The sequence below is a fragment of the Streptomyces sp. NPDC034086 genome (assembly GCF_055575515.1).
Genome location: NZ_JBVISM010000010.1, coordinates 56,072 through 169,744, shown reverse-complemented (window position 1 = coordinate 169,744; position 113,673 = coordinate 56,072). Strand labels below are relative to the sequence as shown.

The 113,673-nt window shown below is 73.0% G+C and carries 102 protein-coding genes, 2 tRNA genes, 1 pseudogene and 1 riboswitch (2 of these 106 only partly in view); of the genes and pseudogenes, 47 read left to right on the top strand and 58 right to left on the bottom strand.

All coding sequences use genetic code 11. From position 1 onward, the window contains the following. The 6 genes from ACZ514_RS22705 to ACZ514_RS22680 all read right to left on the bottom strand — a co-directional run. Positions 1-394: the 5' portion of a DUF501 domain-containing protein gene (locus tag ACZ514_RS22705; RefSeq protein WP_468167783.1), read on the bottom strand. 149 nt of this gene lie to the left of the window's left edge; only the first 394 of its 543 coding nucleotides appear in the window; it begins with the start codon at positions 392-394; its stop codon lies off the left edge, out of view. Positions 395-437: 43 nt separating this feature from the next. Then, positions 438-926, bottom strand: coding sequence for an FtsB family cell division protein (locus ACZ514_RS22700; protein ID WP_467888956.1), 489 nt, complete (start codon positions 924-926; stop codon positions 438-440). Between the two features lie 124 nt (positions 927-1,050). Continuing rightward, positions 1,051-2,337 (bottom strand): phosphopyruvate hydratase, encoded by a 1,287-nt coding sequence (eno, locus tag ACZ514_RS22695; RefSeq protein ID WP_388939192.1) that lies wholly within the window; start codon positions 2,335-2,337, stop codon positions 1,051-1,053. Between the two features lie 314 nt (positions 2,338-2,651). Then, positions 2,652-3,386: a transglycosylase family protein gene (locus ACZ514_RS22690; RefSeq protein ID WP_468167781.1), complete on the bottom strand. Its 735-nt coding sequence runs from the start codon at positions 3,384-3,386 to the stop codon at positions 2,652-2,654. A 2-nt stretch (positions 3,387-3,388) separates the two neighbouring features. After that, positions 3,389-3,560: riboswitch (cyclic di-AMP (ydaO/yuaA leader) on the bottom strand. 274 nt (positions 3,561-3,834) lie between these two features. Next, complete coding sequence (locus ACZ514_RS22685; RefSeq protein WP_468699412.1) at positions 3,835-4,881, bottom strand: LysM peptidoglycan-binding domain-containing protein; 1,047 nt, start codon at positions 4,879-4,881, stop codon at positions 3,835-3,837. 115 nt (positions 4,882-4,996) lie between these two features. Continuing rightward, positions 4,997-6,289 carry a cytochrome P450 family protein gene (locus ACZ514_RS22680; protein WP_468699411.1) on the bottom strand — a complete coding sequence of 431 codons (1,293 nt, stop codon included), beginning with the start codon at positions 6,287-6,289 and terminating at the stop codon, positions 4,997-4,999. Positions 6,290-6,411: 122 nt separating this feature from the next. Here ACZ514_RS22680 and ACZ514_RS22675 point away from each other — a divergent pair, with 122 nt between their 5' ends. Next, positions 6,412-7,614: a globin domain-containing protein gene (locus tag ACZ514_RS22675; protein WP_469125512.1), complete on the top strand. Its 1,203-nt coding sequence runs from the start codon at positions 6,412-6,414 to the stop codon at positions 7,612-7,614. A 42-nt stretch (positions 7,615-7,656) separates the two neighbouring features. Here ACZ514_RS22675 and ACZ514_RS22670 read toward each other — a convergent pair whose 3' ends face one another. After that, positions 7,657-8,676 carry a nucleoside triphosphate pyrophosphohydrolase gene (locus ACZ514_RS22670; RefSeq protein WP_469125511.1) on the bottom strand — a complete coding sequence of 340 codons (1,020 nt, stop codon included), beginning with the start codon at positions 8,674-8,676 and terminating at the stop codon, positions 7,657-7,659. Positions 8,677-8,704: 28 nt separating this feature from the next. Next, a complete protein-coding gene (locus ACZ514_RS22665) occupies positions 8,705-9,331 on the bottom strand; it encodes a SurA N-terminal domain-containing protein (RefSeq protein WP_468167771.1) in 627 nt (208 codons plus the stop codon). Positions 9,332-9,508: 177 nt separating this feature from the next. Between ACZ514_RS22665 and ACZ514_RS22660 the strand changes: the two genes are divergently transcribed. Further along, entirely contained in the window at positions 9,509-11,911 is a 2,403-nt protein-coding gene (locus tag ACZ514_RS22660) for a YfhO family protein (protein WP_469125510.1), read from the top strand. A gap of 16 nt (positions 11,912-11,927) precedes the next feature. On the opposite strand, the gene ACZ514_RS22655 is transcribed toward ACZ514_RS22660, so the two are convergent. Continuing rightward, positions 11,928-13,442 (bottom strand): protein kinase domain-containing protein, encoded by a 1,515-nt coding sequence (locus tag ACZ514_RS22655; RefSeq protein WP_468167767.1) that lies wholly within the window; start codon positions 13,440-13,442, stop codon positions 11,928-11,930. After that, positions 13,439-14,086, bottom strand: coding sequence for a hypothetical protein (locus ACZ514_RS22650; RefSeq protein ID WP_468167765.1), 648 nt, complete (start codon positions 14,084-14,086; stop codon positions 13,439-13,441). Before ACZ514_RS22650 ends, ACZ514_RS22655 begins: the two co-directional genes overlap by 4 nt. Positions 14,087-14,369: 283 nt before the next feature. Here ACZ514_RS22650 and ACZ514_RS22645 point away from each other — a divergent pair, with 283 nt between their 5' ends. After that, the gene (locus ACZ514_RS22645) at positions 14,370-15,134 is read left to right on the top strand and encodes a hypothetical protein (RefSeq protein WP_469125509.1); all 765 of its coding nucleotides are present in this window, start codon (positions 14,370-14,372) and stop codon (positions 15,132-15,134) included. Between the two features lie 25 nt (positions 15,135-15,159). Further along, positions 15,160-16,029 carry a hypothetical protein gene (locus ACZ514_RS22640; protein ID WP_468699406.1) on the top strand — a complete coding sequence of 290 codons (870 nt, stop codon included), beginning with the start codon at positions 15,160-15,162 and terminating at the stop codon, positions 16,027-16,029. 16 nt (positions 16,030-16,045) lie between these two features. Here ACZ514_RS22640 and ACZ514_RS22635 read toward each other — a convergent pair whose 3' ends face one another. Beyond that, positions 16,046-16,261: a hypothetical protein gene (locus ACZ514_RS22635; protein WP_469125508.1), complete on the bottom strand. Its 216-nt coding sequence runs from the start codon at positions 16,259-16,261 to the stop codon at positions 16,046-16,048. Between the two features lie 69 nt (positions 16,262-16,330). Here ACZ514_RS22635 and ACZ514_RS22630 point away from each other — a divergent pair, with 69 nt between their 5' ends. Beyond that, a complete protein-coding gene (locus tag ACZ514_RS22630) occupies positions 16,331-16,504 on the top strand; it encodes an antitoxin (protein WP_469125507.1) in 174 nt (57 codons plus the stop codon). A gap of 129 nt (positions 16,505-16,633) precedes the next feature. Here the strand turns inward: ACZ514_RS22630 and mfd are convergent, their stop codons facing one another. Then, positions 16,634-20,227: a transcription-repair coupling factor gene (gene mfd / locus ACZ514_RS22625; protein ID WP_469125506.1), complete on the bottom strand. Its 3,594-nt coding sequence runs from the start codon at positions 20,225-20,227 to the stop codon at positions 16,634-16,636. Between the two features lie 253 nt (positions 20,228-20,480). On the opposite strand from mfd, the gene ACZ514_RS22620 reads away from it, so the two are divergent. Beyond that, positions 20,481-21,878 (top strand): DUF2079 domain-containing protein, encoded by a 1,398-nt coding sequence (locus ACZ514_RS22620; RefSeq protein ID WP_469125505.1) that lies wholly within the window; start codon positions 20,481-20,483, stop codon positions 21,876-21,878. 93 nt (positions 21,879-21,971) lie between these two features. On the opposite strand, the gene ACZ514_RS22615 is transcribed toward ACZ514_RS22620, so the two are convergent. Continuing rightward, positions 21,972-24,545 (bottom strand): ABC transporter permease, encoded by a 2,574-nt coding sequence (locus ACZ514_RS22615; RefSeq protein WP_469125504.1) that lies wholly within the window; start codon positions 24,543-24,545, stop codon positions 21,972-21,974. Continuing rightward, positions 24,542-25,318, bottom strand: coding sequence for an ABC transporter ATP-binding protein (locus ACZ514_RS22610; protein WP_468167753.1), 777 nt, complete (start codon positions 25,316-25,318; stop codon positions 24,542-24,544). The genes ACZ514_RS22615 and ACZ514_RS22610 overlap by 4 nt, the downstream gene beginning before the upstream one ends. A gap of 422 nt (positions 25,319-25,740) precedes the next feature. On the opposite strand from ACZ514_RS22610, the gene ACZ514_RS22605 reads away from it, so the two are divergent. Both ACZ514_RS22605 and ACZ514_RS22600 read left to right on the top strand, forming a co-directional pair. Beyond that, on the top strand, positions 25,741-27,405 hold the full coding sequence (locus ACZ514_RS22605) for an MDR family MFS transporter (RefSeq protein ID WP_469125503.1): 1,665 nt from the start codon (positions 25,741-25,743) through the stop codon (positions 27,403-27,405). A 62-nt stretch (positions 27,406-27,467) separates the two neighbouring features. Then, positions 27,468-28,316, top strand: a complete 849-nt coding sequence (locus tag ACZ514_RS22600; protein ID WP_469125502.1) for a hypothetical protein — start codon at positions 27,468-27,470, stop codon at positions 28,314-28,316. A gap of 49 nt (positions 28,317-28,365) precedes the next feature. Here the strand turns inward: ACZ514_RS22600 and ACZ514_RS22595 are convergent, their stop codons facing one another. From ACZ514_RS22595 to ACZ514_RS22580, 4 genes are all read right to left on the bottom strand, one after another. Next, positions 28,366-28,827 carry a hypothetical protein gene (locus ACZ514_RS22595; RefSeq protein ID WP_469125501.1) on the bottom strand — a complete coding sequence of 154 codons (462 nt, stop codon included), beginning with the start codon at positions 28,825-28,827 and terminating at the stop codon, positions 28,366-28,368. 486 nt (positions 28,828-29,313) lie between these two features. After that, the gene (locus ACZ514_RS22590; protein ID WP_468167745.1) at positions 29,314-30,186 is read right to left on the bottom strand and encodes a cellulose-binding protein; all 873 of its coding nucleotides are present in this window, start codon (positions 30,184-30,186) and stop codon (positions 29,314-29,316) included. 122 nt (positions 30,187-30,308) lie between these two features. Next, positions 30,309-32,897: an SUKH-4 family immunity protein gene (locus ACZ514_RS22585; protein WP_469125500.1), complete on the bottom strand. Its 2,589-nt coding sequence runs from the start codon at positions 32,895-32,897 to the stop codon at positions 30,309-30,311. Between the two features lie 8 nt (positions 32,898-32,905). Beyond that, the gene (locus tag ACZ514_RS22580; RefSeq protein WP_468167741.1) at positions 32,906-33,901 is read right to left on the bottom strand and encodes an SMI1/KNR4 family protein; all 996 of its coding nucleotides are present in this window, start codon (positions 33,899-33,901) and stop codon (positions 32,906-32,908) included. A gap of 228 nt (positions 33,902-34,129) precedes the next feature. Here ACZ514_RS22580 and ACZ514_RS22575 point away from each other — a divergent pair, with 228 nt between their 5' ends. Both ACZ514_RS22575 and ACZ514_RS22570 read left to right on the top strand, forming a co-directional pair. Next, positions 34,130-34,693 carry a YwqJ-related putative deaminase gene (locus ACZ514_RS22575; RefSeq protein WP_468167739.1) on the top strand — a complete coding sequence of 188 codons (564 nt, stop codon included), beginning with the start codon at positions 34,130-34,132 and terminating at the stop codon, positions 34,691-34,693. A 5-nt stretch (positions 34,694-34,698) separates the two neighbouring features. Then, the gene (locus tag ACZ514_RS22570; protein ID WP_468167737.1) at positions 34,699-35,208 is read left to right on the top strand and encodes an SUKH-3 domain-containing protein; all 510 of its coding nucleotides are present in this window, start codon (positions 34,699-34,701) and stop codon (positions 35,206-35,208) included. Between the two features lie 66 nt (positions 35,209-35,274). On the opposite strand, the gene ACZ514_RS22565 is transcribed toward ACZ514_RS22570, so the two are convergent. After that, on the bottom strand, positions 35,275-36,528 hold the full coding sequence (locus ACZ514_RS22565) for a sensor histidine kinase (protein ID WP_468167735.1): 1,254 nt from the start codon (positions 36,526-36,528) through the stop codon (positions 35,275-35,277). A 239-nt stretch (positions 36,529-36,767) separates the two neighbouring features. Between ACZ514_RS22565 and ACZ514_RS22560 the strand changes: the two genes are divergently transcribed. From ACZ514_RS22560 to pth, 5 genes are all read left to right on the top strand, one after another. Then, a tRNA-Gln gene (locus tag ACZ514_RS22560) sits at positions 36,768-36,839 on the top strand. A gap of 108 nt (positions 36,840-36,947) precedes the next feature. Further along, positions 36,948-38,396, top strand: a complete 1,449-nt coding sequence (gene glmU / locus ACZ514_RS22555; RefSeq protein ID WP_468167733.1) for a bifunctional UDP-N-acetylglucosamine diphosphorylase/glucosamine-1-phosphate N-acetyltransferase GlmU — start codon at positions 36,948-36,950, stop codon at positions 38,394-38,396. 133 nt (positions 38,397-38,529) lie between these two features. Beyond that, complete coding sequence (locus tag ACZ514_RS22550; RefSeq protein ID WP_361600702.1) at positions 38,530-39,507, top strand: ribose-phosphate diphosphokinase; 978 nt, start codon at positions 38,530-38,532, stop codon at positions 39,505-39,507. A 199-nt stretch (positions 39,508-39,706) separates the two neighbouring features. Further along, positions 39,707-40,291 carry a 50S ribosomal protein L25/general stress protein Ctc gene (locus ACZ514_RS22545; RefSeq protein ID WP_468167731.1) on the top strand — a complete coding sequence of 195 codons (585 nt, stop codon included), beginning with the start codon at positions 39,707-39,709 and terminating at the stop codon, positions 40,289-40,291. 99 nt (positions 40,292-40,390) lie between these two features. Next, positions 40,391-40,981: an aminoacyl-tRNA hydrolase gene (gene pth / locus ACZ514_RS22540; protein WP_469125499.1), complete on the top strand. Its 591-nt coding sequence runs from the start codon at positions 40,391-40,393 to the stop codon at positions 40,979-40,981. 107 nt (positions 40,982-41,088) lie between these two features. Here pth and ppc read toward each other — a convergent pair whose 3' ends face one another. Further along, positions 41,089-43,782 carry a phosphoenolpyruvate carboxylase gene (gene ppc / locus ACZ514_RS22535; protein ID WP_468699440.1) on the bottom strand — a complete coding sequence of 898 codons (2,694 nt, stop codon included), beginning with the start codon at positions 43,780-43,782 and terminating at the stop codon, positions 41,089-41,091. Between the two features lie 396 nt (positions 43,783-44,178). Here ppc and ACZ514_RS22530 point away from each other — a divergent pair, with 396 nt between their 5' ends. Further along, positions 44,179-45,153 carry an acyl-CoA desaturase gene (locus ACZ514_RS22530; protein WP_468167725.1) on the top strand — a complete coding sequence of 325 codons (975 nt, stop codon included), beginning with the start codon at positions 44,179-44,181 and terminating at the stop codon, positions 45,151-45,153. After that, on the top strand, positions 45,150-45,824 hold the full coding sequence (locus ACZ514_RS22525; protein ID WP_249766359.1) for a TetR/AcrR family transcriptional regulator: 675 nt from the start codon (positions 45,150-45,152) through the stop codon (positions 45,822-45,824). Before ACZ514_RS22530 ends, ACZ514_RS22525 begins: the two co-directional genes overlap by 4 nt. Before the next feature lie 152 nt (positions 45,825-45,976). Here ACZ514_RS22525 and ACZ514_RS22520 read toward each other — a convergent pair whose 3' ends face one another. Beyond that, positions 45,977-46,366 carry a VOC family protein gene (locus tag ACZ514_RS22520; RefSeq protein WP_468167921.1) on the bottom strand — a complete coding sequence of 130 codons (390 nt, stop codon included), beginning with the start codon at positions 46,364-46,366 and terminating at the stop codon, positions 45,977-45,979. A 2-nt stretch (positions 46,367-46,368) separates the two neighbouring features. Further along, on the bottom strand, positions 46,369-47,226 hold the full coding sequence (locus tag ACZ514_RS22515; protein ID WP_468167723.1) for a trans-aconitate 2-methyltransferase: 858 nt from the start codon (positions 47,224-47,226) through the stop codon (positions 46,369-46,371). A gap of 146 nt (positions 47,227-47,372) precedes the next feature. Between ACZ514_RS22515 and ACZ514_RS22510 the strand changes: the two genes are divergently transcribed. Continuing rightward, positions 47,373-47,870 carry a MarR family winged helix-turn-helix transcriptional regulator gene (locus ACZ514_RS22510; protein ID WP_468167721.1) on the top strand — a complete coding sequence of 166 codons (498 nt, stop codon included), beginning with the start codon at positions 47,373-47,375 and terminating at the stop codon, positions 47,868-47,870. On the opposite strand, the gene ACZ514_RS22505 is transcribed toward ACZ514_RS22510, so the two are convergent. From ACZ514_RS22505 to rsmI, 13 genes are all read right to left on the bottom strand, one after another. After that, positions 47,829-48,602 carry a LuxR C-terminal-related transcriptional regulator gene (locus ACZ514_RS22505; protein ID WP_468167719.1) on the bottom strand — a complete coding sequence of 258 codons (774 nt, stop codon included), beginning with the start codon at positions 48,600-48,602 and terminating at the stop codon, positions 47,829-47,831. The genes ACZ514_RS22510 and ACZ514_RS22505 overlap by 42 nt on opposite strands. A gap of 460 nt (positions 48,603-49,062) precedes the next feature. After that, complete coding sequence (gene galE, locus ACZ514_RS22500) at positions 49,063-50,022, bottom strand: UDP-glucose 4-epimerase GalE (protein ID WP_468167717.1); 960 nt, start codon at positions 50,020-50,022, stop codon at positions 49,063-49,065. A 217-nt stretch (positions 50,023-50,239) separates the two neighbouring features. Then, positions 50,240-50,950 (bottom strand): response regulator transcription factor, encoded by a 711-nt coding sequence (locus ACZ514_RS22495; protein ID WP_468167919.1) that lies wholly within the window; start codon positions 50,948-50,950, stop codon positions 50,240-50,242. A gap of 133 nt (positions 50,951-51,083) precedes the next feature. Then, positions 51,084-52,745 carry an outer membrane protein assembly factor BamB family protein gene (locus tag ACZ514_RS22490; RefSeq protein ID WP_468167715.1) on the bottom strand — a complete coding sequence of 554 codons (1,662 nt, stop codon included), beginning with the start codon at positions 52,743-52,745 and terminating at the stop codon, positions 51,084-51,086. 41 nt (positions 52,746-52,786) lie between these two features. Then, positions 52,787-54,430 (bottom strand): outer membrane protein assembly factor BamB family protein, encoded by a 1,644-nt coding sequence (locus tag ACZ514_RS22485; RefSeq protein WP_468699396.1) that lies wholly within the window; start codon positions 54,428-54,430, stop codon positions 52,787-52,789. 189 nt (positions 54,431-54,619) lie between these two features. Further along, complete coding sequence (locus tag ACZ514_RS22480) at positions 54,620-56,419, bottom strand: ABC-F family ATP-binding cassette domain-containing protein (protein ID WP_468167711.1); 1,800 nt, start codon at positions 56,417-56,419, stop codon at positions 54,620-54,622. Between the two features lie 28 nt (positions 56,420-56,447). Continuing rightward, positions 56,448-57,770 carry an acyltransferase family protein gene (locus tag ACZ514_RS22475; RefSeq protein WP_469125498.1) on the bottom strand — a complete coding sequence of 441 codons (1,323 nt, stop codon included), beginning with the start codon at positions 57,768-57,770 and terminating at the stop codon, positions 56,448-56,450. Between the two features lie 179 nt (positions 57,771-57,949). After that, entirely contained in the window at positions 57,950-58,852 is a 903-nt protein-coding gene (locus ACZ514_RS22470) for a 4-(cytidine 5'-diphospho)-2-C-methyl-D-erythritol kinase (protein ID WP_468167707.1), read from the bottom strand. Then, positions 58,849-59,760: a 16S rRNA (adenine(1518)-N(6)/adenine(1519)-N(6))-dimethyltransferase RsmA gene (rsmA, locus tag ACZ514_RS22465; RefSeq protein WP_468167705.1), complete on the bottom strand. Its 912-nt coding sequence runs from the start codon at positions 59,758-59,760 to the stop codon at positions 58,849-58,851. The genes ACZ514_RS22470 and rsmA overlap by 4 nt, the downstream gene beginning before the upstream one ends. Continuing rightward, positions 59,757-61,322, bottom strand: coding sequence for a ubiquitin-like domain-containing protein (locus ACZ514_RS22460; RefSeq protein WP_469125497.1), 1,566 nt, complete (start codon positions 61,320-61,322; stop codon positions 59,757-59,759). Before ACZ514_RS22460 ends, rsmA begins: the two co-directional genes overlap by 4 nt. A gap of 176 nt (positions 61,323-61,498) precedes the next feature. Next, positions 61,499-62,434 carry a TatD family hydrolase gene (locus ACZ514_RS22455; protein ID WP_469125496.1) on the bottom strand — a complete coding sequence of 312 codons (936 nt, stop codon included), beginning with the start codon at positions 62,432-62,434 and terminating at the stop codon, positions 61,499-61,501. 9 nt (positions 62,435-62,443) lie between these two features. After that, positions 62,444-62,935 (bottom strand): hypothetical protein, encoded by a 492-nt coding sequence (locus ACZ514_RS22450; RefSeq protein WP_469125495.1) that lies wholly within the window; start codon positions 62,933-62,935, stop codon positions 62,444-62,446. Between the two features lie 161 nt (positions 62,936-63,096). After that, the gene (gene rsmI, locus ACZ514_RS22445) at positions 63,097-63,993 is read right to left on the bottom strand and encodes a 16S rRNA (cytidine(1402)-2'-O)-methyltransferase (protein ID WP_469125494.1); all 897 of its coding nucleotides are present in this window, start codon (positions 63,991-63,993) and stop codon (positions 63,097-63,099) included. Between the two features lie 68 nt (positions 63,994-64,061). Between rsmI and ACZ514_RS22440 the strand changes: the two genes are divergently transcribed. From ACZ514_RS22440 to ACZ514_RS22430, 3 genes are all read left to right on the top strand, one after another. Continuing rightward, positions 64,062-65,828, top strand: coding sequence for a dolichyl-phosphate-mannose--protein mannosyltransferase (locus ACZ514_RS22440; protein WP_469125493.1), 1,767 nt, complete (start codon positions 64,062-64,064; stop codon positions 65,826-65,828). A 205-nt stretch (positions 65,829-66,033) separates the two neighbouring features. Continuing rightward, positions 66,034-66,471: a winged helix-turn-helix domain-containing protein gene (locus ACZ514_RS22435; RefSeq protein WP_469125492.1), complete on the top strand. Its 438-nt coding sequence runs from the start codon at positions 66,034-66,036 to the stop codon at positions 66,469-66,471. 11 nt (positions 66,472-66,482) lie between these two features. Then, positions 66,483-67,061, top strand: coding sequence for an HD domain-containing protein (locus tag ACZ514_RS22430; RefSeq protein ID WP_469125491.1), 579 nt, complete (start codon positions 66,483-66,485; stop codon positions 67,059-67,061). Here the strand turns inward: ACZ514_RS22430 and ACZ514_RS22425 are convergent. Together ACZ514_RS22425 and ACZ514_RS22420 are read right to left on the bottom strand one after the other, a co-directional pair. After that, the gene (locus ACZ514_RS22425; RefSeq protein ID WP_469125490.1) at positions 67,054-67,527 is read right to left on the bottom strand and encodes an NUDIX domain-containing protein; all 474 of its coding nucleotides are present in this window, start codon (positions 67,525-67,527) and stop codon (positions 67,054-67,056) included. The genes ACZ514_RS22430 and ACZ514_RS22425 overlap by 8 nt on opposite strands. Before the next feature lie 2 nt (positions 67,528-67,529). Then, positions 67,530-68,126, bottom strand: a complete 597-nt coding sequence (locus ACZ514_RS22420) for an XRE family transcriptional regulator (RefSeq protein WP_469125489.1) — start codon at positions 68,124-68,126, stop codon at positions 67,530-67,532. Positions 68,127-69,053: 927 nt separating this feature from the next. Here ACZ514_RS22420 and ACZ514_RS22415 point away from each other — a divergent pair. The 7 genes from ACZ514_RS22415 (at position 69,054) to ACZ514_RS22385 (ending at position 71,932) form a co-directional block, all read left to right on the top strand. Next, positions 69,054-69,224, top strand: coding sequence for a hypothetical protein (locus ACZ514_RS22415; protein WP_469125488.1), 171 nt, complete (start codon positions 69,054-69,056; stop codon positions 69,222-69,224). Between the two features lie 85 nt (positions 69,225-69,309). Continuing rightward, entirely contained in the window at positions 69,310-69,579 is a 270-nt protein-coding gene (locus ACZ514_RS22410; RefSeq protein ID WP_469125487.1) for a DUF6284 family protein, read from the top strand. Beyond that, positions 69,576-69,848, top strand: a complete 273-nt coding sequence (locus ACZ514_RS22405; protein ID WP_469125486.1) for a DUF6303 family protein — start codon at positions 69,576-69,578, stop codon at positions 69,846-69,848. The genes ACZ514_RS22410 and ACZ514_RS22405 overlap by 4 nt, the downstream gene beginning before the upstream one ends. After that, entirely contained in the window at positions 69,845-70,729 is an 885-nt protein-coding gene (locus ACZ514_RS22400; RefSeq protein ID WP_469125485.1) for a DUF2637 domain-containing protein, read from the top strand. Before ACZ514_RS22405 ends, ACZ514_RS22400 begins: the two co-directional genes overlap by 4 nt. Next, the gene (locus ACZ514_RS22395; protein WP_469125484.1) at positions 70,729-71,070 is read left to right on the top strand and encodes an RRQRL motif-containing zinc-binding protein; all 342 of its coding nucleotides are present in this window, start codon (positions 70,729-70,731) and stop codon (positions 71,068-71,070) included. Before ACZ514_RS22400 ends, ACZ514_RS22395 begins: the two co-directional genes overlap by 1 nt. A gap of 38 nt (positions 71,071-71,108) precedes the next feature. Further along, positions 71,109-71,564 carry a protein kilB gene (locus ACZ514_RS22390; protein WP_469125483.1) on the top strand — a complete coding sequence of 152 codons (456 nt, stop codon included), beginning with the start codon at positions 71,109-71,111 and terminating at the stop codon, positions 71,562-71,564. Positions 71,565-71,689: 125 nt separating this feature from the next. Beyond that, complete coding sequence (locus ACZ514_RS22385) at positions 71,690-71,932, top strand: hypothetical protein (RefSeq protein WP_469125482.1); 243 nt, start codon at positions 71,690-71,692, stop codon at positions 71,930-71,932. A gap of 4 nt (positions 71,933-71,936) precedes the next feature. Here the strand turns inward: ACZ514_RS22385 and ACZ514_RS22380 are convergent, their stop codons facing one another. Next, entirely contained in the window at positions 71,937-72,101 is a 165-nt protein-coding gene (locus ACZ514_RS22380; RefSeq protein WP_469125481.1) for a hypothetical protein, read from the bottom strand. A gap of 96 nt (positions 72,102-72,197) precedes the next feature. On the opposite strand from ACZ514_RS22380, the gene ACZ514_RS22375 reads away from it, so the two are divergent. The 13 genes from ACZ514_RS22375 (at position 72,198) to ACZ514_RS22315 (ending at position 84,049) form a co-directional block, all read left to right on the top strand. After that, complete coding sequence (locus ACZ514_RS22375) at positions 72,198-73,829, top strand: hypothetical protein (protein WP_469125480.1); 1,632 nt, start codon at positions 72,198-72,200, stop codon at positions 73,827-73,829. After that, the gene (locus ACZ514_RS22370) at positions 73,829-75,937 is read left to right on the top strand and encodes a hypothetical protein (RefSeq protein WP_469125479.1); all 2,109 of its coding nucleotides are present in this window, start codon (positions 73,829-73,831) and stop codon (positions 75,935-75,937) included. The genes ACZ514_RS22375 and ACZ514_RS22370 overlap by 1 nt, the downstream gene beginning before the upstream one ends. A 217-nt stretch (positions 75,938-76,154) precedes the next feature. Beyond that, a complete protein-coding gene (locus ACZ514_RS22365; protein ID WP_469125478.1) occupies positions 76,155-76,364 on the top strand; it encodes a hypothetical protein in 210 nt (69 codons plus the stop codon). A gap of 24 nt (positions 76,365-76,388) precedes the next feature. Further along, positions 76,389-76,868 (top strand): hypothetical protein, encoded by a 480-nt coding sequence (locus tag ACZ514_RS22360; RefSeq protein WP_469125477.1) that lies wholly within the window; start codon positions 76,389-76,391, stop codon positions 76,866-76,868. A gap of 16 nt (positions 76,869-76,884) precedes the next feature. Further along, complete coding sequence (locus ACZ514_RS22355; RefSeq protein WP_469125476.1) at positions 76,885-77,058, top strand: hypothetical protein; 174 nt, start codon at positions 76,885-76,887, stop codon at positions 77,056-77,058. A 10-nt stretch (positions 77,059-77,068) separates the two neighbouring features. Further along, entirely contained in the window at positions 77,069-77,230 is a 162-nt protein-coding gene (locus ACZ514_RS22350; protein WP_469125475.1) for a hypothetical protein, read from the top strand. A gap of 79 nt (positions 77,231-77,309) precedes the next feature. Then, positions 77,310-78,245 carry a bifunctional DNA primase/polymerase gene (locus ACZ514_RS22345; protein WP_469125474.1) on the top strand — a complete coding sequence of 312 codons (936 nt, stop codon included), beginning with the start codon at positions 77,310-77,312 and terminating at the stop codon, positions 78,243-78,245. Between the two features lie 149 nt (positions 78,246-78,394). Continuing rightward, positions 78,395-78,595 carry a hypothetical protein gene (locus tag ACZ514_RS22340; RefSeq protein ID WP_469125473.1) on the top strand — a complete coding sequence of 67 codons (201 nt, stop codon included), beginning with the start codon at positions 78,395-78,397 and terminating at the stop codon, positions 78,593-78,595. Next, positions 78,592-79,746 (top strand): DUF3631 domain-containing protein, encoded by a 1,155-nt coding sequence (locus ACZ514_RS22335; protein ID WP_469125472.1) that lies wholly within the window; start codon positions 78,592-78,594, stop codon positions 79,744-79,746. The genes ACZ514_RS22340 and ACZ514_RS22335 overlap by 4 nt, the downstream gene beginning before the upstream one ends. 258 nt (positions 79,747-80,004) lie before the next feature. Next, complete coding sequence (locus ACZ514_RS22330) at positions 80,005-80,214, top strand: helix-turn-helix domain-containing protein (protein ID WP_469125534.1); 210 nt, start codon at positions 80,005-80,007, stop codon at positions 80,212-80,214. A gap of 72 nt (positions 80,215-80,286) precedes the next feature. Further along, positions 80,287-81,546, top strand: a complete 1,260-nt coding sequence (locus ACZ514_RS22325; RefSeq protein WP_469125471.1) for a tyrosine-type recombinase/integrase — start codon at positions 80,287-80,289, stop codon at positions 81,544-81,546. A gap of 231 nt (positions 81,547-81,777) precedes the next feature. Further along, positions 81,778-83,415 carry a penicillin-binding transpeptidase domain-containing protein gene (locus ACZ514_RS22320; RefSeq protein WP_469125470.1) on the top strand — a complete coding sequence of 546 codons (1,638 nt, stop codon included), beginning with the start codon at positions 81,778-81,780 and terminating at the stop codon, positions 83,413-83,415. A 154-nt stretch (positions 83,416-83,569) separates the two neighbouring features. Beyond that, entirely contained in the window at positions 83,570-84,049 is a 480-nt protein-coding gene (locus ACZ514_RS22315; protein ID WP_468167691.1) for a YbaK/EbsC family protein, read from the top strand. A 61-nt stretch (positions 84,050-84,110) separates the two neighbouring features. On the opposite strand, the gene ACZ514_RS22310 is transcribed toward ACZ514_RS22315, so the two are convergent. The 4 genes from ACZ514_RS22310 to ACZ514_RS22295 are packed head-to-tail and all read right to left on the bottom strand — an operon-like array spanning position 84,111 to position 87,957. Beyond that, positions 84,111-85,274: a serine hydrolase domain-containing protein gene (locus ACZ514_RS22310; RefSeq protein ID WP_468167689.1), complete on the bottom strand. Its 1,164-nt coding sequence runs from the start codon at positions 85,272-85,274 to the stop codon at positions 84,111-84,113. Between the two features lie 58 nt (positions 85,275-85,332). Beyond that, positions 85,333-86,139 carry an energy-coupling factor ABC transporter ATP-binding protein gene (locus ACZ514_RS22305; protein WP_468167687.1) on the bottom strand — a complete coding sequence of 269 codons (807 nt, stop codon included), beginning with the start codon at positions 86,137-86,139 and terminating at the stop codon, positions 85,333-85,335. Beyond that, complete coding sequence (cbiQ, locus tag ACZ514_RS22300; protein WP_469125469.1) at positions 86,127-86,888, bottom strand: cobalt ECF transporter T component CbiQ; 762 nt, start codon at positions 86,886-86,888, stop codon at positions 86,127-86,129. Before cbiQ ends, ACZ514_RS22305 begins: the two co-directional genes overlap by 13 nt. Before the next feature lies 1 nt (position 86,889). Continuing rightward, positions 86,890-87,957, bottom strand: a complete 1,068-nt coding sequence (locus ACZ514_RS22295; RefSeq protein WP_469125468.1) for an energy-coupling factor ABC transporter permease — start codon at positions 87,955-87,957, stop codon at positions 86,890-86,892. Positions 87,958-88,134: 177 nt separating this feature from the next. Between ACZ514_RS22295 and ACZ514_RS22290 the strand changes: the two genes are divergently transcribed. Further along, a complete protein-coding gene (locus ACZ514_RS22290; RefSeq protein WP_469125467.1) occupies positions 88,135-88,605 on the top strand; it encodes an SsgA family sporulation/cell division regulator in 471 nt (156 codons plus the stop codon). A gap of 138 nt (positions 88,606-88,743) precedes the next feature. Here the strand turns inward: ACZ514_RS22290 and ACZ514_RS22285 are convergent, their stop codons facing one another. Both ACZ514_RS22285 and ACZ514_RS22280 read right to left on the bottom strand, forming a co-directional pair. Beyond that, positions 88,744-90,948 carry an MMPL family transporter gene (locus ACZ514_RS22285; protein ID WP_468167679.1) on the bottom strand — a complete coding sequence of 735 codons (2,205 nt, stop codon included), beginning with the start codon at positions 90,946-90,948 and terminating at the stop codon, positions 88,744-88,746. A 185-nt stretch (positions 90,949-91,133) separates the two neighbouring features. After that, positions 91,134-91,712, bottom strand: a complete 579-nt coding sequence (locus ACZ514_RS22280; RefSeq protein ID WP_468167917.1) for a TetR/AcrR family transcriptional regulator — start codon at positions 91,710-91,712, stop codon at positions 91,134-91,136. Positions 91,713-91,926: 214 nt separating this feature from the next. On the opposite strand from ACZ514_RS22280, the gene ACZ514_RS22275 reads away from it, so the two are divergent. After that, positions 91,927-95,190, top strand: a complete 3,264-nt coding sequence (locus ACZ514_RS22275; RefSeq protein WP_468699383.1) for a S41 family peptidase — start codon at positions 91,927-91,929, stop codon at positions 95,188-95,190. A gap of 123 nt (positions 95,191-95,313) precedes the next feature. On the opposite strand, the gene ACZ514_RS22270 is transcribed toward ACZ514_RS22275, so the two are convergent. The 4 genes from ACZ514_RS22270 to ACZ514_RS22255 form a co-directional block, all read right to left on the bottom strand. Further along, positions 95,314-95,520, bottom strand: a complete 207-nt coding sequence (locus ACZ514_RS22270; RefSeq protein ID WP_468167675.1) for a hypothetical protein — start codon at positions 95,518-95,520, stop codon at positions 95,314-95,316. Positions 95,521-95,597: 77 nt separating this feature from the next. Then, on the bottom strand, positions 95,598-96,482 hold the full coding sequence (locus tag ACZ514_RS22265; protein WP_469125466.1) for an SDR family oxidoreductase: 885 nt from the start codon (positions 96,480-96,482) through the stop codon (positions 95,598-95,600). Then, on the bottom strand, positions 96,479-97,516 hold the full coding sequence (locus tag ACZ514_RS22260) for an alpha/beta fold hydrolase (RefSeq protein WP_469125465.1): 1,038 nt from the start codon (positions 97,514-97,516) through the stop codon (positions 96,479-96,481). Before ACZ514_RS22260 ends, ACZ514_RS22265 begins: the two co-directional genes overlap by 4 nt. Continuing rightward, entirely contained in the window at positions 97,513-99,138 is a 1,626-nt protein-coding gene (locus tag ACZ514_RS22255) for a flavin-containing monooxygenase (protein ID WP_469125533.1), read from the bottom strand. Before ACZ514_RS22255 ends, ACZ514_RS22260 begins: the two co-directional genes overlap by 4 nt. A gap of 183 nt (positions 99,139-99,321) precedes the next feature. On the opposite strand from ACZ514_RS22255, the pseudogene ACZ514_RS22250 reads away from it, so the two are divergent. Beyond that, positions 99,322-100,005: pseudogene (locus tag ACZ514_RS22250) on the top strand (MerR family transcriptional regulator); the annotation flags it as partial. A gap of 155 nt (positions 100,006-100,160) precedes the next feature. Here ACZ514_RS22250 and ACZ514_RS22245 read toward each other — a convergent pair. Next, the gene (locus ACZ514_RS22245; RefSeq protein ID WP_468167667.1) at positions 100,161-100,964 is read right to left on the bottom strand and encodes an exodeoxyribonuclease III; all 804 of its coding nucleotides are present in this window, start codon (positions 100,962-100,964) and stop codon (positions 100,161-100,163) included. 38 nt (positions 100,965-101,002) lie between these two features. Between ACZ514_RS22245 and ACZ514_RS22240 the strand changes: the two genes are divergently transcribed. Further along, positions 101,003-101,506, top strand: coding sequence for a GNAT family N-acetyltransferase (locus tag ACZ514_RS22240; protein ID WP_468167665.1), 504 nt, complete (start codon positions 101,003-101,005; stop codon positions 101,504-101,506). Between the two features lie 28 nt (positions 101,507-101,534). Here the strand turns inward: ACZ514_RS22240 and ACZ514_RS22235 are convergent, their stop codons facing one another. From ACZ514_RS22235 to galU, 8 genes are all read right to left on the bottom strand, one after another. Then, positions 101,535-102,875, bottom strand: coding sequence for a CoA transferase (locus ACZ514_RS22235; protein WP_469125464.1), 1,341 nt, complete (start codon positions 102,873-102,875; stop codon positions 101,535-101,537). Between the two features lie 147 nt (positions 102,876-103,022). Continuing rightward, positions 103,023-103,096: transfer RNA gene (locus tag ACZ514_RS22230), tRNA-Ala, on the bottom strand. Positions 103,097-103,174: 78 nt separating this feature from the next. Beyond that, entirely contained in the window at positions 103,175-104,194 is a 1,020-nt protein-coding gene (gene sepX / locus ACZ514_RS22225; protein ID WP_469125463.1) for a divisome protein SepX/GlpR, read from the bottom strand. A 154-nt stretch (positions 104,195-104,348) separates the two neighbouring features. Further along, entirely contained in the window at positions 104,349-104,966 is a 618-nt protein-coding gene (locus ACZ514_RS22220; RefSeq protein ID WP_468167659.1) for a GNAT family N-acetyltransferase, read from the bottom strand. Between the two features lie 17 nt (positions 104,967-104,983). Beyond that, positions 104,984-105,544 (bottom strand): MogA/MoaB family molybdenum cofactor biosynthesis protein, encoded by a 561-nt coding sequence (locus tag ACZ514_RS22215; protein ID WP_468167913.1) that lies wholly within the window; start codon positions 105,542-105,544, stop codon positions 104,984-104,986. A gap of 32 nt (positions 105,545-105,576) precedes the next feature. Then, positions 105,577-106,056 (bottom strand): cyclic pyranopterin monophosphate synthase MoaC, encoded by a 480-nt coding sequence (gene moaC / locus ACZ514_RS22210; protein ID WP_469125462.1) that lies wholly within the window; start codon positions 106,054-106,056, stop codon positions 105,577-105,579. A gap of 80 nt (positions 106,057-106,136) precedes the next feature. After that, positions 106,137-107,480 (bottom strand): molybdotransferase-like divisome protein Glp, encoded by a 1,344-nt coding sequence (gene glp / locus ACZ514_RS22205; RefSeq protein WP_469125461.1) that lies wholly within the window; start codon positions 107,478-107,480, stop codon positions 106,137-106,139. Positions 107,481-107,484: 4 nt separating this feature from the next. Beyond that, complete coding sequence (galU, locus tag ACZ514_RS22200) at positions 107,485-108,387, bottom strand: UTP--glucose-1-phosphate uridylyltransferase GalU (RefSeq protein ID WP_468167655.1); 903 nt, start codon at positions 108,385-108,387, stop codon at positions 107,485-107,487. 94 nt (positions 108,388-108,481) lie between these two features. On the opposite strand from galU, the gene ACZ514_RS22195 reads away from it, so the two are divergent. Beyond that, the gene (locus tag ACZ514_RS22195) at positions 108,482-109,108 is read left to right on the top strand and encodes a 5-formyltetrahydrofolate cyclo-ligase (protein ID WP_468699377.1); all 627 of its coding nucleotides are present in this window, start codon (positions 108,482-108,484) and stop codon (positions 109,106-109,108) included. A 107-nt stretch (positions 109,109-109,215) separates the two neighbouring features. On the opposite strand, the gene ACZ514_RS22190 is transcribed toward ACZ514_RS22195, so the two are convergent. Then, positions 109,216-112,101, bottom strand: coding sequence for a penicillin acylase family protein (locus ACZ514_RS22190; RefSeq protein WP_469125460.1), 2,886 nt, complete (start codon positions 112,099-112,101; stop codon positions 109,216-109,218). A gap of 236 nt (positions 112,102-112,337) precedes the next feature. Between ACZ514_RS22190 and ACZ514_RS22185 the strand changes: the two genes are divergently transcribed. Then, positions 112,338-113,673, top strand: the 5' portion of a protein-coding gene (locus ACZ514_RS22185; protein ID WP_468699438.1) for a potassium/proton antiporter. Its footprint extends 170 nt past the window's final position; the window shows 1,336 of its 1,506 coding nt (coding positions 1-1,336); the start codon lies at positions 112,338-112,340; the stop codon falls past the right edge of the window.

The following is a 113,673-nucleotide window of genomic DNA, read 5'->3' as shown; positions in this document are numbered from 1 at the left end:
ACTTGACCCGGTCCGGCATGCCGCCGGCGCTCGGGAAGCCCTGGAGCACCTCGATGGCGTCCCGGCGCCGGATGTAGTCCTCGTGCGCCTTCTGGTACGCGGCGGCGAGCTCGGGGTCCTCGGCGAGCCGGGCCTGCATCTCCTTCATCACGCCGTTGGCCTCCAGCGTGCCGATCGCGGAGGCCGCGCGCGGGCACGTCAGGTAGTACAGGGTGGGGAAGGGGGTGCCGTCGGGCAGCCGGGGTGCGGTCTCGACGACGTCCGGCTGGCCGCAGGGGCAGCGGTGCGCGATGGCGCGGAGCCCGCGCGGCGGGCGGCCGAGCTGCTGCTCGAACGCCTCGATGTCCGCGTCGGTCGGCTCGGTCCGGTCGGTCTGGGGCGGGGGCGTCTGCATGCCTGGAGGAAGTCTCTTCGTTCGGTCGTACGTGATGGGTGGGTCATTCGCCGGGACGGTCGGCCTTGTCGACGCCGTCCCAGACGTTGGAGTACCAGGGCCGGTCGGAACCGTCCTGACCGCCGCGGCGGTGCTCCGGGGCCGCGGCTCCGGGGTCGCTCATGATGTAGCCGATCTCCCCCGGGCGCAGGAAGTGCAGGTGCTTGCGCGCCTGCTGCTCCGCGTAGGCGGGGTCCTGCCAGCGGGCCTTCTCGTCGCGGAGCTGTTCGAGGCGCTTGCGCGCGGTGTCGGCGGCCCGCTGCTGGTCCGTGATCTCCGAGCGCTGGGAGACGTACTGGCGCATCGGATACGCGAGGGCGACGACCAGCGTACAGAGGACGAGCACCAGCAGCGCCGCCCGGCCGGTGAGCCGGCTGCGGCGGATGTGCCGGCGGGACTGCGAGCGGTAGACGTGGGCCGCGGTCCGTTCGCCGAGCTGCCTGAGCCGGGTCGCCGTCGAGAAGGTGGAGAACCGGTCCCGGTTCCCGGTCATGGCCCCGCCTCCCCTGTGCGCGCACTACGCAATACGTCCCCGCCCACGGTACGGGACCGAGTGCGGGGACGTACGGAGGCTCAGCCCCAGGGGGTGTCCCGAGGGGCCGCGCCCTGAAGGCGTGTCAGCCCTTGAAGCGCGGGAAGGCGCTGCGGCCGGCGTACACGGCGGCGTCGTCGAGGATCTCCTCGATGCGCAGCAGCTGGTTGTACTTGGCGACGCGGTCCGAGCGGGCCGGGGCGCCGGTCTTGATCTGACCGCAGTTCACGGCGACGGCGAGGTCGGCGATGGTGACGTCCTCGGTCTCGCCGGAGCGGTGCGACATCATGCACTTGAAGCCGTTGCGCTGGGCCATCTCGACGGCGTCGAGGGTCTCGGTCAGGGAACCGATCTGGTTCACCTTCACGAGCAGGGCGTTGGCGGAGCCCTCCTCGATGCCGCGGGCGAGGCGCTCCGGGTTGGTGACGAAGAGGTCGTCGCCGACGATCTGGACCTTGGAGCCCAGGCGGTCGGTGATGGTCTTCCAGCCGGCCCAGTCGTCCTCGAACAGCGGGTCCTCGATGGAGACGAGCGGGTACGCGTCGACGAGCTCGGCGTAGTAGTCGGTCATCTCGGCGGCCGAGCGGGACTGGCCCTCGAACTCGTACTTGCCGTCCTTGTAGAACTCGGACGCGGCGACGTCGAGCGCGAGCGCGATGTCCTTGCCCGGGGTGTAACCGGCCTGCTTGACGGCCTCGATGATGAGGTCGAGCGCGGCGCGGTTGGACTCCAGGTTCGGGGCGAAGCCGCCCTCGTCGCCCAGGCCGGTGGACAGGCCCTTGGTGTGCAGGACCTTCTTGAGGGTGTGGTAGACCTCGGCACCCCAGCGCAGCGCCTCGGAGAAGGACTCCGCGCCGATCGGGGCGATCATGAACTCCTGGATGTCGACGTTGGAGTCGGCGTGCGACCCACCGTTGAGGATGTTCATCATCGGAACGGGCAGCAGGTGCGCGTTCGGGCCGCCGAGGTAGCGGAACAGCGGCAGGTCCGAGGCCTCGGACGCGGCGTGCGCGACGGCCAGGGAGACGCCGAGGATGGCGTTGGCGCCGAGCGAGCCCTTGTTGTCGGTGGCGTCGAGGTCGAACATGGCCTGGTCGATCAGGCGCTGCTCGGTGGCGTCGTAGCCGACGAGCTCCGGGCCGATCTGCTCGATGACGGCGAGGACGGCCTTCTCCACGCCCTTGCCCATGTAACGGTTGGGGTCACCGTCACGGAGCTCGATGGCCTCGAAGGCACCGGTGGAGGCGCCGGACGGAACGGCAGCACGGCCGGTGCTGCCGTCGTCGAGGCCCACCTCGACCTCGACCGTGGGGTTGCCTCGGGAGTCCAGGATTTCCCGGGCTACGACGACGTCGATGGACGGCACGAGCATCTCCTTCTGGGATGTGACGCTGGGTGTGCGGTGGCGCGGGGGCCGTGGGACGGCCCTGCCGACTAGAGCCTAACCGGCTCGGGGCGGTGGGCTGCCCGACCGCCCGGGTCCTGGGACGAAAAAGGTGCCGAATGCGCGCCTTCCGGGACATAGGGCCCTCGCTCCCGCGCGTTCCGCGGTCGTCCGGGGCTCGGAAGCCGGAGGTCCGGTTCCGGTATGCGGGTACCGGCGCACGACATGCCGCCGCCCGGCGCGTAGGGGTACGCGCCGGGCGGTGGGGATGCCGTGGGGTGCCGCGGGAGTTACGCGGACGTTCAGGCGAGCTTCAGCTTCTGGCCCGGGAAGATCAGGTCGGCGTCGGAGACGGTGTCCTTGTTGAGCTCGAAGAGCTTCTCCCAGCCGCCCTTGATCTTGTGGGCGTCGGCGATGGTGCCGAGGGTGTCGCCCTCCTTGACCACGTAGGAGCCGTTGCCCGTCTTCGGGGCCTCGGTCTTCGGGGTCGACGGCTTGGACGGGGTCCAGTTGCCCGAGCCGGAGCCGGAGCCCTTGGTCTCGGTGTCGGCCTTCGGCGTGGACGGCTTCGCCGGGGCGGGCTTGGCCGGGGCCGGCTTGGCCGGAGCGGGCTTGGTGGCGGGCTTCGGCTTGGCCGGGGTGGCCGTGCCGCCGCCGTTGTACGCGGAGTTGGACAGGCCGACGCCGCAGTGCGGCCAGGCGCCCTTGCCCTGGCCCTTGAGGACCTTCTCGGCGATGGCTATCTGCTGGGCCTTGCTGGCCTGGTTGGCCTGCGAGGCGTAGGCCTTGCCGCCGTACGCCGCCCAGGTGGAGGCCGAGAACTGCAGGCCGCCGTAGTAGCCGTTGCCGGTGTTGATGGACCAGTTGCCGCCGGACTCGCAGGCGGCGACCTTGTCCCACTCGGACGCGGTGGCGGCGCTGGCGGTGCCCGCGGCCATCAGCGGGGCCGCGACGGCGACACCGGCGACACCGGCGAGCGTGACGATGCGGACGGCCTTGGAGCCGCGGCGGTGCTTGCCCTTGCCGGAAAGCAGCATGGATTTCTCCTCACCGACGCCTTCGAGGTGAGCTGTCGGGTTCGGGCGGATGAGTTGCCCGGTCACGCGGCGCGGCGCGTGTCTTCACCCCTAGCCGGTACGCGGCCGTATCCCAACGGCCTCTCCCGGCGCCTACCTTGGTTCCCCCGCTCCTGCCTTCGGCGCTTGCGCGACGACTGTTCCCTCCGTCCGCCGGCAGGATTCGGCGATGCGGTCGAAGGAGCCCGCGGTGGCGAGCGATTCAGAAGGTAGACAGGTCTCTCCCCGATGTTCAACGTGTGATTTTGGGGAGAAACCGGCCTACTTGCGTTCCTCAAAGGCGCGTTTGCGCAGGTCGGAGCGGGGTTTACGGAAGTTCCGGAACGAGACACGCCAGTTGACCGGAAGAGATGCATGTCTCATTTGCCGATAACGGACATTCAAGTCTTATTGGATGCCCGAACTGCCCCTATTCCTTGGTTAGATCCAGGTTCTGGCCCGGCTTGATGAGGTCCGCGTCCCCGCCGATGACCTGCTCGTTGGCCTTGTAGAGCTCGTTCCAGCCCCCCTTGAGCCCCTTGGCGTCCGCGATGGCCGCGAGGCTGTCGCCCGGCTTCACGGTGTACGTGGGGTCGCCGGCGGCGGCTGACGCCGTGCCAGGCGCCGCCGGCAGCTCGACGGCGGCCGGGCCGCGGTGCTTGCCCCCGCCGTCGCCCGTCTCGGCGGCCGGGGCGGCCGACGGCGTGCCGGACGGGGCGCCCGGGACGGCCGGGGCGGTCGGCGTGAGGCCCGGGACGGCCGGGGCCGTCGGGCCGGTCGGGGAGGCGGGGGTGCCGGGCGCCGTCGGGGAGACCGGGGCGACGGGGGTGCCCGGGGCGGTCGGGGAGACCGGGGGCGTGGTGGGCTGCCCGGTGAAGTCCGGCTCGGGCATGACGGGCAGTCCGCTGGAGGGGCCGAGCGGGTAGTCCGGCAGCACGCTCGGGCCGGTGGACGGGGCGTTCGGCGCCGGGGTGGGGGCCCCGAAGTCCGTGGAGGGCTTGCCCTTGCCGGTGACCGGCACCGATTCGTCCGGCCGGGTCGGGGTGGGCGCGACGGGTCCGGGGTTCTTGTTGTCGCCCGGGTCCACCTCGGGCTTCGGCCCCTGCTGGGTCAGCCCGGCCGAGGCGGAGCACAGCGGCCACGCCTGGGGGCCCTGGGAGGCCAGCACCCGTTCGGCGACCGCTATCTGCTGGGAGCGGCTGGCGAGGTCCGGGCGCTCGGCGTACGCGAGTCCGCCCGCGTTCTTCCACTGCTCCAGCGTGAACTGCAGCCCGCCGTAGGCGCCGCTGCCGGAGTTCGCGCTCCAGGTGCCGCCGCTCTCGCAGTCGGCGACCTTGTCCCACGTGGCGGTGTCGGCCGCGCTCGCGCCGGTGGCGGCGAGCAGCGGCATGGCCAGCGCGGAGCCGGTGACTCCTGCGGTGACGACGATCGCGGGTACCTGGCGGGGGCGTCTGTGGCGGCCGTTCCCGGGAAGCATGAGACTGCACCTTTCGTATAACGGCGGGGTAACGGCAGAACCTAGCCGCCTTCGAACGGATGTCACAAGTTCGGGAGCGGACTGACGAGCGGTCAGTTCCGCTTCGCTCGCGCCCTCAGGCGTTCGGGACTGTGAAGCGGACCGGGAGGGTGCGCAGGCCGCGCATGATGAGCCCGCCGCGCCAGCGCAGGTCCGTGGGGGGAACGGCAAGTTCCAGATCCGGCAGACGCTTCAGCAAAGTCCCGAGCGCCGTCTGGCCTTCGAGACGGGCGAGCGGGGCACCGAGGCAGTAGTGGATCCCGTGGCCGTATCCGAGGTGCTGATTGTCACTCCGGGAGAGGTCGAGGGTGTCCGGGTCGGCGAACCGCTCCGGATCGCGGTCGGCCGCCGCGAGGACCACCAGTACGGGGTCCCCGGCCGCGATGTCCCGGCCGCCGAGGGTCAGCGGCCGGGTGGCGAACCGCCAGGTGGCGAGCTCCACGGGGCCGTCGTAGCGCAGCAGTTCCTCGACGCCGGTCTCCAGCAGCGCGCTCTCCCCGGCCGCGAGGGAGGCCTGCAGGCGTTCGCGCTGGTCCGGGTTCATGAAGAGGGAGTGGATGCCGTTGCCGATGAGGTTCACGGTCGTCTCGAAGCCGGCGAAGAGCAGGATGAAGGCCATCGCCGTGGCCTCGGCCTCCGTGAGGTGGTCTCCGTGGTCACTCGCCCGGATCAGGTCGGAGATGAGGTCATTGCCCAGATCGTCCCGCTTGCGGTGGATGAGTTCCCCGAGGTAGGTGCGCATCCGCTTCACCGAGCGGGCCACCCCGCCGCGCGGTCCGCCCCCGTGCCGGATCATCATCCCGGCCCAGTCCCGGAAGTCGTCCTGGTCCTCGCGCGGTACGCCGAGCATCTCGCAGATGGCGTAGATGGGGAGGGGGAAGGCGAACTCGTGGATGAGGTCCGCCTCGCCCTTCCCCTCGGTCCGCGCCCTCTCCACGATCCGGTCGATGAGGTGGTCGGTCAGCTCCTGCACGCGCGGGGTGAACTCGGCCACGCGGCGCGGGGTGAACGCTTTCGACACCAGCCGCCGCAGCCGGGTGTGGTCCGGCGGGTCGATGTTCAGCAGGTGCGTCATCAGCTCCGCCTTGCGCTCCCCCGGGATCCCGGTCTTGCCCTTGGCGTGCGCCGGCTCCGCGTGGTGCGCCGGGTTCTTGCTCAGCCGCTGGTCGGCGAGGGCCTGGCGGGCGTCCGCGTACCGGGTCACCAGCCAGGCCTCCACCCCGCTGGGCAGCCTGGTGCGGTGCACCGGGGAGTGCTCGCGCAGCCAGGCGTAGGCGGGGTAGGGGTCGGTCGCGAACTCCCAGTCGAAGAGCGTCGGGCCCTGGGGGCGGGACGGGTCGGACGGGGCGGCGGGGGTCTGATCGTGCACCCGTCGACCGTATCCCGGCCCGCCACCGGTCATCCCATATGGCCGCTTCGTCGCGGCTGTCCGCAGATCGGAGATCACTTGACGCCGGGTTCGGCGGCGTTCCTACTGTCGGTCCTGTGGACGTGAGGATCTTGAAAAGCAGTTTCGCGGTGGTGGAGAGACGGGCCGAACACGCGGTCAAGTACTTCTACTCCCACCTCTTCTGGCACAACCCCGGGCTCCGCGAACTCTTCCCGGCCTCCTCCGAGGACATGGAGCGCCAGCGCGACCGGCTCTTCGCCGCCCTGACCCATGTCGTCGACCACCTGGAGAGCGGGTCCCTCCTCCCCTATCTGCGCGACCTCGGACGCGACCACCGCAAGTTCCTCGTCGGCCCCGGGCACTACGCCGCCGTCGGCACCAGCCTCATCGCCGCCCTCGCCGAGACCTCCGGCGCCGCCTGGTCCCCGGCCGTCGAGAAGGCCTGGTCCGAGGCCTACCGCTGGATCGCCGACGCGATGACCGCCGGCGCCGCCGAGAGCGACGAACCCCCCTGGTGGGACGCCGACGTGGTGCGCCACCTCCGGTACGGGGAGGACATCGGCGTCCTGACCCTCTCCCCGCGCCTCCCGCTGCCCTACCGGCCCGGCCAGTACGTGAGCGTGAGCAGCGACCGCGTCCCGGCCACCTGGCGCACGTACTCCCTCGGCAACGCCCCCCGCCCCGACGGCACCGTCGACCTGCACGTCAGCCGGATCGACGGCGGCCGGCTCAGCACCGCCCTGGTCCGCGACGTCCTGCCCGGCGAGGTGCTGAGGCTCGGCGCCCCCGGCGGCCGGCTCACCCTGCGCCGCGAGGACCGCCCCCTCACCCTCATCGCCGCCGGCACCGGCTGGGCGCCCGTACGGGCCCTGCTGGAGGAACTCGTCCAGCACCCTCCCGACCACGACGTACGGCTCTTCGTGGTCGCCCGGGACTCCGCGCACCTCTACGACCGGCCCCTGATCGACGGGCACGCCGCCGCCTGCCCCTGGCTCGGCGTCACCTACATCACCCCCGCACCGGGACAGCACCGCGACCAGGCCACCGCCCGGCTGGCGACCGCGCTCGGCCACCGCGGCCTGTGGCGGGAGCAGGACGTCTACCTCAGCGGGCCGGCCCCGTTCGTCGAGGAGACCGTCCACCTCCTGGAGGAGCTCGGGGCCCGCCCCGACCGGCTCTTCCACGACGCGGTCCCCCTCGGGGGCGCGCCCGGCAGCCGGCCGCTGGGCTTCGGCGAATGGTTCCTGCACCGCTCGGCCCCGCACTGGCACGACCCGTCGGGCCGCGCCCCCCGCCCGTACTGACCGCGCCCGTACCGAACCGGGGCGGCGGGCCGGGCCGGCGGCTTACCCGCCGGCCCCCTCGGCCGCCCGGATCGCGTCCCGGTAGACGCGGGCCGCCGCGCGCAGCGCCGTCTCGGGGTCGGTCCCCGACGCCTCGGCGCGGGCCGCCAGCTCCAGCAGCTCGTACCCGACGCCCTCGCCCCGGGGCAGCTCCACGGCCACCCCGCCCGTACGGGCCCGCCCCGCGAGCTTGGCCGCGAGCGCCAGGCCGGGCTGGCCGAGGGGGATCCCGTCGGTGACCGAGTCCCGCCGCTTCTCGACCGCCTTCGTGGCCTGCCAGTGGGCGCGGACGTCGTCCGGGGAGTCTGCGGTGGCGTCCCCGAACACGTGCGGATGGCGCCGGATCAGCTTGTCGACGAGGTCGCCCGCGACGTCGTCGATGGAGAAGGGCTCCGCGCCGTCCTCGTCGTCCTCGCCGCCGCCCTCCTCCTCGGCGATGCGCGCGTGGAACACCACCTGGAGCAGGACGTCCCCGAGCTCCTCGCGCAGCGCGTCCCGGTCGCCGTCCTCGATCGCATCGACCAGCTCGTACGCCTCCTCGAGGGCGTACTTCACCAGCCCCTCGTGGGTCTGCCGCGAGGTCCAGGGGCACTCGCGGCGCACCCGGTCCATGACCTGCACCAGATCCAGCAGCCGCGCGCCCGGCAGGTCGTAGGAGCCGGGCAGCAGTTCCAGGTCCGGCATGGCGACCCGGCCGGAGCCCGCCAGCCGGGCCAGCCCGTCCGTCAGCCGCTGGTCGCCCTCGCCGCCGGGCAGCACCACGACGGTGCGGCCCCCGGCGCAGGCCTCGACCAGCCCGTGCGCGTCCGGGACCCCGTGCGCCACCTCGACCCCGGCCTCGCGCAGGTACGGCAGCTGCGGGTGGTCCCGGTCGGCGCACAGCACCAGGTCCGCGGCGTGCAGGGTCTGCCAGGCCGGCCAGGACAGCAGCCCGGGGGCGACCCGGTGGCTGGCGGTCAGCAGGACGATCCGGCCGGTGGGCTCGGCGGCGGCGGGGACGGCGGTGTCGGCGGTGTCGGTCACACTCCGAACCTACCTCCGCCCGCGGCCGTCACGCTCCGGCGGGTGCCGCCTGCTCGGGGCGGGTCCGCTGGGTGATCCACGGCGTCTCCTGGTCGCCGAGCAGGATCTGCTGCGCGTCCCAGCGCCCGTAGCGCGGGTTGACCTCGATGTGCAGGGCCTTCGCCGCCTCCGCCAGCTCGGCCACGGCCTTGTCCTGGTTCCCGTAGTGCGCGAAGAGCTTGTCGCGCAGCAGCTTGAAGCGGGTGTCCGCCTCGATCTGGCCCGGGGCCAGCTGCGCCTGCTGGAGCGCCGCGTCCCGGAGCTCCTCCTCGCCGCCCAGCTGCTGGAGCTGCGCCTTGCGGACGTCCTCGACCTCCTTGGCGCTGACGCTCAGCCCGGCGTCCTTCGCGGCCCGTTCCAGGACGGCGCTCTGGATCATCTTGTTCAGTTTCAGCCGTTCCAGCCCGGCGGTGGCGCCGATCAGCTGCGCCCCCTGCTCGGACCGGTTCTGGGCGGTGCGCACGTCGGCGACCTGGGCCTGGACGGCCGAGGTGGTGATGCGCTCACCGCCGACGACGGCCGCGGTGCCGGGCCGGGTCCCGCCCGAGCAAGCGGTGAGCAGGGGGGCCGCCACGAGCAGGGCGGCGGAGACGGAGAGCGCTGTGCGACGGTGCAAAGGAGCCTCCAGGGCCGGGAGATTGTGCGTCGGTGCACAAGGGCCGTGCGGTGATCGATGGTATGCAGTCAGGGTGGCCCGAGCCACCGGTTCGACCAACGATTCCGCCGGTGTGGGGGTGCGAGTTCACCCCCCGGTCGCCGCGGGGCCCGCCCTTCCTGAGATCGTCGGAGCACCATGCCGACATCGCAGCTCGCCCAGCCCCGGACCCCGTACCGTCCCGACGCGGAGCCGCCGCGGCGCGCCGGGCGCGGGCCGGGGGCGCTCGGGGCGGTGGTGGCCTCGCTCGTCACGGCGGTGGCCGTGTGCGGCGGGGACGCCGTCGCGCGGGTGTTCCCGTACGGACCGCGCCACCGCAGCGTCAACGACCTCGGGAACCAGTTCGTGCCGTTCCACGCGCACCTGTGGGACCTGCTGCACGGCCGGGCCGAGGGCGGTCTCCTCCTCAACTGGCGGTCCGGCTACGGCACCAGCTTCCTGCCCGACTTCGGCACGTACCTGACGAGCCCGTTCGCCGTGCTGGTGGCGCTGTTCCCGCGCGAGGACATCGACCTCGCGGTGTACGTGGTGACCGTGCTGAAGACGGCGGCCGCGGCGGCGGCCATGGCCTGGCTGCTGCGCACCCAGCGCAGCGGGCCCTGGTGGGCGGCGGGGCTGCTGGGGGCCTCGTACGCGCTGTGCGGCTGGTCGGTGATCGAGGCCGCGTACAACCCGATGTGGCTGGACGGGCTGGTCGCCTTCCCGCTGCTGTGCCTGACCGGCGAGTGGGCGCTGCGTTCGCGGCGCCCGGTCCTGGGCGTGCTGGTCGTGGCGGTGGGCTGGACGGCCAACTTCTACACCGCGTACATGGCCACGCTGGGCGCGGCGCTGGTGCTGGTGGTGCGGGTGGTGCTGACCCGGGAGGGGGCGCGCGAGCGGGCCCGGGTGGCCGGGCGGGCGGTGGTGACGACCGTGCTCGGGATCGGCCTCGCGGCGCCGGTGCTGCTCCCGCTGTTCCTCAGCTCGAAGCAGGCGTACCCGGGCTGGTCCAGGGAGTTCGGCCCGGTGCCGTGGTCGGACCTGTTCGCGCGGCTGCTGCCGGCGACGTACTCCTTCAACTCCCCCGCCGTGTTCGTGGGCACCGGGACGCTGCTGCTCCTGGCGGCCCTGCCGTTCCACCGGGCGCTGCCGGCCCGCACCCGCTGGTGGTGGGCGGGGCTGGTGGCGGCGGTGGCGCTGTCCCTCCAGTGGGAGCCGACCCATCTGGCCTGGCACCTCTTCGCGACCCCGAACGGCAGCGCGTACCGGCAGACCTTCGTGCTGGCCGGCATCGCGGTGATCGCCGCCTGGACGGGTCTGGCCGCGGGCGTGCCGGGCGTACGGGCGCTCGCGGCGGGCGCCGGCCTGCTGACGGCGGCCGCGCTGTGGGCGAGCGGCAGCGCCCTGCCGACGGCGTGGGGGTACGCGCTCTTCGCGGCCGGGCTGGCGCTGAGCGCCGGGGCCTGGCGGGCGCTCCGCCACCGGCGGCTGCTGCCGGTGGCCGCGGGCCTGCTCACGGCGGTGCTGGTGGCGCAGGCCGCGGCGACGACGGCGTACGGCGACCGGCGCAAGCTGGCCGCGCTGGACGACTACCCCTCCTGGGACCGGGCGCACACCGCGCGGGCCCGCGCCCTGGCCGGTGCCGGGGGCTGGCCGGCGTACCGGACCGACGCGGGCCGGCCGGCGCTGACGGGCAACGACCCGATGCTGCTGGGCGGGGAGGGCGGCGCGTACTACAGCAGCCACACCCCGGACGTGTTCACGCGCACGATGACGGCGCTCGGCGCGGGCTGGACCTCGCGCGGGCGCAGCGTGCAGAGCCTCGACAACCCGGTGACGGACGCGGTGTTCGCGGTTGGCGCGCGGCTCGCGCCGGACGGCACGGTCACCCGCGCCGAGGCCCTGCCGCTGGTCACCGTCCGCCCGGCGGAAGAGCCCCCGGCGTACGGCGAGTCCCCCTTCGCCAACCAGGAACTGCTGCTGGGCGCGCGGGTGTACGAGGACCCGGTCGCGCCCGGGGTCTGCCGGGCCGGCACCGAGGCCTTCCTGTGGGCCCCGGAGTACAACGCCACCGCCCGCCTCGCCGGCGGCCGCCCCTTCAAGCTGAACGGCAACCCCCCGAAGAACCGGGCGGCGCTCCAGTCCCTCGGGCTGTCGCGCGGGCCCGCGTCGAAGCTCGTCTTCGACCGGCCCGCGCCCGCCCGCTGGGCGCTGTCCTGCCTGGACGGGGCCCGGCTGGGGGCGGCGGTCACCGCTCTGCGGGCGAAGGCCGCCACCGCCGTACGGGTCTCCTCGGCCGGGCTGAGCGCCACCCTGCCCCCGGGCAGCACCGGGACGGCGGTGGTCGCGGTCCCGGCGATCGCCGGCTGGAGCTGCGACGGGCGCCCGGCGCGGTCCCGCCTCGGCCTGCTCGCGGTCCCGCTGGACGGCCGCGCCACCACCGTGAGCTGCGAGTTCAGCCCGCCGGGGCTGGCGGCGGGGGCGGGCGTCGCGGGGGCGTCCGTCCTGGTGGTGCTGGGGGCGGCGGTGCTCCGGCGCCGCCGGCGGGGCGCGGCGGTGTGACACCCCCTCGCGGTGGTCAGCGCACCTGGCCCAGCCACTGCAGGGTGCGCCGGATCTCCACCGGGAGCGGGTGCGCCGGGCCGTGGACGCGGTCCGCGTCGTAGAGCAGGCGGACCAGGGTGTCGTGGGCCGCCGGCCGGTCGCCGAGGGAGAGCAGCAGGTGCGCTATCCGGCGGCGGACCTCCAGCGGCAGGCCCGGGTCCGGGTTGGCGTAGTGGTTCTCGAACAGGGGCAGCAGCGAGCGGTACTCCGCCAGGGCCGCCGCCGGTTCGCCCAGCTGCTCCAGGCACTGCGCGGCGTCGTAGCGGAAGCGCAGCGACTGCGGGTCCCCGGCGGGGAACTGGCCGGCCAGGCGACGCAGTTCCGGCAGGGCCCGGCGGTACTGGCCGTCGTCCATCAGCGTGGCCGCGTACTGCTTGCGCAGGCTCCGGACCACCGGGGAGTGCTCGCCGTGCTCGGCGGCGGCCGCCGGGAGGATGCCGCCGAGGATGTCGACGGCCTGGGTGAGCCGGCCCTGGTCCAGCAGCTTGCGGGCCTCGTCCACCGCGCCCGGGACGTCGGGGCGGGGCGGCGCCGGGGGCGCGGCCGGGCGCGGCGGGACGGCGGCCGCCCGGTCGGGCCAGGGCGCCTGGGGGCGCAGGAAGGGGCGGGTGGGGTCGAGGGGGCCGGCCGGGAGGCGGCTGCCGGGGGCCGGGAGCAGCGGCACGAGCGCCTCGTAGACCTCCTGCGCGGAGGCGGGGCGGTCCTGCGGGTCCTTGGCGAGGAGGCGCAGCAGGACCGCCTCCAGCTCGGCGGGGATCTCGGGGCGCAGGGGGCGCACCGGCGCCGGGGGCTCGTAGAGGTGGCGGTGCAGGACGCCGAGGGCGGTGGACCCGGCGAAGGGGACGCCTCCGCTGAGGAGTTCGTACAGCAGCACGCCGAGGGCGTACAGGTCGGTGTACGGGCCGACCGCGCCGCCCATGGCCTGTTCGGGGGCCATGTAGGCGGGGCTGCCGATCGGGGATCCGGTGCTGGTGAGGCGGGTGGTGTCGGTGTCCATCACGGAGGCGACGCCGAGGTCGAGGACGAGGACCGTCCCGTCCGGGCGGATCATCACGTTGCGCGGCTTCAGGTCGCGGTGGACGATCGGCACCGCGTGCACGGCGGAGAGCACCGCGCACAGCTGCGCCGCCACGGCGACCGCCCAGGGCCAGGGGTAGGGGTCGTGCGCGGCGAGGTGGTCGGCGAGGTCGGAGCCCTCGACGTAGCCCATGACGAGGTACAGCTCGTCGCCGTCGCTGCCCGCGTCGTGGACGGTGACCAGGCCGGGGTGGTCGACCTGGGCGGTGACCCGGCACTCGCGCACGAAGCGGCGGCGCAGTTCCTCGGCGACCGTGCCGGGGCCGGCCACCTTGTCGGGCCGCAGCAGCTTGACGGCGACGCGGCGGTCCAGGCGGCGGTCGTAGGCCGTCCAGACCTGGCCCATGCCGCCCTGGCCGAGGATGGTGGCGAGCTGGTAGCGCTCGCCGATGAGGCGTTCGCGCTCGGTCACTGCTGGGGGTCCTGGATCGCCGTGGTGTTCGGGTCCTGGTAGGGGCCGCCGGACTGCGGGGGCCGGGCCGGGGTCTGCTTGCGCAGCAGCTCGCTCAGTTCGTCGAGTTCGGCGCGGACCTGCCCGATGCGGGGCGGCGCGGACTGCTGCGGGGGCACGGGCGGCCGGGCGCCGGGGTGCGCCTCCGGCGGGTAGCCGTAGCCCGGGGTGGTCTGGTGCGGCGGCTGGGGCTGGTGGTGCTGCGCGTACGGGGGCTGCGGCGCGGGCGGGTACCAGGGCGCCGGCGCCAGGGCCTTGGCCTCGTGGTGCCTGATGTCGCCGACGAGGTAGTAGACGCAGACCGCGAAGCCGGTGAAGATCGAGCCGCCGGCGCCGAGGTCGCTCTGCCAGCCGCTGGTGTCGGTCGTCGGGTCGAGTTCGATGAAGGTGATCCACACGACGGACAGCACCAGGGCGAGCACCAGCAGCGCCCAGTCGCGGGGCTTGCGGGTGAGGACCGCGAGCCGCAGCAGCGCACCCCAGGCGAAGAAACCGCAGCTGAGGACGGGGAGCGCCGTGAACAGCACGCGCAGCGTCATCGCGGCCCCGGAGGTGGGCCGGTGGCCGTGGGGGCCTTGCTGCGGCGGGATGCCGGGGCCGTGCATCGGTGCTCCTGACGGGCCGTGCGGAAAGGTGACGGCTCGAAGCGTATACAGCGTTTCCGGCCGCCCGTGAGGGGATGGACCCAACCGTTGCAGGGTCGCAGCACGGCCGTCCGGGCCGGACGGCACCGCCCGGCCGCCCGTCGTACGGACCCGTCCCGGCCCGCTCGCCCCGGGCGGCCCGCGGCCGCTCCCCGGCCACGGCCGCGCGACCTGGAGGAAGTCCCGGCTCCAGCGCGGCCGGATAGCGTCCGGGCTCCTGACGCCGATCCCGGGGGACCGACCCATGCGCACCACCCTGCCCGCGGCCGCGGCCGCACTCGCCTGCGCGGCCCTGCTGACCGTCACCGGCTGCGTCCCGGGGTCCGGCGCGGGGAAGGCGTCACCTCCCTCCCCCGCGCCCGATCCGCTCGCGGGCAAGGACCCGGCCGCCGTGCTGCGCGCCGCGTACGAGGAGACCGGCAGGACCGGCAGCAAGAACGCGCTCGTCACGCGCACGGCCGGCGACCGCCGGATCAGCGCGGAGCTGACCTTCGAGGGCGACGGCGGGTGCTGGGGGAAGGTCACGGTCACCGGGGCGGGGGCCGGGTCCGGGGCGGGGGCCGGGGAGATCCTGATGGCGGACGGCAGGCTCTCTTTCAGGGGCGACGCCGGTTTCCTCCGGGACCAGTTCAGGGACGGACCGGTCAAGTCCCCGGACGGCGACCAGGGCTGGATCGACGTCAGGCCGGGGGACCCCTCGGTCGCGCACCTCGTCGCCCTGTGCGGGGCGGCCCGGCCCGAGGAGGCGTTCCCGGCGGAGCGGGACGGCATCCGCCGCGGGCAGGACACCCGCCAGAACGGCAAGCCGGTCGCGGTCTTCACGTCGAAGGCGCCCGACGGGACCGAGATCACCGACCACGTACTGCTGGACGCGGCGCCGTACCTCGTCAAGCACGCGCGGGGCGGTCCGGACCCCGGCTCGGTCGAGTACACCGGGGTGCGCCGGCCCGTCACGGACCCGTCGGGTGGTGTGTCACCGGCACCGCCTAGGCTCGGAGCCGAGTCCTAGTCACCGCTCCACGGGGGGAACCAAGATGCGCAGCCCGAGTCACGGCCGTGGCCGTACGAAGACCACCGCGTCGGCGCTCGCCGCGGCGGCCCTGATCGGCGGCGGGCTGACGGCGTGCGTGCCCGGCGAGGGCCGCGCCTCCGACATCGCCGGCCGGGCCCGGGCCGCGCAGTCGCCCGACCCGTCCGCCACCGCCTCGCCCTCGGGTCCGGCCGGCTCCCGGGGCGGGCCCGCGCTCACCGAGCTGGCGGGCTCGGAGATCCTCACCCGGGCCGGCGAGGCCACGCGCAAGGCGGAGGCGCTGCACGTCGCGGCCAACGTGCAGTACCAGGGCAAGCCGATGCGGATCGACCTCTCCCTCGACAAGAAGGGCAACTGCAACGGCGCCGTCCGCCTCGACGGCATGGGCAAGCTGGACATCATCAAGTCCGCCGAGCTCGTCCACTTCCGCGGCGACGCCACCTACTGGCGGGGCGCGGCCAAGCAGAAGCGCGCCCCGCAGAAGCAGACGGACCAGATGGTCAGCATGCTCGCCGACCGCTGGGTGAAGATCCCCTCCTCCGACCCCCGCGCCGCCTCCATGACCAACAGCTGCGACCTCTCCAAGCTGACGGGCGACCTCGGCAAGTCCAGCCCCCTCGCCCGCAAGGGCGAGACCGGCACCATAGGCGGCAAGCCCGCGCTGGCGATCGCCTTCCCGGCCCGGCAGGGCACCCAGACGGACTGGGTCGCCACGCAGGGAACGCCGTACATCCTGAAGTCGACCGTCAGCGGCGACAGCACCGCCGAGGCCCTGTTCTCGGCGTTCGACGTCCCGGTCGACACCACGTCCCCGAAGGACTCCGACGTCCTGGACCTCTCCAAGGTCGGCGGCCCGGCGGGCGAGGCGGTCTGACGGCCGCCGCCGGGGTTCAGGCCCCTGTCGCGTGCCTGACGTGCAGGTGGCCCCTCAGCGGGTACGCGGGCGGGGCCGCCGGGAGGGTGGCGGGGGCGGCGGTCCGGTGCCGCAGGACGGGATCGGCGTACGCCTCCACGAGCGCGGGGACGTCCCCCTGCCGCCAGGGGCGCAGGAACAGGGCGGGGAAGTCTTCCGTCGCGGCGGCCCGGAGCTCCGTCGGCGTGGTCACCGGTCGATGATGTGCGCGGCTCCATGAACCGGCGTACCGTCGCAAAAGGGACATGGAAGGAGCCCTCGTATGGGGATTTTCGACAAGTTCAGGGACCAGGCCAAGGGCAAGGGCAAGGAGATCTCCGACCAGCTCGAGCAGGAGGCCAACGAGCGGACCGGCGACAAGTACGCCGACCGCGTCGACAAGACCCAGCAGGAGATGGAGCGCAGGCTGGGCATCGACGACGACCCGGAGAAGTAGCCGCCGGCCACCCGCCCTCGCGGCCCGCTCCCCCGTCCCACCGGGAGCCCTGAGGAACGTGACCGCCCGCGCACGGCGCGCGGGCGGTCACGTGCGGCGCCGCCGGGCCCCCGGATCCGGGCGGCCCGGCTACGACCCGAGGATCGTGGTGAGGAACTCGCCGGTCCAGGCGAGCAGTTCACGGCCGACCAGCGGCTTGCCGCCGACCCTCGCCGTCTTCGGGCGCGGGACCAGCACCTGGGAGGTGGCCGGCTTGAGGACCGTCCCGGGGTACAGGCGCTTCAGGCGCAGCTCCTGCGACTCGCGCAACTCCACCGGTCCGAAGCGGACGTTCGCACCCTGGAGGGTGATGTCCCCGACCCCGCAGGCCCGCGCCAGCATCCGCAGGCCCGCCACCAGCAGCAGGTTCTCCACCGGCTCGGGCAGCTTGCCGTAGCGGTCGGTGAGTTCCTCCCGTACGGCCTTGATGTCGGCCTCGGAGTTCGCCGCCGCGATGGACCGGTACGCCTGGAGGCGCAGCCGCTCACCGGGCGCGTAATCGTGCGGCACGTGCGCGTCGACCGGCAGCTCGATCTTCACCTCCAGCGGCGGCTCCTCCTCGGCCCCGCCGCCCTCGACGGCGGCCCGGTAGTCGGCCACCGCCTCGCCGACCATCCGGATGTACAGGTCGAAACCGACGCCCGCGATGTGGCCGGACTGCTCGCCGCCGAGCAGGTTGCCCGCCCCGCGGATCTCCAGGTCCTTCATCGCCACGTACATGCCGGCGCCCATCTCGGTGTGCTGGGCGATGGTGGCCAGACGCTCGTGGGCCGTCTCCGTCAGCGGCTTCTCCGGCGGGTACAGGAAGTACGCGTACCCGCGCTCGCGGCCGCGTCCCACACGCCCGCGCAGCTGGTGCAGCTGGGAGAGGCCGAAGTTGTCGCCGCGCTCCACGATGAGGGTGTTGGCGTTGGAGATGTCGATGCCGGACTCGACGATCGTGGTGGAGACCAGCACGTCGAACTTCTTCTCCCAGAAGTCCACCACCACCTGCTCCAGGGCCTGTTCCGACATCTGGCCGTGGGCCGTGGCGATCCGCGCCTCGGGCACGATCTCCCTCAGCTTCGCGGCCGCCCGGTCGATGGACTCGACCCGGTTGTGGATGTAGAAGCACTGCCCCTCGCGCAGCAGCTCGCGCCGGATGGCCGCGCCGATCTGCTTCTCCTCGTACGGGCCGACGAAGGTGAGCACCGGGTGGCGCTCCTCCGGCGGGGTGGTGATCGTCGACATCTCGCGGATGCCCGTCACCGCCATCTCCAGGGTGCGCGGGATCGGGGTCGCGGACATGGTCAGCACGTCCACGTTGGCGCGCAGCTTCTTCAGCTGTTCCTTGTGCTCGACGCCGAACCGCTGCTCCTCGTCGACGATGACCAGGCCCAGGTCCTTGAACTTCGTCTCCTGCGAGAACAGCCGGTGGGTGCCGATGACCACGTCCACCGAACCCTCCCTGAGCCCCTCCAGGGTGGCCTTGGACTCGGTGTCGGACTGGAAGCGGGACAGCGCCTTCACGTTGACGGGGAACTGGCTGTACCGCTCGGAGAAGGTGCCGAAGTGCTGCTGCACGAGCAGGGTGGTGGGGACCAGGACCGCCACCTGCTTGCCGTCCTGCACCGCCTTGAAGGCCGCCCGGACCGCGATCTCCGTCTTGCCGTAGCCGACGTCGCCGCAGATCAGGCGGTCCATGGGAACGGACTTCTCCATGTCCTCCTTGACCTCGGCGATGGTGGTGAGCTGGTCGGGCGTCTCCGCGTACGGGAAGGCGTCCTCCAGCTCGCGCTGCCAGGGGGTGTCGGGGCCGAAGGTGTGGCCCGGGGCAGCCATGCGCGCGCTGTACAGCTTGATGAGGTCGGCGGCGATCTCCTTGACCGCCTTTTTCGCCCGCGCCTTGGTCTTCGTCCAGTCGGCGCCGCCGAGCCGGTGCAGGGTCGGGGCCTCGCCGCCCACGTACTTGGTGACCTGCTCCAGCTGGTCGGTGGGGATGTACAGGCGGTCGCCGGGCTGGCCGCGCTTGGCGGGCGCGTACTCGACGAGCAGGTACTCGCGGGTGGCTCCCTGCACCGTGCGCTGCACCATCTCGAGGTAGCGGCCGACACCGTGCTGCTCGTGCACGATGTAGTCGCCGGCCTCCAGGGTGAGGGGGTCGATGGACTTGCGGCGCCGGGTCGGCATCCTGCCGAGGTCCCTGGTGGCGGTGCGCTGCCCGGTCAGGTCGGTCTCGGTGAGGACGGCCAGCTTCAGCGCCGGGTCGACGAAGCCGTGGTCGAGGCAGCCGCAGGCGACGTGGACGATCGAGGGCTCCAGCGCCGCCAGCCGGGCCTCCAGCCGGGCCGCGATGCCCTCCGCGCCGAGCACCTCGACGGTACGGGCGGCCGGGCCGTGGCCCTCGGTGAGGTAGACGGTGCGCCAGCCGTCGGCGATCCAGCCCTTGGTGTCGGCGAGCGCGCGGGCGGTGTCGCCGCGGTAGGCCTCGGGGGCGCGCATGCCCAGCTTGAGCACGTCACCGCCCGCGCCGGCCGCGTCAGCGGCATGGGACAGCGTCTCGTCGGCCGCGTCAGCGGCATGGGACAGCGTCTCGTCGGCCGCGAAGGGGGACACCGACCACCACATCATGCCGAGCTCGCGCGCGTGCTCGCGCACGTCCGCGATCCCGCGCAGCGAGGCCGCGCCGACGTCGATGGGGGCCTCGCCACCGCCGGCGGTGGCCGCCCACGAGGCCATCAGGAACTCCTGCGAGGTCGCCACCAGGTCGGCGGCGCGGGTGCGGACCCGCTCCGGGTCGCAGACCACCGCCATCGCCCCGGCCGGCAGGACGTCGATCAGCAGCTCCATGTCGTCGACGAGGACGGGGGCGAGGGACTCCATGCCCTCGACCGCGATCCCCTCGGCGATCTTGTTGAGCAGCTCGCCCAGCTCGGGGTGCTCCTCGGCCAGCGCCGCGGCCCGCTCGCGCACCTCGGGGGTGAGCAGCAGCTCCCGGCAGGGCGGGGCCCACAGGCCGTGCTCGGCGATCTCCAGGGAGCGCTGGTCGGCGACCTTGAAGTAACGGATCTCCTCGACCTCGTCACCCCAGAACTCCACGCGCAGCGGGTGCTCCTCGGTGGGCGGGAACACGTCGAGGATGCCGCCGCGGACGGCGAACTCGCCGCGCTTCTCGACCAGCTCGACGCGGGCGTACGCGGCCGCCGCGAGGGCCTCGGTGACCCCGCCCAGGTCGGTGGTGTCCCCCTGCCGCAGGCTCACCGGCACCAGGTCCCCGAGCCCCTTGACCTGCGGCTGGAGCACGGAGCGGATGGGGGCCACGACCACCGAGACGGGCCCGGCCGCCGGGTCGTCCTTGCTCGGGTGCGCGAGCCGGCGCAGCACCGCGATCCGGCGGCCGACGGTGTCGCTGCGCGGACTGAGCCGTTCGTGCGGCAGCGTCTCCCAGGCCGGGTAGTCGACGACCTCGTCGGGGGGCAGCAGGGAGCGCAGCGCGGCGGCCAGGTCCTCCGCCTCCCGCCCGGTGGCGGTGACCGCGAGCACGGTCCGCCCGGTACGGGAGGCCAGGGCGGCGATCGCGAAGGGCCGGGCGGCGGGCGGGCCGACGAGGTCCACGTGCATGCGGGTGCCGTCCCCGGCCGCGGTGACCGCCTCGGCGAGGGCGGGGTCCCGGGTGACGGCGTCGAGCAGTCCGTGCAGGCTCATGAGACAGGCTTTCCATCCGGTGGGAGGCGAGGGGCCTCGGGGGGCAACGCGAAGGGCCCGACACGTGAACGGGCCGGGGGTTCCCACCCTATGACGCCGCCCCCTCGGCCGCGCGGGGCATTCCGGCCCCGCACGGGTGAGGGGCGGGGAACGGAGCCGCCCGCGCCGGGGCCGAAGGGCGCTGCGGGAGCCGCCCGCACCGGCGGCCGGGGGCGGAGGAAGGCATTCCGGCCGGGGATGAGAATCTGTCGGGATGCCGATATCCGGAAGCGTCCCGGGCGCCGGCGGGCCGGCCGGGCGGGCCGCGCCCCGGGCGCCGTACGCGCTCACCGCCGCCCTGTTCCTCGCGTACTGCGTCCTCTCGGTGACCCGCTACCGGCGCATGGAGGAGGCTTCCTGGGACCTCGGGATCTTCGAACAGGCGGTCAGGGGCTACGCCTGGCTGCGGGCGCCCGTGGTGGACCTGAAGGGCCCGGGCTTCCACGTGCTCGGCGACCACTTCAGCCCCGTCATCGCCCTGATCGCCCCGTTCTACCGGCTCTTCCCGGCCCCCCTCACCCTCCTGGTCGTACAGGCGGCCCTGCTCGCGCTGTCCGCGCTGCCCGTCACCCGCGCCTCGGCGAAGCTCCTCGGGCGGGCGCGCGGGCTCGCGCTCGGGGCGGCGTACGGACTGTCCTGGGGGATCCAGCGGGCCGTCGAGTTCGACTTCCACGAGATCTGCTTCGCCGTACCGCTGCTGGCCTTCGCCCTGGAGGCGCTGCTCGCGCGGCGCTGGCGGGCCGCCCTCGGCTGGGGGCTGCCGCTGCTGCTGGTCAAGGAGGACCTCGGGCTCACCCTGGCGGCCCTGGCCCTCGTCGTCGCCTGGCGGGCCCGGCGCGCCGATCCGCGGGCCGCGCGCCTGGCGGCGGCCGTCGCCGCCGCGGGGGTGGCCGCCGCGGCCCTGGTCCTCACCGTGGTGATCCCCGCCTTCGCCGCCGACCGCTACGCCTACTGGGAGAAGCTCGGGGAGGACGGCGGCGGCCCGCTGCGCGGCCTCGGCACGAAGCTGGCCACCCTCGGCTGGGTCCTGGTCCCCACCACCGGGCTCCTCGCGCTGCGCTCCCCGCTGCTGCTGGTGGCCGTACCGACCCTGGGCTGGCGGTTCCTGTCGGGGGACCCGCACTACTGGTCCACCGCCTACCACTACAGCGCGGTCCTGATGCCGGTACTCGCCCTGGCCCTGGCCGACGCCCTCGACATCGCCCGGCACAGCGCCCGCCCGCGGGTGCGCGCGTACGCCGCCCAGCTGCCCGGCGCCGTCCTCGCGGCCGCCCTCGCGCTGAGCGCGACCAGCATGCCGCTGGCCCGGCTCGGCGAACGCTCCGCGTACGAGAAGCCCGAGCGGGTGAGCGCCGTCGAGCGGCTGCTGGCCAGGATCCCGGACGGGGTGCGGGTGGAGGCGGACAACGGGCCGCTGACCCGGCTGACCTCGCGCTGCCAGGTGTTCTGGATCGGCAACACCAAGGGGGTGCTGCCGGCCTTCCTGGTCTTCGACAACTCCTCCGGCTGGGCCGGCGACCCCGTCGCCTACGCCGAGCGGCTCCATCCGGGGTCGCGCTTCGCGCCGGCGGGCGAGGCGGGCGGGTACGTCCTGCTCCAGCGGGTCCTCTGAGCCCGGGACGCACGACGCCGGCCCCGGACCGTCCCCTCGGACGGTCCGGGGCCGGCGCGTTCCCCCGTACTGCTCCCCCGTACGACCGCCCGGCTACTCGCTGGCGATCGCGTTCAGGACGTTCATCCGCCCCGCCCGGAAGGCCGGGACCAGGGCGGCGAATAGGCCCACCAGGGCCGAGCCGGCGAACACGCCGATGATGGTCGGCCACGGGATCTCCAGCACCTTCAGCCCCTGGAGGGCGAGGAGCTGCTGGGCGGTGGCGCCCCAGCCCATGCCCAGCCCGAGGCCCAGCAGGGCGCCGAAGAGGGCGATGACCACCGACTCCAGGCGGATCATGCGGCGCAGCTGGCGGCGTGAGAGGCCGATGGCCCGCATCAGGCCGATCTCGCGGGTCCGCTCGACCACCGACAGGGCCAGGGTGTTCACGACACCCAGGACCGCGACGATGATCGCGAGGGCGAGCAGCCCGTAGACCATGTTGAGCAGCTGCCCGACCTGGTCCTTGAGGTCCCGCTTGTAGTCGGTCTGGTTGAGCACCTTGTACTGCGGGTACTCGGCCATGGCCGCCTTGAGCGCGGTGTACGCGCTGTCGGCCTGCCCCTTCTCGGCCTTGGCCAGCAGCATGAACGGGCGTGCCAGCCGGTCGGCCGGGACGTTGGCCTCGGCGGTCGCGGTGCTGATGTACTTGACGCCCTTGTCGAGGTTGCCCTCGTCCAGGGTGATCGCGGCGACCTTCAGCCGGACGGTCTTGCCGCCGTCGAAGGCGACGGTCAGCTCGTCGCCGACCTTGACGCGGTGCTTGTCGGCGTACGCCGAGCCGACCGCCATGGAACCGGGCGCGTACGCGTCCTTGTGCTCGCCCGCACGCGTCTTGCGGCGCACGTCCTGGGCGTACGTCGGGTCGGTGGCGCTGAGACGGTCCCGGGCGGAGGTGCCGTCCGGCGCGGTGATCTTCGCCTCGACCTCCCGGTACGCGGTGACGTGGCCCAGGCCCTTGGTCGCCCGCATCGCCTGCTCGGCCTGCGGCATCATCGGCTGGCCGGTCTGCGAGGCGACGATGTAGTCGGCGCCGACGGTACGGTCGAGCTCGTCGGTGGCGGAGGCCACCATGGAGGAGCCGACCACCGACAGACAGGCGACCAGCGCCAGTCCGATCATCAGCGCGGCGGCCGTGGCACCGGTACGGCGCGGGTTGCGCAGCGCGTTGCGCTCGGCGAGCCGGCCGACGGAACCGAAGGGCCGCAGGACGGGCGCGGCGAGCGCCCGGACCACCACACCGGCCAGCAGCGGGCCGATCACGATGAAGCCGATGAGGCTGAACAGCACTCCCACGGCCAGCCACAGCGAGCCCTCGGAGGCCTTCTCGGCGGCCGCGGCGAGGAAGAGCGCCGCCGCGCCGGTCCCGGTGAGGACCAGACCGAGGACGGCGCGGACCGCACCGGCCTTCTTGTCGCCGGGGGTGCCGGCGTCGCGCAGGGCGGCCATCGGGGAGACCTTGCCGGCCCGCCGGGCCGGGACGTAGGCGGCGACCACGGTGACGACGGTGCCCAGCACCAGGCCGACGACCGGGGTCGTCCACTTGACCGTCAGGTCGGCGGTGGACAGCTGCATGCCCAGCCCGCCCATGAGCTTCATCAGGCCCACGGCCAGGCCCACGCCCGCCGCCACTCCGGTGAGGGAACCGATGACGCCGAGCAGGAAGGCCTCGAGGAGCACGGAACGGTTGATCTGGCCGCGGTCGGAGCCGATCGCGCGCATCAGGCCGATCTCACGGGTGCGCTGGGCCACCAGCATGGAGAAGGTGTTGAAGATCAGGAAGATGCCGACGAGGAAGGCGATGCCGGCGAAGCCGAGCATCACGTACTTCATGACGTCGAGGAAGCCCATGTCCTTCTTGCCGGCGGCGGTGGCCTCCTTGGCGGTCTGCAGCTTGTACGTGTCCGCGCCGACCGCGGCCGCCACGTTCTTCTTCAGCTGCTCGTGGCTCACGCCGTGCTTGGCGGTGACGTTGATGTGGGTGTACGCGCCCGGGGAGCCGAGCAGCTTCTCCTGGGCGGTGGCGGTGTCGAAGTAGACGACGGCCGCGCCCGGGTTGGTCACGGTGAAGGTGGCGATACCGCTGATCTTCGCCCGGACGTCACCGGTGACGGCGATGGTGCGCAGCTCGTCCCCGAGCTTCAGGCGGTGCTTGTCGGCGGTGTCGGCGTCGACCATCACCTCGGTGGGGCCGCGCGGGGCGTGGCCGGAGCTGATCTTCATCGACTTGAGCTCGTTGTCGTTCCAGCTGGCCGCGATGGTCGGGGCGCCGGTCGTCGACCCCATGTTCTCGTTCTTGGAGTTGACGACCGTGACGGCCAGCGAGACGACGCTGCCCTCGGCGGACTTGACGCCCTCGGCGCCGCGCACCTTCTCCAGCGCCGCGCCGGGCAGTTCCTCCGGCTTGCCGCGGCTGGAGACCTCCTCCCCTTCCTCGTCCCCCTTGGGGGTGACGGTGACGTCGGAGCTGGTGACGGCGAACAGCTTGTCGAAGGTGGTGTTCATGGTGTCCGTGAACACCAGGGTCCCGCAGACGAAGGCGACCGAGAGCAGCACGGCGACGGCGGAGAGCGCCATCCGGCCCTTGTGCGCGAAGAAGTTGCGCCGCGCGGTCTTCATGACGGTCACGAGGTCCGCCCCCGGGCGTCGAAGTCCTTCATCCGGTCCAGGACCTGGTCGGCGGTCGGCGCGTGCATCTCGTCGACGATGCGGCCGTCGGCCAGGAAGATGACGCGGTCCGCGTAGGAGGCGGCGACCGGGTCGTGGGTGACCATCACGATGGTCTGGCCCAGCTGGTCGACCGACTGGCGCAGGAAGCCCAGCACCTCGGCACCGGCGCGGGAGTCCAGGTTCCCGGTCGGCTCGTCACCGAAGATGATCGCGGGACGGGCGGCGAGGGCGCGGGCGACCGCGACGCGCTGCTGCTGGCCGCCGGAGAGCTCGGTCGGACGGTGCTTGAGGCGGCCCGCGAGGCCGACCGTCTGGACGACCCGGTCCAGCCACTGCGGGTCCGGCTTGCGGCCCGCGATGTCCATGGGGAGGGTGATGTTCTCCAGCGCGTTGAGCGTCGGCAGCAGGTTGAAGGCCTGGAATATGAAGCCGATCTTGTCGCGCCGCAGCTGCGTGAGCTTCTTGTCCTTGAGGCCGGTGATCTCGGTGTCCTCGAGGTGGATGTGCCCGCTGGTCACCGTGTCCAGCCCCGCGAGGCAGTGCATCAGCGTGGACTTCCCGGAGCCGGAGGGGCCCATGATCGCGGTGAACCGGCCGCGGTGGATGTCCACGTCCACGCGGTCGAGGGCGACGACGCGGGTCTCGCCGGAGCCGTAGGCCTTGACGACCTGGCGCGCCCGGGCCGCGACGGAGTTCTGTCCTCCGCCGCTCCCCTGCCTGGTCTCGGTCATCGCCGTAGTCACGGTGCTGTCTCCCCTGTTGGTGTTCGTGCGCTCCGCGTGTGCGGTGCGGTTGCGCTTCTTCCGCGCGTTCACGCGCGTCTGCGCCGGTGGGCGCGGAGCCGCCGTCGAAGTCTGCTGTGCGGGAGGTGTCCGGCGCGCTGGTGCCCATCGCCGTATCCGCCGGGGGGTTAACCCCACCCCGCCCCCCGGCGGCCCCGCTCGTATGAACCAGTTAAGGGCCTCGCGGGACCTTCGGCCTCCTCCGCCGGGACGAACGTCCCGTGGACCCAAATGCTGAGCCACCCCTAGGGGTTGTCCACCCTGTGGCGGACCCGGGGTAGGGGACACCGACGGATCCGGCGGCCTCGAGACGGGGATACCGCCCGGCGCGGTCCGGTGAGATGGTGTTCCCCGCAGACGAGGGGAACGCGGTGGAAACAGGAGAAAACGGCGCGGAAGGGGCGGCGGAAGGGGCGGCGAAGCCCACCGGCCCGACCAGAGGAAAGGTTTCCGCAGGCCACCCCGGACCCGGACCGGCCTCGGGGCGGACCTCGGGGCAGGGCGCGACGACCGCCTCCCGGGAGGGCTCCGCACCCGACGGCGGCGTACGCGGACGGCCGCCCACCCGGGTGGTGGTCTCGCTGATGCTGAGCATGGCCCTGGTCGCGCTCGACAGCACCATCGTCTCCACCGCCGTCCCGCAGATCGTCGGGGACCTCGGCGGGTTCTCCGTCTTCTCCTGGCTGTTCTCCGGCTACCTCCTCGCCGTCACCGTCACCCTCCCCGTCTACGGCAGGCTCAGCGACACCTTCGGCCGCAAGCCCGTCCTGCTCTTCGGCACCGCCCTGTTCCTCGCCGGCTCCCTGCTGTGCGCGTCCGCCTGGAACATGGCCGCGCTCATCGCCTTCCGGATCGTCCAGGGGCTGGGCGGCGGAGCCCTCCAGAGCACCGTGCAGACCCTGGCCGCCGACCTCTACCCGCTGCGCGACCGCCCCCGCATCCAGGCCCGGATGACCACCGTGTGGGCGAGCTCCGCCCTGCTCGGCCCGGCCCTCGGCGGAATGCTCGCCGCCTACGCGGGCTGGCGCTGGACCTTCCTCATCAACGTGCCGCTGGCCGGGCTGGCCCTCTGGCTGACCTCCCGCCACCTCGTGGAACCCGTACGCTCCCCCGGCCGCCGGAGCCCGGTGGACTGGGCCGGGGCGCTCGCGGTCTTCGCCTGCGGCGGGCTGCTGCTCTTCGCACTGGTGCAGGGCGGAGTGGCCTGGCCCTGGCTGTCGGCGCCCTCCCTGGCACTGCTGGGCGCGAGCGCGGTCCTGGCGGCGGTGGTGGTCCGGGTGGAGCGCCGGGCCGAGGAACCGATCCTGCCCGGCTGGGTGTGGCGCCGGCGCACCATCGCCGCGGTGAACCTGGCGATGGGGGCCCTGGGGCTGCTGATGGTCGCCCCGATGGTGTTCATGCCGACGTACGCGCAGTCCGTACTCGGGCTCGGGCCGGTCGGAGCCGGGCTCCTGACCGCGCTGATGACCCTGAGCTGGCCGCTGTCGGCCGCCTTCTGCCAGCACGTGTACCGGCGCATCGGCTTCCGCGACACCGCCGCCCTCGGGATGGGGCTGGCCTCGGTGGTCCTGTTCGCCTTCACCCTGCTCCCGTACCCCGCGCGGCCGTGGCAGCCCGCGCTGGTCATGCTGCTGCTGGGCGCCGCCCTCGGGCTCTTCCAACTGCCGCTGGTGGTGGGGGTGCAGTCGACGGTGGGCTGGGCCGAGCGGGGGACCACGACGGCCTCGGTGCTGTTCTGCCGCACCGTCGGGCAGAGCGTGGGGGCCGCGCTGCTGGGCGCGGTGGCCAACGCGACCGTCGCCGCCCGGCTGGCGCACACACCGCTGCCGGGACTGCCGGACCGCCTCGACGACGTGTCGCGGGCCCTGGCGGAGCCGGGCGGCCTGGCGCCGGCCGCCTCGGAACACCTGCGGGCGGCGGTGGCGGCCGCGGTGGAGCACATCTTCCTCGGCGCGACGGCCGCCGGGGTGGCGGCCCTGCTGGTGCTGCTGCTGGTGGCACCGCGCAGGTTCCCGGTCCTGCCGGAGCACGAGTAGAACTTGTCATGTCCAACCCGGTGGGTGACCCTCTTGCCCAGGACCGTTTCCGGGGGGACGACATGACATCCGCATTCTTCGCGCTCGCCTTACTGGCCGCCCTGACCGTCCCGGTGGCCCTGCGCCTGCGCCGCCGGCCGGCCTTCATCACCGGCCGCGACGGCCGGCTCTCCACCTCGATCACCATGGCGCTGGCCTGGACGGTGATCCTGGTCTGGCTGCTGCTCACGGTCCTCGCGTACGGGCTGACGGCCGGCGGCGGCATCGGGTACTTCCGCGGCACCGGCTCCGACGGACCCCTGTCCCCGCTGACCTCGGTGTACCTACCCCTGCTCGGAGGCCCGTACGTGGCCCTGATCGCCGCCAAGGCGGTCGTCGGCCTCCGGGTGGAGAACGGCACCATGGCCAAACCGGCCCCCCGGCCCGCCCCCGGCGGCCGGCGCCCGCTGCGGGAGCTGATCGCGAACGACAGCGGCCGGACCGACCTCATGGACCTCCAGTACGTGGTCCTGAGCGCGGTGACGATGCTCTACGTCGTCCTCTTCTTCCTCTCCGACGTGGGCGGCGGGCTCCCCGGGCTGCCCTCCGAGATCTGGGCCCTGACCGGCGCTCCGGCGGGGGCCTACCTGGTGAACAAGATGGCCGTCCGCGCCAACCCGGTGATCACCGACGTCACCGTCTCCCCCGAGGGGCTGCTCAGCGTCGAGGGCGGCGGCTTCACCGAACCGCGCCTCACGGTCGACGACACCCCGCTCCAGGTGACCCGGGATCCGGTGACGGGCACCCTGACGGCGCCGCTCCCGGCGACGGCGAAGCCCCCGTTCACGGTGGTGGCCCTCTCGCGCGGCCTGCGGAGCGACCCGTACTGCTACGAGGGCGCCACCCCGCCGGTACCGGCCCCGGGGGCATGACGAGGGGCCCGGCACCCTCGGGTGCCGGGCCCCTCGTTCGCCAGGGGGATCAGCCGAGCCGGCGGAAGACGGACTCGAAGTAGTCCTCCTCCTCGTCACCGCTCTCGCTCTCCTCGCTCTCGGCCGGCGCCTGGGCGGGGGTCTCGGCGGCCTCCTCGCGCTTCTGGTCGTGCTCGACGGCCTCGAAGACGACGGCCACGGCCTTGAAGTCGCCCGCCCTCTCCCCGGGGCCGGCCTTCACGACCGGCTCGCCCTCGCAGGCCTCGTTGTCGAAGAGCAGGGCGACCTTGTCGGTCTCGTTGACGACCTCCTCGATCGGGGCGTCATCGGTCACGGCCAGCGCGTGGCACTTGCCTTCGGTCAGGTCGCTCACCTGACCGCTCGTGCTGGCACCGTCCTGGAGGAAGCTGTAGTTGAAGGCCCCGTTGTCGTCCGCGAGCGCGGAGGCGGCGGTCGGGAGGGCGAGGGTGAGGGCTCCGACGAGGGCTACGGCGGTGGTGCGAAGACGCATGAGGGGTTCCGTTCTTCTCTTCCACGGGTGGATGCGGGTCCGGTGGCATCCGGGAGGGAGCGTAGGAGCGCGACGCGATGGAGAAACCTTTCCTCAACCGGAGCGCGCCCCGAGGTTCACCCACCCTGCCCCCCGGGCCCCCACAACCCGGCGCGTCGCCGGCGGCCTTCCGCGATGCCGGAGGACGGCCGGACGACCACGTGAGGGGGCGGGGACGGGGTGGGGTGTTGGCCGGGGCCAAAACGAGATGAATTAGGCGCGAGCCACCCCGTACGACGCAGATCCGGAACGGGCGCCGAACATCGAAGCCCGCCCCGGACGACACCCCACCCCGGCACCGACCCCGCCCCGAAACCACCCCACCGATCCCCCGCCCGGCCGAGGGACCCGCCCGACAGGGCGGCAACACCCGGACCCCCGCCCGGCCAACGGACCCGCCCGGCAGGACAGCCCCGCCACCCCCGAACCGCCCGGCCAGGGCAACGGCTACCCCTCCGCCGCCGCCCGTCCCGTCAGCGCCGCCAGGCTGGACCGGACGTGGCTCATGTGGGCCCGCATCTCCTCCTCCGCCTCCGCGTGCTCCCGCAGGATCCGCTCCGTCTCGCGCCCCGTCCGCTCCTCGGCGACCCGCGCCTGCGCGACCAGTTCCTGCGCCCGCGCCTCCGCGTCCTCCTGCCCGTGCCGCGCCGACTCCTCCGCCTCCGCGTACCCCCGCCGCGCCTCCGCCAGCCGCGCCTCCGCGTTCCGCTCCAGCTCCGCGTACCGCGCGTCCAGTTCCTCCGCCCGCGCCGCCAGCTCCCGCCCCGCCGCGTCCCACCGCTCCGCCTGCTCCTGTTCGAGCTCCGCGAGCAGCGCCTCCGCCCGGCGGGCCGCCTCCGTCAGCGCGGCCTGTGCCTCGGCCCGCCACCCCGCCGCGTCGTCCCGCGCCTCGGCGCGGATCGCGTCCGCCTCCCGCTGCGCCCGCAGCAGCCCCTGCCGCGCCCGCACCTCGGTCTGCTCGCGCACCGCCTCCGCGTCGTGCCGCGCCAGCTCCGCCACCCGGTCGGCGTGCGCCTCGGCCGCTCCCGCCGCCTCCAGCGCGTCGGCCCGCGCGTCCTCCCGCAGGGCCCGCGCCTCCTCCTGCGCCAGCTGGAGGATCCGCCGCGCGCGCTCGCTCAGCTCGTCGTACGTCTGCGGAGCCAGCGCGGCCACGGCCGCCCGCAACCGCTCGGCCTCCGCCTCCATCTGACGGGCCAGCACGGTCAGCCGCGCCACCCGCTCCCAGGCCTCGTCCCGGCTGCCGGACAGCCGCGCGAGATACCGGTCGACCTCGTCCGTCCGGTAGCCACGACCGCGCACGATCGCGAAGGGTGCAGTCATCCTGGAGCGCCTCTCTCGGGGATTGCTGTCAAGGATGCGTCATTTGCTCGCAGAAGCCGGAATGGCCGGGCCGGGTCCCCCGCACGAGGGGACCCGGCCCGGCCACGTCTACCGTCATCCGGTCAGAGCAGTCCGTCCCACATCTGCTCCAGCAGCACCGACCACCAGCTCTCCGGCGAGGCCAGCGCCGCGCTGTCGAGCCCCGCCAGATTCGCCTGGAAATCGACGGTCCAGCGTCCGGCCTGCTCCGGCGTCAGATGCTGGCGCAGGCGCCACATGTGACCCAGCATCGCCAGCGACCGCGCGAACTGCGGCAGGCTCGAGTTCACGAACTGCGGCGGCACGGGTGCCCCGCCGGGACCGGCCTCGACCGGCACCGCCACTATGTGCGCGGTCCCGTACTGCACGCACAGCGCCTTGCCGAAGTCACTGCCCACGACCAGGTACGAGCCCGCGTCCGACGCCGGCTGCACCCCGCGCTGCGCGGCCATCTCGGCGAGCGTCGGCACCGGCTGGCCGGGCACGGCCTGTGCCCAGAAGAACGGCCCGAAATCGATCGGCAGGCCCGCCCACATGAGGGTCTGCGCCACGATCTCCGGTACGCCCTGCCGGGACACCGCCCGCTGGTCGAAACGGAACACCCCCTGCGGCCCGAAGGCCCCCGCCAGCTCCTGCGCGATGGCGTCCATCGGGATCGCCGGCTGGAGCGGGACCTGCGGCAGCGGAGCCCGGACCGGCGCGGGGCGCGCGGGTCCGTCCGCCACCTGGTGCAGCTCACCCTGATGGGTGAGGAGGTGGCGCATGCCCTGCTGACGGCCCGCGTGGTCGGTGCCGTACGGGGCCACGCTCGTGATCCGCACCTGCGGCCAGGTCTCCCTGATCATCCGGGCGCAGTAACCGCCCGGCAGCTCGCAGGAGGCCAGCTCGGTGTGCAGCTCCAGCACCTGCTGCGGCGGCACGTTCATCGCGCGCAGCTCGTAGAGGATCTGCCACTCGGGGTGCGGGGTGCCGGGCGCCGAGCGGCGGATGATCTGCTGCTCGGAGCCGTCGGGCGCACGGTAGCGCAGCACCGCCTGGTAGCCGGGGCCGACCGTGGGCGCGCCGGACGGGGCCTGCGGCTGCCCCGCCGGACCGGGCGGCGGGCCGGGAGGCGTGCCGGGGGGACCGGGCGGCTGCGGCACGCCGGGACCGGCCAGCATCGTCGCGGCATGGTGCGCCCCGCCCCCGGGCGCACCGGGCGCACCGGGAGCGCCAGGAGCGCCAGGAGCACCAGGAGCACCGGGCGGACCCGGCGGACCGGGCGGCTGGACGACGGCCGGACCGGCCAGCATCGTGGCGGCGTGGTCCAGCCCCCCGCCCAGCGAACCCGGCGCACCGGGAGCCGCCGGAGCACCCGGGGCCCCGGGGGCACCAGGCGCACCGGGAGGCGCCGGCGGCGTCCCCGGAGGAGCCGGCGGCCCGCCGGGCGCGGCCAGCATCGTGGCGGCGTGGTGCGCGCCGCCGCCCGGAGCACCGGGAGGCGCGGGCGGAGTCGGCGCACCCGGCGGACCAGGAGGCGCGGGCGGGCCGGGCGGCTGGACGACGGCCGGACCGGCCAGCATCGTGGCGGCGTGGTCCAGTCCCCCGCCCAGCGAACCCGGCGCACCGGGAGCCGCCGGAGGACCCGGAACCCCAGGAGCCCCGGGCGGACCGGGAGGACCGGGAGGACCGGGGGGCGCCGGCGGCGTCCCCGGAGGAGCCGGCGGCCCGCCGGGCGCGGCCAGCATCGTGGCGGCGTACTGCGCCCCACCGCCGGACGCACCGGACGCACCGGAAGCGCCGACCGGGGGCGCCGACGGGGCCTGCGGAGGCTGCGGTTGCTGCGGCGCCGCGGTCCCGCCGGGCGCGGAGACACGGGCCCTGCTCGTCGGCGCGTCGGCGATGTCGGCGGCCGAGGCCGGCACCGCCAGCGCCGGTGCCACGGTCGTCTTCGGCAGCTGGCTGCCGCCCGCCATCAGCGTGGTCTTCGCCTCCGGGGCCACCCTGGGGGCGGAGGGCGCGTCGTCCAGGTCGGATCCCGACAGCGGCGGCGCGAACACCGTCGCGGGCAGCGGTACGGAGCCCTCGTCGGCACCGGAGTTGACATCGGTCCCCGCCCACGGCGTGGACCCGGCCGGCACCCCGTCGTTCGCGGTCGGCTCGTAGGGCACCTCACCGCCACGGCTCAACGGAACCGGAGCTTCAGCAGCCGCGGCGCCCGCCCCGGAAGCACCCGGAGCGGAACCCGGACCCGGATCGGAACCCGCACCGGCGGCCGGAGCACCCGCGGCCGGAGCACCCGCACCCGCCGGGGGAATCCCCGCCCGGTCCGCCGCCTCCTGCAGCCACTGCGGCGGGGTCAGCATGAACGAGGTCTGCTCGGAATCGATCCGCGGCGGCGGAACCGAAGCCTCCGCAGCCGCCGGCGCGGCAGCCGCCCCGTACTCCTCCTCGTACCGGCGGATCACCTCGCCCACCGGCAGCCCGGGCCACAGCGTCACCTCACCGCTGTCCCGCGCGATGACCAGCCGCTGCCGCCCGCCACCGGACACCGGACCGGCCGCGCGGTCCTCGGCCCACACCACGAACCCGAGCCCGAACTCCCGTACGCGCACCTCGCGGTGCTGGTACGCGGGCACGTCCCCGTTGATCCACTCCTCGGCGCGCTCCTGCGCCTGCGCGAACGTCACCACGGCGCCCCTCACCCCTCACCCATACCGGCGCCGGACACTGCAACCGAACGCGCGAATCCGCCGTCCACCATCAGACCGGCCACCGTCTCCAGCTCCGGCGGGTTGCCCGCCAAGCGCTCCAGGAAGGCATCGAAATCGGCACCGCACGGAAGCAGCAGGCGCTCCACCCGCTCCTGCACCGACCAGCCGTCCCGGTCCCGCGCGTCGTCGTACGGGGAGAACCAGACGGAGCCCACGCCCTCGCCCTTCACCTTCACCGCGAGCAGCCCGCCCTGCACGAAGGCCACGCACAGGTAGTCCTTCGTCAGGTGGTCCCGCAGACACTTGTTCACGTACACGAGGTCGTTGACCGCAGCCTCCTCACGCACCGTGAAGAACGGCTGGTCCACCAGCAGCCCCAGCTCCACCAGCAGCGCCGCGCCCACGGGGGCGCAGCCGCCCGCCGCCTTCAGGAACGAGCGGTAGGACTCCGGGAGCCGGTAGCCGAGGTCCTCCTCGACCCCCTGCACCTGCGACTCCGGCACCGACACCAGGGCCTTCGGCAGCCCCAGGTGCGCCGGACGGGCCTCCTGGAGGGGCCGCGCACCGCGCTTGTCGTGGTCGACGGGAGCCGTCGCCAGACCCGCGTGGTGCCTCAGCAGCGCCTTCACCTCGACGGGGACCAGCTCCATCCGGCGGGAGCCGGCCACGTGGTGCCAGGTCCAGCCGTGCGGGGTCGCCACCGGACCCACCGTGTCCCACAGCGGGTGGCCCGCCGCGCGCATCGCCGCGTTCGCGGACACGACGTCCGTCAGGCGCAGCTCGTCCACGCCGAAGCCCTCCGGGGGCTCGGCGATCTCGACGGCGGCGCGCGCGTAGCGCGAGAAGTCGGGATGACCGTCGCCATCCATCCGCACCCCGTGGGGATGCCGAGCTGCCCGGACCGGGTCCGGGAAGTGCACGACCTGCCCCGAGTAAGCGGCGTTGGGTGGCGCGGCCTGCTGCCCGAGCCGACCTGTCGTCATGGCGGTAGCCCCCTGCTGGATCTGGCTGGTTCACCACAGCCTATGTGGTCCGGCAAGACCCTCACCCGCCCCCGAGCCACGCACGGGCCGCCGGGGCGGGAACATCCGAATTGATACGAATATTCGACCCCGCTTCCGTGCCACAGGTGACATTTGACAGGCTGTCCCGCAGCACGGGGGCGTGCGCGACAGCGACCAGCACCGCCGCCACGGGAGGGAAGAGCAACCATGCAGACCGCGACCACACAGACCGCGACCGCTCAACACGCGGCACCCCGCACGGGCCGCCCGCAGCCGGCCGGAGCCGGCCCCGCCGGCGATCCCCGGCTGCGCTGGAGCAGCGCGGGCGGCACCCACACCCCGCCCGTGCTCCGCTTCCGCCGCGACGGCATCCTGCCCACCGTCGCCGCCGCGCTCTCCGTCCGGGGGGAAACCCTCACCGGCACCGCCGCCAAGGGCGAGCGGCCGCCCACCCTCCACCCCCTCGTCCAGGACTTCCTCGACACCCTCACCAGCGGCCAGCGGGAGCGCTTCACCGGCCGCTGCCCCGAAGCGATCCTGCTCTCCCGCCACCTCGCCGCCGTCGAGGGCGCCCGCAGCAAGCGCGCCTCCCGCAAGCCCCTCTCGGCGAGCGAGGCCCGCCGCTCCCTCAAGCACGCCCGCATCACGGCCCGCCGCATCCGCGAGGACGGCGACCCCCTCCACGGCACCTACGCGCCGCCCTGCCGCTCCTGCGACGCACTCCTCAGCCACTTCGGCGTACGCCCCGTCGACCTCACCCACCCCGAGTAGCCGCCATGACCGCGTCCTCCGCCTCCTACGACCGCTCCTCGGCCACCCGGTTCCCCGGCCCCGTGGACTCCGCCCTGCGCACCGCCGGATGGGAACCCGGCCGCTGGGACATCAAGCAGGCCGAATACTGGGCCGACTCCCTGCGCGACCACACCACCCCGGCCGGCCACCGGCACACCGTCTTCCCCGCCGCCGTCGAGGCCTGGGCCGAATTCGGCGGCCTCACCCTGGCCGCCCCGGGCCCCGGCCGGCAGATAGCGCCCACACCCGTGCACGTGGACCCGCTGACCGGCCTCCACCTCGCCCGCACCTTCGCCGACCTCGGACGCGCCCTGTCCACCGAACTGTGCCCGCTCGGCGCCGGCACCGACGGCGGCTCCCACCTCGCCATCGACCGCGAGGGGCGCGTCTACCTCATCGACCACACCGGTGACTGGTACCTCGGCGCCGGCCTCGACGAGGCCCTCACCCTCCTGCTCACCGGCCTCCAGCCCGCCCGTCTCACCACCGGCTGACGGCCCCGGCCGCCGGGCGCAGCCGCCCGCCGCGCCCGGGCCCCGTCCCGGGCCGCCCGGCGTCCCCTACCGGACCGGCAGCACCGCCGACACCTTGAACCCGCCCCCGTCCGTCGGCCCGGACACGAACACCCCGCCCAGCCCCAGCACCCGCTCCCGCATGCCGATCAGCCCGTTCCCCCCGCTGGGCAGATCGGCGCTCCGCGCCTCCGCCCCGCACGGCCCGTTCTCCACCTGCATCGCGACCTCGCCCTCCCGGTGCGCCAGCCGTACGACGACCCGCGCGCCCGGAGCGTGCTTGTGGCAGTTGGTCAGCGCCTCCTGGACCACCCGGTAGGCCGTCTGTTCCACCTCGGGCCGGTACCCGCACCCCTCACCCCGGACCTCGACCTCCACCACCATCCCGGCCGCCCGGGACTGCCCCACCAGCGCCTCCAGCTCCCGCAGCGAGGGCCCCTCCTCGGTACCGCCCGCCGCCGGCACCGGCCTCGGCTCGGGCACCGGCCGCTGCTTCTCCGGAGCCCGCAGCACCCCGAGCATCTCCCGCAGCTCCGTCAACGCCTGGCGTCCCATGTCACCCACCAGCGCCGCGTTGCGCGCCGCCTTCACGGGGTCCTTCGCCGCCACCGCCTGGAGCGCCGCCGCGTGCACCACCATCAGCGACACCCGGTGCGCCACCACGTCGTGCATCTCCCGCGCGATGCGCGTCCGCTCCTCCTGGCGCGCCCACTCGGCCCGTTCCTCCGCCCGGTCCGCCAGCAGCGACAGCTCCCGCTCCAGCGAGTCCGCCCGCTCCTGGAGGCTCTCCATCAGCCGCCGCCGCGCCCCGACGTACAGCCCGAGCAGGACCGGCGGCACGGTCAGCGCCACCGCCATGAACACGGACAGCACGATCACGAGCGTGCCGTCGGCCTCCACGTCCCGGCGCGTCTGCACGTACGTCACCACGAACGTCCCGGCCAGCGACATCGCGGCCAGCGTCGCGAGGATCCGCCGGGGCACCTCGCAGGCGGCCAGCGTGTACAGCCCCACCACGCCCAGCAGGAAGCCCATCGTGGCCGGCGTGACGGCGATCCCGACCAGCACCACCGCGACCGGCCAGCGCCTGCGCAGCACCAGCGCGGACCCCGCCAGCGCCCCGAACAGCACCCCGGCCCACAACGGCACCCCCGCCTCGCGGGCCGTGGGCACCCCCTCGAAGGCGCATTCGACGGCCGACGCCACCCCCAGCCCCACGTCGAGCACGGCCGACCGCCGCCGCTTCCACCACCAGGGCCCGTCCCGGCCCGTCCCCTCGCGCTCTTCCCCCGTACTGGTCATGCGGTCCAGCGTACGCAGCGGCCGCAGCGCGCCGCCGGTCGCAAATCGAGGAGCGCGGCCCGGGACCATCCGGAAGAACCGCCGGAAGGACACGGGGAGGAACTGCCGAGGCCGCCGGGTCATTTACGGCGGCCGAAGCGCCGGTATCCACCGTCGCGTCGAGGGGGCCCGGTGCGGCATAGTAGGGGCGTCCCACCCGAACCGGGAAGATCGAATGTCCGGTTTGAGCGGGTACGCCATCCCCTGTGGTGTAATCGGCAGCACTGAGGTTTTTGGTACCTTAAGACCGGGTTCGAGTCCTGGCAGGGGAGCGCATCGCGTACGGGTCCCGGCCTCACGGTCGGGACCCGGCCTCGTTTCCGGGCCGTGACCCCCCGCTATCCTTCACGGGTCCACCCCCGAAGCCGAAGGGCCCACCCGTGAGCGCAACCCGCCCGGCAGCCGTCGTCGTACTCGCAGCGGGTGAGGGCACCCGCATGAAGTCGGCCACACCCAAGGTCCTGCACGAGATCTGCGGGCGCTCGCTCGTCGGTCACGTCGTCGCGGCCTCCCGCGAACTGGACCCGGCACACCTCGTGGTCGTCGTGGGTCACGCCCGCGAGCAGGTCACCGCGCACCTGGCCGGCATCGACGCCGGCGTCCGCACCGCCGTCCAGTACGAGCAGAACGGCACCGGCCACGCCGTCCGCATGGCCCTCGAGGAGCTCGGCGGAGCGGTCGACGGGACCGTCATCGTCGTCTGCGGCGACACCCCCCTGCTCACCGGCGAGACGCTGCGCGCCCTCGCGGCCACGCACGAGGCCGACGGCAACGCCGTCACCGTGCTCACCGCCGAGGTCCCCGACTCCACCGGCTACGGCCGCATCGTCCGCGACCCGGCCACCGGCGCCGTGACGGCGATCGTCGAGCACAAGGACGCCACCGACGCGCAGCGCGCCATCCGCGAGATCAACTCCGGGGTCTTCGCCTTCGACGGCGCGCTCCTCGCGGACGCGCTCGGCAAGGTCCGCACCGACAACAGCCAGGGCGAGGAGTACCTCACCGACGTGCTCGGCATCCTGCGCGAGGCGGGGCACCGGGTCGGCGCGGCGGTCGGCAGCGACCACCGCCAGATCCTCGGGATCAACAACCGGGTGCAGCTGGCCGAGGCCCGGGCGCTGCTGAACGCGCGTCTGCTGGAGCGGGCGATGCTCGCGGGCGTGACCGTCGTGGACCCGGCCGGCACGTTCGTGGACGTGACGGTGACCTTCGGGCAGGACGCCCTGATCCACCCGGGTACGCAGCTGCTCGGCGCCACGCACATCGGCGAGGGGGCCGAGGTCGGCCCGAACACCCGCCTGAAGGACACCCGCGTGGGCGCGGGCGCGCGCGTCGACAACACGGTGGCCGACGGCGCGGTGGTCGGCGACGGCGCGACGGTCGGGCCCTTCGCCTACCTGCGTCCGGGTACGGACCTCGGCCGGAAGGCCAAGGCCGGTACGTACGTGGAGATGAAGAACGCGACGATCGGCGAGGGCACGAAGGTGCCGCACCTCTCGTACGTGGGTGACGCGACCATCGGCGAGTACACGAACATCGGCGCGGCGAGCGTCTTCGTGAACTACGACGGCGAGCACAAGCACCACACCACGGTGGGCTCACACTGCAAGACGGGTTCGGACAACATGTTTGTGGCTCCCGTCACCATCGGGGACGGCGCCTACACGGCCGCCGGCTCCGTGATCACGAAGGACGTGCCGCCCGGCGCGCTGGCCGTGGCCCGTGGCCAGCAGCGGAATATCGAGGGTTGGGTGGCCCGCAAGCGTCCCGGCAGCGCGGCCGCGAGCGCCGCGCAGTCGTCGGTGGAGAAGGACTCCGGCAGCCATTGAGGTGAACTGACCGGAAACAGGTGCGCCCGGGACGGCGTACCGTGATAGGTGCACGCAATTCGGCTGGCTCACCGTGTGCGGGACGGACGCACACGGGGGCGAGCAGCTTTCACACGTCTGAGGAGACAGTGCTGTGACCGGGATCAAGACGACCGGCGAGAAGAAGCTCATGCTCTTCTCCGGCCGCGCCCACCCCGAGCTGGCCGAGGAGGTCGCGCACCAGCTCGGTGTCGGCCTCGTGCCGACCAAGGCTTTCGACTTCGCGAACGGCGAGATCTACGTCCGTTTCCAGGAGTCGGCTCGTGGCGCGGACTGCTTCCTGATCCAGAGCCACACGGCTCCGATCAATAAGTGGATCATGGAGCAGCTGATCATGATCGACGCGCTGAAGCGCGCGTCGGCACGCTCCATCACCGTGATCATCCCGTCCTACGGGTACGCCCGCCAGGACAAGAAGCACAAGGGGCGCGAGCCGATCTCGGCGCGCCTGGTCGCGGACCTGCTCAAGACCGCGGGCGCGGACCGGATCCTGACGGTGGATCTGCACACCGACCAGATCCAGGGCTTCTTCGACGGCCCCGTGGACCACCTCTCGGCCCTCCCGGTCCTCGCGGACTACGTGGGCGCCAAGGTGGACCGCACCAAGCTGACGATCGTCTCCCCGGACGCCGGCCGCGTGCGCGTTGCCGACCGCTGGTGCGACCGCCTGGACGCGCCGCTGGCGATCGTCCACAAGCGCCGCGACAAGGACGTCGCCAACCAGGTGACGGTCCACGAGGTCGTCGGCGAGGTCAAGGGGCGCGTCTGCGTGCTCGTCGACGACATGATCGACACCGGTGGCACGATCTGCGCCGCGGCCGAGGCGCTCTTCGCGCACGGCGCCGAGGACGTCATCGTGACGGCGACCCACGGCATCCTCTCGGGCCCGGCGGCCGACCGCCTGAAGAACTCCAAGGTGAGCGAGTTCATCTTCACCAACACGCTGCCCGACCCCTCGGACCTGGAGCTCGACAAGATCACGGTCCTGTCGATCGCCCCGATGGTGGCGCGCGCGGTGCGCGAGGTCTTCGAGGACGGCTCCGTGACCAGCCTGTTCGAGGAGCAGCAGTAGGCCTGACGGTCCTGCTCCGACCTCCCGCTAGATCCTTTTGGGCGCGGCCTCCCCGCCGGGTACACTCGACGAGTTGCTCGGCGAGGGAGGCCGTACCCGTTTCTCCGGTACGGACGCTCCGTTATCGACGCGCTCTTCGTAGCAGGCCGTTTCGGCCGGGTGACCTCTGTCCGTTTTCGTCACCCCACGAGGAGTGAACATGTCCGAGATCAAGCTTTCCGCGAAGCTCCGCGACACCTTCGGCAAGGGCTCTGCCCGCCAGTCCCGCCGTGACGCCCTGACCCCGGGCGTCATCTACGGCCACGGCACCGCCCCGAAGCACGTCGGCGTCGAGGCCCACGCGCTGATGATGGCGCTGAAGACCCCGAACGCGCTGCTGTCCCTGGACATCGAGGGTGCCGGCACCGAGCTGGTCATCCCCAAGGCCGTCCAGCGTCACCCGCTGCGCCGCAACATCCAGCACGTCGACTTCCTGATCGTCCAGAAGGGCGAGAAGGTCACGGTCGAGGTCGCCGTGGTGACCGAGGGCGACCTGGCCCCCGGCGGCAACCTGCTGGAGACCCTGCTGTCGACCATCACGGTCGAGGCCGAGGCCACCCACATCCCGACCGAGGTCACCGTCTCCATCGAGGGCCTCGAGGCCGGTGCCTCCATCCACGCCAAGGACCTGGTCCTGCCGGCCGGCACCACGCTGGCCGTCGACGGTGAGACCGCCGTCCTGCAGGTCGTCTCCCCGCAGGCCGAGGAGCCGGCCGCCGAGGCCGCCGAGGGCACCGAGGCCTGAGCCTCGCCCCACCCCCTCAGCAGTTGCTGACCGACCGCCGTCCGGCTCCACTGGAGCGGGACGGCGGTCGTTCCCGTTCACGGGCTTAAGGAGTGTTTGATGTCGGACGACGCGGCGCCGTGGCTGATCGTCGGTCTCGGTAACCCGGGGACGGAGTACGCCGGCAACCGCCACAACATCGGTTTCATGGTGGCGGACCTGCTCGCGGAGCGGATCGGCGGGAAGTTCAAGGCGCACAGGGCGCGGGCGCAGGTGGTCGAGGGCCGGATGGGTCCGCCGGGGCCGCTGAACCGGCGGGTGGTGATCGCGAAGCCGATGTCGTTCATGAACCTGTCCGGTGGACCGGTGACGGCGCTGCGGGACTTCTACAAGGTGCCGCTGGAGCGGATCGTGGCGGTCCACGACGAGCTGGACATCGACTACGCGACGCTGCGGCTGAAGCTGGGCGGCGGGGACAACGGCCACAACGGACTGAAGTCGATGACGAAGGCGATGGGCGCGGACTACCACCGGGTGCGGTGCGGCATCGGGCGCCCGCCGGGCCGGATGCAGGTCGCGGACTTCGTGCTGAAGGACTTCTCCTCGACGGAACGCAAGGAGCTGGACTGGTTCGTGGACCGGTCGGCGGACGCGGTCGAGTGCCTGGTCCAGGAAGGCCTGGAGCGCGCGCAGTCCGCGTACAACTCCTGATCTCCCGAATTCGCGGTCGCCTGATCCCACGGTCTCCCGACCTCTTCCCGTGATACGGAGGAAGCCCCCGCCGGGCCGGCGGGGGCTTCCTGCGCGTACGGGGCCGGTCAGCCGGTGTTGCGCAGGCCGGCGGCGACGCCGTTGACGGTGAGCAGCAGGGCGCGGGCGAGCAGCGGGTCGGGCTCCTCGCCGCGGGCCGCGGCCTGGCGCTGGCGGGCCAGCAGGGAGACCTGGAGGTAGGAGATGGGGTCCAGGTAGGCGTCGCGGACGGCGAAGGTTTGCTGGAGGACGGGCTGGGAGTCCAGGAGCTTCTCCCCGCCCGTGATGCGCAGGACCTCGCGGACGGTGAGCGCGTGCTCGGCCTCGATGCGGTCGAAGACGTGCTTGAGCTCGTCCGGGACGAGGGTGTCCACGTAGTGGCGGGCGATCCGCAGGTCCGTCTTGGCCAGCGTCATCTCGACGTTGGACAGGAAGTTGCGGAAGAAGTGCCAGCGCTCGCCCATCTCGGTGAGGACGGTGTCCTGGCCGGCTTCGCGCAGGGCCTTGAGGCCGGAGCCGACGCCGTACCAGCCGGGGACGATCTGGCGGGACTGGGTCCAGCCGAAGACCCACGGGATGGCGCGCAGGCCGTCGAGGCCGGCGCCGGAGTCGGGACGGCGGGAGGGCCGGGAGCCCAGGTGGAGGTCGGCGAGCTGGTCGACGGGGGTGGCCGCGAAGAAGTACGCGGGCAGGTCGGGGTCCTCGACGAGCGCGCGGTACGCGGCGTGGGCGGCGTCCGAGACGATGTCCATGGCCGCGTCCCAGCGGGCGAGGGCGTCGTCGGACTGGCGGGGGGCGGTGTGGAGCGCGGAGGCCTGGAGGGTGGCCGCGACGGTCAGCTCCAGGTTCTCGCGGGCCAGGGACGGGACGAGGTACTTGTCGGAGATGACCTCGCCCTGCTCGGTGACCTTGATCTCGCCCTCGAGGGTGCCCCAGGGCTGGGCGAGGATCGCGTCGTGCGAGGGGCCGCCGCCGCGGCCGACGGTGCCGCCGCGGCCGTGGAAGAGGCGCAGGCGGACGCCGTGGCGGTGGGCCACGTCGCGCAGCCGGCGCTGGGCGCGGTGGATCTCCCACTGGCTGGTGGTGATGCCGCCGAACTTGCTGGAGTCGGAGTAGCCGAGCATGACCTCCTGGACGTCGCCGCGCAGGGAGACGAGGCGCCGGTAGGAGGGGTCGGCGAGCATCTCGTCGAGGATGACGTCGGCGGCGCGCAGCTCGTCGGTGGTCTCCAGGAGCGGGACGATGCCGATCTTGGCCCAGCCGGCGTGGAGGTCGAGGAGGCCCGCCTCACGGGCGAGGACGGCGGCGGCGAAGACGTCGTCGGCGCCCTGGCACATCGAGATGATGTAGGACTCGATGACCTCGGGGCCGAACTTCTCGAAGGCGTCCTTGATGGCGGTGAAGACACCGAGGGTCTTCTGCCCCGCCGCGTCCAGGGGCGCCGGGGTGGGCGCGAGGGGGCGGCGGGAGCGCAGTTCCTTGGCGAGGAGCTTCTGCCGGTAGTCCCGCGGCATGTCGGCGTAGCGCCAGGACTCCTCGCCGAGGCGGTCGAAGAGCTGGCCGAGGGCGTGGTGGTGGGCGTCCGCGTGCTCGCGTACGTCCATGGTGGCGAGCTGGAGGCCGAAGGCGGCCAGGGTGCGGATGGTGCGGTCCATGCGGCCGTCGGCGAAGAGGGCGCCGCGGTGCTCGCGCAGGGAGGTCTGGATGAGGGTGAGGTCGGCGAGGAGCTCGGCGGTGCCGAGGTAGTCGCGGCCCTCCTCGTGGGGGATGCCCCTGGCGAGGCGCTCGCGGGTGTTGAGGAGCTTCTGGCGGATGCAGGTCGCCTTGAGGCGGTACGGCTCCTCGGCGTTCAGCCGCTTGTAGCGGGGGCTGATCTCGGGGAGGCGTTCCAGGTCGGCCTGGAGGGAGGTGAGGAGTTCCTCGGTGGCTCCGGTGTAGCGGATGGAGTTGGAGAGGAGCCCGCGCAGGAAGTCGACGAGCTCGAGGGCGTCGGTGATGCCGTGCTCGTGCTGGAGGATCAGCACGTCGCGGGTGACGTCGGGGGTGACGTTGGGGTTGCCGTCGCGGTCGCCGCCGATCCAGGTGCCGAAGGTGAGCGGGCGGGTGCCGGCCGGCAGCTCGACGCCGACGCGCTGGAGTTCGGCGGCGAGGTCCTCGAGGACGTCGCCGACGGCGCCGGCGTGCAGCTCGTCGAGGTAGTAGATGGCGTTGCGGGCCTCGTCCGCGGGCTCGGGACGCACGACGCGCAGCTCGTCGGTCTGCCAGACGAGGTCGATGTTCTCGGCGAGCCGCAGGTCGTGGCGGCGGCGGTCGCCGGCGCCCGTGACGGGCTCCTCGAGGAGGGCGGCGATGCGGCGCAGCTTGTTCAGCACGCTGCGGCGGGCGGCCTCGGTGGGGTGGGCGGTGAAGACGGGGCGGACGTTGAGGTTCCTGACCGTCTCGCGCAGGTGCTCCGGGTCGGCGTCCTTGAGCATGTCGGCGGTGCGGGCGAGGAGCCCGCCCTCGGCGGCGCGGTGGGCGCGCAGCTCCTTGCCGCGGTGCACCTGCTCGGTGACGTTGGCGAGGTGGAAGTAGGTGGAGAAGGCGCGCACCAGCTTGGCGGCGGTCTCCAGGTCCGTGTCGCCGAGGAGGGCAGCCGCGGCCTCGCCGTCGGTGCGCGTCAGGGCGCGGACCCGTTCGACGAGGTCGAGGAGTTCCCGGCCTTCCTGGCGGACGAGGGTCTCGCCGAGGAGGTCGCCGAGGCGGCGGATGTCCGCGCGCAGCTCCGCGTTCGCCGTCTCCGCCGTCCGTGTCGCGGCGGCGGGCTCGGCGGGCTGGGTGACGGGGGCCTGGGCGGCCTGGTCAGCACTGCTCACAGGTGCGGCTCCTTGCAGTGTTCGAGCGCTACTGGGCTGTGGGCTCCCGGGGGTGCGCGGCCATGCCGGTCGTGCTGCGCAGCCCGGGCTGCCCGTGCGGACCGCGCTGTCCGACGACAACAGGATAGGTGTCCCGTCCCTGTGCCCGGGCAGAGCGCCCGCCCTTTGGGCAGGCCGGGGGCCCGTCGCGCGGGTCCTGTTGCCGGGCGCGCCGTATTTGCCATACTTACGTTGCCGTAGGTTACGGCTCCGTAGGTCAGGCGCCCGGCGCGCCTGCCGGTTTCTCACCCCCCAGGGGACCCCATGACCCTCAGTCCCGAACTGATCGAGGACTCCTCGGCGCCTTCCGCGCCCTCCGCGACGCGCGGTGGCGAGAGGAAGCGCTCCGCGGAGCAGATCGCACTGCTTCTGTTCATCACCGTGCCGTTCCTGGCGCTGCTGGCGGCGGTACCGCTGGCCTGGGGCTGGGGAGGGGTGACGTGGCTCGACCTGGGCCTGATGGTGTTCATGTACTTCCTGGCGTGCCACGGGATCACCATCGGCTTCCACCGCTACTTCACGCACGGCTCCTTCAAGGCGAAGCGGCCGCTCAGGATCGCGCTGGCCGTCATGGGCTCGATGGCGGTGGAAGGGCCGCTGGTGCGGTGGGTGGCCGATCACCGCAAGCACCACAAGTACTCCGACCACGAGGGCGACCCGCATTCGCCGTGGCGGTTCGGCGAGACGGTGCCGGCGCTGATGAAGGGCCTGTGGTGGGCGCACATCGGCTGGCTGTTCGACGAGGAGCAGACCGATCAGCAGAAGTACGCCCCGGACCTGGTGAAGGACCCGGCGATCCGGCGGATCAGCCGCGACTTCGCCCTCTGGACGGTGGTGTCGCTGGCGATCCCGCCGCTGGTGGGCGGTCTGGTGACGATGTCCTGGTGGGGCGCCTTCACGGCGTTCTTCTGGGGTTCGCTGGTGCGCGTGGCGCTGCTGCACCACGTGACGTGGTCGATCAACTCGATCTGTCACGCGGTGGGCAAGCGGCCGTTCAAGTCGCGGGACCGCTCGGGCAACGTGTGGTGGCTGGCGGTCCTGTCGTGCGGGGAGTCCTGGCACAACCTGCACCACGCCGACCCGACGTCGGCGCGGCACGGCGTGCTGCGCGGTCAGGTGGACTCCAGTGCGCGGCTGATCCGCTGGTTCGAGCTGCTGGGATGGGCCTCTGACGTGCGGTGGCCGTCCGGGGCGAGGATCGACGCCCGACGCAAGGAAGAGACGCCGAACCCGGCATGATGGGGGACGTGGCGATCGACGGCAGCAGTTCCAGCAGCGACAAACCCAGGCGAGGACGCCGGGTCCGGATGACGGGCGCCGAGCGGCGTCAGCAACTGCTGGACATCGGCCGCACCCTGTTCGCCGCGAAGGGTTTCGAGGGCACGTCGGTGGAGGAGATCGCGGCCAAGGCCGGGGTGTCCAAGCCGGTGGTGTACGAGCACTTCGGGGGCAAGGAAGGGCTGTACGCGGTCGTCGTGGACCGCGAGATGCGCCAGCTGCTGGACGGGGTGACGGGCGCGCTGACGGCCGGGCACCCGCGGGAGCTGCTGGAGCAGGCGGCGTTCGCGCTGCTGGACTACATCGAGAACTACACGGACGGTTTCCGGATCCTGGTGCGGGACTCGCCCGTGGCGCAGTCGACGGGCACCTTCGCGTCGCTGATCAGTGACATCGCCACGCAGGTGGAGGACATCCTGGGGCTGGAGTTCAAGGCCCGGGGCTTCGATCCGAAGCTGGCCCCGCTGTACGCGCAGGCGCTGGTCGGGATGGTGGCGCTGACGGGCCAGTGGTGGCTGGAGACGCGGCGGCCCAAGAAGGCCGAGGTGGCGGCGCACCTGGTGAACCTGGCCTGGCACGGGCTGGAGAACCTGGAGGCGAAGCCGCGGCTGGTGGGGCACCGCAAGAGCTGAGCGCCCGGGCGGACGTGTGACGGCGCCCCGTCACCGGAGGTCTCCGGTGACGGGGCGCCGTCGCGCCGTACGGGTCCGCGGCCGTGCGGGGCGGTGCGGGGCGGTGCGGGCCGTGCGGGCCGGCGTCGGGGCCGGCCGGCGGCCCGGGGCCGTCAGCCCGCCGGCGGGCCGCCGGGGCCGGGGGCGTGCGGTTCCAGGAACTCCAGCCGGTTGCCGACGGGGTCGTGCGAGTAGAAGCGGCGGTGGCCCGGCAGGCCGTCGTCCCAGACGACGTCCGCGCCGCGTTCGCGGAGTCTGCCCGCGTACTCCTCGATGCCGGTCACCCTCAGCCCGGGGTGCGCCTTGCGGGCGGGCCGGAAGTCGTCCTCCACGCCGAGGTGCAGCTGGACGCCTCCGGCCGTGAACCAGCAGCCCCCGCGCGCCGCGAGGACGGGCGGTTTGGAGATCTCCCGCATGCCGAGGACGTCCCGGTAGTAGGCGCGCAGAACGTCCTCGGATCCGGGCGGTGCGGCGAGCTGGACGTGGTCGACGGCGGTCAGCACGGTCACGCCTCCTTCTGGGCGACGGCGAAGATCCGGCGGAACGGGAAGACGGTGCCCCGGGGGCCCGGGGGGTAGGCGGCGCGCAGGATCTCGCGGTATTCGCCGAGGAAGCGGTCGACGGCCTCGCGGTCGTCGCCGAGCGCGGTGAGGACGGGGCGCAGCGCGGTGCCCTTGACCCAGGTGAGGACGGGGTCCGTGCCCTGGAGGAGCTGGGAGTACGTGGTCTCCCAGACGTCGACGGCGCAGCCCAGCTCGGTGAACCGGGCGAGGTATTCGGCGGGTTCGAGCAGGTGGATGTAGCGCGCGCCGAGCCCGGCGAGCCGGTCGCGCCAGCGCGGGGTGTCGCACAGTTCGGCGAGCAGCCGGTGGCTGGGGGCGGTGAAGTTGCCGGGGATCTGGAAGGCGAAGGTGCCGCCGGGGCGCAGACCGTTGATCCAGGCGGCGAAGGAGCCGGGGTGGCTGGGCACCCACTGGAGGGCCGCGTTGGAGACGATCAGGTCGTAGGTCTCCTCCGGCATCCAGTCCGCGAGGTCGGCGGGGCGGAAGTCGAGCCGGCCGCCGCCGGGGGTGGGGCCGGCGTGGTCGGCGGAGGCCCGCTGGAGCATGTGGGGGGAGAGGTCGAACCCCGTGATGTGGGCCTCGGGCCAGCGCTCGGCGAGCAGGGCGGTGACGTTGCCGGGGCCGCAGCCGAGGTCGGCGATGCGGGGGGCGCGGGCGGGGAGCTCGGGTATGCGGTTCAGCAGGTCGAGGAAAGGGCGCGTGCGGTGTCCGGCGTGGTGGAGGTACTGCTGGGGGTCCCAGACGGGTGCGGAGCCGTCGCGGGTGTGGGTGCGCACGGCCGGCGCGATGTCGGAATGCATGTTCGAGCCTCCCTACTCGTGGGGCGTTCGGAAGCGGAAGCGGTTCCGGCCACGTCCATGCCCCATGCTCGACTGGACTATATCTCGATGTCAAGATTCTTGATCCGAAGAGACTTCACGTCGACAGACCCCGTACACTGATCGGCATGGAGGACGAGGTCGACCGACTGGTCGCGGCATGGCGGCGAGAGCGCCCTGACCTCGACGTGGAACCGCTCGAAGTGCTCAGCCGCGTCAGCCGGCTCGCGCGCCACCTCGACCGGGCCCGCAGGCTCGCCTTCTCCGAGCACGGCCTGGAACCGTGGGAGTTCGACGTGCTCACCTCGCTGCGGCGCGCGGGCGCGCCCTACCAGCTCTCCCCCGGCCAGTTGCTCACGCAGACGCTCGTCACCTCCGGCACCATGACCAACCGCATCGACCGGCTCGCCAAGAAGGGCCTGGTCGAGCGGCTGCCCGACCCCAGCGACCGGCGCGGCGTGCTGGTCCGGCTGACCCCCGAGGGACGCGACCGCGCCGACCAGTCCCTGGCGGGACTGCTGGCCCAGGAACGCGCGATCCTGGCCCAGCTCTCCACGACGCAGCGGGACGAACTCGCCGGCCTGCTACGCCAGTTGACCGCTCCGTTCGACAACATCCCCGGCTAGCTCCGCGGGACGTACGCCGGCCCGCCGGGCCAGCGCCACCGCGGCCAGGGTGGAGTGCACCCCGAGCTTGCCCAGCACGTTCTGCATGTGGGTGCGGACGGTGTGCGGGGACAGGAACAGCCGCGCGGCCACGTCCTTGCGGCCCAGGCCCGCCACCATGCAGCGCAGCACCTCGTGCTCGCGCGGGGTGAGGGACTCCACCAGCCGCTCGCTGTCCGTGCGGTGCTTGCGGGCGGCCGTCAGCTCCCGCAGCACCCCGGTGAGCAGCGCGGGCGGCAGGTGGGTCTCCTCGCGCAGCACCCCGCGGATCACGGCCAGCAGGCGCGAGAGCGAGCAGTCCTTCGCCACCCACCCCGACGCCCCCGCCTGGAGGGCCAGCGCGGCCCGGCGCGGATCGTCGCGTTCGGCCAGGACCACGGTGCGCACGCCGGGGTGCGCGCCCCTCACCCCGGCGACGAGGGCGATCCCGTCGGCCGGCGGGGCTGGGCCGGCGCCCGCTTCCCGCTGGCCCGGCAGGGCCTGCGGCGCGGCCGCGGCGGCGCCGAGGTCGGCGTCGACGAGCAGGACGTCGTAGCGCCGGCCTTCGGCCACCGCGCGCTCGAGGCAGCGCGAGGCCGCTGGACCGCTGCCGGCCGCGGACACGTCCACGTCCGGCTCGGCCGCGAGCGCGGCCGCCAGAGACTCGGCGAAGATGCGGTGGCCATCGACCACCAGGACCCGGATACGAACCACAAAACCCCCAAGGGTCGGGGAACGGACGACTACGGGTACGGCGCCCGGCCGGGTGGGCCACACGCCCGCGGCCGCCGCCGCGACATCTGTGCACTACCCCGGACGGAACGCCGTACCCGGCGTGTCTCGACCCCTGAAACAACACCGGCCCCCACCGGTGTCACGCATCAGCGTAGAGGGGGCGGCGTCCCGCGGTTGGCCGAATAGCAGAAGTTTTCCGCCCCGTTCTCCAGCGGGGCGGTCCGCGAAGCCCTGCGCGGTGGCTCGTTTTCGTCCGTCCGGAGGACTCGGGGGGCGGATTCCCGCCCGGCGCGTGCCGCGGGCAGTTGCACGGGGTGCATTTCACCCGGCGTACGCACGCTGGGCGCCCGCGCGCGGCGCCCACGGCCCGCGCCCGGCCCCCATGCGTGCGCCCCCCGCTCCGTCGGGCAGCGGGGGGCGCACGGGAGGAGGCGGAGCGTCAGGAGCGCCGCGCGCGGGCGAAGTTCCAGGCGTCGGTCACGATGTTGGTGAGGTCCGAGCGGGTGGGGGTCCAGCCGAGGCGCTCGTGCGCCGTGCGGGCGGAGGCGACGAGGACCGCGGGGTCTCCGGCGCGGCGCGGGGCGACCACCTCGGGGATCTCCCGGCCGGTGACCTTGCGGACCGTCTCGATCACCTCGCGGACCGAGAAGCCGCTGCCGTTGCCGAGGTTGCACACCAGGTGCTCGCCCTCGGCCGCGACGCGCAGCGCGGACAGGTGGGCCTCCGCCAGGTCGGCGACGTGGATGTAGTCGCGGACGCAGGTCCCGTCGGGGGTCGGGTAATCGTCGCCGAACACCGAGATGGCCTCGCGCTCGCCGAGGGCGACCTGGAGCACCAGCGGGATCAGGTGCGTCTCGGGGTCGTGGCGCTCGCCGAACTCCCCGTAGGCGCCGGCCACGTTGAAGTAGCGCAGCGAGACCGCCGCGAGGCCGTGCGCCGCGCACTCTCCCGCGATCATGTGGTCGACGGCCAGCTTCGAGGCCCCGTACGGGTTGGTCGGCGCGGTCACCGAGGTCTCCGTCAGCACCCCGCCGGACGGCTCCCCGTAGGTGGCGGCGGTGGAGGAGAAGACGAGCCGGCGCACCCCGGCCTCGCGCATCGCGGTCAGCAGGGCGAGGGTGCCGCCGACGTTGTTGTCCCAGTACTTGCCGGGGTTCACGACGGACTCGCCGACCTGCGAGGAGGCCGCGAAGTGCAGCACCGCGTCGTAGGAGGCGTCCAGGTGCTCGGCGGCGTCCTGGATCCGGCCGTTGATCAGGGTGGCGCCGGCGGGGACGCCCTCGGCGAAGCCGGTGGAGAGGTTGTCGAGGATGGCGACCTCGTGTCCGGCCTCCAGCAGATGGGCGGCCACGACGCTGCCCACGTATCCGGCACCGCCGGTGACCAGGTACTTGCTCACTCGCACTCCTACATCTCGCGGAAGCACGCGGATGCGCGTGCCCTGGTGACTGGCTTACCGGATTCCGCGCTTCCGGGGAAATCGCGGCCGTTCGAGTACCGTACCCGGACGGCCGGGACCGCTCCGCGCCCGGCCGGGCGGGGCAGGCCGGAGCAGGGCGGGACGGGGCGGGGCAGGCGGACCGGCGGGCCGGGCGGAGGCCGCCGCGCGGCCGGGCTCAGACCCCGGACGGCCCCTCGGGGCCCTGCGGCCGCCGCGGCACGGGCAGCGCGGCCCGGTCCAGCAGCCCGGTACGGGCGGCCAGCGCGGCGGCCTCCAGCCTCGAGCCCACGCCGAGCTTCATCAGGACCCGCTGCACGTGCGTACGGGCCGTGCTCGGCGCGATGGCCATGCCGGCGGCGATGAGCCGGGTGTCCTCGCCCTCCGCGACCCGGACCAGCACCTCCGCCTCGCGCGGGGTCAGCAGCCGCAGCAGCCGGCCGGCCTCGTCGTCGGGCTGCGCGGCGGGGTTGAGGAGTTCCGCGAAGGCGCCCTGGAGCAGCTGCGGGGCGATGGCGACCTCCCCGGACCGGGCCTTCGCCAGGGCCCGCTCGACGCCTTCGATGCGCTCGTCCTGGCGGACGTACCCCGAGGCCCCGGCGGCGAAGGCGGCGGCGATCCCGCGCGGGCTCGGGACGGGGCCCAGGACCACCACGGCGATCTGCGGGCGCTCGCGCTTGATCCGCACCACCGGCTCGAAGACGCCGGGCTCCGCCGGGGTGGCGGTGCCGAACAGGCACACCTCCGGGGCACGGCCGACGACCAGCTCGGCGGCACCGGCCGCCGGCGCCGCCGCCGCGAGCACGCGGTGCCCGCGCAGTTTCAGGGCCGAGGCGAGCGCCTCGGCCAGCAGCCGGTGCTCGTCGACCACCACGACCCGTACGCCCATCAAGGCTCCCACCCCAGATCCTTCTGACCCGGCAAGCTACACGCTTGTTCGACGGGGCGTGCCGGTTACCGTGCGAAAGCCCCCGATCGGTGGGTACCGTCCGGGGGCTTCCGGCGTGGGGCGCGGCCCGGCGTCAGTTCGCCGCGAAGGAGACGAAGAGGTACTCGGGCGTGGACTTCTCGGAGTACGGCTTGCGCACCGTGGTACGGGAGATGAACAGGCGCCCGTTGTGGTACCGGTACTCGGAGTGGTCCTTCGAGAAGCCGGTCTCCATGCGCTGGCTCGCCTTCTCGACCGGGTTCTGCATCAGCACGGTCTCCTTCATCGTCTTGCCGTCGATGCTGACGACCTGGCCGCCTCCGTCGTACGGGGGCACCTTGTAGGCGATGATGTTCGACCCGTCCATGCGCAGCGGGAACATGGTGTACCGCTCGCCCGCGTCGGCGCGGTCGCTGGTGGCCTTGCCGGTCTCCAGGTCGAAGGAGACGATCTCGTTGGTGCGGCCGACGGAGGCCGAGCCCTGGTGCTCGTAGGACGGCAGGTAGACCTTGCCGTTGCCGACGACCATGCTCGAGCACTGCTCGACCTCGGTGGCGGGGCACTTGGGGGCGTAGCTGCCGCCGGCGAGGCCGATGCGGGTCTTGAGCTGGCCCGCGTCGTCGACGACGAAGAGGTCGCTGACGTTGGTGGCGTTCTTGGCGGTGTTGCCGACGTTGGCGGCGACGATGAGCGGCTTGGTGGAGATGATGCCGGCCCACTCGATGCCCGCGGACAGCTTGTACTGGTACTTCGGCGCGCCCGTGGCGGGGTCGAGGGCCTGCGCGTACAGGGTCGGGCTGGAGCCGCGGCCGCACTTGCGCAGGACGGCGAGGGCCTCGCCGCCGGCGTAGCCGAGGTCGTAGCAGCCTTCGCCGTCGGTCTTGGGGGTCCACAGGGACTTGCCGTCGGCGAGGTTCCAGGCGGCGCCGCCGTACAGGCCGCCCGCGGCGACGGTCTGGCCGCTGATGGTGACCTCGCTGAAGGCGACCGGCTTGTCGCCGCCGGTGGCGGACTTGGCGGTGGCGGACCAGAGGAGCTTGCCGGTGTTCAGGTCGATGACGCCGACCTGGGTGCACTGGGGGTACTTCTTCTCGTTGGTCGCCATGCCCTCCTCGAAGAGGATGGCCGTCTTGTTGTCGCTGATGTGCTTGGTGGCGCCGCAGACGTTGGCGGGGAGCGGGAGCTCCCACTTCTTGCCGCCGTCGACCAGGTTGTAGCCGACGACCTTGGCGACGTCGGACTTGGCGTAGGTGGTGTCGGTCAGCCAGGAGCCGTCGACGGAGACCACGTCGGCCGGCGTCGGGCTGGGGACGCTGACCAGCGGCTTCGACTTGGGGTTGGAGGGGACCTTCTCGCTGCCGGGGGTGCCCGCGGGGCCGCCCTTGTCGCCCTCGGGCGAGCCGCTGGCGCCGTTCGCGGTGGGCTGGGCGCCGCCGTCGTCGCCGGAGACGTACCAGAAGCCGCCGCCGATGATCAGGGCCATGGCCAGTACGGCCGCGCCGACGATCGCCAGCTGGTTGCGCTTGTCGTTGCCGCCGCCGGGGGCGGCGTACTGCGGCTGGGCCGGGGCCTGGAGCGTGTTCGGCTGCTGCGGGTAGCCGTAGCCGGGCTGGGCCTGGGGCTGCGGGTAGCCGTAGCCGGCCTGGGGGGCCGGGACCGTGGGCGGCTGGGCGGGGGGCTGCGGGGGGCCGGGCGGCGGCGGGGGGCCGCCGAAACCGCCGGAGGGCGGCTGGCTGGGGGGCGGCGGGGTACTCATCGCGTGCTACTGCCTCTCGGTGGGGCGCTCGGTGGACTCGTTCACTTGCCGAAGACCATCAGGAGCCTCTCCTCCTGGCCGTTGCCGGTCAGCGAGGCGGCGGAGGTGATGAACCGGCCGTCCTCGAAGGCGCGCCGCCCGTTGGAGAGGAAGGAACCCTCGACCTTCGCGGCGGGACCCGACGGCATGCGCAGCAGCGTCTTGGGCTCGCCTCCGGCGGCGGGCAGGGAGAGGACCTCGCCGGGCTCGTCGCGCAGGCCGGCGCGGTAGACGGTCAGCTGTCCGTTCGCCGCCTTGAGCGGGTGGAACACGCGCTGGTCGCCGGCCGCGCGGCGCCACTTGGCCTTGCCGGTCGCGAGGTCGAAGGCGACGACCTCGTTGTTGGTGCCCTTCTGCGTCAGCGTGCTCAGGTAGAGCGTGTCGCCGTCGACGGCGGAGGCGCCGCAGCCCTGGAGGTTGTCGCTGCTGCCGGCACCGCAGTTGACCGCGAAGGTCCCCTCGGCGGCCATGCTGGAGCGCTTCTTGCCGTCCGCGGTGAGGGCGATGACGGCCCGCTCCTTGGTGTCGCGGTTGCCGATGTCGAGGACGATCGGGGAGACGGAGTACACGCCGGTGACGCGCCAGCCCTTGGGCAGCCGGTAGGACCAGGTCTTCTTGCCGGTGACCGGGTCGGCGTCCTGCACCTCGATGGTCTTGTCGGCGTCCATGCACAGGGCGATGCCGAGCATCTTGCCGTTGCCGGCGGCGTACTGGCTGGGCTGGCAGCCCTCGGGGCCGCTGCCGGAGAAGAGCTTCTCGCCGGTGCTGACGCGGTAGGCGCTGGTGGCGGCCATCCGGTTCACGGCGACGGTGTCGCCGGTGAGGGCCAGCCCGACGTCGACACCGCCGCCGTCGAAGAGGTTCTCCTTGTCGACCGGCTTCGTCCAGCCCTCCTTGCCGGCCTTGAGGTCGATCAGCTTCATCTGGTTGCAGTCGGCGTTGGACCCGTCGCCGTCCTTGACGACGATGACGGTCTTGCCGTCGGCGGTGGTCTGGTCGGTGAGCCCGCAGATCTCTGCGCGGACGTCGACCTTCCACTTCTCCTTGCCGTCGGTGACGGCATAGCCCACGACGGACTTGTCGACCGTCTTGACGACGGTGTCGCCCACCACCCACTGCCCCTGCGTCGGGATGCCGGCCCCGGGACCGGTGAGCTTGGCCGACTTGAACCACATGACCTTGTCCTCGCCGGGCTTGCGGCCCGCGTTGAGGTCGGTCTGCTCCGCGCCGCCGTTGCCGCTGCCGTCGCCCTTGTCCACGGACGGGGAGCCCGAGGGCTTGGGGTCGGCGGGCGTGGAGCCCTGCGCGACGGGCGTCTTGGGGCCGTCGTCACCGCTCCGGAAGGCGAAGTAGGCGCCGGTGCCCAGGACGAGGACGCCCGCGACCGCCGCCGCCACGATCACCGCGCCCTTGCCCTTGCGCCGGCCCGGTCCGCCCGGCGCCGGCGGGCCGGGGGGCATGCCCGGCCCGGGCGGGAAGCCGTACCCGCCCTGCTGGGCGAGCGGCTGCGGCACCGTCGGCGGCTGCTGCGCGTACGGGTTGGCGCCCTGCGGCGGGTAGCCGTAGCCCTGCTGCGGCGGCCCGGGCAGGTGACCGTAACCGGAAGGGGACGGCGGCTGGTTCGGCGGCTGGGGCGGCTCGGTCATCAGCGCATACCTTCGGGTTCGGGCGGTGGGGGCGGTCCGGAGGACCGACGAAGAACCGACCCTTTCTATCACCCGTGGCCGACGCGCAACGGGCCGGTCGCACCCCTGTTCCCAAGGGAGGACCGGCCCGTGACACGGCCGTTATCCGCCCGGCCGGCGTTTTTCCGGGGTCGCCGGGCGGCGCCGGACTCAGGCCTCTTCGGCCAGTTCCAGCCAGCGCATCTCCAAGTCGTCGCGCTCGGAGATCAGTTCCCGCAGCTCCGCGTCGAGCTTGGCGACCTTGTCGTAGTCGGTGGAGTGCTCGGCGATCTGCGCGTGCAGGCTCGACTCGCGGTCCGACATCTTGTTGAGCTGGCGCTCGATCTTCTGGAGCTCCTTCTTCGCGGCGCGCGAGTCGCCCGAGGCGCTCGACTTGACGGCGGCGGCCGGGGCCGGCGCCGGGGCGGCCGCCTCGATCATCCGCCGGCGGCGCTCCAGGTACTCGTCCAGGCCCCGCGGCAGCATCCGCAGGCTCGCGTCACCGAGCAGGGCCATCACCGTGTCGGTGGTGCGCTCGATGAAGAACCGGTCGTGGGAGATCACGATCATCGAGCCCGGCCAGCCGTCGAGGAGGTCCTCCAGCTGGGTGAGGGTCTCGATGTCGAGGTCGTTGGTGGGCTCGTCGAGGAAGAGGACGTTCGGCTCGTCCATCAGCAGGCGCAGGATCTGCAGCCGGCGCCGCTCACCGCCGGAGAGGTCGCCGACCGGCGTCCACTGCTTCTCCTTGGTGAACCCGAACTGCTCGCACAGCTGCCCCGCCGTCATCTCGCGGCCCTTGCCGAGGTCGACGCGGTCGCGGACGCGCTGGACGGCCTCCAGGACGCGCAGCGAGGGGTCGAGCTCGCCGACCTCCTGGGAGAGGTAGGCCAGGCGCACCGTCTTGCCGACCGTGACGGAGCCCTCGGCGGGCTGCGCCTCGCCCTGCGTGCGGGCGGCCTCGGCCAGGGCCCGCAGCAGGGAGGTCTTGCCGGCGCCGTTGACGCCGACCAGGCCCACGCGGTCGCCCGGGCCCAGGTGCCAGGTGAGGTGCTTGAGCAGGGTCTTGGGACCGGCCTGGACGGTGACGTCCTCCAGGTCGAAGACCGTCTTGCCGAGGCGGGCGTTGGCGAACTTCATCAGCTCGGACTTGTCGCGCGGCGGCGGCACGTCGGCGATCAGCTCGTTGGCGGCCTCGATGCGGTAGCGCGGCTTGGAGGTCCGGGCGGGGGCGCCGCGGCGCAGCCAGGCCAGCTCCTTGCGCATCAGGTTCTGCCGCTTGGCCTCCTCGGTGGCGGCGATCCGGTCGCGCTCGGCGCGGGCGAAGACGTAGTCGCTGTAGCCGCCCTCGTACTCGTAGACGGAACCGCGCTGCACGTCCCACATGCGGGTGCAGACCTGGTCGAGGAACCAGCGGTCGTGGGTGACGCAGACGAGGGCGGAGCGGCGGGCCTGGAGGTGGCCGGCCAGCCAGGAGATGCCCTCGACGTCGAGGTGGTTGGTGGGCTCGTCGAGGACGAGGAGGTCCTGGTCGGCGATGAGCAGCTTGGCGAGCGCGATGCGGCGGCGCTCGCCGCCGGAGAGCGGGCCGATGACGGTGTCGAGGCCCTGGCCGAAGCCGGGCAGGTCGAGGCCGCCGAAGAGACCCGTGAGGACGTCGCGGATCTTGGCGTTGCCGGCCCACTCGTGGTCGGCCATGTCGCCGATGATCTCGTGCCGGACGGTGGCGGACGGATCGAGGGAGTCGTGCTGGGTGAGCACGCCCATCTGCAGACCGCTGTTCTGGGTGACCCGGCCGGAGTCGGGTTCCTCCAGCTTGGCCAGCATCCGGATGAGGGTGGTCTTGCCGTCGCCGTTGCGGCCGACGACGCCGATCCGGTCTCCCTCGGACACGCCGAGGGAGATGCCGTCGAGCAGGGTACGGGTGCCGTACACCTTGCTGACTGCCTCGACATTGACCAGATTGACGGCCATCAGACGCGCTCCAGGGAAAGGGTGTGGATCAGCCCCTCAGCCTAACCCTCCGGACGGAGGCGGAACGTTCCACCAGCCAGGCGCCCCCCACGGCCATGCCGATGGCGGCGGGCGCGGTGACCGGCAGGGCGATCAGGGTGGCGCTGTGCCCCTCCAGGAGGCCGCCGAGGCCCGTCATCGACAGGCCCAGCACGCCCAGCAGGCACAGGGCGGTGCCCAGGGCGGCGGCGGGCCCGCTGCCGGGGGCGGCGGACGCGGGCCGCGGCGCCTCGAAGCGGCGGAAGCAGGCCACGAGCGCGGCCGTGAGGACGGCCGCCAGGAGGATCCGCGGCGGCACCTGCGCCCACCAGGCGGCGGTGGCCGGCTCGGGCAGCGGCAGCCCCAGGGCGAGCTGGGCGGCGTACACGGCGAGCATGGCGGTGAGGTGCCAGAGGAAGGCGGTCATGGCGACGCCGTTGGCGGCGACGACCCCGCGCCAGACCCGCGGCCGGGCGAGCCAGGCCGTCGTGGGCCGCGCGAGCAGCTGGACGGCGCCGGCCAGCCACATGCCGTGGCAGAGCAGGGCGAGGGTGGGCGGGGCCATGTTCGACACCTTCTCCCCGGGCATCCCGACCATGGACAGCGGGTACGGTCCGGCCGCGACGAGCAGCACCGCCCCGGCGAGCCCGGCGGCGCCCAGGAGGGCGGGCCGGGTGATGCGGCCATCGGCGCGCAGGAAGCCGAGCTGGTGCACGGCGAGCCAGACGAAGGCGAAGTTCAGGAACTCCGCGTACGGGACGCCGAGCGCGAAGCGCAGTACGTCGACCAGGGCCGCGGCGGCGGCGAGGGCGGCGAAGGCGGCCCAGCCCAGGCGGGCGTGCAGCTTCAGCAGCGGCGGGGTGAAGGCCACCATCGCCAGGTAGATCCCGATGAACCACAGCGGCTGCGTCACCATCCGCAGCGCGGCGCCCGCCAGCCGGCCGCCGTCCGCGCCCGCGAGCTGCACGAGCAGGGCGAGCGCCGCCCAGACGAGGACGAAGACCAGGGTGGGCCGCAGCAGCCGCTGGAGACGGGCCCGCAGGAAGACGGCGTACACGGGCCGGCCCCCGGCACGGCGCTCCAGCGAGCGGTACGACAGGGCGTGCGAGAAGCCGCCGACGAAGAAGAACACCGGCATGACCTGCAACCCCCAGGTGAGCACCTGGAGCGGGGGCACGAGCGCGAGGAGGTTGCCCATGCCGTCGGTGCTGACGGCGGCCATCAGCCAGTGCCCGAGCACGACGGTGGCGAGGGAGGCGACCCGGAGCAGGTCCACGTACCGGTCGCGGGAGGCGGGCGTGGCGGCGGCCATGCCGCGTGCGCTGACTGTCATGGCCCCTACGGTCGCGGCCGCGCCCCGCCCTCCGACAGGGCGCGGGTACTCATCCCGCGCCTAGGTAGCCGCGCGCCCGGGCAGGCGCGCCTGGGCGACCCCGCGCCTGCCGGCCCCGCGCCTCCCCGGGCAGCCCCGCCTTCCCGGCAGCCCCCCGCAGCCCTTTCCCCGGTCGCCGCTCAGGCGGACACGGGCGTCGCTCCGGGGGCCGGGGAGGTGGTGACCCGGGTGGCGCGGCAGGTGCCGGAGGCCTCCAGCGCGGCGGCGACCTCCGCGGCGGATTCGGCGTCCCGCACCAGGAACGCCGTCGTCGGCCCCGATCCGGAGACCAGTCCGGCCAGGGCCCCGGCGGCGAGGCCCGCCGCGAGGGTGCCGGCGAGCTGCGGGCGCAGCGACAGCGCGGCGTCCTGGAGGCCGTTGGACCCGGGCAGGACGGCGGCCAGCGCGTCGGCGTCACCCGAGGCGAGGGCTTCGAGGAGCGCCGGGGACGCCTCGGGCGCCGGCACGTCCGTACCGGCGGTCAGCCGGTCGAACTCCCGGAACACCGCCGGGGTGGACAGGCCCCCCTCGGCGACCGCGAACACCCAGTGGAACCGCCCGGCGGCCACCGGGGTGAGGAACTCGCCGCGCCCGGTGCCCAGCGCGGCGCCCCCGACGAGGCTGAAGGGGACGTCGCTGCCCAGTTCCGCGCACAGCTCGAGCAGCTCCTCGCGGGGGGTGTCCAGCTTCCACAGCAGGTCGCACGCGAGCAGGGCGGCCGCCCCGTCGGCGCTGCCCCCGGCCATGCCGCCGGCCACGGGGATGTTCTTGGCGATGTGGAGGTGGACGGCGGGCTCGATGCCGGCGCGGGCCGCGAGGAGCTCGGCGGCGCGCGCCGCGAGGTTGGTGCGGTCCAGCGGCACCTGGCCGGAGTCGGGGCCCTCGCAGGTCACCGTCAGCCCGTCGGCCGGGGTGGCGGTGACCTCGTCGAACAGGGAGACGGCCAGGAAGACGGTGGCGAGGCCGTGGAAGCCGTCGGGGCGGGCGGCCCCCACCGCCAGCTGGACGTTGACCTTCGCGGGGACGCGTACGGTCACGCTCACAGCGCGGGCCTCCCGACGGCCGGCTTGTGCTCGGCGATCGCCGCGAACTCCTCCACCGTCAGGGACTCGCCGCGCGCCAGCGGGGAGATCCCGGCGGCGACCAGCGCCTCCTCGGCGGCGGCGGCCGACCCGGCCCAGCCGGCGAGCGCGGCGCGCAGTCCCTTGCGCCGCTGCGCGAAGGCGGCGTCGACGACCGCGAAGACCTCCGCCTTGGCGGCGGTGGTCTTCACCGGCTCGGAGCGCCGTACGAGGGAGACGAGCCCGGAGTCGACGTTCGGCGCGGGCCAGAAGACGTTGCGGCCGATGGCTCCGGCGCGCTTGACGTCCGCGTACCAGGCGGCCTTGACGGAGGGAACTCCGTACACCTTGTTGCCGGGGCGGGCGGCGAGCCGGTCGGCGACCTCGGACTGGACCATGACGAGGGTCCGCTCGATGCTCGGGAAGCGGTCGAGCATGGTCAGCAGGACCGGCACGGCCACGTTGTAGGGCAGGTTCGCGACGAGCGCGGTCGGCGCCGGGCCGGGCAGCTCGGTGACGAGCATCGCGTCGGAGTGGACCAGCGCGAAACGGTCCTTCCGGTGCGGCAGCCGCGCCTCGATGGTGGCGGGCAGCGCGGCGGCCAGGACGTCGTCGATCTCGACGGCGGTCACCCGGTCGGCGGCCTCCAGCAGGGCGAGCGTCAGCGAACCCAGGCCCGGGCCGACCTCCACGACCACGTCGTCCGGACGCACCCCGGCGGTGCGCACGATCCGGCGCACCGTGTTGGCGTCGATGACGAAGTTCTGGCCCTTCTGCTTCGTCGGACGTACGCCGAGGACGGCGGCCAGCTCTCGGATGTCGGCCGGCCCGAGGAGGGCGTCGGAAGGGACCTCGGAGGTCTCGTGGGGCTGCTGCTCTGCGGTGCTCACCGCTCAAGCCTACGGCCGCAGTGCGGCCACGGACTCGCCCCCCGCTGCACGTAGAGCTTCTTCGCCCGGTACGTCTGCTCGGAGGCCGGTGCGTCCTGCGGGCGGCCGCTGCCGCCGAGGGCCCGCCAGGTGCTCACGTCGAACTGGTAGAGGCCGCCGTAGGTGCCCGAGGGGTCGGTGGCGGAGGGGCGGCCGCCGGATTCGCACTGGGCCAGCGCGGCCCAGTTGAGGCCGTCGGCCCCGGCGACGGAGGTGGGCAGCGGCTTCGTGCCGACCAGCACCCGCTGGGTGACGGGCTCCCGGACGACCTCCTCGGCGATCTTCCTCGGCTGCTGGCGGACCCCGTTGACGGTGCGCAGGGCGTACGTGACCCGGCGCGCCCCGGGCCGTCCGGCGCGCTCGACGACCTCGGTGCCGGCGAAGAGCCCGGGGTCCTCGACGCGTTCGGTGTCGTACGGGATGCGTTCCTCGCGGACCTCGCGGGTGCCGGTGATGCGCAGCACGGTGACGGTCTGGCCGTCGCGGGGGAAGGAGTCCGGGGGGACGGAGGTGGTGTCCTGGCCGTGGAGGGTGATGCCGGCCTGGTCGAGGGCCTCCTTGACGGTGGCGGCGTTGGTGCGGATGGTGCGCTCGCGGCCGTCGGCCAGGAAGGTGACGCCGCGTTCGGTGCGCACGCCGAGGGTGAGGCCGGTGCGGGGGACGGGTGCGGTGCGGGGGGCGGAGAGGTAGGCGCCCTCGACGCGGACGCCGAGCTGGCGCAGGGCCGCGTCCACGGTGCGGGCGGTGGTCCACGTCTGGCGGGTGGTGCCGTCGAGGGTGAGCCGCAGGGGGCGCCCGTAGCGGACGACGACCTGCTGGCCGTCGTCGAGGACGGAGCCGGGGGCGGGGGCGACGAGGTCGTGGGGGCCGACGCCGAGGCCTTCGGCTTCGAGGAGTTCGTCCACGCTCCCGGCGAAGGTGTGCAGGGTGCGCGGTACCCCGTCGACGGTGAGCCGGACGGCTTTGTCGGCGGCGACGAAGGCGGTGGTGCCGCCGGCCAGGAAGGCCACGACGAGGGCCTGGGGGACGATGCGCCGCCAGCGGTCGCGGGCGCCGGCCGCTCCCCCGCCGGCCGGGGCGGGGGCGGAGCGCCTGCGCCGGCCGGCCCGGGTGCCGGGCGGGCGGGCGGCGGCGGGGTCGGTGTCCGGGGCGGCCGGGGGCGGTGGGGCCGGTTCCGCGGCGGTGCGGCGGCGGGTGCCGGTGGGCGCCCTGCGCCGGCCGCCGGGGCGGTCGGGGCGGGCGCGGTCGCGGTCCGGGCCGTCAAGGTCCGGGCGGTCCGGGTCCGGGCGGTCCGGGTCCGGGCGGTCCGGGTCCGGGCGGTCCGGGTCCGGGGTGAGCGGCGGGGCGGGCGGCGGGGTGTCGGCGGGCGCGGTCGCCGCCCGGTGCCGGGCGGCCCGGCGGCCCTCCGCGCGGGGGGCGGGGACCTGGGGGTCGGGGTGGGCGTACGGGCCCCCGTACGGGCCGGGTTCCGGTGGGGTCTCCGGCCAGGGGGCACGGCGGTGACTGCCCTGCGTCTCGCTCACGTCGCTCGCTCCACTGGTGTCGCTCGCTCCACTGGTCCCGCCCCCGGCTGCTCGGGCACGGCACCCTAGCGGCAGCGGGGGTCACGCATCAAAGCCGTTCGACCACACAGCGTGTCGGCCGAACGGCTGCGCGAGGGGCGCGGCGGGGGTCGCGGGGAGGGTGGGGCGGCGGTCCGTCAGTAGTCGAAGGCGCGGGCCGTGTTGGCGGCGAGGGCGGTGGCCATGGCGTCCTCGTCGATGCCGCGCACCGCGGCCATGGCCCGTACGGTCAGCGGAATGAGGTACGGGGCGTTGGGCCGTCCGCGGTAGGGCGCGGGGGTGAGGTACGGGGCGTCGGTCTCGACCAGCACCAGTTCCAGCGGGGCGACGGCGAGGGCCTCGCGCAGCGGTGCGGCGTTCTTGAAGGTGACGGTGCCGGCGAAGGACATGTAGTAGCCGGCGGCGGCGCACTCGCGGGCCATCGCGGCGTCGCCGGAGTAGCAGTGGAAGACGGTGCGCTCGGGGGCGCCCTCCTCCCGCAGGATCCGCAGGACGTCGGCGTGGGCGTCGCGGTCGTGGATGACGAGGGCCTTGCCCCGCCGCTTGGCGATCTCGATGTGGGCCCGGAAGGAACGCTCCTGCGCGGCCATCCCCTCGGGGCCGGTGCGGAAGTGGTCGAGGCCGGTCTCGCCGACCGCCTTGACGTGGTCCAGCGCGGCGAGCGCCTCGATCTCGGCGAGCGCGTCGTCGAGGGCCGCCTGGCCGCCGCCCGGCCGGGCGCCCTGCCGGGACCAGCCCCCGGGGTCCCCGTGGACGATGCGGGGGGCCTCGTTCGGGTGGAGGGCCACGGCGGCGTGGACGTTGGCGTGGGCGGCCGCGGTCTCGGCCGCCCAGCGTGAGCCCTTCACGTCGCACCCCACCTGGACGACGGTGGTCACGCCCACGGACGCGGCCTTCGCGAGTCCCTCCTCGACCGTGCCGGACTGCATGTCGAGGTGGGTGTGGGAGTCGGCGACCGCCACCCGCAGCGGTTCGGGCAGCGGGGGCGGGACGTCCTTCGACGCGGTCTTCGGCGCGGTCCGGGACGCGTTCTCGCCGGCGGCGGCCGCGGAGGAGGAAGGGCTGGGGCTCATGAGCCGATCTTATGACCGCCCGAAGAAGCCCCGGAGGCGGGCGAGCAGGCCGCGGCGCCGCTCGGAGACGTCGAGGGCCACGGGACCCCGGGAGTCGTGCGCCGGGCCCCGGCGCGGCTTCGGGGGGCGGGGGGCGTTCTCGCCGGCCGGGACGGGGCCGGCGATGCCGGGGGCGATGCGGTGGTGGTAGAGCCGGTCGATCGTGCCGAGCACCGTGGAGACCTTGCCCTCGCGCATGATCCGTACGACGTGTCCGCCGCAGTTGAGGCAGGTCGGGTTCGACAGCGGGGAGGGCACCCGCTCGCCGTTCACCGTGTACATGATGAAGGGCTCGCCCTTGCCGTCGACGTGGTGCTCTATCGCGTAGGCCTGCTCCCAGCCGTAGCCGCACTTCATGCACGCGAAGGAGTACGCCTCGTGCACGGTCTGTACGCCGGAGGCGGGAACAGGGGCCGGTCCCGCGGCCGTCACGGATACCGGGGTGTCTGCGATCTCACTCATGCCAGCTCCTCTTGTTCCACTGGTGCCATTGCCAGTGGACGCCTCTTCGGGCGGGAGCGCATCAGGCCATGTCCAGATATGGACGGTCCTTGGCCGAGTCATGCCCAAAGACGCCGGGTGCGCGGTCTGAGCTTTGCTTTTCAGGTTAGCCCTTTACCGGTTCACGGCATCTTTTGTGGCGCGTTCTTTGCCGCCACGACCGCGTCGAAGACCTCGCGCTTGGGTACGCCGGCCTCCGCCGCGACCGCCGCGATGGCCTCCTTGCGGCGCTCGCCGGCCTCCTCGCGCACGCGGACGCGGCGCACCAGCTCCTCGTCGTCCACGTCGCCGGGCGCGGCCGCCGGGGCGCCCTCCACGACGACGGTGATCTCACCGCGCACGCCCTCGGCCGCCCACGCGGCGAGCTCGCCGAGCCCGCCGCGCTTGACCTCCTCGTACGTCTTGGTCAGCTCGCGGCACACGGCGGCCCGCCGGCCGGCGCCGAACACCTCGGCCATGGCCGCCAGGGTGTCGTCGAGCCGGTGCGGCGCCTCGAAGTAGACGAGCGTGCGCCGCTCGCCCGCCACCTCGCGGAGCCGGCCGAGGCGCTCGCCCGCCTTGCGCGGCAGGAAACCCTCGAAGCAGAAGCGGTCCACGGGCAGCCCGGACAGGGCGAGCGCGGTGAGTACGGCCGACGGGCCGGGCACGGCCGTGACCTTGACGTCCTTCTCGACGGCGGCGGCGACCAGCCGGTAGCCGGGGTCGGAGACCGAGGGCATTCCGGCGTCCGTCACCAGCAGCACCCGCCGGCCGGCCTCCAGCGCCTCGACCAGTTCGGGGGTGCGGGCCGACTCGTTGCCCTCGAAGTACGACAGGACGCGCCCGGTGGTGTGCACGCCGAGTCCCTGGGTGAGCCGGCGCAGCCGCCGCGTGTCCTCGGCGGCGATCACATCGGCCCGCTCCAGCTCGGCCGCGAGCCGGGGCGGGGCGTCGGCGAGATCGCCGATGGGGGTCCCGGCGAGGACGAGTACGCCGTGGGAGGGGGAGGCTTCGGCACCGCGGGGCTGGTCAGCTGTCACCGGCTCATCCTCTCATTGGGGCTCGTGGGGACTGGGGCTCGCACAGCGGCGTTCCCTACGATGACCCGGTGACCAGTACCGCGACGCCGCCGCCCAGCCCCGCGGGGGCCCCGCCCGTCCCGCCGGGCGGAGGCGACTCCGACTACGAGCCGCCCGTGTGGCTGCGCCGCCTGCGCGCGTTCGGCTACGCGCCGGCCGCGCCGGTGACCGATGTCCGCACCCGCCTCGTGCCCCCGTACGCACGCCCCTCCGCGCAGCTGTGGACGGCGCTCGGGATCCCCGGGCCGAGCCGGCGGACCTGGCGGCGGGTGATGGCCTGGGCGGGTCCGCTGCTGGTCACGCTGGTGGCGGGGGTGCTGCGGTTCACGCACCTGGGCAGCCCCAAGGCGGTGATATTCGACGAGACGTACTACGCCAAGGACGCGTGGGCCACCATCAAGCAGGGCTACGAGGCCAGCTGGCCCAAGGATGTCGACAAGTCGATCCTGTCGAATCCCGACGCCGTACCGCTCCCCCTGGACCCGGGCTACGTCGTGCACCCGCCCGTCGGCAAATGGGTGATCGGCCTCGGCGAGTGGATGTTCGGCTTCGAGCCCTTCGGCTGGCGCTTCATGACGGCGGTGCTCGGCACCCTGTCGGTGCTGATGGTGTGCCGCATCGGCCGCCGCCTGCTCCGCTCCACCTTCCTCGGCTGCCTGGCGGGCGCGCTGCTGGCGGTCGACGGGCTGCACCTGGTGATGAGCCGGACCGCACTGCTCGACCTGGTGCTGATGTTCTTCGTCCTGGCGGCCTTCGGCGCCCTGGTCGTCGACCGGGACAAGGCGCGCGCCCGGCTCGCGGCGGCCCTCCCGGTCGACGGGGAGGGCCGCGCCCACCCCGACGCGCGGATCGCGGAGACCCTGCGGCTGGGGCCGCGCCCGTACCGCCTGCTGGCCGGCGTCTGCCTGGGCCTGGCCTTCGGCACCAAGTGGAACGGCCTCGTGGTGCTGGCCTTCTTCGGGATCCTCACCGTGCTGTGGGACGCGGCCGCGCGCCGCACCGCCGGCGCGGGCGCCCCGTACGCGGCGATGCTGCGCCGCGACGCGCTGCCCGGCTTCCTGTCGACGGTGCCCGTGGCGCTCGCCGTGTACGTGGCCTCCTGGACGGGCTGGATCCTCAGCCCGGACAACGGCAAGGGCGGCTACTTCCGCGACTGGGCCGCCAAGAACGACCAGGACGGCGCGCTGTCCTTCCTCCCCGAGTGGCTGCGGAGCCTGTGGCACTACGAGACGGAGGTCTACCGGTTCCACGTGGGCCTGACCTCCGGCCACACCTACGAGTCGAACCCGTGGAGCTGGCTGGTCCTGGGCCGGCCCGTCTCCTACTTCTACGAGTCCCCCGCGCCCGGCACCGACGGCTGCCCCGCGTCCGAGGCGGGCAAGTGCGCGCGCGAGGTACTGGCCCTCGGCACGCCGCTGCTGTGGTGGGCGGGCTGCTTCGCGCTGCTGTACGTGCTGTACCGGTGGTTCTTCCGCCGGGACTGGCGCGCGGGGGCGATCGCGTGCGCGCTGGGCGCCGGCCTGCTGCCCTGGTTCAACTACCAGGAGCGGACCATCTTCTACTTCTACGCGGTGGTCTTCGTCCCGTACCTGTGCCTGGCGGTGGCGATGATGATCGGCGCGATGCTCGGCCCGGCGGGGTCCTCGGAGCGCCGGCGGGCGGTGGGCGCGATCGGCGCGGGCGTCCTGGTGCTCCTGATCATCTGGAACTTCATCTATTTCTGGCCGATCTACACCGGCCAGACCCTGCCCATGGACTCGTGGCGTGGCCGGATGTGGCTGGATACCTGGATCTAGCAGCAGATTCGGGGGCCGCCGCCCGACTTTTTCTGGCGCCCGTCTTGGTCGTTGTTGGCGGTCGTGAGTGATCGCGGGCCGTCTCCGGACGGCCCCCAGACGGCCCCGCGATCTGCCCTCTTCCGCCTGGGCAACGACGTGCGAAGCTGGACCGCGCGGCGGCATTCCGGCGCCACCGCGCCCGAGGCGGAAGAAGGAGGAGCGCGTGACGAACCCCAGCCCTCGCGGGACGTTCTTGACGATCGCTGAGGCCCTGCGGGCAAGGATCGCCGAAGGGACGTACCCGGACGGCCTTCCGTCCGAAGCAGAGATCGGGCGGGAGTTCGGCGTGGCGCGCACGACTGTCCGTCGCGCGCTTCGCGCACTGGAGGAGGCCGGTGACGTGACGACCGTCGCCGGAGTGGGCCGCCAAGTAGGTGGCGCCGCTCAGATGGCGCCGTACAAGCGGATCATGACTGACCTGCTGGACCGCATCCGGACGGGCGAGCTGCCCGCCGGCGCCCGGCTGCCCAGCGAGGCGGAACTCGCCGAGACCTACGGAGTCGCGCGAGGCACCGTCCGGCGTGCTGTGCACGAGCTGGAAGGCGCTGGGCATGTTCAAGCTCACCACGGGGTCGGGCGGTTCGTCAGCCCGGCATCCTGATCCTCGACAGCATGAGAGGCACTCGTATGCACTTGGCCAAGTGGGCGCACGACCTCGCCGAGTCCCTGCTCGCCGAACCCCTGCCGAAGCGTTGGGCTCACTCCCAGCGCGTCTACTCGCAGGCCCTGACCCTTGCCCCAGCTCTGGGCGAGGACGCGGAGCTACTGGCCGCCGCCGCCATCGCGCACGACGTCGGGTATGCCCGGGCGGCCGTCGACACGGGACAGCACATGATTGACGGAGCACGTTACCTGCGTGACGTGGTGGGCGCGGATCCGCGCCTGTGCAGTGTCGTGGCGTTCCACACCTCTTCCCCCTGGGAGGCATCAGAGCTGGGGCTGGACGAGGCACTGGAGGAGTTCGGCCCCGCCGAACCCCACCTCGTAGACGCCATCACCTTCTGCGACCTGACCAGCAGCCCTGTGGGCACGCTCGTGGATCCAGCGGACCGACTGACCGAGGTCCTCGACCGGTACGGCCCGGATCACGTCGTGTTCAGGGCCGTCTCCGCAGCGCGGCCGGAGCTGCTGGCCCGAGTCGCCCGGGTACGCCAGCGGAGCGTCGACACCGAACAGTCCCGACTCAGCTGATTCGGGAAACCGGTGAGTCCCGGAACCCCTCTTCCAATCGCCGGCGAGTAGTGGGCGAGACGTCCAAGGACTCGACCTCCGCCCGAGGAATCCACCGCACCTCCAGGGATTCCGAACTCACCTTGATCTCGCCGCTGACCGGTCGAGCCCGGAAGCACAGTGAGAACTCTTGCCGCACCTCTCCGTCCGCGAACTCGATGACGTGCCCGGGATCGGTGAAAATGCCCACCAGGCCGACGACCTCGACCAGAATCCCGGTCTCTTCCAAGACCTCGCGAACCACGGTGCCCGCGATGTTCTCGCCGATCTCCTGGACACCGCCCGGCATACCCCAACGGCCGTTGTCCGATCGTCGCTCCAGCAGCACATCGCCCGCCTCGTTGAGGACGAATGCTGTCACGGCCGGAACGATGCTGTTGGCCTTCGGCGCGTTGGGATCATCGAAATAGTCAGTACGGCGACTCATGCTCACCCTTCAATGGGGACAGCTTCGGACCAGACCTTCTCAAAGCTCTGCTGATACGTGGAGACCAGCTCGGCACCGGCGACCTTGCGCAGGTGGAGGACAGGTGTCAGGGGGGCGCTCACGCCGTACACCTGCGTGTTCACCAACCACTCGTCATCCGACCGGTAGAGCGAGTTGTGCAGCGTCGACCGGTGAAGCCGAAACTCGATCCCCGAAACCGAATACAGGGGACGATAGAGCTTCATCACCTCCCGCACCTTGTAGGCGACACCCTCGCCGATTTCCTCTTCCTCTCCCCGGCGTCGGATCTCCGGGCTTTCAGGGTCCCCGAGCAGGATGCGAGCCCGTACACCGCCAGCCGCCTTCAACCTGAGCAGCTGCGGCCAGCGCGGGTTCTCGGCGAGGAAGACGCCGGCGTGCACCAGGACGCCGATTTCCCGTTCCGCCCGCCCGAACAACTGGAGCCACAGCCCAGGCGGCACATAGGAACGGTGCGGATAGACCTTCAAAACCTCAGCATCAGCGGCATCCCTCCGCTGCCCTTCGGACAGACCCTCCGGCCACAGATAGCTCTCGTCTTCCCGCAGGAAGGCCGACACGGAAAGACGGTGACGCCGGTACGGCGCTCGCCCCTTGGTAATCCACCGCTCCACAGTCTTGGGATCAACCCCAAGGTGCTCCGCCAGGGCCTCCACCGAGACGCCTTGCATCAACATCGCGGACCTTAACCGCTCGTTCGCCATCCCACCCCCAGGGACGTCTAGGGACGTAGTCGTCCACCAGAACGCTATCCAGGACGTCCCAAGTCGTCCAGGGACGCGGTGACTTCGTCCTGCCTCTCGGCGGCATTCTGATGACACACCACACGGCGACCGGCTGAGGCACAGAGCTTGACAGCCCCATCCGGAACCGCCAATCTGAGATACAAGTTCAAGCATGTATCTCATGCGGGGACGGCGGCTACATGTCGCTGACCTGCATGGATACCCGAACCGAGCTCTGCCTGCTCCGGCGGTGCCCCGTGCCTACGGGAGCGCCTTCATGCCTACCGCGCGCCGCCGGAAAGCAACGCTCCTTGAGAACTCAACAGTGGCTCTAGAAAGACGAAACGGGGCGTGACCCCCGTCCCCAGGCGACGGGCAGTCGTCGGCGGCAACACTTTCGAACTGCGTGCTGGCTCTGGAGAACACCTCACTTCGACTGGAGGTGCCGCCCGGTACGCGCCGCCCTGCTGGCGTCAGAGCAGTGATGATGACGCACCGATTCTCAGGCTCGGGCCTGGAGCGCCGTGGCAACGGGGCTCCGGCGAAGCCTTGCCCCCCCTACGTGGAGGTTGCTGTGTTCCACCGACATCTGCGGGCGCGGGCCGTACTGGACCGGTGCGGCCGGCCGCGCCCCTCGCGTCACCCCCTACCGCGGCGCTGAGCACGCTGCGGCTGGTTGCCTCCTCCGCCTGTCCGCCGCTTCTGCGGTGTACGGGCGGGGCTGAGGGGAGCCGGAGAGTCCGGCCCCGGAAGGGGTTCGAGATGGACAAGAAGCTCGCCGCCGCGATCGAGCGTGACAACGCGCTGGAGGACGCCGGCATGCACGGCGACGACCGCGCCACGTGCTGGACCCACCAGGGCTGGGCCGTGGACTGCGAGACCGACCCGGCGCACACCCACCCGAGCGTGCACCACTCCCCGCGCCCGGCCTGACCTTCCCGCCTCAACGGCGTGCGGCCCCGGTGTTCCACCACCGGGGCCGCTTCGAGCCGTCCACCTGCTAGGGAGAACACGACTCATGATGCACATCGTTGCACGTCAGAAGCCCGTTACCAGCCTTCCGGCGGACCTGGAGCCGACGGACGCGGAGCTGGACGCCATCGAGGCCGAGATGCCGCTGGTCCTGGCTGAGGTCGAGCTGCTGGACGCGCTGATCGCCCACCTCGACCGGACGCCGTCCGAGTTCGACGCCCGCCGCATCCGCCGGGCCCGCGGCCGGGTGCTGGACGCCCGGCGGGACCTGGCCAACCGTGCCGCCGGCCTGACGGTGTCGGGGGACGCGGCATGACGCACTCCGCCCGCCTGACCAACTCCCCCCGCGGCAAGTGGGAGATCTACATCGTCAACGACGGCCCCTCGCAGTCCTGGCCGACGTACGAGTTCCACCGCCTCCAGCCGATCCCGACGGTCGCCGAGCGGACCGCCGCGCTGGCCAGCCTCGGCTACGAGGCGGACGACGAGGCCATCTGGGAGTGGCAGGAGATGCGCAACGGCCTCAGGGTCGAGGTGACGCTCCTCGCCTCGCTCGACGTCCACCCGATCGGGGATGCCTCATGAAGCGCGATTCCCGGGTGTTCCTGGTGCTGGCGTTGGTGGCTGTGGTCGGGATGGCGTTCCGGGTCTCGTGGAACGCGCTGCGGGACGTGGCGCGGGCGATCGGCGCGGACGACACGGCGGCGACGCTCTACCCGTTCGTCGTGGATGGCCTGATGGCCCTGGCCCTGGTCGCGGCTCTCGTCCTGACCGGCCAGGCCCGCCGGTTCGCCCTCAACGTCCTGGCCGCCTATACGGTCGCCTCCCTGGTCCTGAACTACGTGCACGGGCTCGTGCCCGCACTGCACGACCGCACGGTCGACTGGATGCGGCTGGCCGAGTGGGATCCGGCGAACTACGCCCTCGTTCTGCTGGCCACGAGCCTGCCGGTCGGGTCGATCTACTTCGGCTCCGACCTCGTCGCAAAGGTCCTCCACCACCGCCCCGAACCACAGAATCCCGCACCGTGCGGGGAGCGTGCGGACCTGCCCGCACACCACCCGCACACCCCCGACACGGTCACCGTCGACCGCGAACCGGCCCCGGCTCCCGAGGCCGGGCATCTGCTGGTCCGGGAGGCGTTGCCGCAGCTCGCCGCCTATGCGGACGGCGTACGGGACGACGATCCGCACACCCCGCACACCCCGCACACCGTCCCCGCACAGCCCGCACCCGACGAGGACGCCGGGGTAGCGGCGGACGTGTTCGAGGAGGCGGAGCTGGAGCGGATGCGGCAGGACGCACGCCGTGCGTACGCCGAATCCGTACAGGCCGCACGGCCTCTGTCGGCCCGTGCGCTGGGTGAGGCGTTCGGCATGAGTGAGTCCTGGGGCCGCAAGCAGATCCTCGCCGCCCGCGAGGGCGAGCGCCCCCACCTGAGTGCCGTCCCCGCCGCCACCGGCTGATGGGCACCCTGCCCGTCTACCGCTGGCGCCTGGCCCCCGACGGACTGGCCACCCGCCGTCAGCTGCGCGCCGCCGGGCTCCGGCCCGGCGGTCAGGACGTCGCCGCCCAGCTGGAGCGGCCCCGCCGCCGGCGCGGCCCGCTTGTCGCCTTCCTCTACCGGCTCGACCTTGCCAAGCCCGTCCGGCCCATGACCCCCGCCCGGCGGGCGGCGCTGGAGCGGGCGAACGCCGCCCGCCGCCGCTGCCCGGCCTGCGGGCGGGACGCCGGGTACGTGATCCCGGCCTCGCTCGGCTCGTGTGTCCCGTGCGCCTACCCCGTCGACCAGCACGCCGCCGCCTGACCTGTGCTTTCCCGCGCCTTCGACTTGGGAGTTGCCCGATGTGGCAGACCGCCATCGCTGTCCTGGGAACCCTCGCGGGTTCCGCCGTCACCGCCCTGCTTCAGCGCCAGGTCCTGCACCTCCAGGCCCGCATCGCCCGTGAGGACAAGGCCCGCCAGGACCGTCTGCACGCGGTCACCGCCTTCACCGCCGTGCTGGCGGACCATCGCCGCGCCATGTGGCTGCGCGAGCACCTGCGCCTAACCGGCGCCCCGGCCGACCAGGTCGCCGAGACCCGCAGCGCCAGCCACGCCACCCGCTCCGCCCTCACCGCCCCGCACCTGACCGTGACACTCCTGCTTCCCGAGCTTGAGGACGCGGCCAACCAGGCCGTGCAGGCCACCTACGCCCTGCGCAACGCCGACAGCCTCACCACGCTCAACACCCGCCGGGACGAGGCCCTCGCGGCAACCGACACCTTCACCACCGCAGCACGTCCCGTCCTGTCCGCCTGACCCACCTCAGCTCTTGCCGCAGCGATGCCGAATACGTCTTTCCGGCCTCGCTCGGCATGTGCACCCCGTGCGCCTACCCCCAACGGCCAGCACTCCGCATGAACGCCCGACTCTGAGGAGTTTCAGTGACCACCACGGCTTCCGCCGCCGCCGGCACCCCGACCGCCGCTCAGGGCTCGCACATGTGGGTGCTGACCCTGGAGATGCCCGGCCGGACGATGACCACGCAGTACGGGACGTGGACCCCGCCCGCCGACGCCACCCGCTACGACGTGTTCGTCACGCTCCGGGACCACATCGTGGCCCAGCAGCCGGAGATGGCCTCCGCGAACACCGTCTTCTTCAGCCTGGAGCTCAACCAGCTCTGACTGGTCAGAGGTTGTCCAGCACCCGGAGCACTGTCTGCGCGAAGTACAGGCGCATGTGGTGCCCGGGTCGGCAGTAGCGGCGGTACCAGCGGCTTTCGTGCCGCATGAATGCCCCGCACCAGCGGCACAGGCCCGCCTCGTCGTGCTTGTCGCGCCTGACCCACCCCATGAGCAGCCCCTCCGTCCCGCCCCTCGGCAGAGCCCGGCCGTCACCTCCTACAGATCCGGCCGGGCCCCTGTCTCCTGTGAAGGGAGCACGTTCAGCATGACCGAGACCGTCACCGAACCGCAGGCCCCTCCCGAAGAAACCACTCCCGCACCCGCCCCGGCCGTGCAGACCGAGGCCGCCCCGGCGAAGAAGGTCGAGCACACGCCGGGCGGGTTCCCGGTCGTGCCGCTCGCCTTGACCGGGGCCAACGGAACCGCGGGCCTGGTGGCCACGGCTGCCCTGGCCGGCGGGCCGGTAGCCGCCGCCGTCGCCATGACCGGCGCTGCTGTCCTGGGCACCGTCGCCGCCCGCCAGCGCGCCAAAAACGCCAAGGGCAAGGCCGGTGCGAAGGCCGCGACCACACCGGCGAAGGCCACCGGCTCCGGCACGTCCGCGAGCGGGCGGGGTGGCCCTTTGGGTCGGGTTCCCGCCCAGCCTCGCGGCACCTCGCGCACCGGCGGCCGGGGTACCGGCTCCGCTGCCCGCTCTCGGACCGGTACGGCGGGTGGCGGGCAGGCCCGTCACCGTGCCGGAGGACGCCCGGGAGCCTCCGCCGCCAGCGGGACCAGCCTCGCGGCGGGCGGGTCGACCGCGTCGCGGTCGGCCCGGCAGCGGGCCGCCAACGCCGTGGGCGGGCTGGCCGGCGGCCGGGCAGGGCAGGTCCGTGACCTGCGGGCCCAGTCCCGCAGCGCCTCGCCGACCCGGGCCGCGCAGCGCACGGCCGCCACGCAGGCCCGGCGGCAGGTCGCGGACAACCGGCGGGCCGCGAAGGCCGCCGCCCCGGCCAAGGGCAAGGGCCTGGCCGCCCACACCCTGGCGAAGGGCATGGGCAAGGCCGCCGCCATCCGCGACAAGGCCGTGGCCGCCGGCCGAACGGCACGGGACCGGGGCGCGGGCCGGACCGTCGCGGCTGGCCGCCAGGGTGTGAGGGAGGCCGCGCGGCGCAAGCGGGCCGCGCAGCTCAAGGCCCCCGCCCAGCGGGCCGCACGCAAGGCCCTGCTGCGTTCCGCCGCCCGCTTCCACGCCCGCCGAGCCCTGGCCGCCGTCCTCGGCGGAGCGGCGGGTCTGCTGGGACTGATCACAACTCCGCTGGGCCGAAAGCTGGGCTGGGGCTGGCTGATGCACCCCGGCCGGCGCCTCTACCGCTACCTCGTCGGCCGGGCCCGCGCTGCCCGCGAAGCCCGCGACGAGGAGATCCGCGCCCAGCTCGACGCCGACGAGGAGGCCGCCGACGCGCAGGCGGTGGCCGAGCAGAACGAGGACGAACCGATCGGGGACCGCGCCGAGCGTCCCACCACGCACGTTCCCGCACCGCCCACCCCTGAAGGAGCAGTCGTGAGCAACGTTTCCGGGTTCAGGTTCGAGGAGCTGGCCGCCGAGATGGAGGCTGCGGCCCAGTCCTACGAACCGGAGAACTGCATGGAGATCCTCGCCATGCTGGAGGGCCTGCCCGAGGCCTTGCAGGCGATCGCGAACATCCTGCGGATCCTCGCCGAGCGCTCCGACTCCGAGTTTCCGCTGGAGAAGGTCGTCGCGGACATGCTCTCCGACCTCTACCAGGTCTTCACCAGCTCGGTGGACCTCTCCGAGGAGCTGGGCCCCACGTTCCGGCAGGTCCACGAGGCGGACATCGCCCGGCACGAGGACCCCCGCAACGGCTACGAGGCCGAGAAGGGCTGGAACGTCTGATGCCCGCCAAGACCTCGCCTGTCGAGCACAACGGACTGGCGCTGGACTGGGCCGCCGGCCACGGACCCATCACCGGCGCCCTGTCCGCGACCACCGGCGCGTACGCGGTCGCCACCGTCGGCACCCTCGCCCACATGCCCCCGACCTGGGCCCTCGCCGTGGGCGCGGTCGGCGCCATCGGGCACACCGCGACCGGCCTGCGCCAGCGACTGGCCGCCCGCACCATCGGAGCCCGCGCCGCCTCCTGGCTCCTGGGCTCCGGCTGGACCACCTGGGCGCTCGCCACCGGCCCGCTCACCTGGACGTCCCTCGGTTCCCTCGCCGTGATCGGCGTGGGCATCGGGGCGTCCGCCCGCGCCACCGGCCTCTACGAGGAAGCCCGGGAGCTGGAGGCCATCGCCGCCGCCGAACGCCACGTCGCCCGCGAACTGTCCGCGGAGCGGCGGGCGGTCGCCGCGGAGTGGGTCGACCGCATCCAGCGCGTGTGCGGGATCACGGTGAAAATCCTGGCGGTGGAGATGTGGCCCACCGGCACCGGCTTCACCATCGACGCCGAACTCCCCCAGGGCGGGACGACCTACGACCGGATCGCCCAGGAGAACGCCCGCCTGTCGGCCGATGCCCGCCTGCCGCACGGCTGCACCGCGGCCGCCTCCCCGGGTATCGACCAGGGCCGCGTCCTGATCGACGTCACCACCAAGAACGTCCTCGCCGAGGAAATCCCCTACCCGGCCGACTACAGCCCCCTGTCCATCCACACCGGGATCCCGTGGGGCTACCGCACCAACGCCGATGAGATCTGCGCCTACCTGCGCGAGCAGTGCGCGCTCGTCGTCGGCCCCACCGGCTCCGGGAAGACGAACATGGTCCACGTCATCCTGGCCGGGTTCGCCCGCGCCACCGACATGCTGACCTGGGTCATCGACCTCAACGCCGGATCCGCCGGCCTGCCCTGGGTCCGCCCCGCCATGGAGGGCGGCCACGACAAAGCCGTCCGGCCCGGGATCGACTGGCTGGCCGCCTCCTACGAGGAAGCCAACCTGATGCTCGACGCCGCGCTGCGGGTTGGTCTCTACCGCAAGAAGGCCTACCAAGACCTCATGGCCAAGGCCAACACCGACCTCCTGCCGGTCAGCGCCCAGATCCCCCAGATCATGCTGGTCATCGACGAGGGCGCGGAAATCCTCGTCAGCGCCGAGCCCGAGAAGAAGAAGCTCGCCAAGAAGATCCTCGAAGTGATCCGGATGCTCCGCGCCATGGGCATCCGCACCGTGCTCACCGCGCTCGGCGCAACCGGCTCCGTACTCGGCAACATGATGATCCGCCGGGAAGCCAAGACCCGCGTCGCGCTGACCGGCGGTTCCACCGAGGGCATGGACCTGTCCAAGCTCTTCCCCGGCGCCCGCGGGATCCGCATCGAGCAGGCCCCCCACAAGGGCACCGGGTTCATGGGCACCCCCGAGTCCCCGGTGGGCCTGTTCGGGACGTGGCGGATCCTGCCCAACCAGATCCGCGACATCGTCTTCGCTACGTCCGACCGGCACCCCCGGCTGGACGACATCTCGGCGAAGGCCGCAGGCCCCGACTACGCCCGCCGCTGGGATGCCGCCCGCACCGCGTGGATCAACGAGCACCAGCAGACCGAGCCCGGCCCCGGGGCGGGCGACAGCACCCCGGCGTCGGCCACGGCGGCCGGGCAGGGCGGGCGCCTGAACCTCTCCGCCCACCGCACCGCCGCACCCGCCGCACCGGCGGATGAGGACGCGCTCGCGGCGGAGTTCATGCGGCAGATCGACGCCGAGTTCGCCACCGCCCCCGAACCCGCCCAGGACACCCCGGCGCCGGAGAAGCCGGAGCGGCCGGGGCTGAACCTGGCCGCGCACCGCAACGAGACCGGGAGCGAGGGCGGGCCGGACTGGATGCCCGCCGCGATGACCGCCCTCTACGCGGCCGGGCCGGACGGGATGAAGCCCGCCGCTATCGCGGACGCGGTCGGCCGCGGCCGCGAGTCCGTCCGCAAGGCCCTCAAGGCCGCCGCCGAACGCGGCGAACTCGTCTACCGCGACCGGGGCCCGCACTCCGTCTACGTCCACCCCGACCACGCCTGAAAGGCCCCTCACAGGCGGCTACCGCCTACTGCCTACTGCCCACACCGGTGGGCAGTAGAAGACGCTCCTACTGCCCACCTACGGCCCACACACCCGCTCTCATCTGCGGGTTGGGCAGTAGGCAGTAGCCACTAGGCAGTAGGCGGTAGGCACTAACCCTCGCTCACGCACAGCCACCACCCACCCGTCGGCGGCACCCCTGCCGGGTGCCGCCGACATGCCCGGAACGGGGACCCTCGTGGCCGTCACGCTCTCGCTCGTCGTCCTGCTCGGCGTCGTCCTGGCCGTCCTGCTCCGCACCCGACACCTCGGCGTCGGAGCCGCCGCCGTCGCGGCCGGGTTCGGGTTCTTCCTCGCCGACACCGGAGCCTCCGACGCCATCCACACCTTCGTCGCCGCCCTGACCGCCTCCATATCCGGCATCTAGCCGCCCGCGCCAAGGAGCCCTGTCGTGCCCTATGAGCCCACCCGCACGAGCACCACCGCGCCCGCCCGCTACGGCGACCCCGTCTACTACCCGACGGCAGCCCAGCAGCCGCCGATGTGGCCCGCCGAACTGCCGCCCGGCGTCGAGATGGTCACCCTCCCCGGCGGCTACCGCACCCTCGCCTACACCCAGTCCATTGCCCCGGCGCCCGCGCCCACGGCGGCCGTGCAGCCGATTCCCGCGTGGGCCAAGACCACCGCGCTCCTGGCCCCGACCCTCGGCGGCGGGATCGCCGCCGCCGGATTCGGGATCTCCTACGCCGCCCCCGGAGTCCTCGCCATGGCAGACGCCCTCTGGGCCGCCGTCGCCCTCATCGCCACCGGCGCCCTCGCCCCCCTCGCCTACAAGGCCACCCGCCACACGGCACCGGTCCAGCACATCACCCAGAACATCAGCGCCACCGGCCTCTTCGGAAAGGCCACCGGCACCCTCAACAACCGCTGAAAGGACCGCCCATCCCATGAACCGGAACCTCTTGTCCGAGCGGATCTCCGACGCCGTCGCCCTGCTCGGCGGCACCCACACGGTGCGCTGCCCCTACTCGGGCTGCGGCGTCAGCGTCCGCTACCGCCACGTCACCCCCGACGAGGCCAAGCGGCTGACCGACCTGGCCACCGACCACACGCGCCACTGAAAGGCCAGCTGTGACCCACTTTGAGTTCAGCGACGAGGACGACCCCGAGTTCGACGGCGGTGACTGCCAACTGTGCGCGCCGCCCGACGACGGCGACCCCTACCCGTACGCGCACTGCTGCGGATGCGGTGCCGACGGCAGCAGCGAACGCCCCGACTGCACCTGCGAGTAGACGCAAATGAGGGCGGCCCGCTCTCGCGAAAGTCCGGGCCGCCCCCTCCAGAACCCAGAAAGAACTGGAGACACCCAGCATGACCCAACCCATCAGCATCCCGCGAGAGGGCAGGCCCCATCTCCTGAAGGCAGCTCTCGCCGCCGCCGCACAGGGCTGGCCGGTCATCCCGCTCCGCCCGGGCACCAAGGTCTCCGCCCTTCACGGCGAGACCAGTTGCCCCGGCACCGGCGACTGCGCGGGTGGACACGCCAAGCCCGAGCAGCGCGCCACCACAGACCCCGACCGGATCCGCGCCGCCTGGGCCACCCGGCCGTTCAACGTGGGGCTGGCCACCGGACCGGCCGGGCTGGTCGTCATCGACCTCGACCCGCCCAAAGCATCCGACCCACCCGGCACCCTGAGCGGCGCCCAGATCCTCGACGCGCTGTGCCGCGCGACCGGCGGGACCCTGCCGCCCACCTACACGGTGACCACACCGTCCGGCGGACGGCACCTGTACTTCACCGCCCCGGCAGGCGCCAAGGTCCGTTCCAACCAGGACATCCTCGGCCGGCACATCGACCACCGCGCCTGGGGCGGCTACGTCGTCGCCCCCGGCAGCACCACCCCCACCGGCACCTACACCGTCACCGACGACCGGCCCGTAGCCGCGCTTCCGGTCTGGGTGCACGCCAAGCTCACCGAACCGCCCCGCATCAAGGCCAGCCCCATCTACCCGCTCGCCGCCCGGCCCGCCGGACGCCGCGCCAACTACGCCAGCGCCGCCCTCCGCAACGAGGAAGCGAACGTCGCCAGCGCCCCCGAGGGAACCCGCAACGCCGCGCTCGTACGGGCCGCGCGAGCCCTGGGGCGGCTGATCGCGTCCGGCGACCTCGACCACGATGTGGTGAAGGAAGCTCTTAGCCGGGGGGCGGAAGCGGCCGGCCTGAGGCCCTACGAGTACCGCTCCGCCATCACCAGCGCCCTCAACTGGTCCATCCGCAACAACCCCACCAGCCGGGCGACGGCATGAGGGCCCGCGAGCACCCCCCGGCTAACAGCCCTACCCCCACACCTGCCGGGATCAGCTCCGCCGAACCGGGCCCGGCCACGGACGGCAGTGGCGCGCCGAAGGTCGTCGCCGAAGGCGTCCCTTCATCTGTTCGTCCTGACCCGCGCCCGATGTCGGACGGCCGGTACATCGTCGCCAATCTGCACATCCGCGCCCCGTACGGCGCGGTCCCCTCCGCGCGCTCGCACTGCGCCTGCGGACGGGATGAGACCGCGTACGGGCCCCGGCAGATCCTCGCGCTCATCCAGCGCCACACCGATCACCGCACCGCCTGCCCCCTGCGGGCCGACGACAGGAATGCAGCCGCATGACCCTCACCACTGTCCAGTCCGCCCCCACCGCCACCGAGGCTCCGGAGCCGACGCCGGAGGGAGCGGCCCTCCTCGACGCGGTGGAGGCCTTCCACCGCCGCTTCAACGTCTTCCCCAGCGAGGCCGCGTACGTGGCCGTCGCCCTGTGGGACGCGCACGCGCACCTCCTGGAAGCGTTCGACGCCACGCCCCGGATCGCATTCCTGTCGCCGGAGCCCGGATCGGGCAAGTCCCGCGCGCTGGAGATCGTGGAGACGCTGGTGCCCGCGCCGATGGTGGCGGTCAACGCCTCCCCGGCCGCGCTCTTCCGCGCCGTCTCCGGCGGCGATGGACGGCCCACGATCCTCTTCGACGAGATCGACACCGTCTTCGGCCCCAAGGCCGGGGAGAACGAGGAACTCCGCGGGTTCATCAACGCCGGGCACCGCCGCTCCGGCGTCACCTACCGGTGCGTCAGCGACGGCGCCGGCAACCAGTCCGTCGTCGGCTTCCCCTCGTACTGCGCGCTCGCCGTCGCCGGACTGGGCAACCTGCCCGACACCATCCTGACCCGCTCCGTCGTCATCCGCATGCGCCGCCGCGCCCGCTCCGAGAAGGTCGAGCCGTTCCGCGCCCGCCTGCACACCGCCGAGGGGCACGCCCTCAGGGACCGGCTGGCCACCTGGGCCGACAACGTCCGCGACCGCATCACCGGCGCCTTCCCCGTCATGCCCGACGGAGTCACCGACCGGCCGGCCGACGTCTGGGAGCCGCTCCTGGCCGTCGCCGACGCGGCCGGCGGGGACTGGCCCGACCGGGCCCGCGCCGCATGCCTGGAACTGGTCACCGCCGCCGAAAGCGACGACAAGGCCAGCCTCGGCATCCGGCTCCTGACCGACCTGCGCGACCACGTCTTCGGCGACATCCCGCGCCTGCCCACCGCCGCCGTCCTCGAACAGCTCCGCTCCCTGGACGAAGCCCCCTGGGGCGACATGAACGGCCGCCCCCTCGACGCCCGCGGACTCGGCCAGATGCTCCGCGAGTACATGACCGGCAGCAACCGGCCCATCGTCGCGCGAAACATCAAGACCGGCGGAACCGTGCTGAAGGGCTACTACGCCGACGACCTCGCCGACGCCTGGAGCAGGTACTGCCCGCCCCCCGGTTCCTGAAAGTCCGCTACCGCCGCTACCGCCGCTACCTCGCAGGTCAAAGCACCTGCCGAGGTAGCGGCAAGACTCTGAGGTAGCGGCAAAGATCCGCTACCTCACCCCGCCACCGACCCCGCACCCACCCCGGGCCGGTGGCGGCAGCCATCCGCTACCGCTACCCCATCCGCTACCGACACACCCCGCCTGACCTGCGCGGTAGCGGAGTAGCGGCAGTAGCGGACATCTGAGAGGGGCCCCAGCCCCGGACGAAACGAGGGGATCACGCTGAACGCACTCCCTGACCAGTTCCTCAGCCCGGACGACGTGGCCGACCTCCTGAAGGTCCCCGTCGAAACCGTCTACCAGTGGCGCAAGAAGCGCACCGGCCCGCCCGGCTTCCGTGTCGGCAAGCACACCCGCTACCACCCCCAGGCGGTCCTCGACTGGATCACCCAGCAGATGGCAGACGACATCAGCACCGCCGCCTGATCACACCCCACCACCACGAGGGCGGGCCCACCCCGGGCCCGCCCTCTCCTCGTCCTTCAGGAAGGCTCCTCAGTGGCAGGGCACATCCAAGACCGCTGGTACAAGACAGAGAAGGGCCCCAACGGCAAGCCTCACCGGGTCAAGACCGACCGGCACGGCACCGGCATGCGCTACCGGGCCCGATACATCGGCCCGGACGGCACAGAGAAGTCCAAGAGCTTCCCGGACAAGCAGAAGAGGCTCGCCGATCAGTGGCTCAACGAGACGGCCGCCGACATGGCGCGGGGTCAGTACGTCGACCCGCGCGCCAGCCGGATCACCTTCCAGCAGTTCGCCGAGAAGTGGGTCGCCACTCACACGACGGAGATCAACAGCCGTGAAGCGGCGGAGCGGCGTCTGCGACTGCACGCTTACCCGTACATCGGCACGCGCCCCGTCCCCTCCTTCCAGCCCGGCCACATCCGCACGTGGCTCGGCGAGTTGGAACAGCACGTGCGCGCTTCGTCTCACCGCCGGATCATCTTCGGGACGGTCTCGGCCGCGTTCTCCGCCGCTGTCGATGACGGGCTGATCGCCAAGAACCCCTGCCGCGCCCGGTCCGTCCAGATCCCCAAGCCCACGCAGCCCCGCGTGAAGCCCTGGAACACGACGCAGGTTCTGGCGGTCCGGGCCGCTCTGCCCCGGCATCTGCGTACGGCGGTGGACCTCGCCGGCGGGTGCGGCCTCCGGCAGGGTGAGGTTTTCGGGCTGGATGAGGCCGAGGTGGACTTCGAGGGCGGCTGGCTCCGCGTGGAGCACCAGCTGAAGCGGATCCGGGGGAAGTACGTCTTTGCCCTGCCGAAAGGTGGGAAGACCCGCGCGGTACCTCTTCCCGAGTCGGTGGCTGCCGCTCTCCTCGCTCACCGGAAGGCACACCCACCGATCAGGGTGACTCTTCCCTGGCGGACTCCCGACGGGCCGCTCGTGACGAAGTCACTCTTCTTCTCCGGTGAGGGGGGCGACTTCGTTCGGGTCAGCTACTTCAACGACTTCATGTGGAAGCCCGCCCTCTCGCTGGCGGGCATCATCCCGCCGGCCGAGGATGGCGAGCGCTACGCGTCCGCGCGACAGCACGGCATGCACGCCCTGCGGCACTTCTACGCGTCCGTCCTGCTGGACTCCGGCGAGAACATCCGAGCCCTGAGCCAGTACCTGGGACACGCCGATCCCGGCTTCACCCTCCGGACGTACACGCACCTCATGCCCAGCAGTGAGGGCCGGACTCGGAAGGCCGTGGATGGTCTCTTCCTTGCCCCTCCGGACCATGATCACGGCCCGGAGACGGCCCAGTAGGGACGCTGCGGCCCCGGTTGGCGGAATATTCGCTGGTCGGGCCGCCCCACCCAGGAAGAATGGAACTCCATCTATTTCTGGCCGATCTACACCGGCCAGACCCTGCCCATGGACTCGTGGCGTGGCCGGATGTGGCTGGATACCTGGATCTGACCGATACCGACAGGTAAGGTCCCTTCCCTATGTTCTTTGAACACGTTCAGAGGACGGGGGCTCCTGGGGAGGGGACGCATGAACGGGGCGACGAAGGGTGCCGTCATCGGCGGGGTGTTCCTCGCGATGGTCGGCGGAACGGCATACGGGGTGTACACCCTGGTCGGGGAGAGCGGCGACGCGGGCGGCGGTACGCGGACCAGCGCGGCGCCTGCCGGCGGCGCGAGCGGACCGGTCACCGGCAAGGAGGCCGCCGCCACCGCGCGGGCCTTCCTCGCCGCCTGGGCGGCCGGTGACGACCGCACGGCCGCCGAGCTCACCACCGACGCGCAGGCCGCGCGGGCCGCGGTGGCCGACTACAGGGCCAAGGCGATGGTGTCCAAGGCCGTCATCACCCCCGGCACCCCGGACGGCACCACCGTGCCGTTCAGGGTCGAGGCCGAGGTCGGCTCCGGGGGCACGGCCAAGCCCCTCGCCTACGACTCGCGGCTGACGGTCGTACGCGGCGTCAGCGACGGCAAGCCGCTCGTCGACTGGCAGCCCTCGGTGATCCACCCGCAGCTCCAGAAGGACGAGAGGCTGCGCACCGGCACCCCGGCCAGCCCGCCGGTCAAGGCGGTCGACCGCAACGGCAAGGAGCTGACGGCCGAGCAGTACCCGTCGCTGCGGCCGGTGCTGGACTCGCTGCGCAAGACGTACGGGGACAAGGCCGGCGGCACGCCCGGCGTCGAGCTGTGGATCGAGCCCGCCGCCCAGGACGCGCCCAGGCGGAGCCTGCTGACGCTGGTGGAGGGCCGGCCCGGGGAGATCCGGACCGTCCTGGACGCCGAGGTGCAGGCGGCGGCCGAGAAGGCCGTGGCCCAGCACGCCGAGGCCTCGGTCGTCGCCGTCCAGCCGAGCACCGGCGACATCCTGGCGGTGGCCAACCACCGCAGGGACGGCTTCAACGCGGCGATGCAGGGCCGGCGGGCACCCGGCTCGACGATGAAGATCATGACGGCGGCGATGCTGCTGGAGAAGGGTCTGGTGGCGGCGGACCGCCCGGCGGAGTGCGCGCCGAGCGTGTCGTGGGACGGCAAGCCGTTCCGGAACCTGGGCGGCTTCTCGCTGAAGGGGCAGCCCTTCTCGACCAGTTTCGCCAGGTCCTGCAACACCGCCTTCATCGGCCTGATCGACGAGGTCGGCGACAACGGCGCGCTGCCCCGGGTGGCCAAGGAGGCCTTCGGCATCGGGCTGGACTGGAAGACCGGCATCCCGTCCCAGGACGGCAGCGTGCCGGTGACCTCCGGTGCGGCGGCGGCCGCCGAGTACATCGGCCAGGGGCCCGTCCTGATGAACCCCCTGAACATCGCCTCCGTCACGGCGACCGCCCGGACCGGGGTGTTCCGTCAGCCGGTGCTGGTCAAGGCCTCGCTGGACGGCCGCACCCTGGCCTCCGCCCCGCGCTCGCTGGCGCCCGGCGTGTCGGCGCAGCTGGTGCGGATGATGAAGCAGGCGGCCGCCCCCGGTGGCACCGCTGCGGGGGCCATGTCCGCGGTCGGCGGATCCGACAAGGGGGCGAAGACCGGCTCGGCGGAGGTCGACGGCGCGGCTGCTCCGGACAGCTGGTTCACGGGCTTTAGGGGTGACGTGGCGGCGGCCGCGATGGTCGAGGGCGGCGGCCACGGCGGCGACAGCGCGGGCCCCGTCGTCGCGAGCGTGCTGAACGCCTCCTGACGACTGCACGGGGCGGGCCGGGTCGGGCGGCGGGCCGCGGGCGGGGGCGGCCGGGCCGCGGCGGGCGGCGGGCCGGGGCGGGCGGGGCCGCCGACGGGCCGGGGCGGCGTAAAACGCCTCGCCCGCGCCCCCCGCGCGGCGCTAGCGTCCGGGCATGACGACCACCACCGTGCACCCCTTGTTCGCCCGGGCCCTCACCGAGCTGGGCCTCGACCTCGACGTCCGCTCCTTCCCCGAAGGCACCCGTACGGCCGCCGACGCCGCCGAAGCGATCGGCTGCGAGCTCAGCCAAATCGTGAAGTCGCTGGTCTTCGCGGCGGACGGCGTCCCGGTGCTGGTCCTCATGGACGGCGCCTCCCGGGTGGACGTCGAGGCCGTACGGCGTCAACTCGGCGCCGCGAAAGTCACCCGCGCCGACGCCGCCCTGGTCCGCGAGACCACCGGCTACGCCATCGGCGGCGTCCCGCCCTTCGGCCACCGCACCCGTACCCCGGTGCTGGCCGACCGGTCGCTGCTGGAGCACGACGAGGTCTGGGCGGCGGCCGGCACCCCGCACACCGTGTTCCCCATGGCCCCGCGGGAACTCATCGCGCACGCCGCGGCCGCGCTGGCCGACGTACGCGAAACCGCCTGACCGCCGCGCACCCCCCGGCGCACGCGAGACCGCCTGACCGCCGCCGCGTCGGCCGGCGGCGTCAGAGGCAGGACCGCAGCGCCCGCACCAGCGCCTGCGCGCGCGGGTCGGCGGTGACGGACTTGGCGTGCGCGTTGGTGACGTAGCCGAAGCCGATGCCCGCCTCCGGGTCCGCGAACGCCAGGGACCCGCCGCGCCCCGGATGGCCGAAGGAGGCCGGCGACAGCAGCGGCGACGCCGGGCCGTGCAGCATGTAGCCCGGGCCGAAGCGGGTGTTCACGACCAGCACCCGGTCGGGCCCGGACGCGAACTCCGTACCGGCCAGCGCGGTGGTGGCCGGGGTGAAGATCCGCGCCCCGTCCTCCACCACGCCGATGGTCGCCGCGTAGAAGCGGGCCAGGGCGCGCGCCGTGCCGATGCCGGCGGAACCGGGCAGCTCGGCCGCCTGGTAGACGGGGTCGTTCTCGTCCGGCAGGGGATCGATGGCGGCGAAGGCGCGCCGGGTGAGGGAGTCCGGGTCGGCGTACGCCTCGGAAACGTTTCTCCTCGGCCGGGTCTTGAGCAGGCCAGCGCCCGGCGGCGGCTCGACCGGTGCCACCCGGCCCACCCGCGCCGCCTCGCCCTCCGGCAGGCCGATCCAGAAGTCCAGTCCCAGCGGCTCGGCGATCTCCTCCGCGAGGATCCCGCCGACGGTACGGCCCGTCGCCCGCAGCACCAGCTCGGACACCAGCCAGCTGAAGGTCTGCGCGTGGTAGCCGTGCTCGCTGCCGGGCTCCCAGAAGGCCTGCTGCGCGGCGACCGCGCGCGCCCCGCTCACCCCGTCGGCGGCCTGCGCGGTGGTCAGTGCGCGCTCCAGCGCGGGGACGCCGGCCTGGTGGGCCAGCAGGTGGCGGACCAGCGCCTTCCCCTTGCCGCCCGCCTCGAACTCGGGCCAGTACGAGCCCACCGGCGCGTCCAGGTCCAGCAGTCCGCGCTGGTGCAGCAGCAGCGGGACGGCGGCGGCGACGCCCTTGGTGGCGGAGCGCACGATCGTGGCGGTGTCCTCGGTCCAGGGTCCGGCGGCGCCGCCGTCCGCGTCCTTCGTGCCGCCCCACAGGTCGACGACCTTGCGGCCGTCGCGGTACACGGACACGGCCGCGCCCCGGTCCCCGAGGACCTCGAAATTACGCGCGAAGGCGTCTCTGACGGGCTCGTAGCCCCCGGTCACCACACCCTGGATGTTCACGAGCAGACCAACAACCGCCGTCGCCCTCTTATGCCACGTCCGGATCAGCGGCCTCCGCTTACCCGGCGGCAACCGACCTCGGGTCGAAGCCGAACGGCAGCTCGAGGCGGTGCCGCCGCATCAGCGCGTCGTCGCACAGCAGCTCCCCCGTACGCCCGTCGGCGGCGATGACCCCCTCGCTGAGGATCACCGAGCGGGGGCACAGCTCCAGCGCGTACGGCAGGTCGTGGGTCACCATCAGCACGGTGACGTCCAGCGAGCGCAGGATGTCGGCGAGCTCGCGCCGCGAGGCCGGGTCCAGGTTGGAGGAGGGCTCGTCCAGTACGAGGATCTCCGGCCGCATCGCCAGGACGGTCGCCACCGCCACCCGGCGCCGCTGGCCGAACGACAGGTGGTGCGGGGGCCGGTCGGCGAAGGCCGCCATGCCGACCAGGTCGAGCGCCTCCCGGACCCGTTCCTCCAGTTCCGCGCCCCGCAGCCCGGCCGCGGCCGGGCCGAAGGCCACGTCCTCGCGCACGGTCGGCATGAACAGCTGGTCGTCGGGGTCCTGGAAGACGATGCCGACCCGGCGCCGGACCTCGGCGAGGTTCCGCTTCTCCACCGGCAGCCCGGCCACGGTCACCGAACCGAGGCCGCCGCCCAGGATGCCGTTGAGGTGCAGCACGAGGGTGGTCTTGCCCGCCCCGTTGGGGCCGAGCAGCGCCACCCGCTCCCCTCGGCCGACGGTGAGGTCGACCCCGAAGAGGGCCTGGTGCCCGTCCGGGTAGGCGTAGGCGACCCCGGACACCTCCAGGGACGGCGCGCCGGAACCGGCGGGAGGGACGGAGGAAGCGGAAGGGGCGGAAGGAGACGTCACAGCGTCCATCCCATCAGACAGACGGCGAGCGCCGTCACCGGGAGCACGGCCGCGTACGCCCACTGGGCGCGCGTGGCCGTGACGTCGTCGATCACCGGCATGGAGCCGGCGTAGCCGCGGCTGACCATCGCGAGGTAGACCCGCTCGCCGCGTTCGTAGGAGCGGATGAACAGGGCGCCCGCCGTCTTGGCGAGCACTCCCCAGTGCCGGACACCGCGCGCCTCGAACCCGCGCGAGCGCCGGGCGACCGACATGCGGCGCAGCTCGTCGGTGATGACGTCGCCGTACCGGATCATGAAGGAGGCGATCTGCACCAGCAGCGGCGGCAGCTTCAGCCGCTGGAGTCCCAGCAGCAGCGCGCGCAGTTCGGTGGTGGAGGCGAGCAGCACGGAGGCGGCCACGCCGAGGGTGCCCTTGGCCAGGACGTTCCAGGCGCCCCAGAGGCCGGAGACGCTCAGGGACGTGCCGAGCACCTCCACCCGCTCGCCCTGCGACACGAAGGGCATGAGCACCGCGAAGAGGACGAACGGCACCTCGATCAGCATGCGCCGGAGCAGGAAGCCGGCGGGGATCCGGGCCGCCGCCGCGACGCCGGCGACGAGGGCGGCGTAGGCGGCGAAGGCCCACATGGCCTCGCGCGGGGTGGACACGACGACCACCACGAACGCGAACGTCGCGGCGATCTTGCAGTGCGGCGGCAGCCCGTGCACGGGCGAGTGCCCGTGCCGGTAGAGCTTGTGCGCGTGCCCGGCACCCATGTCAGGGAGCCGAGGGGGCGGCCGTGGAGGTCGCGGTCAGGTCCTGCGCGCGGCGCCGGCGCACGGCCCAGAAGACACCGGTGCCGACGCCGACGGTCGCGCCGACGCCGATGACGCCCGCCAGTCCGCCGGACAGCCGCGCGTCGGAGACGTCCTTGACGCTGTAGTCGGCGAGCGGGGAGTCGGCGGCGGCGTGCTCCTCGACCTTGCTGTCGATGCCCTTGTCGGCGGCGACCTTCTCCAGGCCGTCGGGGCTGGCGGAGGCGTAGAAGGAGACGAAGCCGGCCAGGACGAGGGCGGTGGCGAGGCCGGTCAGCCACAGCGCGCGGGTGGAGCGGGGGGCGGCAGCGGCGGGCACGGGCGCGGCGGCGGGCGCGGGGGCGTCGACCAGCTCACCGCCGACGCGCAGCTTCAGCGGGGTGGTCAGCCGGCGCGCGCCGTGCACCAGGTCGGGGCGTACGGCGATCACGGCGCCGACGGTCGCGGCGGTGATGGCGGCCTCGCCGATGCCGATGAGGACGTGGACGCCGACCATGGCGGTGACGACCTTGCCGATCGGGACGTCGGTGGTGCCGCCCAGCGCGTAGAGGGCGGTGAAGGCGGCGGCCGCGGCGGGGACCGAGAGCAGGGCGCCGGCGAACGCGGCGACGGTGACCGAGCGGCGGCCGGCGGGGAGCAGCTTCAGGAGCCCGCGGAAGACGGCGTACGCGACGACGACGGTGACGACGGACATGGTGAGGACGTTGACGCCGAGCGCGGTCAGGCCTCCGTCGGCGAAGAGGATGCCCTGCATCAGCAGGACGACGGACACGCACAGCACACCGGTGTACGGGCCGACGAGTATCGCGGCGAGGGCGCCTCCGAGGAGGTGTCCGCTGGTGCCGGCGGCGACCGGGAAGTTCAGCATCTGCACGGCGAAGATGAAGGCGGCGACGAGCCCGGCCAGCGGGGCGGTGCGTTCGTCGAGCTCGCGGCGGGCGCCGCGCAGGCTGACCGCGACGGCGGCGGCGGCCGCTACTCCTGCGGCAACCGAGACGGGTGTGTCGATGAATCCGTCGGGCACATGCATGGAGAAGCTCCGCTTCCTCTTTCTCGCACAGGTCTTTAACCGTTCAAGAGTAGTGCCCAGTTGCAAATGGTTGGCAAGAGCAGCCAGGTCACAAATGGATCCGTGCGCTTTCGTGGGAATGTGCGAGGCTTGACGGACAAACGGACGCAAATGTTCCGATTTCAAGGAGTCTTGTCGATGTCAGCCACCGCCGAGAATCCACCAGCACGCTCCGGCTCGACCGCGGGCGCCGCCTCCACCACGACCGCGACGGTCACCAAGACGGCGACCGCCCGGGCCACCGCGACCGCGGCCGGCACCGCCGTCGAGGAGCGGGTGCGGGCCCGCGTGATCACCGACGACCCCCTCTACCGGGCCATTCCCGTGGCCCTCCGCTTCACCGCCGCGGAGCCGCTGGCCGTGCGCGTGGTCTTCCCGGCCGAGCTGTCCCCCGAGGACACCGACAACGAGTGGGTCTTCCCCCTCGCCCTCCTGGAGACCGGCCTGCTCGCCCCCTCCGGGACCGGGGACGTACGCGTCTGGCCGTGCGGGCGCGTACAGGTGGTGGTCGAGTTCCATTCGCCGGAGGGCGTCGCGGTCCTCCAGTTCGACAGCGCCGCACTGCGCCGCTTCCTGCGCCGCACGTACGCCACCGCCCGGACGGCGTAACCGAACGCCACCGGCCCCGCACCTGGGTTCCAGATGCGGGGCCGGCGTTCTGCGGGTGTGGGTTTCCGGGCCCGAAGTTGACGCCACCGGTTGACCCGGCCGGGCCCGGCGTTGGAGCCGGGCCGGCCCGGGCGCCCGTCAGGCGTCGACCAGCTCGCGCCGCTTGTCGGGGTCGCCCGGCGAGCCGGCTCCCGACTCGCCGAGGTGCCTGCGCAGGCTCTCGCCCTCCACGTCCACGTCGGGCAGGATCCGGTCGAGCCACTGCGGCAGCCACCAGGCCTTGTGGCCCAGCAGCGCCAGCACCGCCGGAACGATGGCCATGCGGACCACGAAGGCGTCGAAGAGGACGGCCACGGCCAGGCCGAAGCCGATCATCTTCACCATCGAGTCGTTCGCGCCGAGGAAGCCGGAGAAGACGGCGATCATGATGACCGCGGCGGCCACCACCACCCGGGCGCTGTACTGGAAGCCGGTCACCACGGCCTGCCCCGGGCGCTCGCCGTGGACGTACGCCTCGCGCATGCGGGTGACCAGGAAGACCTCGTAGTCCATCGCCAGTCCGAAGACGACACCCACCATGAAGATCGGCATCATCGACATGATCGGGCCGGTCTGCTCCACGCCGAAGAGCGAGCCCAGCCAGCCCCACTGGAAGACCGCGACGACCGCGCCGAGGGCCGCGACGACCGACAGCAGGAAGCCGAGGGCCGCCTTGAGCGGGACCAGGATCGAGCGGAAGACCAGCATCAGCAGCAGGAAGGCGAGGCCGACGACGAGTGCCAGGTAGGGCAGCAGCGCGTCGTTCATCTTCTGCGAGAAGTCGATGTTCATCGCGGTCTGACCGCTGACGAGCACGTCCTTGCCGTTGCCCTCGCGGATCGAGTGGACCAGGTCCTCGGTCTCGGCGGAGGAGGGCCGGTCCTTCGGGATCACGCTGACGATCGCGGCGTCCTTGGCCTCGTTCTGGAGCGGGGGCATCACCGCCGCCACCCCGTCCAGGCCCTTGATCCGTTCGGCGGTGCGGTCGGCCAGCGCCTTGTCACCGTCGACGACCACCATCAGCGGGCCGTTGAAACCGGGGCCGAAGCCCTCGGACAGCATGTCGTACGCCTTGCGCTGGCTGGTGGAGACCGGCTTGGAGCCGTCGTCCGGCAGGCCCATCTCCAGCTTGCTCGCCGGGATCGCGATGACGCCGAGGCCGATCACACCGGCCAGCAGCACCACGACGGGGCGGCGCAGCACGAAGCGGGCCCAGCGGGTGCCGCCGTTGGCCTTGGGTTCGGCGCCGGCCGGACGGCCCTTGCCGAACAGCTTGCTCTTCTGGCCCGCCGGGAGCACCTTCCTGCCCGCGAAGCCCAGGATCGCCGGGACCAGCGTCAGGGCGACCAGTACCGCGATGACCACCGTCCCGGCGGCGGCGACACCCATCTTCGTCAGCATCGGGATGTTGACGACGGCCAGGCCCACGAGGGCGATGACCACGGTCAGACCGGCGAACACCACGGCGGAGCCGGCGGTTCCGGCGGCGCGGCCGGCGGCCTCGTCGCGCTCACGGCCCTCGGCGAGCTCCACGCGGTAGCGGGAGACGATGAAGAGCGCGTAGTCGATGCCGACCGCGAGGCCGATCATCATCGCCAGGGTGGAGGTGGTGGAGCCGAGGTCGAGGACGCTGGCGAGCGCGGTGATCGAGGAGACGCCGATGCCGACGCCGATCAGCGCCGTCAGCAGCGGCAGGCCGGCCGCGATCAGCGAGCCGAAGGTGATGACGAGGACGATCCCGGCGATCAGGATGCCGATGGCCTCGCCGGAGCCCGTTTCGGGGGCCTCCATCAGCGCGTCGCCACCGATCTCCACCTGGAGACCGGCCTTCTGGGCGGCGTGCCCGGAGTCCTTCAGGGCCTCCCGGGTGTCGTCCTTCAGCTCCATCCCGCTGACCTTGTACTTCACGCTGACGTAGGTGGTGGAGCCGTCCTGGCTCACCGCCTTCGTCTGGTACGGGTCGTCGACGGTGGCGATCTGGGCGGCGCCGGCGCCGCTCTTCAGGCCGGAGATCAGCTTCTCGACCTCGGCCTTGGGAGCCGGATCGGTGACCTTGGCGCCCGCCGGGGCCTTGACGACGATGCGGGCGGTCGCGCCGTCGGCGGACATGCCCGGGAACTTCTCGTCCAGCAGGTCGAAGGCCTTCTGGGCCTCCGTGCCGGGTATGGAGAACGAGCCGGAGGTGGGCGCGGGGGCCGTCGCGGCGCCGAAGCCCGCGGCGACGAGCAGCGCCACCCATATGAGGGCGACCAGGCCGCGGCGCCTGAAGGCACCGCGCCCGAGCCGGTAGAGGAAGGTAGCCACGTCGTGGTTCTCCCGATTCAGGTCGTGGGATGGATCCGGGACGGATCTGGGCGTGGAAAGCCGGCCCGACGACGAGAGCGGCGTGTCAGGAGCAGCAGGAAGGACGTTCTGTACTTCTGTGGAGCTGTACTTGCGGAGCCGTGGGGCCGGGGAGCCGGCCCCGGGCCAAGTACCCGGGCGGGACGTCAGACGCCGAGGGCGGGGAAGACCACGGCGTCGATGAACCGGCCGAGGAAGGTCCGGTCGACGGACCGGTCCTCGATCAGCGGGAGGGCGATGAACGCCCCGATGAGCATGTGCGGTACGAAGTCCAGCGCCGGACAGTCCGGCCGGACCTCACCCCGCTCCACGGCGCGCCGGAGCATCGCGTGGAGACCGTTGATCTCCGGGTCGACCAGCAGGTCGCGCAGTGCCCGGTGCAGCTCCGGACTCTCGTGGACGGCATGGGCCAGACCCCGCATCAGCGCGGTGTCCTTGGCCATCTGCGCGTCGTCGGAGCACTCGACCATCTTCGCGAAGTCCCCGCGCAGGCTGCCCGTGTCGATCTCCCGGAGGGAGACCGGCTGGGTGCACCGCAGGGCCTTGGCGACCAGCTCCGGCTTGCTCCCCCACTGGCGGTAGAGGGTGGCCTTGCTGGACTTCGTACGGGCGGCGACCGCGTCCATGGTCAACGCCTCGTAGCCGACCTCGCGCAGGAGGTCGAGGACCGCCCCGTGGAGTTCGGCCTCCCGTTCGGGGGTGATCCGGCTGCGCCGGGCCGACATCACGTCGCCCACCCGGCAACCTGCCTTCATCGCGTCCACCTCCGAACGAAACGGTTCCGTACTCCTCAGAGACTACCTCCCCGGCCTAACGAAACGAAACCGTTCCGTTTCGCTGGAGGCGTGGCGTGGGTCACTCCGCACCTCACCCGCACGGGTGGCGACCGCGTCACCTGTACGAGTTGCCGCGCCCCCCTGGCGCGGAAAGCATTGGGGGGTGAGTCACGACGTCGCGTACCTCCGCTTCCCGCACCTCCACGACGACCTGCTGTGTTTCGCTACCGAGGACGACCTCTGGATCGCCCCGCTGGTCCCCGACGGCCAGACCCCCGGCCGGGCCTGGCGCCTCACCGTGGACCGCACCCGGGTCGGGCACCCGCGCTTCTCCCCGGACGGACGGCACATCGCCTTCACCACCTGGCGCAGCCTCGACCCCGAGATCCACCTCGCCCCCGTCGACGGCGGCCCGGCCCGCCGGCTCACCCACTGGGGCTCCACCGACACCCGGGTCTGCGGCTGGGACCCGGACGGCAACGTCCTGGCCGTCTCCTCGCACGGACAGCCCTTCTCCTACTACTCCTGGGCCTACAAACTGCCCACCGACGGCAGCCCGGGCGGCCGCCTCCCCTGGGGCCCGGTCTCCGACATCCAGGTCCTCGACGTCGACGGCGAGCACCGCAGCCTGCTGCTGACCGGCAAGCCCCCGCACGAACCCGCCGCCTGGAAGCGTTACCGGGGCGGCGCCACCGGCCGGCTGTGGCTGCACGGGCAGCGGCTGCTGGAGGACCTCGAGGGCCACCTCGAAGCACCGATGTTCGTGGACGGCAGGATCGCCTTCCTCTCCGACCACGAGGGCGTCGGCAACCTCTACTCCTGCCTGCCCGACGGCACCGGACTGCGCCGCCACACCGACCACGACGAGTTCTACGCCCGGCACGCCTCCAGCGACGGTTCCCGCGTGGTCTACCAGTGCGCGGGCGACATCTGGCTCGTCGACTCCCTCGCCGAGGGGGCCTTCCCTCGCAAGCTGCCGGTCCGGCTCGGCGGCCCGCGCGCGGGGCGGCGTACGTACCAGGTGCCGGCCGCCAGCAACGTCGACTCGCTGTCCGTGGACACCACCGGACGGGCCAGCGCCGTCGTCGTGCGCGGCAGCCTGTACTGGCTCACCCACCGCGACGGGCCGGCCCGCACCATCGCCGACACCCCGGGCGTACGGGTACGGCTGCCCGAGATGCTCGGCAGCAGCGGGCAGGTCGCGTACGTCACCGACGCCGAGGGCGAGGACGCGATCGAGATCGCCTACCTCCCGCGCGCCTCCGGCGACCGCGAGCCGCGCCGGCTGGCCTCGGGCGAGCTGGGCCGCGTCACGGAGCTCGTCTCCGACCCCGACGGGGAGCGGCTCGCCATCGCCTCCCACGACGGGCGGCTGCTGCTGCTCGACGCCACGGAGGAGTCCAACGGGGAGGTCACCGAACTCATCCGGTCCATCAACGGGCCCGTCACCGACCTCGCCTTCTCCCCCGACGGCTGCTGGCTGACCTGGTCGCACCCGGGCATCGGACGCTCCCTGCGGCAGATCAAGATGGCGAAAATCTCCGGCCCCGGAGCACGCGCGGTCGTCGACGTCACCAACGGCCGCTTCGAGGACGAGAACCCGGTCTTCACGCGGGACGGCCGTTACCTCGCCTTCCTGTCCTGGCGCGGCTTCGACCCGGTGTACGACGTGCACACCGGCGACCTGTCCTTCCCGCTGGGCTGCCGCCCCTACCTGGTGCCGCTCTCCTCCGCCACCCCGTCCCCCTTCGCCTTCTCCCCCGACGGACGGCCCGCGGCCGGCGGGCTCGATCCGGTCGAGGGCGAGTCCGGCGAGGGCGACGGCACCGTCACGGTGGAGGTCGAGGGCCTCGAGAACCGCGTCACGCCCTTCCCCGTCTCCGCGTCGAAGTACTCGGCCCTGCACCCGGTGCACGGCGGCGGACTGGTCTGGCTGCGCTGGCCCATCTCGGGCGCGCTCGGCGAGACCTTCGCCAACCCGGCCGACACCAGCGGCAAGCCCACACTGGAGCACTTCGACATGACCAAGGCCCGCAAGAGCGAACTGGCCTCCGGCCTGGACTGGTTCGCGGCCAGCGGCGACGGCACCCGCCTCGTCCTCTACGACGACGGCGACCTGCGCGCCGTCCCCGCGACCGAGTCGGGTGACGGCGACTCCACCGTCTACCTCGACCTGCGGCGCATCCTGCACGAGGTCGACCCGGCGGCCGAATGGCGCCAGGCCTTCGAGGAGGCCGGCCGCATCATCCCGGCCTACTTCTGGGAACCGAAGATGTGCGGAATCGACTGGGACGGCGTACTGCGCCAGTACCGCCCCCTCGTCGAACGGGTGGCCTCGCCCGACGAGTTCGCCGACCTGCTGCGCGAGGTGCTCGGCGAACTCGGCACCTCGCACGCGTACGTCTCCCCCGCCCGCCGCAACGAGGGGCCGCCCCACTACCAGCGGGCCATCGGGCTGCTCGGCGCCAACTTCGTGCACCGGCCGGAGGGCTGGGTGGTCAAGCGGATCCTGCCCGGCGAGTCCTCCGACTCCAAGGCCCGCTCCCCGCTCGCGGGCACCGGCATCCGCGAGGGCGCGGTCCTCACCCACGTCGACGGCCGCCCCGTGGACCCGGTCGCCGGGCCCTATCCACTGCTGTCGGCGGCCGGCGGCACCACCGTCGAGCTCACCTTCCAGCCCGCCGAGGGCGAGGGCCGGGCCCGGCGGGTCGCGGTCGTACCGCTCATCGACGAGCGGCCGCTGCGCTACCAGGACTGGGTGTCCAAACGCCGCGCGGTGGTCCGCGAAGTCAGCGGCGGACGCTGCGGCTACCTGCACATCCCCGACATGGGCGGTTCGGGCTGGGCGCAGTTCAACCGCGACCTGCGCATGGAGATGTCCCGGCCCGCCCTGATCGTGGACGTACGCGGCAACGCGGGCGGGCACATCAGCGAACTGGTGGTGGAGAAGCTCACCCGATCGATCCTCGGCTGGGACCTGACGCGCAACGCGCAGCCCGTCTCGTACGCGTCCAACGCGCCCCGCGGGCCGATCGTGGCCCTGGCCGACGAGGCGACCTCCTCCGACGGGGACATGATCACCGCCGCGTTCAAACTGCTGGGTCTCGGCCCGGTGGTGGGCCAGCGCACCTGGGGCGGGGTCGTCGGGATGACCGGCCGGCACACGCTGGGAGACGGGACGGTGATCACGGTCCCGATGAACGCCGCCTGGTTCCCGGAGTACGGCTGGTCGGTGGAGAACCACGGCGTGGAGCCGGACCTGGCGATCCTGCGCACCCCGCTCGACTGGGCGGAGGGGCGGCACGCGCAGCTGGACGACGCCGTGCACCTGGCGCTGGAGCTGCTGGAGCAGGACCCGGCCGCCGTGCCGCCCGGCTACACCGACGTACCGGACCGCCGGCGCCCGAAGCTGCCGCCGCGGGAGTAGGGCGGCGGGAGCGGGCGCGGGCGGCGCACGCGGCACGCCGAAGGGGCGTGATCCGGAGTCCGGATCACGCCCCTCGGCGACGTGCGGGGTGGTTCAGTGGTTCAGTGGTTCAGTTCCGGCGGTTCAGGTCCGGTCGTCGAGCTCGTCCCTGAGGTCGTCGAACGACTGCGTCTGCGACTGCGGCTTCGACCTCGCGCTCGAGCCCATGTCCTTCTTCTGCTTGGCCTTGGCGGTGCGCTCGGCCATCTCGTCCTTCGCGCCCTGCCCGGCCTTCTCTGCCCGGTCCTTGATCTCGTTCGCCTTGTCCTGGAACTGGTCCTTGATACCCATGCTTCTTCACTCCGTACGGGGTGTCGGTGGTGGGGCCTCGACCAGACTGACACGACGTGACAAACCACGCATTTCGATCAGCGGCGCCGGGAGCGCTCCTGTTCGTCGGCCGCCCCGCCGGCCCCGACGAGCCCCGTGGTGACCTCGCCGAGCCTCGGTCCGACACGCCTCATCTCCCGCACGCCGGCCGCCGCGATGACCGCCGGCAGGTAACCGCGGACCCCCTGCATCCCGCGGAGCCACCACTGCGCGTACACGTGCGCCGAACGGCGTTCGATACCGGCCACGATCCGCTCGACCGCCGGACCCAGCGGATAGGTGCGGTTCGCGGGCCACGGCAGCCGCCGGCGCAGCTCGCGCATGACCTCGTCCTGGTCGGCGCCGCGCACCATGTCGGTGTCGGTCCAGGAGAGGTAGCCGACCCCCACCCTGACGCCCTTGTAGCCGACTTCGGCGCGCAGGCTGTGCGCGAAGGCCTCGACGCCGGATTTGGAGGCGCAGTACGCCGTCATCATCGGCGCCGGGGTGATCGCGGCGAGCGAGGCGATCTGGAGGAAGTAGCCGCGGCTCTCCATGAGTACGGGCAGGAAGGCGCGGGCGGTGACGGCACCGCCGATCAGGTTGACCTCGATGACACGGCGCCAGGCCGCGGGGTCGGAGTCCCCGAACGGTCCGCCGGCGGCGACGCCGGCGTTGGCGACGACGATGTCGACTTTTCCGAAGCGCTCCTTGACCTCCCGCGCGACCCGGGCCATGGCCTCGTGGTCGGTGACGTCGGCGTGCCAGTGGCCGCTGTCGGTGTGCAGCCGTTCGGAGACCTCCTTGAGCGCCTCCGGCTCCAGCCCGACCAGGGCCACCTTGGCCCCGCGCGCGGACAGCTTGCGGGCGAGCAGCTCGCCGACCCCGCGGGCGGCGCCGGTGACGACGGCGACCTGGCCTTCCAGACTCCTGCGAGCGTTCACGCGGTCTTCTCCTTCTCTGCGTCGGATGCGGCGGACGGACCGGGGACGGTGCCGAGGTGACCGGGAGCGGGCGCGCCGGGGTGACCGGGAGCGTCCGCGGCGGGGTGACCGCAAGCGTCCGCGGCGAGGTACCGGCCCGTCAGCTCCCGCAGGGCGGCGGTGACGGCCTCGGGTGCCTCGACGGGGGTCATGTGCCCCATGCCGGTCAGTTCGGTGAGGCCCACGCAGTGCGGCAGCGCCGCCGCGAGCCGCCGGGCGTGGGCCACCGGGGTGAGCCGGTCGTCCCGGCCGGCGATGACGGCGGTCGGTACGGTGAGCCGGACCAGTCCGGCGTCCAGGTCCAGCCCCGCCAGCACCGCGGACCAGGCGTGGCGCACCGCCGCCGGGCAGGCGTGCACGATGCGGGCGCAGGCCTCCACCCGGTCGGGCGCCGAGCCGGCACCCATGGTCGCGTACTTGAGCACGGCGCGGGCGACGGGCGTGACGGGTCCGAGCGGGGCGCGCGAGGCGAGCACCGCGCGGGTCGCGCGGGTCCTCGCACGCCCGGCGCGCAGGGGCAGCACGGTCGCCTCGGCGACCAGCCGCGAGCTGCCGGTGCTGCACAGCAGGGCGGCCGCGGCGTGCTCCGTGAACTCGGGGCGGCCGGCGGCGGCCATGACGGTCATGCCGCCCATGGAGTGCCCGGCGATCACGGCCCGTTCCCCCGGGGCGAGGGCTGCCTTCAGCACGGCGGCCAGGTCGTCGGCGAGGGCGGTGGTGCTGTAGCCGGTGGCCGCCGGGCCGGCCGCCGGGCTGCGGCCGTGGCCGCGCTGGTCGTAGGCGATGACCCGGTGGTCGCGGGCCAGGTCGTGGATCTGTGCCGCCCAGAAGGCGGTGGAGCAGGTCCAGCCGTGGGCGAGCACGACCGCCGGAGCCCCTTCCTCCCCGTGCACCTCCACGTGCAGCCGGGCCCCGTCGGCGGATACGGCGACCAGTTCGCGGGCGGCGGCCGGGGGCGCGTACCGGCCGGTGGTGACGTGCCCGGGCCGGCTCACGCGGCACCCTCCGCCGCCGGGGCGGCCGCCGCGGAGGCGGGAGCCGTGGCGGCGGGAGCCGTGGCGGCTGCGGCGCGGCCGCGCTCGGGCACGCGTACGCGCACGACCTCGTACTCGGACAGGTCGACCGTGCGCGTCTCCCGCCGGAACTCCCCCGTCGTCCCCGGCCAGACCGTGGTGTTGCGGCCCTGGGAATCCAGGTACCAGCTGGTGCAGCCGCCGGTGTTCCACACCGTCCGCTCCATCCGCGCCTGGACGCGCCGGTTCCACTGGTTGACGGCGGACGGGCGGGCCGCGAGCGCGGTGCGCCCGCCCGGGCCGCTCCCCTCGAGGAGGGAGAGCTGGCGCAGGTAGTCCGCCATGTAGTTCAGCTGGGACTCGATCATCAGGATCATCGAACTGTTGCCGAGGCCGGTGTTCGGTCCGATGATCGTCATCCAGTTGGGGAAGCCGGCCGCGGTCGCCCCGCGCAGCGCCTGCATCCCGTCCTTCCACGCGTCCGCGAGGGTCTGCCCGTCGGCCCCGACCACCCGGTCGGCGATCGGCATGTCCGTGACGTGGAAGCCGGTGCCGAAGACGATCGCGTCCACCTCGGTCTCGGTCCCGTCGTCGGCGACGAGCACCGAGCCCCTGATCTCCTTGAGCCCGGAGGCGACCACGTCCACGTCGGGCCGCGCCAGCGCCGGGTAGTACTCGCTGGAGAGCAGGATCCGCTTGCACCCGATCCGGTAGGAGGGCGTGAGCCTGGCCCGCAGCGCCGGGTCCTTGATGGAGCGCGCCATGTTGGCCTTGGCGAGGGATTCGATCAGCCCGAGCTGGTTCGGCCGCTTGGTGAAGGCGCTGACCTGGATCTCGCGGATGCCCCACAGCAGCCCGCGGCGGGCCGCCTGGGTGAAGGGCAACTGCCGGTGCAGCCAGCGCTCGGCGGTGCTGATGGCGCGGTCGGTGCGCGGCAGGACCCACGGCGGGGTGCGCTGGAAGAGCGTCAGGCGGGCCGTCCGGGGGGCGATGGCGGGCACGATCTGGATCGCGGAGGCGCCCGTACCGATCATCGCGACCCGCTTGCCGCTCAGGTCGTAGTCGTGGTCCCAGCGCGCGGAGTGGAAGACCTTGCCCGGGAACTCGGCGAGCCCGGGGACCTCGGGCGTCTTCGGGTCGGACAGCGGTCCGGTCGCCGACACCACGACGTCGGCGGTCAGCGCGCCCGCCGAGGTCTCGATGTCCCAGCGCAGCTCCTGCGCGTCCCAGCGCATCATCAGGACCTCGTGGCCGAGCCGGATGTGCCGGCGCAGCCCGAACGTGTCGGCGACGTGCTCCAGGTAGGCGCGGATGGCGGGCTGCCCGGAGAAGGTCCGCGGCCAGTCCGGGTTGGGCGCGAACGAGAAGGAGTACAGGTGGGAGGGCACGTCGCAGGCGCACCCCGGGTAGCTGTTGTCGCGCCAGGTGCCGCCGACGGAGTCGGCCCGTTCCAGTACGACGAAGTCGGTGATCCCCTCCCGCCGCAGCCGCACGGCCGCGCCGAGCCCGCCGAAACCGGACCCGATCACCGCCACGCGTACGTGCTCACGCCCGCTCCCGCCGGCCGTCCTGCCTTTGCCGCCCATGCCCGCCGCCTTCCGCATCGCCATCCGAACCGCAACGTTGCCAGCAATCACTGGCACAATCGGGAGAGTAGAGCAGCCCCGTACCCATGGGTAGGGGTCGCGCCGGGAAAGTTACCCGGAGTACGGCGCGGCGCTGCCCCGCGGGCGGTGCGCGGCCGGACCCGCGGGACCGGTCCGCGGGACAACCCCTAGGCTGCGCGTGTGGAGAGACCGGCGACGAGAGAGGCGGAACCCGGCGTGGAGCGCGAGTACCGGACGGAGGAACTGGCCGAGGCGGCCGGCATCCCGGTGCGCACCCTGCGCTTCTACCGCGAGCGCAAGCTGCTCCCGCCGCCGCGCCGCGAGGGCCGCATCGCCTGGTACGACGACCAGCACCTGGCCCGGCTGCGCACCATCGCCGCCCTGCTGGAACGCGGCCACACCCTCGGCGGCATCGCCGAACTGACCGCCGCCTTCGAGAAGGGCCGCGACGTCGGCCAGCTCGGCGAGCTGCTCGGCATCGGCTGGTCCGAGGAGACCCCGGTCAGGCTCTCGCCCGAGGCCCTGGCCGACTACTTCGAGGGCGAGGTCACCCCGGAGAACCTGGCGGCCTCCCTCGACCTCGGGTACCTCGCCACCGACGGCGAGGAGATCGTGCACGTCAGCCGGCGCCTGCTGGACGTCTCCTCGGCGCTGGTCCGCGAGGGCGTACCGCTGTCGGCGGTGCTGGAGACGGGCCGCCGGGTGCGCGAGCACGCCGACGCGCTGGCGGAGCTGTTCACCGAGCTGATCTCCGCCCACATCGGGCAGGACGCCCTCGGACGGCTGCGCCCGCTGGCGAAGAGCGTGGTCGAGGCGGAGCTGACGATGGTGATGGACCGCCTGCACCAGCAGCCCCCTCCGGCAGCCGAGGCAGCCGAGGCAGCCCAGGCAGCCCAGGCAGCCGAGACACCTCAGGCAGCCCACGCACCCGAAGTACCCCAGACGCCCCCCGTACTCCAGACGCCTCCCGCACCTCAGGTGCCCCAGGAACCTCAGAGTCCCGAGAGTCCCCAGATTCCTCAGACGCCAAGCTCGTAGACCACCGTCACCGGCGCGTGGTCCGACCAGCGCTCCGGATGCGTCTCGGCACGCTCGACGAAGGCCTTCACGGCCTTCGCGGCCAGCCCCGGGCTCGCGACCTGGAGGTCGATGCGCCAGCCGGCGTCGTTGTCGAAGGCCCGGCCCCGGTAGGACCACCACGAGTACGGCCCGTCCGTCTCCGGATGCAGCTCGCGCACGACGTCGACGTACCCGGCCTCCGCGTACACCTTCCCCAGCCACTCCCGCTCCTCGGGCAGGAAGCCCGCGTTCTTGCGGTTGGTCTTCCAGTTCTTGAGGTCGGCCTCGCGGTGGCAGATGTTCCAGTCCCCGCACACCACGACCTCCCGCCCGTCGGCGGCGGCGCGCGCCCTCAGCGTCCGGAGGTAGCCGGCGAACTCCTCCATGAACCGGTACTTCTCGTCCTGCTTCGCGGTGCCGGCCTCCCCGGAGGGCAGGTACAGGCTGGCGACGGTGACGCCGGGCAGGTCGACCTCCACGTACCGCCCGCTCGCGTCGAACTCGTCGCTGCCGAAGCCCACCCTCACCCGTTCGGGTACCCGCCGCGTGTACAGGGCGACGCCGGCCCGCCCCTTGACGGCCGCCGGCGCGAACACGGTGTGCCAGCCCTCGGGCTCCCTGGCCTCCGCCGGAATCTGCGCTTCCTCGGCGCGCACCTCCTGCAGGCACACGACGTCGGCGTCGGATCCGGCGAGCCACTCCACGAAGCCCTTCTTCGCGGCGGCGCGGATCCCATTCACATTCACGGTGGTCACGGTGAGCATCCCTGCACCCTAGCGGGAGGGATCCGTACGATATTCGAATGTCTCACGGTATAAACATCCGCGCCGTGCCGTACGACCACCCGGACGCGGCGGAGCTCGACGCCCAGGTCCAGGTGGAGTACCGGCAGCGCTACGACGGCGAGGGCGACGCCACCTTCCTCGACCCGGCGATGTTCGTCCCGCCCCACGGCCTCTACCTGATCGCGTACGACGCCTCGGGCGCCCCGGTGGCCAGCGGAGCCTGGCGCAGCCAGGACAAGAACGAGGAGGGCTACTCGGACGGCGACGCCGAGATCAAGCGCATGTACGTGGTCCCGCGGGCGCGCGGCCTGGGACTGGCCCGCCGCATCCTGGCGGAGCTGGAGGCCGACGCCCTGGCGGCGGGCCGCAGCCGCATGGTCCTGGAGACCGGCGACCAGCAGCCGGAGGCCATCTCCCTCTACCTCTCGTCGGGCTACGGCATGTCCGAGAAGTTCGGCTACTACCGCTTCTACGAGTCCAGCCGCTGCATGACGAAGCCGCTGCCGGCCGCCGGCTCCTGACCCGCTCCCGCGGGGCCGTACCGGCGGGTCAGCGGCGCAGCCAGGCCGCTTCGTCCGCACCCCACCGGGACGGTCCCCGCCCCCAGTCCCCGAACGGGCTCGCCGCGTACCGCAGCCTCCCGTAGCCGGAATCCGCCTCGCGCAGCCACGGCTCCGCCGAACGGCCCGGCACCGGCGCTCCCGTCCCCGCCCCGGACCCCGCCTCCGCGGCGGGAACCTCCCGCACCAGCCACGACGCCGTCCCCGCCAGCGAGAACCGCAGCGCGCGGCCGCCGCCCTCCGCCAGCGCCCGCAGCACACCCGCGGCCACCAGGTACCCGGTGCCGTGGTCCAGGGCCTGCGCCGGCAGGACCCCCGGGGCACCGTCCTCCCCGGCGCACCGCGCGGCGATCCCGTACCCGGCCTGCACCAGCGAGTCGAAGCCCCGCCGGCCCGCCCACGCCCCGTGCCACCCCCACGCGCACAATTCGGCCACCACGAGCCCCGGCCGGCGCTCCAGCAGCTCGCGCGCGCCCAGCCCGAACCGCTCCAGCGCCCCCGGCCGGTACCCCGTCACCACCACGTCGGCCGTCTCGAGGAGCCGGTCCAGCACGGCCCGGTCCGCCGCGGCCGCGAGGTCCAGCAGCGCGGAGCGCTTCCCGAAGCCGGTGTCCGCGTACGCGTCGTCCGCCTCGGGCAGCCCCGGGGAGTCGATCCGCAGCACGTCGGCGCCCAGCAGCCCCAGCGTCCGCGTCGCGACGGGCCCCGCGATCACCCGGGTCAGGTCCAGCACCCGCACCCCGGACGCGGGCGGCCCGGCCGGCCCCGGCACCCGGCCGCGCCCGGGCCCCCGTACCCACTCGACCAGCGGCTGCGGCTCCCCGTACTCCCGCGCGACCGCGACGGCGAGTCCGCCCTCCGCGTACACCGCCTCCTGCGCCTCCGTCGCGCTCCGCCCCGCGAGCGCCTCCCGCACCGCCTCGGGGGTCCCGGGCACGCCGAGCGCCCGCACCAGGGCCGCCTCGTGGTGCGGGTAGTTGGCGTGGGTCCGCACCCACCCGTCGGCCGCCCGCCAGAACCCCGACAGCGGCGCGAAGCTCACCGGCGCCCGGCCCTCCACCCGCAGGTGCCGCTCGCTGACGAACGCCGTGGCCACGGCCCCTTCGTCCACCACGACCGGAGCCGCGTCGAGCGCCGTGCCCCCGGCCCGCACGGCGGCCAGTTCGGCCGCCGCCAGCCCGCACACCCCCACGCAGGCCCGCGCCAATTCCCGCACCGGCAGCGGCCCCTCCAGCCCGCCCCGCCCCCGGAAACGCACCCGCCCGGCCAATTCCCCGTCCCCGCCGAGCGCTTCCCACGCCTGCGCGACGGCCCCGTCCGCATCCACCATGCCCCCATTGTCCCGGCACCCCTCCCGCGGACCTGGTCCGCTGAGCCGCCGGAAGCCCTCCCCCGAAAACGCCGAAATCCCGCCCCGCCTTTCGGCGGAACGGGATCTCGAGACGATTCCTGAGAGCTACTCAGGAACTGTCGTTTGTGGACCTGTGGGGATTTGAACCCCAGACCCCCTCGATGCGAACGAGGTGCGCTACCAGACTGCGCCACAGGCCCTTGCGACGTGTGAAACATTAGCATCCCCGCGCGGGTGCTCCAAAACGCGTTGTCCGGAGGGTCCGCGCAGGTCACCCGTCACTCGTTGGCGGCGCGGGGGCGGTCGTCGCTCTCGTACTGGTCGAAGAGCGGGGTGCGGCCCAGGTCGCGGCCGCGCGGACGGGGCGGGGCGGGCTGCGGGGCCGGGTCCGGTTTGGGGGCGGACGGCTGGGCGCGCAGCCGGGGGTCGGTCGGCTCGGCGGCGCTGGAGCGGGCCGCGCTCCAGCCGTCCGGGTTGACCGGGCCGGTGGCGCGGGGGGCGACCGGGGCCGTCACGTACGTCGGCAACGGGACCGGTACCGGCTCCCAGCTGTCGCCGCGCGCCGGGCCGCGCTCGCGCTCGCGCTGCTGGTCCACCCACTCGGCGTGGTCGGTCTGCTCGACGAGCGCGCGCCGCCCGGCCTCCTGCGGGGAGACCGGCGGCGCGGGGTCCGGTTCGGTGCCGGCCGGGGGTTCGGGCTGCTCGCGGTGGCGCTGGGTGCGGTCCTCACGGAGGCTGCGGGCGGCCGCCTCGGCTCGGCGGCGGTCCATCGTGAACTCGTAACGCCGTCGCTCCTGGACCCGCAGGTGCACGATGTAGGCGCTCAGCAGCAGGGCCGGCACGGCCGGGGCCCACAGGTACCGGATACCGCCGACGGCGGCGACGACCGCGCCGCCGCTGAAGGCGAGGAACAGGAGCGCGGTGGTGCGCCTGCGGCGTGCGAGTACCTGGAGGCGCTGCTGGCGGCGGGCCCGCTCGGCCTCGGCCGACCTCAGTTCGACCCTGGTCGGGGGTACGGCGACGGCCCGGGCGTCGGCGTCCACGGAATTCACCGTTTCCGTCGCCGCTTCCGGGTCCGCGTGGGGCTGGGCCTCAGCCTGATCCTCACCGCGCTCACGCAGGCCCTTGGCGTAACGGCGCTCCATTCCCGCCCGGCCGGAAAGCAGCCGGATGGCGGTGGAGAAGCGTTCCGTCGGACGCGCTTCGTTCAGCTCGTCCTGCCTCCGGAGCCACATGGGCACCAAGTAGGCGGCCCAGGCCCCGACGATGACTGCGTAGATGAGGCCGCTGCTGCTCACACCTCACACCGTAGAGGGGCGCGGCCGAGGGGATCAGCCAATTGGGCCGGTGTGTCGCACGATCCGGCTGATATCACCGACTTTTTTTGTGATTCTTCGGATCAGGTTATGGGCGAGCCGGGCACAAATTCGAACGCTTTTGCGATTACGTGTTTTACGCGGACGCCGACGGGGGACTTTCCCGCTTGCGCGTCCGGTGCCAGCGGCGCAGCAGCCCCTGCGGAACCTCCTCCGCGGTGAGCGCGAACACCAGGTGGTCGCGCCACGCCCCGTCGATATGGAGATAACGCGGCCGCAGCCCCTCCTCACGGAACCCGAGCTTCTCCACGACGCGGCGGCTGGGCCCGTTCTCGGGGCGGATGCACACCTCGATCCGGTGCAGCCCGACCTTCTGGAAGCAGTGGTCCACCGCGAGCGCGACCGCCGTCGGCATCACCCCGCGGCCGGCCACGTCCCGGTCCACCCAGTAGCCCACATGGGCGGCGCACATCGAGCCCCAGGTGATCCCGGCGACCGTCAGCTGGCCGACCAGCCGCCCCCGGTACTCGATGACGAAGGGCAGCATCCGGCCCGCCTGGGCCTCCGCCCGCAGGTGGCGGACCATCTGCCGGTACGTCGGCCGGTGGATCACCGGCCCCCACGGCGTGGGCGGCGGGATCGTCGCCTCCCACGGCCGCAGCCAGTCCCGGTTGCGCTGGTTGACCTCGCGCCAGGCGCGCTGGTCCCGCAGCTTTATCGGCCGGAGCGTGACATCGCCGTCCGTCAGCACCACCGGCCAGGTGGGGCCGTTCAGCTCGGGCTCCCGGCCGCCGCGTCAGGCCTGGGATGGTCGCCGCCCCGGATCTGGTCGACGGCGTGGGGCAGAATCCGCGACAGCACCGCGAGGCCGTCCTTCACCCCGCCCGTGGAACCGGGCAGGTTCACGATCAGCGTGCGCCCGGCCACGCCCGCCAGGCCCCGCGACAGGGCGGCGGTGGGCACCTTGGCCAGGCCCTCCGCACGGATGGCCTGCGGGATGCCGGGGATCTCGTAGTCCAGCACCCGGCCGGTGGCGTCCGGGGTGCGGTCGGTCGGCGAGATGCCGGTGCCGCCGGTGGTCAGGATGACGTCGTAGCCGGCGGCCACGCCCTCGCGCAGGGCCCGCTCCACGGGGTCGCCGTCCGGGACCACGCGCGGGCCGTCCACCGTGAAGCCGAGCTTCTCCAGCGCCGCGGCCAGCAGCGGGCCGCCCTTGTCGGCGTACACGCCCTGGGAGGCGCGGTTCGAGGCGGTGACGACGAGGGCCCGCCCCACGGGCGCCCCGTCGGCGGGCCGCCCCGCCGACGGGGCCCCGCCGGTCTCCGCCGGCACGTGGCTGTGCACCTCGCCACCGCGCGGGGGCGTCACGCGCGGCTCCAGTCGCCGGACTTCCCGCCGGTCTTCTCCTCCACCCGGACGTCGGTGATGACCGCGCCCTTGTCGACGGCCTTCACCATGTCGATCACGGTCAGGCCGGCGACGGCGACCGCCGTCAGCGCCTCCATCTCGACGCCCGTACGGTCGGTGGTCCTGACGGTGGCGAGGATCTCGATGGCGTCGTCGGCGACCTTCAGGTCCACCTTCACCCCGGACACCGCCAGCGGGTGGCAGAGCGGGATCAGGTCCGGGGTCTTCTTGGCCCCCATGATCCCGGCGATCCGGGCGGTGGCGAGGGCGTCACCCTTCGGCACGCCCTCGCCGCGCAGCAGCTCGATCACCCGCGGCGAGACGAGGACGCGTCCGCTGGCGCGCGCCGTCCTGGTGGTGACGTCCTTCTCGGAGACGTCGACCATCCGGGCCGCGCCGGCCTCGTCGATGTGCGTCAGCCTGCTCTGCGTACTCATGTCTGCGTGCCGCTCCCGCTCCGGGCCCCCTGGAGCCTGGGGCCTGTGTGATGCAACACGCTACCCGCACCGGGCGCCGCTCAGCCGAGCAGGATCACTTCCAGCTCGGCCCCGGGCTCCACGGAGGTGACGTCCTCCGGTACGACGATCAGCGCGTCGGCGTGCGCCAGCGCGGCGATCAGGTGCGAGCCGGACCCGCCGACCGGGGCGACCGTCCCGGCCGCGGCGTCGTACTTGCCGCGCAGGAACTGGCGGCGGGCCGCCGGGGAGCCGAGCGGCTCCTCGGCCTTCAGTACGGCGCGCACACCGGGCCGGGAGACCTCGGACTTCGGCAGGCCCATGAGCGCCCGGATGGCGGGGCGCGCGAACAGCTCGAAGGAGACGTACGAGGACACCGGGTTGCCGGGCAGCGCCAGCAGCGGGGTGTGGTCGGGGCCGACCGTGCCGAAGCCCTGCGGCTTGCCGGGCTGCATGGCGAGCTTGCGGAAGTCGACACCGCCGCCCGAGGGCTCGCCGTCGGCGCCGGACCCGGTGGCGGTCAGGGCCTCCTTCACCACGTCGTACGCGCCGACGCTGACCCCGCCGGTGGTGACGATCAGGTCGGCCCGGATCAGCTGGTCCTCGATGGTGGAGCGCAGGGTGTCGGCGTCGTCGGCGACCGCGCCGACGCGGTAGGCGATGGCGCCGGCGTCACGCGCGGCGGCGGCCAGCGCGAAGCTGTTGGAGTCGTAGATCGTCCCGGGGGCCAGCGCCTCGCCCGGCTGGACCAGCTCGCTGCCGGTGGACAGGACGACCACGCGCGGGCGCGGCCGGACCCGTACGTTGCCCCGGCCGATCGCCGCCAGCAGGGCGATCTGCGGCGGGCCGAGGACGGTGCCCGCGGCCAGCGCCAGGTCGCCGGCCTGTACGTCGCTTCCGCGCGGACGCACGTGCGCCCGCGCCTCGGCCGCGCGGTGGACGCGTACCTCGCCCTCCGCGCCCTCGGGCGCGGCACTGGCCGGGGTCATCCCGGAGGCGGCGGAGCCGCCCGTGCCTCCGTCGGTCCACTCGACCGGTACGACGGCTTCCGCGCCGGGCGGCAGCGGGGCACCGGTCATGATGCGGGCGGCCTGACCGGGGCCGACGGTGGGCAGCTCGCCGCTGCCCGCCGCCACGTCGCCGATGACGGCGAGCACCGCGGGGAACTCCTCGCTCGCACCCTGGACGTCGGCCGTGCGGACGGCGTACCCGTCCATGGAGCTGTTGTCGAAGGGCGGCAGGGCGACGGGCACGGTGACGTCCTCGACCAGGACACAGCCCTGGGCGTCCAGCAGCTGGAGCTCGATGGGCTCCAGCGGCCGGACGGCGGCGAGGACGTCCGCGAGGTGCTCGTCCACCGACCACAGACGGTGCTGGCCGGCGTCCTGCGGTGCGGAACTGCTCAAGGTGCTACATCTCCTCCGTGACGTAACGGTGAAGCCAGGTGCGGAACTCCGGGCCCAGGTCCTCACGTTCGCACGCGAGTCGGACGATGGCCCGCAGGTAGTCACCCCGGTCCCCGGTGTCGTAGCGGCGGCCCCGGAAGACCACACCGTGCACCGGGCCGCCCACGCTGTCGTCGGCGGCCAGCTTCTGCAGGGCGTCGGTGAGCTGGATCTCCCCACCGCGGCCCGGCTCGGTCTCCCGCAGTATGCCGAAGATCGCGGGGTGGAGGACATAGCGTCCGATGACCGCGTAGTTGCTGGGCGCCTCGGACGGCTCCGGCTTCTCGACGAGTCCGGTGACCCGGACGACGCCGTCCTCGCCGGTCGGCTCGACGGCGGCGCAGCCGTAGAGGTGCACGTTGGCGGGGTCGACCTCCATCAGCGCGATGACGGTGCCGCCGGTGGCGGCGTGGACGTCGACCATCTGGCGCAGGAGCGGGTCGCGCGGGTCGATCAGGTCGTCGCCGAGGAGGACGGCGAAGGGCTCGTTGCCGACGTGCGGCTCGGCGCACAGGACGGCGTGGCCGAGACCGCGCGGGTCGCCCTGGCGGACGTAGTGCATGGTGGCCAGGTCGCTGGACTCCTGCACCTTCTTCAGCCGGTCGTCGTCACCCTTGGCGATCAGAGCCGACTCGAGTTCGTAGTTCCGGTCGAAGTGGTCCTCGAGGGGCCGCTTGTTACGGCCTGTGATCATGAGGACGTCGTCCAGGCCGGCCGAGACGGCCTCCTCGACGACGTACTGGATCGCCGGCTTGTCCACGACCGGGAGCATTTCCTTCGGGGTCGCCTTGGTCGCCGGAAGGAACCGAGTGCCGAGCCCCGCAGCCGGGATAACGGCCTTCTTGATCACTGGGTGCGACTGAATCATGGGCAGAACGATAGTGGGTCACACTGCGCGCCCAGCGCGGTTCTGGTGAATATGCCCGACTTGATTCATATGTGAAAGGAATTGTGACGAGACCGTGGTACAGAACTCGCCCGGAAACCACCCGGTCGTACCCGAAAAGGCATCCCTGCGCCGGGAACTCCTCTCCGCCCGCCGCGCCCTGCCGGCCGGAGCCCGCGAGGCGGCGGCCCGCGCGCTGTCCCGTTCCGCGCTCACCCTGCCGGAACTGGCCGGCGCGCGCACGGTCGCGGCGTACGTCTCCGTCGGCGCGGAACCGGGCACCCGCGAGCTGCTCGACGCGCTGCGGGCGGCCGGCAAGCGGGTGCTGCTGCCCCTGCTGCTGCCCGACAACGACCTGGACTGGGCCGCGTACGAGGGCCCGGACAGCCTCGCCGAAGCCGCGCACCCGGGCAGGATGCGGCTGCTGGAGCCCTCCGGCGCCCCGCTCGGCCCGGACGCCGTGACCGGCGCCGACGCCGTGCTGCTGCCCGGGCTCGCGGTGGACGGGCGCGGGATGCGGCTCGGTCGCGGCGGGGGCTCGTACGACCGGGTGCTCGCGCGCCTGGAGCGCGCCGGCGCGCATCCCGCGCTGGTGGTGCTCCTGTACGACGAAGAGGTGGTCGCGCGGGTCCCGGAGGAACCGCACGACCACCCCGTGCAGGCGGTGGCCACCCCGTCGGGGGTCGTGCGCTTCACCGCGTGATCAGCCCATAAGCCGGTCAGCCCGTCGGCCGGTCAGCGGACGAGACGGTCAGCGGAGGAGCCGCCCCGCCGGCCGGACGCCACGCCCGCCCCGCGCCCGTCTCGCGATCACGGCTTGAGCGTCAGGGTGTCCACTGTCGACTTGTCGACGGCGTCCTTCCCGAAGGACCACTCCAGCAGTTCACCCTTGGCCCACAGGGCCGTCTGGTCCGTGTACGTGCCGTTGTACGCGTGGCCCGAGGCGCCCGTCAGGTTGATCCAGCGGGACTTGTCCAGGTCGCCGAGGTTCACGATCATCCGCATCGACGGCACCCAGGTGACGTCGTAGCCGCTGGAGGCGTTCCAGCCGGTGGCGTTGACGGTGGCCTCGCCGCCGCCCAGGTTCCAGGGACCGCGGTTGAGGACCCACTGCATGAAGCCCGGGCCCTCCTTGCCGATCGTCTGGTTCTTCAGCGTCAGCTGGTGCAGCCGGCCCCAGCTCCAGGTCGACTGGTCCTTGCCGAGCTTGGCCGTCAGCTCCCAGCGGGCGTCTTCCATGGCCCGCGCGAAGAGCTCGTCCCGGGTCTTGATCGGCTTGTCGTGGACGGTCTTCGGGGTGGCCCGCCACCACGGCGACTTCTCGTCCTTGACCAGCCGGCGGACCACCTCGAACCAGCGGTCGCCGCCGTCCGGCTGCGCCGAGTCCGGGCCGCGCGTACCGCATTCGCGGACCGTCTTGGTGAGGTCGTCGTTCGGGCCGGTGCTCTCCTCGCTGACGTTCATGCAGCTGCCCTCGACCCGCAGCTCCTGCGGCATCTTGTCGCCGAAGGCCAGCTTGAGGATGTTGCGCCAGACCGCGTTGAAGTACGCGGCCGCCGCGGAGTCGGGCTCCTGCGTGTAGTTCCAGCCCTCGAGCAGCTTCTGCGCCGAACGCACGTCCGGGTCCGAGACCGGGATCTTGGCCAGCATCGGGGTCAGCAGCGCGGCGATCTCGCTGCTGTTGTCCATCTGCATGGTCCGCATGTCGTCGGTGGAGATCTTGCCGTTGTCCTTGGTCTTCGCCTCGATGAGGTCGTTGATCCGCTGGCTCCGGGCGCCGTAGCCCCAGTCCGTGGTCAGCACGTACGGGTACTTGCCGGCGCCGGTGCCGGACTCGGTGACGGCCTGGTTGGCGGTGACGATGTAGCCGCGCGCCGGGTTGAGCTCCCAGGGCATCTCGTTCTGGGGGATGTAGCCGGCGTTGCCGTCCCGGCCGCCCTTCCATGCGTACTTGGGGTCCCAGCCGGGCGCCGGCAGGCGGCCGTCACCCTGGTTGCGGATCGGGATGCGGCCCGGGGCCTGGTAGCCGATGTTGCCGTTCGCACCCTTGTTGTCGGCGTAGATCAGGTTCTGCGAGGGGACCTCGAAGTCGGCCGCCGCGGCGCGGAAGCTGTTGAAGTCCTTGGCCCGGTCGAGCTTGAACACGGCGTCCATCGACTTGCCCGGGTCCAGGGCGGTCCAGCGCAGGGCGACGGCGTAGCCGTTGCCGCGGTCGGGGGCCGAGCTGGGGACGGGCGCGCGGGAGCCGACGGTCTCGAGTTCGTCGCTGCGGTCGGAGATCAGCGGTCCGTTGTTGGTGGTGCGGACGGTGATCTTCTTGCTCTTGCCGCCCGCGACCTTGATCTCCTCTTCACGGGTGGTGAAGGGGACGACCTTGTTGTCGTAGACGTAGCCCTCGGGACGGACCTGCTCCAGGTAGAGGTCGGTCACGTCGGCGCCGAGGTTCGTCATGCCCCAGGCGATGTCGGCGTTGTGGCCGATGACCACGCCGGGCATGCCGGAGAAGGTGTAGCCGGCCACGTCGTACTGGCACTGCGGCGAGACGGCGCGGCAGTGCAGGCCCATCTGGTACCAGACCGAGGGCAGCTGCGGGGACAGGTGCGGGTCGTTCGCGAGGAGCGGCTTGCCGGTGGTCGTGTGCTGGCCGGAGATGACCCAGGAGTTCGATCCGATGCCGCTGCCGTTGGGGCCGAGGATGGCCGGGATCTCGTCCAGGGTCTTGGCGAGGGCGCCGAGCTGCGTGCGCAGGCCGACGGTCGCGCCCTGGGCGGTGGCGTTGTCGGCGAGGCCGGTGGGGGTGCCGGTGCCGCCGTTGGGAGTGGTCTGCGAGCCGGTGCCGGAGGCCGTGCCGGTGCCCGGCGTGGATCCCGTGCCGGTGCCGGTGCCGGTGCCGGTACCCCTGCCGGTGCCGGTCGAGCCGGCGCCGGGGGTGCCCTGGGGCGCGTACTTGCCGCCCGCGACGGTGCCGCCCTCGACGACCGGCTTGTTCCGGTCGAACGGGTACGGCGGGTAGAGCTCGTCGATCTGCGCCTGCGAGAGCTTGTTCGTCATCAGCGAGCGGTCGATCTCGTCCTGCATGTTGCCGCGCAGGTCCCAGGCCATCGCCTTGAGCCAGGCCACCGAGTCCACCGGCGTCCACTGCGCCGGCTTGTAGCCGTCGGTCAGCTTGAGCGCGGCGTGCTCGACGGAGAGGTCCTTGCCGGCCTTCCCCTTCAGGTACGCGTTGACCCCGTCGGCGTAGGCCTGGAGGTACTTCTTCGTCTCCGCGGAGAGCTTCTTGTCGTACTCCTCCTGCGCGACGTGGCGCCAGCCGAGGGTGCGCAGGAAGGCGTCGGTCTCGACCTGTCCGGAGCCGAACATCTCCGAGAGCCGGCCGGAGGTCATGTGACGGCGTACGTCCATCTCCCAGAACCGGTCCTGCGCGTGCACGAAGCCCTGCGCGCGGAAGAGGTCCTCGTCGTGGTCGGCGTAGAGCTGCGGAATTCCGTGCTCGTCGCGCTTCACTTCGACGGTCCCGGTCAGGCCTGGGACCTTGAGGGAGCCGGTCGTCTGCGGGAAGGAGGCGCGCACGGTGTCCACGCTCCAGTACGCGCCGTAGCCGAGGCCCGCCAAGAGCGCCAGGACCATGACGAGCACGAGCATGCGTGCGCGTCGTCCCTTCTTCTTGACGGAAGGTCCGGATTCATTGGCGGGCATCGCTGTCCTTAGAGGGGCAGGGTGGTCCTGGGATTGCTGGGAGCAACCATAGGCGCAGGACCGCCTTCGTTGATCCGCCAGGGGTCGAGGTCCGTAGGACAGGCGGCATCGGGCGTTTCACAATGTGGGTATCGCGTAAAGAGCGCGTCAAAGATTAGGTAAGGTAACGAAGTACTTGCCGCATGCGCCGCCGGAGGAACGATCCACCAGGCACGCTCTGAGGAAAGGGCCGCCCGCTGACTGTCCACACGCTCAATGAGCTCCTGCTGGTCTGTTCGCTCGTGCTGCTCGTCGCCGTCGCGGCGGTGCGCGTCTCCTCACGCAGCGGCCTCCCCAGCCTGCTCATCTACCTCGGCATAGGCGTCGCGATAGGCCAGGACGGCATCGGCAACGTCGTCTTCGACAACGCCGAGCTGACGCAGGTCATCGGCTACGCGGCGCTCGTCGTCATCCTCGCCGAGGGCGGTCTGGGCACCAAGTGGAAAGAGATCAGACCGGCGTTGCCGGCGGCGGTGGTCCTGTCGCTGCTCGGTGTCGCGGTCAGCGTGGGCGTGACGGCGGCGGGCGCGTACTACCTGGTCGGGCTGGAGTGGCGCCAGGCGCTGCTGATCGGCGCGGTCGTCTCCTCGACCGACGCCGCGGCCGTCTTCTCCGTCCTGCGCAAGGTTCCGCTGCCGGCGCGCGTGACGGGTGTACTGGAGGCCGAGTCCGGCTTCAACGACGCTCCGGTCGTCATCCTGGTGGTGGCCTTCGCGGCGGTCGGCCCGGTGGACGAGTGGTACGTACTGCTCGGCAAGATCGCGCTGGAGCTGGCGATCGGCGCCGCGATCGGTCTGACGGTGGGCTTCCTGGGGGCGTACGGCCTGCGGCACGTGGCACTGCCCGCCTCGGGCCTCTACCCGATCGCGGTGATGGCGATAGCCGTGACCGCGTACGCGGCCGGTGCGATGGCGCACGGCTCCGGGTTCCTCGCGGTGTACCTGGCGGCGATGGTGCTGGGGAACGCGAAGCTGCCGCACTGGCCGGCCACGCGCGGGTTCGCGGACGGGCTCGGCTGGATCGCGCAGATCGGCATGTTCGTGCTGCTGGGTCTGCTGGTGACCCCGCACGAGCTGGTGCACGACTTCTGGCCCGCGGTGATCATCGGACTGGTGCTGACGATGGTGGCGCGGCCGCTGGAGGTCTTCCTCAGCCTGCTGCCCTTCCGGATCCCCTGGCAGGAGCAGGCCCTGATGTCGTGGGCCGGCCTGCGCGGTGCCGTACCCATCATCCTGGCGACGATCCCGCTGGTGACGGGGATCGAGGGCAGTGACCGGGTCTTCAACATCGTGTTCGTGCTGGTGGTCGTCTACACGCTGGTGCAGGGGCCGACCCTGCCGTGGCTGGCGCGCAAGCTGAACCTGGGCGACACCGACGAGGGCGCCTCGGACCTGGGGATCGAGTCGGCGCCGCTGGAGAAGCTGCGCGGGCACCTGCTGTCCTTCGCCATCCCGGCCGCCTCGCGGATGCACGGCGTGGAGGTCGGCGAGCTGCGGCTGCCGGCGGGGGCGTCGGTGACGCTGGTGGTGCGGG

Bases quoted from the DNA above. Each gene is read 5' to 3' on its own strand.
- ACZ514_RS22355 (WP_469125476.1), top strand. From the start codon at position 76,885: ATGAACCGGAACCTCTTGTCCGAGCGGATCTCCGACGCCGTCGCCCTG.
- ACZ514_RS22375 (WP_469125480.1), top strand. From the start codon at position 72,198: ATGACCGAGACCGTCACCGAACCGCAGGCCCCTCCCGAAGAAACCACT.
- ACZ514_RS22415 (WP_469125488.1), top strand. From the start codon at position 69,054: ATGGACAAGAAGCTCGCCGCCGCGATCGAGCGTGACAACGCGCTGGAG.
- ACZ514_RS22610 (WP_468167753.1), bottom strand. From the start codon at position 25,318: ATGACCGAGACCAGGCAGGGGAGCGGCGGAGGACAGAACTCCGTCGCG.
- ACZ514_RS22305 (WP_468167687.1), bottom strand. From the start codon at position 86,139: ATGGACGCTGTGACGTCTCCTTCCGCCCCTTCCGCTTCCTCCGTCCCT.
- ACZ514_RS22525 (WP_249766359.1), top strand. From the start codon at position 45,150: ATGATGGGGGACGTGGCGATCGACGGCAGCAGTTCCAGCAGCGACAAA.
- ACZ514_RS22235 (WP_469125464.1), bottom strand. From the start codon at position 102,875: ATGGTGGATGCGGACGGGGCCGTCGCGCAGGCGTGGGAAGCGCTCGGC.
- ACZ514_RS22315 (WP_468167691.1), top strand. From the start codon at position 83,570: ATGACGACCACCACCGTGCACCCCTTGTTCGCCCGGGCCCTCACCGAG.
- ACZ514_RS22600 (WP_469125502.1), top strand. From the start codon at position 27,468: ATGACATCCGCATTCTTCGCGCTCGCCTTACTGGCCGCCCTGACCGTC.
- ACZ514_RS22430 (WP_469125491.1), top strand. From the start codon at position 66,483: ATGAGAGGCACTCGTATGCACTTGGCCAAGTGGGCGCACGACCTCGCC.
- moaC (WP_469125462.1), bottom strand. From the start codon at position 106,056: ATGAGTACGCAGAGCAGGCTGACGCACATCGACGAGGCCGGCGCGGCC.
- ACZ514_RS22640 (WP_468699406.1), top strand. From the start codon at position 15,160: ATGCGCAGCCCGAGTCACGGCCGTGGCCGTACGAAGACCACCGCGTCG.
- eno (WP_388939192.1), bottom strand. From the start codon at position 2,337: ATGCTCGTGCCGTCCATCGACGTCGTCGTAGCCCGGGAAATCCTGGAC.
- ACZ514_RS22295 (WP_469125468.1), bottom strand. From the start codon at position 87,957: ATGCATGTGCCCGACGGATTCATCGACACACCCGTCTCGGTTGCCGCA.
- ACZ514_RS22595 (WP_469125501.1), bottom strand. From the start codon at position 28,827: ATGCGTCTTCGCACCACCGCCGTAGCCCTCGTCGGAGCCCTCACCCTC.
- ACZ514_RS22530 (WP_468167725.1), top strand. From the start codon at position 44,179: ATGACCCTCAGTCCCGAACTGATCGAGGACTCCTCGGCGCCTTCCGCG.
- ACZ514_RS22245 (WP_468167667.1), bottom strand. From the start codon at position 100,964: ATGCTCACCGTGACCACCGTGAATGTGAATGGGATCCGCGCCGCCGCG.
- ACZ514_RS22290 (WP_469125467.1), top strand. From the start codon at position 88,135: ATGTCAGCCACCGCCGAGAATCCACCAGCACGCTCCGGCTCGACCGCG.
- ACZ514_RS22475 (WP_469125498.1), bottom strand. From the start codon at position 57,770: ATGACAGTCAGCGCACGCGGCATGGCCGCCGCCACGCCCGCCTCCCGC.
- ACZ514_RS22580 (WP_468167741.1), bottom strand. From the start codon at position 33,901: ATGACGACAGGTCGGCTCGGGCAGCAGGCCGCGCCACCCAACGCCGCT.
- galU (WP_468167655.1), bottom strand. From the start codon at position 108,387: ATGATTCAGTCGCACCCAGTGATCAAGAAGGCCGTTATCCCGGCTGCG.
- ACZ514_RS22545 (WP_468167731.1), top strand. From the start codon at position 39,707: ATGTCCGAGATCAAGCTTTCCGCGAAGCTCCGCGACACCTTCGGCAAG.
- ACZ514_RS22510 (WP_468167721.1), top strand. From the start codon at position 47,373: ATGGAGGACGAGGTCGACCGACTGGTCGCGGCATGGCGGCGAGAGCGC.
- ACZ514_RS22270 (WP_468167675.1), bottom strand. From the start codon at position 95,520: ATGGGTATCAAGGACCAGTTCCAGGACAAGGCGAACGAGATCAAGGAC.
- ACZ514_RS22240 (WP_468167665.1), top strand. From the start codon at position 101,003: ATGTCTCACGGTATAAACATCCGCGCCGTGCCGTACGACCACCCGGAC.
- ACZ514_RS22425 (WP_469125490.1), bottom strand. From the start codon at position 67,527: ATGAGTCGCCGTACTGACTATTTCGATGATCCCAACGCGCCGAAGGCC.
- ACZ514_RS22565 (WP_468167735.1), bottom strand. From the start codon at position 36,528: ATGACCAGTACGGGGGAAGAGCGCGAGGGGACGGGCCGGGACGGGCCC.
- ACZ514_RS22685 (WP_468699412.1), bottom strand. From the start codon at position 4,881: ATGCTTCCCGGGAACGGCCGCCACAGACGCCCCCGCCAGGTACCCGCG.
- mfd (WP_469125506.1), bottom strand. From the start codon at position 20,227: ATGAGCCTGCACGGACTGCTCGACGCCGTCACCCGGGACCCCGCCCTC.
- ACZ514_RS22515 (WP_468167723.1), bottom strand. From the start codon at position 47,226: ATGCATTCCGACATCGCGCCGGCCGTGCGCACCCACACCCGCGACGGC.
- ACZ514_RS22390 (WP_469125483.1), top strand. From the start codon at position 71,109: ATGTGGCAGACCGCCATCGCTGTCCTGGGAACCCTCGCGGGTTCCGCC.
- ACZ514_RS22345 (WP_469125474.1), top strand. From the start codon at position 77,310: ATGACCCAACCCATCAGCATCCCGCGAGAGGGCAGGCCCCATCTCCTG.
- ACZ514_RS22395 (WP_469125484.1), top strand. From the start codon at position 70,729: ATGGGCACCCTGCCCGTCTACCGCTGGCGCCTGGCCCCCGACGGACTG.
- ACZ514_RS22690 (WP_468167781.1), bottom strand. From the start codon at position 3,386: ATGCTGCTTTCCGGCAAGGGCAAGCACCGCCGCGGCTCCAAGGCCGTC.
- ACZ514_RS22365 (WP_469125478.1), top strand. From the start codon at position 76,155: ATGCCCGGAACGGGGACCCTCGTGGCCGTCACGCTCTCGCTCGTCGTC.
- ACZ514_RS22480 (WP_468167711.1), bottom strand. From the start codon at position 56,419: ATGGCCGTCAATCTGGTCAATGTCGAGGCAGTCAGCAAGGTGTACGGC.
- ACZ514_RS22335 (WP_469125472.1), top strand. From the start codon at position 78,592: ATGACCCTCACCACTGTCCAGTCCGCCCCCACCGCCACCGAGGCTCCG.
- ACZ514_RS22280 (WP_468167917.1), bottom strand. From the start codon at position 91,712: ATGTCGGCCCGGCGCAGCCGGATCACCCCCGAACGGGAGGCCGAACTC.
- ACZ514_RS22570 (WP_468167737.1), top strand. From the start codon at position 34,699: ATGACCGCGTCCTCCGCCTCCTACGACCGCTCCTCGGCCACCCGGTTC.
- ACZ514_RS22380 (WP_469125481.1), bottom strand. From the start codon at position 72,101: ATGGGGTGGGTCAGGCGCGACAAGCACGACGAGGCGGGCCTGTGCCGC.
- ACZ514_RS22630 (WP_469125507.1), top strand. From the start codon at position 16,331: ATGGGGATTTTCGACAAGTTCAGGGACCAGGCCAAGGGCAAGGGCAAG.
- ACZ514_RS22645 (WP_469125509.1), top strand. From the start codon at position 14,370: ATGCGCACCACCCTGCCCGCGGCCGCGGCCGCACTCGCCTGCGCGGCC.
- ACZ514_RS22405 (WP_469125486.1), top strand. From the start codon at position 69,576: ATGACGCACTCCGCCCGCCTGACCAACTCCCCCCGCGGCAAGTGGGAG.
- ACZ514_RS22370 (WP_469125479.1), top strand. From the start codon at position 73,829: ATGCCCGCCAAGACCTCGCCTGTCGAGCACAACGGACTGGCGCTGGAC.
- ACZ514_RS22620 (WP_469125505.1), top strand. From the start codon at position 20,481: ATGCCGATATCCGGAAGCGTCCCGGGCGCCGGCGGGCCGGCCGGGCGG.
- ACZ514_RS22575 (WP_468167739.1), top strand. From the start codon at position 34,130: ATGCAGACCGCGACCACACAGACCGCGACCGCTCAACACGCGGCACCC.
- ACZ514_RS22660 (WP_469125510.1), top strand. From the start codon at position 9,509: ATGCCGACATCGCAGCTCGCCCAGCCCCGGACCCCGTACCGTCCCGAC.
- ACZ514_RS22190 (WP_469125460.1), bottom strand. From the start codon at position 112,101: ATGCCCGCCAATGAATCCGGACCTTCCGTCAAGAAGAAGGGACGACGC.
- ACZ514_RS22455 (WP_469125496.1), bottom strand. From the start codon at position 62,434: ATGAGCCCCAGCCCTTCCTCCTCCGCGGCCGCCGCCGGCGAGAACGCG.
- ACZ514_RS22320 (WP_469125470.1), top strand. From the start codon at position 81,778: ATGAACGGGGCGACGAAGGGTGCCGTCATCGGCGGGGTGTTCCTCGCG.
- ACZ514_RS22490 (WP_468167715.1), bottom strand. From the start codon at position 52,745: ATGAGTACCCCGCCGCCCCCCAGCCAGCCGCCCTCCGGCGGTTTCGGC.
- ACZ514_RS22400 (WP_469125485.1), top strand. From the start codon at position 69,845: ATGAAGCGCGATTCCCGGGTGTTCCTGGTGCTGGCGTTGGTGGCTGTG.
- cbiQ (WP_469125469.1), bottom strand. From the start codon at position 86,888: ATGGGTGCCGGGCACGCGCACAAGCTCTACCGGCACGGGCACTCGCCC.
- ACZ514_RS22590 (WP_468167745.1), bottom strand. From the start codon at position 30,186: ATGACTGCACCCTTCGCGATCGTGCGCGGTCGTGGCTACCGGACGGAC.
- ACZ514_RS22485 (WP_468699396.1), bottom strand. From the start codon at position 54,430: ATGACCGAGCCGCCCCAGCCGCCGAACCAGCCGCCGTCCCCTTCCGGT.
- ACZ514_RS22495 (WP_468167919.1), bottom strand. From the start codon at position 50,950: ATGGGCGTACGGGTCGTGGTGGTCGACGAGCACCGGCTGCTGGCCGAG.
- ACZ514_RS22700 (WP_467888956.1), bottom strand. From the start codon at position 926: ATGACCGGGAACCGGGACCGGTTCTCCACCTTCTCGACGGCGACCCGG.
- ACZ514_RS22255 (WP_469125533.1), bottom strand. From the start codon at position 99,138: ATGCGGAAGGCGGCGGGCATGGGCGGCAAAGGCAGGACGGCCGGCGGG.
- ACZ514_RS22410 (WP_469125487.1), top strand. From the start codon at position 69,310: ATGATGCACATCGTTGCACGTCAGAAGCCCGTTACCAGCCTTCCGGCG.
- ACZ514_RS22340 (WP_469125473.1), top strand. From the start codon at position 78,395: ATGTCGGACGGCCGGTACATCGTCGCCAATCTGCACATCCGCGCCCCG.
- ACZ514_RS22650 (WP_468167765.1), bottom strand. From the start codon at position 14,086: ATGCACGGCCCCGGCATCCCGCCGCAGCAAGGCCCCCACGGCCACCGG.
- pth (WP_469125499.1), top strand. From the start codon at position 40,391: ATGTCGGACGACGCGGCGCCGTGGCTGATCGTCGGTCTCGGTAACCCG.
- ACZ514_RS22450 (WP_469125495.1), bottom strand. From the start codon at position 62,935: ATGAGTGAGATCGCAGACACCCCGGTATCCGTGACGGCCGCGGGACCG.